Below are 115,343 nucleotides of genomic sequence, written 5' to 3' on the forward strand. Positions count from 1 at the left end.
AATACTTTCTTTAATACCATTCACACTTTTTTCAATCTCGGTTGTTTTTTTAGTGAATTCATCATTCGTTACTTGATTTTCTGGAGCTGGTGTCCAATCCTGTGGCTTATTCCCTTTATATAGGGCAACCCATTCTACAGTTGCCTTTGTAGCATTATTTGGATAATTATATAAGTTTAATCTCCGTTCATTCCCACTTGTAGTTGTAACAGCTTTGAAAGTTACATAAGTTATTCCGTTAGCATAGACACTTGTTGCATATCCAACATTATTTGAACCACCATTCTGCCAAATTCCAAATTGCTGGCCTTGCGGGACACTTCCTTTAATTACAAAAGTATATTCCTCACCTGCAACAAAATTTTCAGTTAGAGAATATGGATTGATTAGATAATCTGTTTTTTCATATTTGACATTCGAATCTAATAACAGATTACGACCACCAGCTTTATCGTTATTAACCTTTGTTTCTATTTTTGTTAACTTTTCACTAATCTTCCCTGCTGCTTCTTTGATCTCTGTTGTTACTTTGGTTAAAACATTGCCATCTGCAAGATCTTCAGGAGCAGGTCGCCACGAATATTCTTTGTTACCTATAGTTATAATCAATTGCGGTGAGCTTTGCTGATACCAACAACCAGCAGGAGGGTTTGCATCGGGCTCTACACGAAAATGACTCTCGTTATCCGTTCCTGGTGATGACATCATGCCCGCTGTCACTACGAAAGAAACACTTACACGTTGCCATTGATTAGTAGATTTATTTGGACGAATTCCAGTAGCACCTGGTGCGAAATAGAAAGTGTGTTGTAACTCTTGACCATCCGGTAAACCTTTTACACGAGTAAAAATTGAATAGGTTACTTTATCTCCTACTTTTACAACTTTTCGATCTACTAAATCCTTGAAGTTATACGCTAAAGCAGTCCATGATGATTGAGTTTCTACGACTGTATTCCCTTGAAAAACATCCTTTGAAATTTTGACTTTATCTGCTGACTTAAGCCACCAACGATTGTCTGCTTGCGCAATGGTCAAAGCGCCATCAAAAGATTTGGAACCGATTAACAAGTTTCTTACATCGTCATTAAAGTTTGCTACACTTTCTTTAACTTCAGAAATAACTCTCTTATTTCCGTCCACATCATTTACTAAGGTGTTGATTTTACTTGTAGTATCAGTACTATTTTTCGTTAATGTTTCAATAGAAGTTTTAAATCCCTCAGAATCCTGTTCAAACTTGGTTACTTTTTTATCAATTTCACCTTGATCTCTTTGTACATCAGAAATAGTTCTCGTAACTTTTTGAAGGCTTTCTGTTACTTGATTAAATTGTCCAGTGGTTTCTTCTTGCGCTTCTTCCACTTTCTTATTTAATTCTTCTTTTGTGAGTTCTATATCCTTATTAACCTGCTCCAGTGTATCTTTTTTAATTGATTCCACATCAGGAATAAGAAGCTCCCAATCTTTCCCGTTCCACACTTTTAAAACACCAGGTTTACCGTTGCTAATGTCTCGCCATATCGTCTTGCCAATTTTAAGATTCGTCGTTGGCTGATTTACAGCCTCGATGATTTCTACTGTATTATTCTTCAAATTTTCTTGAACTTTCTCTGCTAACTCTTTCGCTGCTTGCGAATCTTTTTGCGCTTCAGTTACTTTTTTATCAGTATCTTTTACAAGTTCTTCTAATCTATCTAACAATTCTTTATTCGCTTTATTTCCTAGAGTAGCACGAATCTTATTGTACATTTTTCTTAACTCTTCGTTCGCATCAGTAATTTCACGATAGTCACCAAATACATATTGATCTTGTGAAGGATCAGTAAATGATTCATCGCCAGCAATAACACGAGCTTCTAAATACAGTTTAGGTGTAAATCCAGTATCTTTAATTCGGATTGTATCACCTTCATTTATCAATTCGTGAGCTAGTCCAAATATACGACCGATACTTTGCGCTTGAACTTCATAAGAAATAAAGGTATTCACACGTTTTGCTAACTCTGTTTTCATAAGAGTCATTAAACGCTCTGGAGTTATATCTTGTTCTGTTTCTGGCGTATAAAATCCAAATTTATGCTTTCCGTGTGCATTCCACCGTTGGAACGCATCATTATCAACAATGTAAGGAAGTCCGTTATTAATGGTTTCGATTGTAATAGGTTTATCACCTTCACCTCGTACAAAACCAACAAGTGCTGTACAAATATCCCTTGAGTGCTCAATACGTCTAACACCAACTAAATCTTTTTCTAGCACTACTTCTTTTCCCGTTTCTTGACCACGTTTCTTTATCATATCGACATACCAGCCAGTAATTTGAGAACCTACTACTTCGACACGATATTGGATTTCTAACTCAAACAAAGCCGCAATTTTCTTTAAAAAAGTGAGGGGATCGATAAATTCATCAATAGTCATCGTATGGAATGAAGAATAATCCGTTTTTCCACGTTTCCATTTCGAATCCGCAAGAGCAATATCAATAAACGTATTAACTGTTTCGCTCTCAATGCGTTGTGGTTTAATGAACCCATCTTTGGCTATTTGAACCCAGGCACCAGACGAATGCACAGTTAATGATCTATCATTTGAATCTTTTTCTACTTCATTGTTAATAACATACGGAACAATTCGACCATCTCGTACTTCCTTTAAAACCAAGTTCTGCTGTTGTAATGTAATTGCATGTGGAGTGCCGTCAAAAGTTTTGAAATCTAACGTATCAATGTTATTCTTAATTTCCCAATGACGTTTATCTTCCCAGTAATCTTTTGGTTGAATGACTGATATAATCTGATCTGTTTTGAAATCAACAATATGAAGTATCCCACTTGGCGTTCTCATCTAAATCGCTCCCTATATTTAACCTTTGCTGTTCCTATATCGGAAGGCATAATTTCAAGTTTATTAGTACCTTTATTGATAATAGGAAAATTACTAAAAATGTCTTTTATGTTAATAGCATTTTTCCCTTCAATACTGACATGGCTGGTTTCTGTATCAATTACGACTTTGTCACCAACATCGACTATATAAGGCGGTGTATTTTGATTATTTAAATTCACTTTCCAAAATTTTAAATCAGAAACTGTCATCGCTTCTACTGGCGGAACATCTTGCCACTGCATGATACTAATCTGTATTTGAGCTGCTTTTTCCATATGTTTATTGTCTTTATCGGTCCATCTTGCAAAGCGCTCTGAATCATCTTTTTCTGTTCCAGGAAGAAATTTTGAAATATAAGCCTCCCAATCATTACCGGTTCTAGCAATCCACAACCTACCATAATACTGATTCCATGTATTCGGGTAATCACCACTCTCATAAATTAAACCTGTTTTTCCAGGCTTATTATCATATCCAATTACCATTGTTCCAAAATTTTGTTCTGCTTGCCAATAGAGGTCATTCATAGCGATTTTTGAAAGAACTTTGCTGTTTTCATCGAGTATGGCTATCTCAACCCTTCCCATTTCATTGATCTTTTTACTTTTACACGTAACGTGGGCTTGCATAATAAAATCTTGTACTGGCCCGCCAGGGATACTCTTCTTAACAGCTGCGCCATGCCATCCATTACCTGAACCATAGTCCGAACAATAGAATTGGTAACTATCCGTTTTCATTTCGCCAACTGGATTACCATCTTCCATAGAATTGACTTTACTCCACCCTACAGTGGTAGACATTTCGTCCCATATAAGTCTTTGATTTCTTTCTACGGGTAATTGCTCCATTTTCAATGGAAATCCAATACGGAAATAATCCGGCTCTTTTGAATATTTATCTTCAAACCATACGTCTAAAAAAGTATGTGGTTTTGTAATATCAATTTCAATAATCGGATTTGAATGAACAGATCCTTTGTTTTTGACATTAGCAATTAACCCTTGACCGTCATTTTCAAAATCAACCGATTTTAAAGGTCCATATTTTATAGGATCAGTACGTAAAAAAGAGATTGTAACTTTATGAAAAGTTCCAATCTCTCCATTTTCACTTATACTTTCCGGTATCCCGTAATAGGTAAATTCAGGTTCATCTGTGAATATAATTGGTACAGGTTTATTAACAGATAGTACATTATTTAATTCATCGATTCTTTTTCGTAATTTACTACCTTTAATTGAGATGTCAACTTCTAAAGATTTTGTTGGTTTGCGAGCGTTTAAAAAATACGCTCCGTCTCGATGAGGAACAGACAAAGTTTGTACTTCATTATTAGAAACACTTCTTCCTCTTATATCATTAACAACTAAAAACCCATCGTCAAATAGTTCGTTGAAGTGTTTAATGATATCTATACCATTAAAAATAATCACATTATCACCACCTTATTAAAAACTTTTCTTTCTGGCTGTTTGTCTGTCGTTCTCTGCAAAAATATCTTCTACAAACCTAGAAAATTGATTTTTCCCTAGATTAATATTTATATAAGCAGGCTGTGAAGGCGGACTATACATAGATAAATTATTATTAGACGATGCCTTATCTGCTGCTCTATCAATATATCGTTTAGATAAATCGTGAGGGATTATTTGTGTACCGCGAGGTAGATTCATAATTTCTCCACCGCGTTCGTTTACATAAGATAATCCTCCACCGAAGAAAGGAGTTCCATTTGCGTTCTTAGGCGCATATTGATCCATTTCCCCGCCTTTAGTAACGACTTCCATGAATTTCTTAGCTGGTGTCCAGTTGTTCCACCAATTCTTAATTTTATCCCAGTAAGTTAAGATGTTACCTGTGCTTGTATCTACTTGTTCTTCTAAGTTTTTATAAGAGCCTTTTAATTTATCTATCCCTTCTGAACGCGTTTTATCTGCACTGTCTTTAACCTTTTCATATGTTTTGTTAGCCTCATCTTTTAACTTATTCGCTGTTTCTTCTGCTTCGCTTCCGAGCTCTTGTTTCATTAATTCAGCCTGTTTTACTCTTTTGTCACGTTCCTCTTCTGCTTTTTTTACTGTCTTATCATGTGTCTCATTTATTTTTTTTACCGCATCGCTAAGCATTTCGGCATTCATACGTTCTTTACTTTGTTTTAAATTATTTAAAATAACCTCTTGTTCTGCTTTATTTTCAGACATTGCCTGAATAGCTTGTTCATTAAATACCTCTTGTAACTTTTGGATTTGTTCATTTTCCTGTTGCGTAATACTACGTTTTTCATCTTTTGCCTTGTTCCAAATATCTAAAATTTGTTGCCTAGCTGCTTCAGCTTTTCCTTTTTGCAGTTCGTAGTGTTTGTTGTACATATCCATAATATTTTGTTGTTCTTCGGCTGTAACACCTTTTACACCTTGAAAAGCCTCTTGAGTTTTTTGGATGGCAGATTGTTTCTTTTGTTCATAAGCGTTAACTACTTGATCCCTCATAGCATTATAACGCTCTATAATACCAGGGATATTTTCATCCGTTATCTGTGTTTGTTGAGCGAACATTGTTACGGTTGCACTATTTGCTTGTTGAGCCATTTCCATGAATGAACCAACAGCTTTTTTTGTACTCTCACTTATTTTCGTAACACTTTGTACTGTACCATCAGCAGCTAAATTAATACGATCTTTAAATAAATCGACAGCCGGAACAGCTTCCTGAGTCATAGCTTTATAGATTCCATAACCTGCAGCGCCGATAGCAGCGGCACCAATTAACCAAGGGGCAGCAGCAATAACCGCACCGCCAAGAGCAGTTCCTAATCCACCCATTCCTAAAGCGGCAGCGCCAGAAGCACCTTCAACAGCAGCAGTTGCAGCAGCACCAGCGCGAGCGGCAGTTACAAAACCGCCTATTTTACCAACTAATCCACCAATAACTCCACCCATTCTTCCTAATATAGAAAGAGCAGGACCAGCAGCTAAAGCAATACCACCGATGGCAATCACTGTTTTTTGAGCTTCAGGAGATAAGCCAGCAAACCATTCAGTTACAGTTTTGACAGCAGCGGAAACTTTAGGTAGGACTTCCATAGCAATATCCAATAACATTTTCCCAAGTGGTTCTAATGCCAGTTGTGCTTCACGTAATGTCTTTTGCCATTTTTGAGAAAATGTTTCTTCTTGCGCTTTTCTTAGTTTGTCCATAGCACCTTTGGTTTCACCTAAACCGCCACTTACATCAGTCAGGCTATATACAGCTTGGTTTCCCATATCCTCGAATTTTACACCGAAAATAGAAACACCTAACTGAGTAGCCTCTACTTGATTCTCCATACCCTTCAAGTCGCCAATAACCGCCTTGAATACATCGGCAGCAGTTGCTTTTCCTTCATTGAACGATTTCCAAATATCCTGAGTTTTTTTAGGTAACTTCCCAAAGGCTTCTTCAACGCCTTTAGAACCATCTTGCACACGAATACCGAACTCTTTAACAAGATCATTAATGTAATCGAGATTGTACGATCCATTAGCGGTACCATTAGCGAGTATGGTGAACATTTCATCAGCAGAGAATCCAGCTTGCCTAAATAACGGTGCGTATTCGGAAAGGTTATCAAATAACTCGTCTGAATAATTCAAACCAGCCTGTGCTCCTGCAGCTAACAAATCAAATGTTTCTTCAGTAGTTAAACCGAATTCACCCATTAACTGTCCAGCACCACGAGTAGCTTCGTTTAAATCCACATCAAATGTTTTAGCTAAAGCTAAAGTGTTCTTTGTCGCTAACTCTAATTCCTCATGAGGAACATCACGCATATTCTGATAAACCTTTTCTAACCCTCTTGTCGCTTCTTCGGTACTCTCACCGAAGCCATCTTTCCAAACCTTTTTAACAATGTTGTTAAGGTTCTCAGCTCCTTTTTCAGTCACACCTAAGGCCGCTTGTATTTGTCCTTGTGATTTATCAAAATCAACAGCAGTTTTAAAACCAAGAGCAGCAACCGCAGCTAAAGGAGTTGTAACTCCGACTGTTAATTTATCACCGATGGCACCAATCTTGCTAAAGGCTTGTTCTACTTTGCTTCCCGTTTGTTCTGCTGTTTGTTGGAAACTTCGTAGTTCAGCTTCGGCCTGTCCGTTATTTACGGTTATATCAACGCCAATTTGTTCATGACCAGCCATTATAAACTCACCTGCCCGCCGAACTGAGCAAATAACTTATCCTTATCTGCTGCTTGTTTGATTACTTTAACTTGTGACTGTCTATTTTCGAATGGGAACTCTTTGAATGGTTTCTTACCACGATTCATGTTGTACATCGCATTCGTTACAACCGCTCTCATTCGTAACATGTCATTCTCTTTTTTCTGTAGATCATAAATGACAAGAGTGAAGAACTCTCTTTCGGTCATATTCCAAAATACTTCTGGTTCTATGCCGAATTCAAGGATAGCCATAGAAAAATCACGCTCGTCATTATCTACTTTTTTTCGGTGTCTTCTTTGCTTTCTGAGGACTTATAAACCTCAATAAGTCTTTTGTATTCTTTAAACTGTTCTTCATTCATAAAAGCAGCAGAAAGAGCTTCTAACACTGATTCAAAAAGCTTGATGATTCCACATTCTTCATCATTTACCGCTTCTTCAATAATGTCACAAGCTCTTTCTTTTGATACCTTTTGCCCACCACCGCGCAATAAAGCCCAAACTACTGCTGCGAATTGATATTCATCTACTACATTTCCATTTACACACATCATGGAGTAGTAACGCTGTACATTCATGCTGTATTCTTTTTCTAACTGCAATCGCATGTATCGAGATAGTCGCAAATTATAAATATCCCCATCTACTATTAATTGAGTAGAGGGGATGAATTTTTGATTACCCATAATTAAGCTCCAGTTGGTGGAGTTGGTACATAAGTTCTGCTAACTTGTGGGCCTGTACCTTGTAGAGTTAAAGAATATCCAGCTAAATCATCGATAGGAGCTTCTTCACTTAGATCAGTTACGATTGCAATACCGATTTTTTCTTTCATGCGGCCAAGATCTAATTCAGAAACAGCAACAGGAGTCCCGTTTTCATAAGCTGCTTCTAAAATGTCATACGCAGCATCACTAGCAGGCAACGCACCAGAAACATCAAAGCTCCATTCTTTCTGACCTTGAATGTATTCTTTATAGTCGTTGTATTCTTTAGGCTGCCAATCAGTAACTCCTAAGGCAGTCATAACTTCTTTCATATTTTCGATTCCACCAGTTTTGGTTGAAACGTCAATAGTGTCAGCAGTACGATTACCTGTGTGTTCTTTTTGGCCGCCGATAGCTAATACTTTATTTGTTTTTAAATCTATAATTCGTACAATTTTCTTTACACCTAAGTAAGATGAAATTTTAATTTTTAAATCTTCTCCTGCCAATTTACTTCACTCCTTCAATATAAAATTGATATGTTAAACGAACTGTTCTAAATCCACTCTCTGGATCTCGTATAACGCCTGAATCATCCGTTTTCTGATTCGAGCATGTTAAGTTGTTAGAAAGGATTAAATCCTCTTCTAGAGCTTGTATAATTTTTGCTCTGATATCGTATAAACGTCCGTTTGTTGGTTGTGCATCAACGATATAAAAAACGACAAGAGGTTTATCACCAAATGTCGTTTTCGTTGCGTTATCACCAATTGTAGGGATTTCAAAGGTGACGAAAGGAAAGGAAATACCTCCTTCTTCATTCTCGTCAGCTTCTTCATCCTCGTTATAATCAAATGAAGCTTCCACTCCATGTTGTTTTAATCGTTGAACTAAAGCAATATGGAAAGGTGTAAGCGTATCTCTAGTGTTAGCCATCGTATCTCAACGCCTTTCCTATTTCTCTTGCAAATTCATTCTTACCCTTTGTTACTGCTCTTGTGAAAAAATAACTACCAGGGATAAACCTTGTTCTTTTCACTCTTTTGAATGACTTAGAACGTTTGTCATAAAATATTTGTCCGGCTCTAACCATATGACCATAGTTAACATGGACTGTATATTCAGCCAATGATTGGACGCTACCTCTAATTGTGCCACCTGATGAAACGGTGGGCTTCTTTTCGATTTTACGTCTCATATCACCAGTATCAACATTCGCTTCTGCTTTCGCTTGTGATTGAATGTCTGTAGTTGTATTATCAACGGTATCTTTCACCCGTTGTTTCATTTGGTTATTGTATCTACCAATACTTGCTGCAAGTTGTCCGAATCCACTAACATCAATTCGAATTGACATTTTTACCAACAACCTTTTTGCAAATGAATAAGAAAACTTTCTTGTAATCTCGTTTTTCAAGAATCTCATACTTCTGATTCTCTACTTTGAGAATACGGGCATTAAAAGACTGCGGATCTCTACACAACACTTTTACATTAGTCTTTGTATAAGAAGCTCCATATACTTGAGTTTCTTGCAATGAAAATGGTGTTAGTAAGCTATCAAATACACCAATTGGCTTTTCGATAGGTATCTTATCGTTCATTTCATTTGTTACATACTCAATAGCGAGGTATTCAACTTTTTCATCATATCTCAAAAGAACCTCACTCCACTTCGACCAGTACCAGTGGCATCTTCAGTTCCTTGTGTTAATCCCTTTTTGAAGTTCTCTAATTGCTCTGTATACGGTTCTAATAAGTTAGTAATATAAGAAGTTGATATTACATCTACCGCTTCACTAGAAGCCCCTTCCGAACCTCTACGATTGTAAGCTGCGATTACAACTTCTACTGCAATTGATTCTAGAACTTTAGGGAATATAATCACCCCTACACGCAACGAAATAACGTCACGTGTAGAAGTAATCAATTCATTTAATAAATCATCCTGGGCATTATCTGTAATCCCTAAACGAATCTTAATTCGCGTTAACATGATTAAATACCCGTGATGTCTTTAAACTCTGCGAATGTAAGCAGATACTCATATGTTGTTTTGTCTTCTGTTACAAATACACCCTTTTCATCAGCCCAAAGACCGCCGAAATAGTTTGTAGCAACATAAGTAAATGGTTTAGGCGCAATTACCTTATAAGTTGTAGTTTCCGTAGCTTTTTTAGTTGCCATTTATATTCCTCCTTCTATTAACCTTGTGGAACTGTTGGAGCTGATGGATCTACATAACCTGTAATCCCGTTAATAACAGCACCAGCATAACTATTTTTAAGTTCTAATGAGTATTCGCCGACAATCATTCGTTTTTCAGAATCGCCATTTTGAGCAAGTGGCTTAGCTACCATTTTACGTAATGGGCGAAGTTTAACTTGATTTAAATCGACAATTGTTAAAGCGCCATCAGGCATGTGACGGTTCAATACGATGTTACCGCGACCATAACGAGTGTGAATTACATCAGCAGTTAAACCAATGATATTCCCGCCACCTTGGATAGCAGGAATCATTACACCTTTGTCCACTTTGAATAATTTATCAATGAATTCCGCAACAGTAGATCCACATTGAACTAACTTGTCGCCACCAGCACCTTTTTCCCAACAAAGACGGAAAGCTTTAATTAAATCTTCAGCAGAAAGTTTACCATCTTTAGGTGCGAATTTATTTTTCGAATTAATTAAGTTGATAAGACCGTTCATTTGGCGAGGTGTAGTTCCTGATTCGTCTGCTTTCGTCCCTTGTAATGCGTACCATTCTAAGTCAACTTTACTTTCGATCATACGGTCATTAATTTCTGAAGCCATTTCTCCACCAGGAACACCAGGTACTTTTACAGCTTCTAATGAACCAGATACTTCTGCAGTACGTTGGAAAATTTGCTCGTTGTTTTTGATTAATTCACGAGTTGTTTTGTTTGGATCTGTTGCATCGGCCCCCTCTAATTGAGGTCCTTTACGGTTTGAATCAAGAGCAGCTTCTCTCCAAGAGATTTCAGTGCTCGTTGCATCAGCAGTTAAACCGTTTTGTAATAGTAATGTTGTAAACGGTGTATCCATTGGTGATGCATATGCAATAGCTTCAGATAGATCAATCTTCTCTACGGAAAGTAAATCAGCAGTTTTTTTCATTTATTATCGACTCCTTATTGTTTGGTCATTTGTTTTTGAATGATGGCTAAGCTGTTTGTATTACCTGTTTCATTTGAATTAGGTAACTTTAAATCAGCGCCTTTTGCATAGTTGTTAGCGAAGCGCTCATCAACGCTCTTTTGCACACGTTCAGCAACTAATGATTCAGTGTATTCGTTGAACTTAGTTACATTTTTAAGTGTGTTATCTAATGAAGTTGGATCCACGCAGAAGGTAAGAGCAAAATCAGCATCGATCCCTAATTTATCTGCTTGTTTTGCAACTTCTGTTTCGATTGTTTTGCGAGTATTTTCAGCCTTCATCTTTTCAATTTCAGCTTTCATACCTTCTAATTCAATTTGTTCAGGCGTCTTTTCTGTACGCTTCGCAATTTCTTCTTGAAGAATACTAGGTAGTTTATTAGTCTTAAATGACTCAACACCTTTAGATACAGCGCTATCGATACGAGATTGAATAACCTTTTGTGCATCAACATTTGTATCTAAGAAACTTTGAAAATGATCTAACGTGAATTCTGGTTCGCCACCCGCTGGAGTAGGTTCAGGATCTCCCCCGCCGTTTGGTTCTGGATCACTAAAATGCTGTAAACCTTTTACTCGTAATCTATATTGTGTTTCCTGTTCTTTCTTAAACATGTGTATTTCCTCCTATCGCCCCATTGAGTACAAGCCCCAATAGTTCGGTATTTTGGTATTAAAAATAAGCCTTTTAATGTCATGCTCAGGACGAGTAGTGTCTATTAAATTGTTCCTTATCTATAATCCATGTCTTGCCTATCTTTTTAGCTGAGATTTTACCTGCAGCACATAAGTTTTTAATATATCCAGCAGATAAACCGCTAATAGAATGAGCTTCATCAACACCAATTACATTATTAAGTGTTTCACTATGCAGCTTTGACATAAGTATCTTCCCACTTCTTATAAGTCATATCAGGAACACGCTCATAACCTCTATTTAGATTCATAGCACGGTATTCAATCTTAGAAGTAGCGCTGATTGTAGTTGTTCTGCAATGTGGGTGAAATGGCGGATAGTTCTTACCGACAACCGCTTTATCGAGATCATATACTTTACCATCTTGAGCCTTGCATATCTTTGACGTTACAGTATCTAATGTTGCTAGGATACGGTATTGCTTGATATTATCTCGTTTATAAGCGTCTTGTGTAGCGTGTTCAGTGATAAAAGCACTTTCCGTTCTTGCTAAACGTTCTGCTTCATGCCATTTAACATCAAAGTTATTACGCAGTTGTTTTGTTACTTCTTTATAACTTGTGCCAGTAGAAAGCATTTTAGGTAGTTCATCTTGCAGATATAAAGTTAACTGTTTTGTATTACCCCAAACACGATCAGAGAAGTTTTGATTCTTTACCCACTTCTTATATAACGTAGCTCGCAATACTTCCTCACTAACAGCGTGATAAGTGCCAGTCATTCCGTAATACATCGCATTGTCATATAGGTTGCGATAATATGTTTCCTGGTAAGTAAGAGAAAGTTTGTCTTTTAGTATTTCTTCTTCCATAGCTCCCATTTCATAGAGCTTGTACATGATATTGACGAGTAATCCATCTAATCTTTGTAACTTATAAAAGCTGTAACGTATCTCTGTAAAGTTATTAAGCTGCGGATACCTTGCAATAAGCTCCTGGTAGTTGGAATATAAGTCTTTTCTTTCACTTACACTCATTTCCTGCATCAGCTTATAATACTCAATCACGTTATTCTTGCCGTATTTATCGTAATAGTCCTGGATAAGTAATTCTATTTCAGCTAACTTCTCTTGAAAGAATGCCTGATACAGTAATAAACCGTCATCAGCGTGTTTGTCCGCTACCTTTATTATCTGTTGCTTTCTCTTGGTCCAGTACTTCTCCTGTTTGCTCTGCGTCATTTGGGTTCACCTGCCCGAAATCACCGAAACTGTTCATTTCATTCATCTTTTCTTCTCGTTCTCTTTGCTTTTGTTCCATTTCTGCATCTACATCATCAATAGCAGGGATCATTCCAAGAACAGTGCGTTCAGATAAGATAGTTGTTAATTTCGTTAATGTATCAGCTAAGTAACCTAGATCAACCGGTAATGTGCGAGTAAAGTCAGCGTATATATTTGAACTTACAATGCTATTCATACCTTGTTTAATACGCATATAAGCAACAATACCTTCAAACATGTCACGTAATCCTTTTTCAAACCACGATTCAGTTAGATTCGCTTTAAACTCAAGAGCAATCAGTTTCCATTTACGAGCTTCACCAGATTCATTACCACCGGCAAAAGCCTCATCATTTACATCAACTGATTTCGAGAAGCGGAATATGTTCTTTTCTAGCATTCCAACAAAGTATTCAAAGAAGTCTTTTGGCATCATCTTAGTTAAAAATGTAGCATTACCATTTGCATCAGGAATATTTAAAATACCAGTTTCACCTTCGAATATCTTTTTAGCTTCTTCTCCGTCTATATCAGTACCAGTAATCAACATATAAGCTAAACGGAATTGTTCAACTTCATCAGCACCAGAAGAAATCATTCTATCGTATGCATCGTTAAGATCTTCAACAGTTTCAAAATCGCTGTGCATCTCTTGGTTGTTTCTAAACTCAAATACGGGAACAATACCTAACAAGTTATCTCTACCACCAGCAACTGTAAATTGCATCATTTCATTAACATCTGAAGTAACAGAATGATATTCCACGATTACATCTTTTGTATAGAGTGTAAGTATCTGTGTATGTCCCTTTTCTGTGTAATCTTCAGACAAAACAACAGCAGATTCTTTATGGCCTAACATATATGCATTCCACGAGTTAATGTTCGTAAGGTTTGCGTTAGTTTCGATAATATTAGTCTCTATATCTAATAAGCGATATGAAACGCCACATGCAGCCTGTTGAGTACCTGTTTCAATATCCTTTAAGAATACATCTTGGTTATATAAGTATTCTTTAACCCATTCTCTTTCATTGTCAGCAACTTCTTCTTCAATTTGATATGAGATAGGGTTACCAAATACATATCCAACCTTCTGATCTACGATTAGATTGAAGAAACTATTGTGTATTTTGTTCCAAACCTTAATCAAATCACTTTTAGGTTTCTTTCTATCATCAATAGCATTCTTTTCAGTTGTGTATTGTTTGTACTTTCGTAATCGTTCGTTTCTAATATCAATGAAGTCTTTAATGAAGTCGTTTGGATCAAAGTTATTGTTTCTTATCTTAAACAAATGCTTCTTTTCTTGCATTGTAGTTAGCTTAATACCGTTATTGTGTTGATATAATTCACTCCGCAATTCCTCACCTCCTTAAATGTTAAGTACTTTCGCAGTACTTTTAGTCTTCTCTGTATAAATGGCATATCGTACAGAATCTAATACATCATCCCATTCTTTCACAGGTTCACCTGTCCGTTTATTCCAAACATACATAAACACTTCTTTCTTAAAACGTTCTACACGCTGCAAGACAACTTTGAACTTCTCAGATTTAATGTATTTAGCTACTTCTTCAATACCGGATAGAACAGACTTATCAGCGTTTCTTGCTCGCAGTCTTTCCTTTTTGAATCGTTCAATGTATTCAGGTCTTGCTGTATCGCAATAAAAAAAGATGTTGCCGTAACGTTCTTTCACGCCTTTAGCCACACCTACCCAGTAATCTATCTCTTCATGTTGTTTCGCATGTTCTTCTAAAAGATACAGATTTCCTTCATCATCTTCACCAATAACAACAATAGAACCAAAATGCTCATAACCCCAATCGACACCAGCAAAGTATTTCGTGAACTTAATATCTTTTAGATCAGTTTCTTCTATATAATGTACATCCTTGTTGAAGTCTTTATATACAACCCCATCAGCACTACACCATAATCCTTTTATGTTACGGTCATAGAACATTCCAGTAGGAGTAGAAGCCTTAATACGTTCTCTGTATCTATCGTTTAAGAATGTATTATCATCTAATTCATATTGAAATGCTTTTATCGTTACGTTATCGTCCTTATCGATGTAATCAACTTTAAGCCAGTGTTCCGGATGATCAGGGTTTGTATCGACTAATATACGAGCACCTTCACCACTGCAGCGTGATTTAATTTCATCGAATACATCTTTATTAGCAAGAGAACCTTCATTCACATAAGCGCCATAAGCAGTCATACCACGAATAGTATCTAAATGGCTTATCTTTGAATGCCCTGTGCAACATACAAGAACTCCAAATAGTTTAAAACGATTGTATTTATCCATTTGAAAATCAAGGCCATACTTATTTGTAAGTTCAATGAGTACGTTCTTCGCTAATGTACCTAATGACGCGCCAGCTAATATATACTGTGGTAAATCTACACCTTCATTATCAGCAATTCTTCTTACTCGTCTTAGTTCAGATAGAAACAAATCATTATTTAAGATGGTTTTACCAGTACGTTTCGCTCCGTGTTGAATCAACATGAAGTAATCATTGTTATAAACGTAATCTAATACTTGTTGTTGCTTATCGTTATACAGTTCGCTCATGCTCATTTCTTAAACGCACCTTCTAACTTATCCAAGTACTGACCAATCTTATCTTCAGCTGGATTCTCATCTTTTAGTTCATTTCTAATCTTATCTATCTGAGCATTCATCAGACTCAATTTAGCACGTCTTTCATCATCTATATTAGCTAACTTATCAAAGTCTCTAATAAGAGAAGATAACGTGCTCATAGCTCTTGATTGAGCGTTTAAGAATGTAGCGTGTTTGTCCCAAGCGAATTGGATTTCCCATTCTTTTTCAGATGAACTTCCTGAATCAGAATAACTTTCTTTGGTCTTCTTCAATTCTTTAGTCATATCTTCCTGATCTTTAACAAACATTAATCGTTGAGCCCTAATAATAGCCGTATATTGAATCGTTATGTTTTCCCATAACATATCAATCGGATTCTTCTCCATGATCTCAGCAGCTAAATCAGCTACATCTTCAGGGAAGTGTTTACGGAAGAATCCGTGCGTTACTGCATTGTCATTTTGTAAAGGAGCGCCATGACCAACAGCGTTTTTATTACCCCATTTAGGATTCTTATTACCTGAATTACCTACAGCATTCTTATTATTAATGGGTGCACCTGTCTTCTTTTGTGTGCGTACTTTTTCATCTTTTGTATGCACACCTTTTCTGTCCCATTTATACCTGGTTTTCCATGACTTAACAGTATTTACACTAACATCATGTTTCTCGGCTATATCTTTATACTTCATACCTTGCATGTAATCTTCTTGAGCTAACTCGTGTTTTTGTTTCACTTCATATCACCACACCTACCTTCTTATAATTTTCACATTGTTTTTATCTTGTTTCCAAAGGTAGTAATCATATCTATATGAATCAATACCTCCAAACAAAAAGCATCTGTCATCATAGGTAATCCTTAACTTGTGTTTTAAGTAAGAACGTAATCCAATAATTGTATGCTTTCTAACATCCTTCATTTCTTTAATCCAAAATAAAAGCAGTTTCATTTATCACTCACCTCACGCTAATTGCTTTATAAAATAAAAAAGCAGCGGATTCTTCGCTATCATTAACATACTTTAAATCAATATTCATTTCATAATAAATTAATAAAAATATAAGTATAGGTAAATAGGTAAGAATAGAGTCTTCTTACAGAATGACATATACATATATCTATTTATAATTTATACATCTAAAATATATAAACAGTTGAACGTAAATATAAACTATAAAAACTTCATTGTTAACTACCGTTATTTTATCCGTTTGTGGAGAACTCCCTTTGAGTTTGTATATAGCTATGTAAGGTGAATTTTCTTACAACAAATAATACTACCTATTTAGAAGGGAGTTTTTGTAAATGAAATTTCGAAAGACAGAATTAGAAAACGGAACGATCACTTCAGAATGGGAATTTGATATTGTCGGTTGCATCTCTGCTATCGCCAATTTAATCGTAGCTCTCCACCTAGCAGGAATCATTTGATTCTTGCTTTTCTTTTTCGTTCGTTGTGTTCGTTTGTTTTGTCTGAATCCCATCATCAATCACATACCACTTTGCTTGTTTAAACAAAGACTGACAGTTCATCGAAGTTAGGTGCGTTCCAAGCTGTCTAAGAAATTCGTTAAAAAGCATTGGTTGTCTAAGGTCTACACCGTATTGATTAATGCTGTTACTTAGTAACCAACACTCACATATAATTTCCCCATCACATTGAAGCATTACCTCAAAAGGTACTTCTGTATATTTGACATCTTCCATCCCTCTCACCCCTTCTCCCTAAATGCAACACGTTTGCGCTTTTCTTTACCTAGATAACATCAAGAACTTTCTCATGCCATCTACAACTTCTTTATCGTTTTCAACAAGCTTACCTTTAACATAGATATCTCCATTGCTTTTCAGAGATACCATTTCTTGTTCACCAACTCTCAAGATGATACTGTCATGTGAATTATCTCTTACCAACTTATTTAAATCTCCATTATGCAACGTTAGATTCATCTCTTCACCACCTATGTAATTTTTATATAATAAAAAGCACCCAATTATGGATGCTTAATATATTTATATTTATTTATAAAAATGCACAAAAAAACACAATAATTGCTAACTTTTTATTTACACGTGTCGTAATACGTGTTATAATTAATTATAGATAAGGAGGTGATAATTTGAAAAGCGAAAGTTCAAAAGCGATAATCAAACGCCTAATGAAATCTGGATATGAATTACATAGCGTTCGTGGTAGCCACCACTACTACAAACATCCAGTTACAGGGATTAAGATTCCCGTCCCACATCCCCGTAAAGACTTAGGCGTTGGATTAACGCAAGCTATCTTGAAACAAGCAGGGCTGAAATAGCCCTCTCGTTTCAAATTTGAACTTAAACATATTATACACCAAACCAATTAAAAGAAAACTTATAAAGGAGAATGACTATGACTAAAGACTATTATGCTTTCCCCGCTAGATTTCACTTTAATATTGATGATAGTGTACTTGTAACTTTTCCTGATTTACCTGGTTGCATGACAAGCGGTAGGAATCAAGAAGAAGCTTTAATAATGGCTAGAGATGTATTAGGTGGTTTCTTATCAATAATGGAGGAAGATAACGATCCAATCCCTTCACCTTCTCAGATAACAGATATCATAAATGAAAATAGTAATGAGCATATTTTGTTAATAGATGTTAGAATGCCACCATATAGAAACAAAGATAATGTAAAACTAAAAAAGAAAACATTAACTATTCCACAATGGCTTGATGAAGAAGCTGTAAAAAAGAATATAAATCAATCTAAATTATTAACAGAAGCCTTAAAAGAACATCTTGGATATAATGATAAAACTAATACACCATAAAGGACGCCATATGAGCGTCCTCTTTTTTATATAATAAAAAGCACTCCATAAGGAATGCTTTTGTTTTATTCAAAGTCTCTTGTTGCAATAAAGCGACGAATTTCTTCGCGTCTATTGTATACTTCGTTTGAAATAGTTTGAATTGCAGTAATAATTAATGTATGAATATTAATTCCTGCTATACTAAACCTTCTGAAATCATTACGAGATAATGATTCTGAAACACCATCGTCATCCCAGTAATTGATTTCCATTACATCTTTTCTTACTAAATTAATCAAACTTTTAGCTAGAGGAGATTCTCTTAAATCTCCTTCTCCCCCTCGTCCAGGCGCCTTAAGAATGACTTCATGCATACTACTACCATCTTCTGCCCATCCACGCTTCCAACGTTCATTTGTAATTTCGTCTTCAAATACTTGTGCTTCTTCCGAGATATATCTTCCTGTTTCATGTAATCTAACTCTTAGCATCGTAATTCGATAATGCCTAAAAATATGTGCAAAATCTTCATCATCTGCTTCTCTTGTCGTATCCAAGTAGTTAAAAATAGCATTACAAACAGCTTCAAAAGCTTGATTTAACATTAAAGATAATCTTGTCATATTAGTATCCTTTGACAAATTGTCAGGTGGATAATCCCTATGTTGAACTAAAAGGCGTTTTTCTTGCAAATCTAACGCTACACATGTACTCAAATATGGTGATACCTCTGGCACATATGCATTTTTATCATCATCTACAGAACTGATATTCGACTGATGTCCTTCACTTAAGCAAAATGTAATTATATCATTAGAATAATCAATATCGTTGGTAATACAATAGTCAAACCTATACTCTCCTGGTTGTTTTGCCATTCCTCTAAGAAATTCAAATAAAGCTTGACCATGTTGTGCTAAATCGTCTGGGTAAATTACTTGATATACTCTAAAATCCAATAGACATACCTCCAATGTATAAATTTGTCACAAATATATTATAACAAATTTACATATTAGAAAGTACTATTTTTCTGAAATAATAGATAAATCTTCAATATCAATCCAAGTTGCATATCCATCACTAAATTCAACTCTGACCTCTTTGCCATGCGGACCCAGTTTTGTTTGTAATACTGTTCCAACCTTTTCATATAAGTCTGGATTAAATCTAGAAATAACTTCTACTTTATCACTAATACAAATTTCATTCATGCTAAATCACCTCATAAGTTATTTTTCTCATACAATAAAAACACTCCAATACAAGCTTTACACTGCTTGTCCCTTGTTAAAGTATATTAGAGAGGTAAAATTTTATTCTTCTTCCAATTACTTAATTTTATTTATCTACAGTATAATTAAGTAATTGGAAGAAGAGCAAAAGCTCTCCTAGACCGTTTAGACTAATAATCTAGTAATTCTAATTACGAATTAAGAAATCAAGAACATTGTATTTGCATAAGGTTCGTAACATCTTATACAAACGGATTTCTTTCTAATGGTTGCCAATTGAACCGCTGAGGTGAAAAACAAAGCTCATTCAATCATTTACCATAGAAACTGGTTTCGGCTTTCATATATAGGTGGCATTATGATGACAAAATTAATCGTTTTAAAAAGAAAGTCCCTTCAATTCATACAGAAGAGACTTTCTTTTACTTGTTGTGCAATTTTTTTATCCGCTCTACGCAAATTCTGCTGAACTGTAGACCTTGTAACACCTCTCATTTCAGCAATTTCTTCCTGCGTAAACATCCCCGCCTTATACATTACAAATATTTCCTTTTCTGTTTTGGTCAAGGTAGATAGAGCATCATCTAACTGTATCTTTTCCCAGGTTGTAATTGCATTCTCTTTTTGCTCTTTATCCCATTCATACTCTGTTTCCTTACTTCTTAAATATCGTTGTATTAACAATGGATTTACTTTCACTTCTCTTTGATAAGAAGCTCTCCTTTCGATCCCCCGTTTTAGTCCCGGTTCTTTTCCTGTACGCATCCACTTTAGAGAGTCTTCAATATCACTTATCATTCCATTTATAATTTTCTGATCTCTTTCATTTTCTTGGGCATTTGCTTTTTCTTTTGCAACTAATAATTGATTCAACGTCTCTTTGTATTGTTTGATTAAGTCTATCATGCAGTTTGTCCTCCTTAGAATAAAAAAAGGACGCTGATTGGTTGTAAGAAATATTCTTTCTTACAGTTAATCAACGTCCTTGAATGTGGACTATTTTCTTTTTATTTTAATACTTATTTCGGTATGTGAAATTATTTATTTTAATTCTCTCTTTTTCATTTGTATATGTAAGTTACCTGTAGTAACACTATATTTTTTTGCGATTTCAACATATGTTAGTCCTTGTTTACTAAGCGTTACTGCATTCTTACATATTCTATTCCATTCTTTAGTTGTTCTTGGTTTCTTCTGTTCAGTACCAATACGACCACCTAATAGAACCCCTAATTCATTAATTTTTATCCCCGCTTCGCACTCTGTCCAACAATGCGCTACATCCCTACTATATCTATAAGTACACCCTACGCAGTGTTGCTCTTGTAAATCTAAAATTTGAATGCGAGCTTCTTTTTTATTCATATTACAGACCACTCCAACTTATCTACATGGTGCAGATAATCCACTAACGCTCTATCGGTTGACTTTACTAGATAAGTTCTATTATCAAATACAGAGCGCGGAATTGATTTTCTCCCACCTAATTTTGCATCATGAATATACTCTTTAATTACTTCAAAGGGAACTAAGAACACCGAATGTTCTATACTAAATTCAATTAAGAAGAAACAAATTGCTCCTAGCTTTTCAGCCTGCTCTAAATATTCAATTTGATGTGGTGATATATTCTTTAAAGCGAAACTTGTTTTATTAGTCGTTGCTTTTGCTTCAAATGCTATCATTCTACCTTTATATATTCCGTCATAATCAACAGTTGATTTCTTTTCGAAATAGCCTTCTTTAATTCTTCCATCTTTAAATAGTTTTGTAACAACTACAGGTGTAGCACGTTTTGTAATTAACGCTATGTTCTTTCTTCTGTACATATCATTTGACCAATTAATTAGATTCTCAAACGCTGCTCCATGATCTCCGCTATAAGCCATATTCAAATCCCCTTTTTCTCAAATAACGATTTTGTTAGCAGAATACTCCATAACCAATTTGATGATTCAATTCTTTATTCCAGTAACCAACTATTGGTTCTGCTTCAATCTTAAATTCTTCCCACTCAAAATCCGCTGGCATGCTATAAGATATAAACCACATAAATAGGTCTAATACGTCACTTTCTGAAAAACATATCCCTTTATCTTCTACATGAATATTATTGAAACTAAACCCGTGTTTAGATAAAATATCGACAGCTTCCTCACAAATACTTGATTCTTCGCATTCTACTAAAAGGTATCTCCAATTTCGAAATGGAAGATCTTCGATACCTGTATAATTTTTACTACAATTCATCTGTAATCCAATCTTTCCACATGTATCTTTATATGCTTGTCGCATCACTTTTACTGGATAATTGCAATATACATAAAAATCTTGATATTGATTATGCCCATCCTGTGACCAATCTCCAACAGGAACTTTAAATAATGTTTTGGTCATGATACTATTCTCCCCTCCTACCAAAATAAAGATTTTATTTTAAATTGGCCAATGTATCTTCCAGTTGCAATTCGGCTAACAAAAGTGCTGCGCCTTGAAACGCTTCCGATTTCCCCTTATAAAACCCTAAAGTTTCTAAATCTGCTAAATCGCCTTCTCCATATTCCTCCGCCATTCGATTACAACTAACTGCCGCTTCCATAAGTTGAGTAATCACTTTATCTATATCCAACCTTCCATCCCCTTCTTTTTCTCCATTTCTAACAAGTATCTTTTCAAAACACTCTTTGCATATGCCGTTATGATTACCGTATTTTCCGCATTGGCTACATTTTAAATTCATACCCTCTACCTCCTGCCAAATAAGGATTTTTTCAGTTGTTTATTTAGTATGCGTACCTTCTACGCCTCGTTTTTCCCTACCCACAGTGCGTTTTCTAAGCCATAGTAACGCCTCTTCTAGCTTAGTGATTGCCATTGAGTTCTCTTTACAACGGAAATCCGTTTGATTGAAATGTTCAAGACGACAAATAACCATAGCGATAAGATCTTCATTCATTACACCGTTAATACCAGCTTCTTTGATTGGTCCTTCTTGAAAATCAACTTCTCCAACCTTTAAAGGTAGTGGGTTATCGTTCTCGACGTTATTAGGATTGTACATAACGATTCCAGTGTTAGCATAAACTTCGAAGTGATGTGGAGCATTGTTTGTAAACTCCTCTTCATGAAATACCTTTGTATACTTACTTGTTAACAAATCATGTTCTAGTCTTTTCATTTTTCATTTCTCCTTTTCTATTCAAATAAGAATTTTGTTTAGTTTTCCAGTAGCTCCGGATTATCGTAAATATTTTTATCGAAACCATCATCTAAGCTGTTAATCCAAAAAGTATTTAATGGGATTTCCCAATTGAACGGCTCAACTGATTTATCTATAGGATCTAAATACCACCCGACAGCATTATCAATAATTTCCCCTGTTTCATGGCACCTAACTGGGAATTCTCCATTTTTCACAATGTAAAAACCATCACTGTCACCTTCGTAAATTTCTTTTCCGTTCTTATCCTTTAAGCCTGTATATTGCATTACATGAAACGCTCGTTGTTCTGGAGTTCCGGGGAAGATCTCCCATGCGGGTAAGTCGAAGATTTCTCCCCATCCCATCATTTTTTTACTCATTACATTCCAAACTCTAAATTGATATCTCATTTTTATCCGCCCTTTCTATTCAATTAACTGACCATATTCATCAATTTTTATTTCTCCAGATTCTATCTTTTTATAGAATTCATAAAATTCATCAGCAACCCCCAACAAGAAAGATTGATCGTCAAGGGTTGTGTAAAGCTGACTAATAATAAACAGACGATAAATCCTGTGCCACTCTTTTATAGCTATATGTTCGTCCATCTACACCACTCCATAAAATAACTATTTTGTACTAATTGACTCCCAATCAAATGTTTCTAATATATTCAACAACCGTTTCACTTTTGGCGCTCTCCAAGCCGTCATAGCGTATGTGTGAGCCTTTGAAGAGAAATGATGTTTATTAAGTTCCAAGTGGCGTTTCGCTTCTTCTTTTGTTAGGAACATAGCGTTAGGAACAATAAATTCTTCCTCTTTAACAAAAACTGCATTAAAGAAACCATTATCGTTTAAATTACTTTCTACATACTCCCATAACTCATCGAAGTTCTCTCTTTCATCATTAATAAGCGACACTAATGTTTTGTCTTCCTCAATTTCTTCTCCATAAATATCTTCCAAGAACTCTTTCAAATCACTAAAATTATGAAATTTAACATGATCGCCATCGTTATAGATACGCTCCTCATGCCCACTGTCATATTTATCGTTTCCTGGAACAAATCGATAATCCTTGATTACCCAAAAACGTGGTGATTCGTTTCCGTCAGTTTCTTGTGTTTTTAATTCCTGCTGCAAATCCTTTAAAAATTGAATATCCTTGTTCATTTCCCATTCCCCCAATTTTTTAATCAAATAACGCTTTTGTTTAGTTTTCTTTTTTAATTTCAACCATTTGGATTTTACTAGTTTTTACAATCGCATTATTAAATTGAATCGTATTCTTATTAGTAATAATATTTGTTAATTCCGTTCTATCATTAGCCGCCATTGTACCGTCAAAAACAAGTCCATCGTGTAAGTAAACCTTAACTGTAAACTCCTTCATAAGCATTCCCTCCTCACTTTTGTACAAAATTCAAATTTGGTCTTAATATCCGCTAACAAGACGATTAAAGTTTTCCTGATTTTTTTCTTTATACATTCTCACAACGTCATCCCATGTAAAACCTGCAAATTCAATAATTTTATAGAATAAATCCATCATCATTATTAATGGTCTTTTTGCGCCAATAGAGTCTTTGTATTCGGCTTTTCCAATAAGATGATTTGCATTCTTATCCATATGGAAGAACGCTTTATTAAAACCGTTTATTTTAGTTTCTGTAATATAAATTGTTCGAAGTAGATTTTTGATTTTAAAGTCCATAGCAACCGACAACCAAAAATGCAAAATATCAACCATTTCTTCTAAAAATGTATCTTTAGGTTGCTCAAATTTTAAGGACCACATTTTAAAAGAATTTGTTGCATTCCAGGCTTCATTTACTTCATTTTTCAGTGCATAAACCTTGTTATACAGCATGTCATAGCGAGCATAATTTTCTTTATGCTTCGCTATGATATCCTTATCTAAAACCCTTTGCATTTGGAATAGTTCTGTTAAATCAATAAATCTATTTTCCATGTAATTTCTCTCCTACTCTTGAAACTTATTTATCTGAACGCTTTCTTTTGTTAATCTTATCTACCAATCTGAAGACAATCATAACCACCAATACACAGAATATTGAAACTACAAATCCCATGATTTAACCAGCCATATCCTCAGCAAAGAATAGAATCTCTAAATTTTCTATTGCAACCTCATATATTTGATGCGAGTTCATGATTTGTACAGTTGCTCTATCGTCTATTACGTGTAAAATACGAGATGCATACACATCATCCGTTACAACATCACCTGAGCGATACTCGTTCGGCTTACGTCCTTTTTGAGCAAATACACGTCTTAAACTTTCTTTGTTGATCTCTTCTACTGTTGCATATCTACATTTATTTGCATGATTGTAGCCCCAATCACCATGTATCGCTCCTTGACATCCCCATGTTCCCCATAACTCTACTTTGTTGTTAAATGTATCTTTAATCACTCGTTTCACTTGTGCAATAACTTTGTTATCCTTCAATTCGCATACAACCCATTGACCAGCAGTTACTTTCTTTTCATCAATCTGTAAATTCATTTTCTATCTCTCCTTAATTAAAGATTTATGAATTCAAACTAATTAGCTATATAAGTTAACTTCCTGCGCTGCATCATTTCTTCTCTTGATGGAATAACCAACTTTGACCAAGGTGAAGCTTCTTTTGCCTTCTTTCCACATTCTGATCGTGTTAACACTGGAGTTGTTATGGCTTCTTCTACAGTCCACTTCAAACGTTTAACTCTGTCACGTGCCGTACTATAACTAATACCATTTAATTCAGCTTGTTCCGCTTGTCCATCAGTTAACACTTTATTTTTACATTTTGAATTGGCTTGTTCCGCCAATTTTAATGCTTGATATTTATCTATAGGTGGCTTACTGATTGCATCAATCAATCTCCAACCTTTTTTTATTCTTGCTGTATAAGTTGAATGAGAGATACCATTTTTCAAAGCTATTTCTTTAATGTTTTTCCATCTATTTGCGTTATATCTTGATGGTTTTGTCATTGCAATTTCTTTATCCCACCCCAAATTTCTAATCCTACGTGTCAGTAATTCATTACTAATTCCATTCTTTGCAGCCACCTCATATTCTTCTGGAGTTATATAATAATCATATGGATTCCGCATGAGTATCTTCTCCTATTCAATTGTTAGTTAAGTTCTTGAATTTCTTTTAACGATCTATTCGAAACTTCAATACTACGAATCTTAAAACTATAATTCTTACGATATTTTTCACGAATTTTTAACGCCGCTTCTTCTTTCGTTTCAGCTTCACAAAATTCTAATTTAAATCCTGATTCTGTAACAATATCTACCATGTATGTATCTATGAATGGCTCGTAAATAAAATCATGATCTATTGTGATTTGTTCAGTCATTTGATTCACCTTTTATCGGTGAAAGCGTAATTATCATTTGTTGATCTAACACATTCCCTATCACAGCATTCATCCATAGATTAGGATTCATTTTTCTCATTAAAAATTCGATGACTACAATTAACTCTTCGGTAAATAAGGAAACAAATTCTCCTAAAGGTTCTTGATTAAACTTGCCACCACGTTTTTCAATCGTTAGAACTACATCGTTATCAATCACGTATCTTTTTGCAGTTACTAAATCAAATTGACGGACTTTCTCGCGGCCAAATCCTTTTATTAATTCCTTTAGTACGTCATGAATGACACGAAAATCTAACACTTTTACTCTCTGTTCAAGCTGCTCTCTACACTGCTTGCATAAAGTTCTTTCCAAACCAGAAATATATATTTTACTCATATCAGAATCTGGAAAAAAATCCTCGCATTCGTAACACTCTTCTCCAATTACATCCTCAAATGGATTTAACATGCAAATCGCTCCTATGATTTATATTTGTTTAGCACTTCTTGCAATCTCTCACGTTCTTCATCAATAGATTGCGAGTTTTGCTTTTCGATTTCTTTTTTAGTTGGCTCAACATCTTCACGTAACCAATCTGGAACAATTTCTTTTCTATTTGAACGGCCTGGTCCTGAACCATTCAATCGCTTGTTCTTACTCATTTCAAAGCGTCTATCTAATGCAGCAACATCATCTAATGTTTTTACTTTTTGCTTTTCCCAGCTTTTCAAAATGGCCTTAATGTAATTCCATTTTGGCTTATTTTCATCAATAGCTTTGTGACCAGCATGTTTAATTAATTTGCTACCAAACGAATCACAAAACTCTCCCAATTCCGTAATAGCAATTTCACTTAACGGAATTCCTTCACCTTTTAAAAAGTTATAACTGACTTTAAATTCTTCATCGACTAATACATGTGATTTCGATTCTTTATTATCATCATGATAATAATTAGTATTTTGTATATTAGTATTTAATTTATTAGTACTTAGTATATTAGTATTTAGTAGTGTCGGATTTTCCACATGTAGGTTTCCCACAAGTGGCTTTTCCACATCTGGGTTTTCCACATGTGGAATTTCCATAAGTGGCTCTTCCTCATGTGGCTTCCCCGTATCTGGTGTTTCATAAATTTCAGTTTCCCAATTTGTTATCTTCTTGCTCTTTTCATCACGAACTGGATAACGCTTGATATATCCTAGCGCTTTTAACTCTTTAAACCCTGAACGTAACGAGTCTTCCCCGTCCTTAGCGTGTTGAGATAACTCACTTATATGAAAAGTCCAATTATCAGGTAATGTAAGTGCATAAGCTAAAATTCCTTTTGCCTTCCAAGACAACCTTTCATCTTTTAAACCGGTATTATTTATGACAGAATAATTGCTGTCTTTTTTCACTCGGATAATTCCCATAAAAGCCACCTCATAAATTCTCAAGAACTATATTTAATGTTATACTTATCAAGTAATATTTTTTCTAATAGGACCCGTTGCAGCGGGTTCTTTTTTATGAATTCCGTCGAATACTATCGACAACTTCTTTTCTTCCTCCCACTTCTTCCAAACGATCTGCTACTTCTAAAACCTGTTTTCTTTCTTTAGAAGAATCATTTTTTATTTTCTTGAAGTACATAGCTGATAACTCCTTTGATATTTCTAAATCTCTGCTATTTTGCTTTTGATATAAATCATGAAGTTCAACATAAGCAATTTTGTCGCCGTTTCTATTGGCTTGCTCCATTTGTTTATATAAAAGTTGTCGGTTCTGTATACATTCCTTACGCTCTTTTTCTAATTCTGATGCCATCGTCAAATGTTCTGGAAGTACTCTGTTTTCGGTTCCCATTGTTTAAACGCTCCCTTTCTAAACGATCACTTTCATCAAACTTTCGTTCAATGAAAGTACCGCCTTTATAAACTCCATACGCAAGTATCGCAATCCCTAATCCAAAGATACAGACATTCGTTGTACTTTCTACCGTTATAATGTCCATTAGGCTAAAATAAACACCTTTTTAGATTCCACTTCTTGCGATAATGCTTTATTTAGGTACTCTTTAATGTTATTCATTGCTTCTAATTTCCAAGCCCCACCGTCAGCTTCAAACAAACCACAACGAGCACCTTCACGCATTCTAAACACAAACCTACTTTCTGGTTGTTCTACTTCTACAAATGTTCTATATGGCATTAACTCAACTGGGTTAGGAACTTTCGCCTGTCCTCTTGTAGCAGTTCCTGTTTTTACAGTTACAGCTTGCGATACACCATCATCTTCAATTCCTTTTACCATTTCGTCTACAACATTTCCTATCACCTTTAAAATAATGCCACGATGATCATTTTCTACAAATCCTGACTGTAATGCGATATTAAGTTCTTCTCTGTCATAAAAACTATCAAAGTTAAAACGCGGAATAGATGCTTTCGCTTGGATAAATGTACTTCTTACCTTGTCGCCATTAACTGCTGTAAATACACTAACTGTCATCGGGTTCTCGATATGAATCATTAAAGGTACCGCTGTATCAAACTCAGATTTTATGTAACTTACCAATCCAGATAAACTACGTACAACAATTTCCGCTGGTGTTGGTTCTTGCACAAGATGTAAGCGTTGCGTTGAATATGTCTGTTCACCGATTTTGTGTGTTTTAATTGTTCCAATCTCTAATACCTTTTCAATTGCTTCTCTTGTCATAGTCATTTTTTATTTCCCCTTTTCTTAATTAGATTTAGTTTTCAAATAATCGATTACTACTGTTTGCTTCTCAGCAGCCTGATTTTGTTCTTTTTCTTCTACTTCTTCTACAGGTTGTCCAACATCTGTTTTCACATCACCCTGTAGATCCATATAAAACTGTCCCTGAATCCCGGAAGCTAACTCTTGACCAACTAAATTTCCGTTTTGATCCATATCTAATAGAATCTTAGACTCTACCGCTTCTGTTGGTGCTAGTTTCGAAGTGGCTTGAACCTGACAATTCCATACATCACGCTTTTTATCACCAGCAAACGAAAGTGTTAAAACAATCTTTCTTGCTTTTTTAGGATCAGTATTTAAATCCGCCATATTTTCCATTACACGCCCAAACTCTTGATGAAATCTTTCAGCAAGTGCTCCATCGGCAAATGTATTTAAATCAATCATGACTTCCATTACTTTTCTCACCTAAACCTTTCTTATTAAAATTCAACATCCACTTGAATATCGATGTTCATAGGTAGTTCTTGAGCTACAATAATTGAATTAGGACTCGTTCCTTTTTTAATCAACTTTTGAACTCCTTCTTTTGCGGCATCCTTTGTTTTGTATCCAAAAACATTTGGTGTACTGGATAAGCTCGTAACAATTACTAAAATTTGTTGTTGCATGATTGCTCCTCCTACTGAACTTCCGCCATATTTATTTGTGCATTTGTGGCTGTAATTTCTTCTTCTAAAATAATTGGAAGTGAATATTCTTCATTAATGATTTGAATCGCTCTATCTAAATGATGACGTTTAATAGCTTTATAACTACTAATTCCAAACTCTCTATGTAATTGACTATAAATATCGCTATACACTTTTTTTCTAAGGTTAACATCCCTATAAGCGTTAGATTCCTTACCACCTAATAAAAGAACACCTAACTTTCTTACAACCTTTGATACTTCATCACATTCGATAGCATATAAAGGAGCGTTTTCTCTTAAATCCTTCACATCTGATTTAATATCTTGAATTTCTTGTTTTTGACCTTCTAAAACATCAAATGTGAGTTTCAGAATACTCATCGGATCTTTAGGAAGTTGTTGCTGATTTTGTATGTGTTGTTTCATTCGTTTAAACTCTTCAATAAACTTAATTTTCATTTGAACAGCTTCTTTTGTGTTGTAACTCATTGCAACCAGCGTGAAAGCTTCTTCTGTCAAGTTATACTTAAGATATGTTCGCCCACGCTCATTTTCATAATTTGACTCGTGAAAATTTACGAGTGAAAATTCAGGTCCCGCATATTCAATTTGTTTTCTAATATCTTTCAACACATTGTCATGTGTCTTTTCAAACATTTCAGCAATCATTAAACTATCTGTTACTACTTTTCCGTTGTTTTCAAATACTAATGATTGTTCATTTGCTACTGTTAGTTGATCCATGTTACTTTCCTCCTCTATAAACTTGGAATTACTTTCGTTGCATTTGTGTAACGATGCACTAAATGTAGTTCATTACTTACTTTTTTGAAGATTAGCCAATTATCAGGATTTAAATTGTATGATTTGATATGAATCCTTTCCTTTTTTGTTGGATTTTTACCGTTCTTCAATTAATACACCCCATTTCAGTTATTTGTTATGACTTGACTTCTGATTTATCCTTTATTCTTTGAGCTGCTATTCTCGGAACAGATGTCCTCATTAAGAATGCTTTTAAAAGTTTTAATGCTTCTGGACTTGGACCATCCATTTTAATTAGTTGTTCCGTTAATTGGTTTGTCATTTGATATCTTCCTCACATATTTCAATACCTAAAGTGTCTGCAATTCGTTTTTTTTGTTTTTTCCCTTTCCTAGACCCTTTTAAAATATCCGATAAATAGGAAATAGAAATTCCTAATTCAGAAGCAAATGAACTAAGAGTTAAATTTCGTTTTAACAACTCCGTCCTTACTTTTATTCCAAAATTTGAATATTGCACTTTGTTACCTACTTTCTTTTTGCGAAAATTTGCGCTAAATTATTGACTACACATTAGCAAATATGCTAAATTAAGTGTATGGAAAAAAGACGCAGAAATCCCAAGTTAGTCGCCCCCCAGCGATCACTAAAACATTAATGCTATGGTTTTTTTTACGCCTTAATTCCGCTAAATAATTAGCTTACAGGTATATATTAATAGCAAATATGCTAAAAGTCAATAATTATATAGCATATTTGCTAAATTTTTAACCTGCGCTAAAATCAGAAAGGTGATTTATATGACTTTAGTTAATACGATTAAAGACTTATGCGCAAAAAGGAAGATTGCACTCTCAGCACTAGAACGTGATTTAGAATTCGGAAATGGAACAATACGTAGATGGGATAAAACATCACCATCGGCCGAGAAACTACAAAAAGTCGCTGATTATTTTCACGTAACAACCGACTATTTACTTGGAAGAGAACAGTTAGATCAATTAACCATTAAAGACGAAAAAGATATTGAAAAAAGAATGGAAGAAATAAAACATGACCTAAAAGACTCACAAGGACTTATGTTTTCTGGTGAGCCAATGAGTGAAGAAGCTGTAGATTCTTTATTAGATGCAATGGAATACATTGTACGTCAAACAAAGGTTATTAATAAAAAATACATCCCTAAAAAGCATCGTAAAGATAATTAATGTAAGTTCAGGAGTGATCACATTGAAATTCGTAATAAAAAACACAGTCCAACAACTTTGCAAAAAACATAACACTAAAGACCCTTTTGAACTTGCACAACGTTTAAATATAAATATTTTTCTTCATGATCTACATGAAGAAATTAATGGTTTCTATAAGTATGAAAAAAGAAATAAATTTATAGCTATCAACAGTAATTTATCTTCAACTATGCAAAGGACAGTTTGCGCACATGAATTAGGACATGCAGTACTTCACCCTAATGCGAATACACCCTTTTTACGAAAAAACACGTTATTATCTGTTGATAAATTAGAAATTGAAGCTAATACATTTGCTGCGCTTTTGTTAATTGATGAAAATAGCATTGCTCCATATGATACAAAAGCACGTATAGCATATAAAAACAATGTTCCCGTCGAGCTTCTAGAGTTTTATAGGTTCACCAAAATATGATTTAAAAATAAATTGAAAGGTGGAATAAACAGTGAGATGCGCAATTTACGCACGTGTTTCAACAGAAGAGCAGGCTGAAGAGGGATATTCCATCTCAGCTCAAAAGAAGAAGCTGACAGCATATTGCGAAGCACAGGATTGGGATGTTGTCGGTTACTACGTAGATGAGGGTATATCTGCTAAAAATACTAATCGTCCAGAACTGATACGGTTGATAGACCATATAAAAAAAGGATTAATTGATTGTGTATTGGTATATCGATTAGATCGACTTACAAGATCTGTTCTAGATTTATACACTTTGTTAGATGTATTTGAAAAATACGATTGTAAATTTAAAAGCGCCACAGAAGTGTATGATACCACAACGGCAATCGGAAGATTATTCATTACTATTATTGCTGCACTAGCCCAATGGGAACGTGAAAATATTGGTGAACGAGTTAGAGTGGGACAACAAGAAAAAATTAGACAAGGTAAATATACTTCTGGTAGAAAACCTTACGGATACAATGCCGACCATAAAGAAGGTGTATTAACTATTATTGAAGAAGAGGCAAAAGTTGTTCGTTCTATCTTTAATGATTATTTAAAAGGACATAGTGCCCAGCGAATTTGTAAAAAACTCAATAACATTGGAACGTCTGGAAGAGATTATTGGAATGAAAAGGCTGTAATATATATTTTAGAAAATCCTCTATACGTCGGTACTTTACGTTGGAGAAAAGAAACGGAACATTACTTTGAGATTCCAAATTCTGTACCAGCTATTATAGAAAAAGATTTATTTAATAGTGTTCAAAAATTACGAGCAGCAAGACGAGAATCCCACCCTCGTAGCGCATATGGGAGTTATATTTTTTCTGGCATTATAAAATGTCCCCGCTGCGGTAGGTCATTAGTAGGAAACTATGTAACGTCAAAGAAAAAAGATGGCACTGTCACTAAATATAAGCAATATTTCTGTAGAGGTCGCAAATTAAATGTTTGTAATATGAGCAGCATGTCCGAACGTAAATTAGAAAAAACTATCATTCCATATATCCTTTCCTTACATATACATGCAACGGATGAAGACGTCTCAGTTGGACAAAATAATACCGAAGATGAAATTATACAAATTAAGAATGAACTAAAAATTATTGAAAAACGTCGTAAAAAATGGCAATATGCTTGGGCGAACGAACACTTGAAAGATGAAGAATTTACAGAACTTATGAAAGAAGAAAGTGATAGAGAAAGAGTTTTAACAGAAGAATTGTATAAGTTAAAACCAGCCGAAAATAAAAAGCTCAAGAATGATGAATTAATAGAAATTTTGAATGATATGAAACTTAATTGGAATAACTTGAATGATGAAGAAAAGAAGATACTCATGCAAATTATACTAAAAAGGATAATTGTTGAAAGAAGTAACGAGTGGCAAGCTTATGAATTAAAAATTGTAGAAATGGAGTTTAACTGATGTTATATTGAATTAAACTTCTTTTATGTATTAAGGGAGGTTTTGCCCTAAGAAACTAGAGCCATGCTTGCGGCAACTTCTTTCTATAATATCTAGAGGTTTTTGAAATACGAAAAAAGAATCATTCATTTCAACGACTCGCGTAACAATTTTCTTTTCACTTAGAATAACAGGAAGTAAGGCCATCGTATTTTTCGTTACAACATAATTTTCGACATAGCGTTCCACTTTACTTTCCATACTCCATTATCTCCTTTTTTCCATTTATATTAGCAGCTGCATATATAATTTTAGCATCTATGAAAAGGAAATAGCTTACAAGTTCCGCTTTTTTACAATTTTTTATCATTTATCAAACATTTGTTAAACAATAAAATCACAATATAGAAATTAATTAATTTTAAAGTTATAAAAACAGCATTTATACTACCTATAAATATTTATTATCCATTCCTCATTTCACATCATTACAACAACTAACTTTGCTATAATTAAAATGTAAATCCAATATATGGAGGGCCACTATGGAAGAAAAAGAGATTCAACCATCGATTCAAATGAAAAATAGTAGCGTCATTATCGTGAAAAACTCAGCTAGTATTATATTCGGTTTATTTTTCATTCTGCTATTCTTTGCCAAACCGTTTCGTAAATCAAAATGTCCAGAATGTAAAAAACGTGAGAAGAAAAAATCAGGGCAAGAACAATAAAAGGCCTTCCTTTATGGAATGCCTTTTTACATTTGTAGTATCATTTTATTTATTCTTCTTCCCCCTAAAAAACGACTATATTTTCTTCCAAGGTTCTCTACATCTTTTTTGATTTGTAATATGATCCTTATATAAAACATGAGAAAGAGTATTTGTACTTGTTACCCGCTTTTAATTTTTATTAAAAAATTAAAATTTGTACATCTTTATCCATCACTAACAATTCGTTAATTAGTTAACTTTGCAATATAAGTTTTGTATATAATGTCATTCAAAAACAAAATATATATAAGTAGCTATTTATAATTACATTGCTTTTTATCGAATTCTAAAAAGGAGTTGTATACTATGGATAAAGAAAATCCATTAAATCAGCAGGTTAATAGCATTCCCTCAGATGCTCTGAATACCCCTAGTAAGGAACAAGAACAACTGTTAGAAACATCATCTCAAAACGTACAAAATTCCAACAACAACGCTAACAAAAAAGATGTTACTCAAGGTCTATCTGGAAAAGATTTCCCCATTTCAACAGAGAATACAAATTTATAGTTATTTACTATCATACGCAGCAAATGCTCTTGCTGAACTAATTCTTCTACAGAAACTAATACGCATTCCAGATAATTTTTTACCAGTTGTAACATCGAAAAAGAGATTTAGATATAAAAACAGGCTCTAAAAAAACTTTCTCCACAACAAAAAAAGGATGGCATTAGCCATCCTTTTTTCCATCATCAACTATAAAATTATAGTTTGATTACGTTTTTAGCTTGAGGTCCACGGTTACCGTCTTCGATTTCGAAGCTAACTTTTTGACCTTCTTCTAAAGATTTGAAACCGTCAGTTTCGATTGCTGAGAAGTGTACGAATACGTCGTTTTCGCCTGGAACTTCGATGAAACCGAAACCTTTTTCGTTGTTAAACCATTTTACTTGTCCTGTTACTGCCATAATTATTTCCTCCTAAGAAAATACAAATTTTAAATTTTTTAGTCTTCCTGTCTAAAAAAAGAATCCACACATTATCAAATACGAAACATAAACTAGTTCTCACATACTTTTTCTCGTTCGTTTTCAGCACTTGATAACATATGGATTGCTTAATTTAACTATTCAACTGACATCATCATAGCACATTAAAATAAAATGTACAATCTTTTTCGAAAATAGAATTTCTAATTTTTAGTATTTCTTATAAAATATAATTATCTCTATTCTAAATAAGGAGGAGTTTATGACCAATAAAATTCCTAGAAAAACATTAAAAAGAATTGAAGAGGATATTGAAAATAATAATCTTGGAAAAGCAAGAGATAGATTGCATGGCCTCATCTTTACATACCCAAATGAATTACATCTTCGAAAACAACTCGGAGATATTTATTATAAATTACCATATCCAGAAATGGCTGGACGTTACTGGTATCTAGAAGAGCATAAAACAGGTATTATGCATGAATCATGTTTATTATTTGAAAAATCAATGGGAAATAGTCCTCATCATATTGCACGTGCTTTAAAGTTTAAAGGCGATTCTAACCATATAAAAGGTTTGTATAAAGATCAACCTTTATCTTCAGTGCAGAAGAAAGTAGCAGAGGAGTTAATTTATGAGTATAAAGAAACATGGAAAGATAAGCTAGTTCCTTTTGGCTGTCTAGCATTGCTTGCTTCCCTTCTCTTTTCTGCCGTTGTTGGTCTATTCACTATTTGGAATTAGATTTTTTAATCACAGGGGGAATTTTCACATGTCAAACTACGCTAAAGAAGAAAGGCTAACAGGGGGAAACGTCTCAAGCGTATATCGTTCTGAAAATACTGTTCGGCGAGAGTTAAAGCCAGGCAGTGAAAAGATTCATAAGCTATTGCAACATTTAGAAAACAAAGGATTTCACTATGCTCCAAAGTTTTTAGGTGTAGATGAAAAGGATAGAGAGATTTTATCCTTTATTGAAGGAGAAGCTGGCAATTATCCTTTAAAAGAATATATGCGATCTAATGATGTATTAAAAGAAATAGCAAAGATGCTCCTCCTTTACCATGATGCTGTAAGTGATTTTCCGTTATTAGCTGATTGGAAACCGATGGATCATACTCCAAATAACATTGAGGTTTTATGTCACAATGATTTTGCCATATATAACATTATTTTTAATAATGAGAAGCCAGTAGGGATTATTGATTTCGATGTTGCTGCTCCTGGTCCAAGACTATGGGATATCGCTTATACACTCTATACTTGTGTGCCTTTAAGTAGAGTGTATTATACTGAATCCGGTGAAGCCGTTCATTATGACTCATCGCAACATGCAGATCGTATTAAAGAGAGAGTGAATTTGTTCGTTCAGTCCTATGATAAAAATATGGATGAAGATTACTTAGGAATGGTGTTGCTTCGATTAGAAGGGTTATGTACATATATGAAACGAAAAGCTCAAGAAGGCGACTTGAATTTCCAAAGAATGATTGATGAAGGACATCTAGAGCATTATGAGAAAGATATGAAGTTTATTCGTGATCATAGGGCTGAGTGGAGTTGATTTAGTAATAAAGAAAAGTTAGTATCGTTTTTTGCCGACAACTCAATCTCTCTTTTCGAATCGTTTAGAAAATAACAAGGGGCACCTTTCAAAAAGGTGCCCCTTCCTTTTATTTCGTAAACTGCGCTTCTTCCGTAGATCCTTTTAACGCTGTCGTTGATGAAGTTCCGCCTGTAATCACTTGTGCCACTTCATCAAAGTAACCTGTTCCTACTTCGCGTTGATGACGTGTTGCAGAGTAGCCATGTTTTTCAGCTGCGAATTCTGCTTGTTGTAGTTCAGAGTATGCTGCCATGCCGCGCTCTTTATAGCCACGTGCTAGTTCAAACATACCGTAATTTAATGAATGGAATCCAGCAAGTGTTACGAATTGGAACTTGTAACCGTAAGATGCGATTTCCTTTTGGAAGCTTGCAATTGTTTTTTCATCTAGTTTTTGTTTCCAGTTGAATGAAGGTGAGCAGTTATATGCAAGTAGCTTCCCTGGATGCTCCTTATGAATTGCGTCCGCAAATCGTTTTGCATCTTCTAAATTCGGTTCTGACGTTTCACACCAAACGAGGTCTGCGTACGGTGCATACGCTAAACCGCGCGCAATTGCTTGATCAAGACCTGCATTCGTACGGTAAAATCCTTCTGGTGTTCTTTCTCCTGTAATAAATGCTTTATCAACAGGATCAATATCGCTCGTAATTAAATCAGCTGCATCCGCATCTGTTCTTGCAACGATAATTGTCGGCACTCCCATTACATCTGCTGCAAGGCGTGCAGAAATTAAATTGCGTACTGCTGTTTGCGTTGGTAGTAATACTTTTCCGCCTAAATGGCCACATTTTTTCTCTGAAGATAATTGATCTTCAAAATGCACACCTGATGCACCTGCTTCAATCATACCTTTCATCAGTTCGAATACATTTAATTGCCCACCAAATCCAGCTTCTGCATCTGCTACAATCGGTACGAAATAGTCTGTATCATCGCTTCCTTCCATATGCTGAATTTGATCCGCACGTTGAAGCGTTTGATTAATTCGTTTTACTACAGCAGGTACGCTGTTCGCTGGATATAAACTTTGGTCTGGATACATATGCCCAGAAAGGTTTGCATCAGCTGCTACTTGCCAACCACTTAAGTAAATCGCTTTTAACCCAGCTTTTACTTGTTGCATCGCTTGGTTTCCTGTTAATGCGCCAAGTGCGTTAATATAGTCTTCTGTATGAAGCGATGTCCAAAGCTTCTCAGCACCACGACGCGCTAACGTATGTTCAATATCAATTGACCCGCGCAGGCGAATTACATCTTCTGCCGAATATGGACGTGTGATCCCTTTCCAACGCTCATCTAATTCCCAGCTTTCTTGTAACTTCTCGATTCTTTCGTTTTTCATTTGTTCCATCCCCTTTTCATTTTTTTATAAAATTTCATAACCCGGTAATGTTAAAAATGGTACGAATTCATCATTTCGAACGAGATTTGTAAACAACGTTGTCGCCTCTTGGAATCTTCCTTTCTTAAAGGCTTCCTTACCAATCTCTCTTTCTATTTTTGCTAATTCTTCTTCTTTTAATTCTTCCATTAATTCAAGCGTAATATTACGACCATCATTTAGTTTTCCACCTTCATGACGAATCCATTGCCATACTTGTGCTCTTGAAATTTCAGCTGTTGCCGCATCTTCCATTAAGTTATAAATGGGTGCTGCTCCCCGTCCGCTTAACCAAGATGCAATATATTGAATACCTACGCTAATATTCATGCGAAGGCCCTCTTCTGTAATCGTTCCCACCGGTACCTCTAGTAAATCGTTTTCTGTTACACATATTTCTTCACGTCTTCTAAAAATTTGATTTGGTGTTTTCATAATGTGATTAAACACTTCCATTGCAACCGGTACAAGTCCAGGGTGGGCAACCCAAGTCCCGTCATGACCGTCTAAAGCTTCGCGTTCCTTATCAGCACGCACTTTTTCAAAAGCTGCTTCATTTGCTTCTGGATTATTTTTAATCGGAATTTGTGCCGCCATTCCTCCAATTGCTGGTGCATTACGGCGGTGACATGTTTGAATTACTTTCAAAGAATACGAACGCATAAATGGCGTCGTCATCGTGACTTGTGCTCTATCTGGTAGTAAGAATTTATTATGATTACGGAAACTCTTTAAAAAGCTAAAAATATAATCCCATCTTCCGCAGTTTAAGCCAGCAGAATGATCTTTTAGCTCATACAAAATTTCATCCATTTCAAACGAAGCGTGAATCGTTTCCAGTAACACAGTTGCTTTAATCGTTCCATTTGGAATACCGATATATTTTTGAGCAAATACGAATACATCATTCCATAATCTCGCTTCTAAATAACTTTCCATTTTCGGTAAGTAAAAGTATGGGCCGCTCCCTTTTGCTAAAAGAGCTTTCGCATTATGGAAAAAGTACAAGCCGAAGTCTACTAAGCTACCCGACATATTTTTCCCATCAACTTGCATATGCTTTTCCTCTAAATGCCATCCTCTTGGACGTACAATGAGTACAGCTGTTTTCTCATTTAATCTATATTCTTTCCCTTTATCATTTTCATGTGAAATCGTTCCCTTTACTGCATCTCGTAAATTGATTTGGCCTTCCACTGCATTTTCCCAAGTTGGTGAATTCGAATCTTCAAAATCCGCCATAAAAAGATGCGCTCCTGAATTTAAAGCGTTAATGACCATCTTTCTATCTACCGGTCCAGTAATCTCTACACGGCGATCCTCTAAGTCTTTTGGCAGCTTGGCAATTGTCCAATCCGCTTCACGTATGTGTTGTGTTTCTTCTAGAAACTTCGGAAACTCCCCTGCATCAATTCTCTTTTGTTTTTCTACACGTTTTTGTAAAAGTTCTATGCGGCGCTCATTAAAATTCTCATGTAGTTCCTTCAAAAAACTAAGCACCTCAGGTGTCAATATTTCGCTGTACGCTGGTAACATTTCTCCAACGAGTGTAACCCGTGAAGTTTGCGTCGACATATTAGCATCCCCTTCTTAAACTGTTTTATAACAGATTTGATTTCATGTTTTATATTATATAACAAATCTTCAGAAAAGGAAGTTTTTTTTGAAAATTCATTTCGTTTTTTTTCAAAACGCCATTCTTTCGCGCTTTATTTCATACAAAAAAGGCCGCTGTTATACAACAACGACCTTTTGGTATTATTTTTGAATTTCACTTTCACTAGTTAAACTTTATTACTGCCCTTGTTCCATATCATGCAATATTGCTCTATGTAAAAACTGTGCGTATTGTTCTCTCGTTACCTTCATAGACGGACCGAATTTACCTTCTCCGATTCCCATTGTAATACCATTTGTTTGTACTGCACTAATTGCATTCGTTGCCCATGAATTTGCTGAAACATCATTAAAGTTATGAGATCCCTTTGCCTGTAGGTCAAAAGCATTCGTAAGAACTTGTGCCATTTCTGCACGCGTTAACGTCGCCTTCGGTCTAAAGTTTCCATTCTCGTCTCCCTGGAAAATTCCGATTTCCGTTAGAGCCAATATCTCCTCGATAAAGCTTGTTGAATTTTCATCGATATCTCCATATGGGTTTTCATATTCATCTTGTTCTTCCATATCAAACACACGGTAAATTAAAGCTGCAACTTGCTCACGTGTTACATTATCCCCAAAACCGAATATTCCATCGCCATATCCCAAAATTATTTCTTGTTCCGCTAATTCATGAATTGCCTCATATGCCCAATGTCCTTTTGGTACATCTTTAAATACAATTGTATTTGCTTTTTGCAACGGTGCACTTTCCGCTTTTACACTATTACTCTCTGCTGAGAATAACACCCCACCCATAATTGTTAATGCTGTAGCTGTTTTTAATAATTTTTTGCTCATCAAATTATCTCTCCAATATGTATATGTTTTTTTAAAAATATACAGAATAAATGGTATAGTGACAATACATTTTCCGACACATTTCGTGACGGTTTTGTGAATCATATTACACATCATGTCTTTTTCATCGGGTTGATTATAAAGCTTGTTTATAAACATAAAAATACATAAATACGAATAATAATTCTTTTTTAAACAAACAAAAAAGCACAAATTTTTCTATTTGTGCTTTCATATTTCACTCTACTTCCAATCCTCTTTCAAATGATAATTAATAATCGCATTATTAATAAACTGAGCATATTGTTCTCTAGGTACAGGGCGATTTAATTCATACATGCCATTCCCAGTTCCTCTCACAACATTATTAGATTGTAACGCACTAATTGCATCTTCTGCCCAGTGACCTTTTGGAATATCTTTAAATGTATGTTTTTGTTTCATTTCAAAATTAAATGCTCGTTTTAAAATGACAGCCATTTCCGCTCTAGAGATTGGTGCTTTCGGCCTAAAATTCCCTTGGCCATCCCCTTTAAAAACACCACGTTTTGTTAACGCTAAAATTTCCTTTTTAAAAGTGGTTGTACTATCAGAAACATCTTTATATGGATTCGCTACTGGCCCTTCTTCTTTTATCTCAAGTGTTCTGTAAATAGTCCCAGCTACTTGTTCACGTGTTATAAGATCGCCAACACCATACTTCCCGTTTCCATACCCTAATATAATTTTATGATACGCTAAATCCATAATAGCATCATATGCCCAAAATCCGTACGGAACATCTTCAAACACAATCATTTGTGGATACTCTTCCGCTTTTACAGGTGTCACATTCGCCCCTGCAAATATACCTCCTGCCATTGTCGCAATCATCATTACACCCAATATTTTTTTCTTCATTATCCTCTCTCCCTATTTCATTCAAATAAAATGAACTTCATTGTTTCAGGAGTACTATTTTTTTTGTGAATGTAAGATAAAATGCAAATCTTCTAGAAGAAATATTCCCACTACCTTTCTGCTTTATACCCCCTTCTTTCTTTTTCAAAAAGGAAGTTGTCACATCTAAGGTGTTATATACTAAAACATTCTACAATCTCTTTATAAACTCCTTTTCACTTTATAACTTCCCTTTATTGGCACCTAAAGGAGATGCCTAATGGAGATTACTATATTCATGGTTTATATTTCAGAGGTAGCATCCCCCTTCACTGATAACTCGCTTTCGCTGAATTTTGAGGTGGGGGTCTTACTGCCCAGCAAATAACGGGATAAAAAAATCATCCTTTTTTCTTAAAAGAGGATGATTTTTTTATATTTATTAACACTCAAATATGCTACTACTTTTGAAGAGTAAATTGGCCAACTATTTGTTTTAATTTTCCTGCTGCGTTATGCATATGTTCAATTGAAACCGAAATCTCTTGAACAGATTTTTCTTGCTGTTGAATAGACTCTTTTACCCTATCAGTTCGGTCAGATGATCTTTGGGAAATTTGAGCCATGTCTTCTGCAGAAGCCGAGATTTCCTCACTACTCGCTGCAATTTCATCTGTAGACATAGATACCGTTTGAATTTGCTCAGATACTTGCTGTACTTTTTCTGTAATTGTTCCAAATACTTTTTCTGTATGCATTACTACTTGTGTACCTGCCTGTACCTCATTATCTACTTTCCCCATCATATGTACCGTATGGTTCGTTGTTCCCATAACTTGAGTAATAAGATTCTCAATTTGTTTTGCAGAATCACTAGATTGTTCTGCTAATTTCCGCACTTCATCTGCCACAATTGCAAATCCTCTACCACTTTCACCAGCACGTGCAGCCTCAATTGCGGCGTTTAATGCTAATAAGTTAATCTGGGAGGTAATACCTTGCATAACATCAATGATTTTAACAATTTCTTCTGATTGTTCTTTCATAGTCTCTACTTGTTTCACACCGCTATGTACCGAATTTTGGATTGTATCCATCTGTTGAATCATTTGTTTCATTAATTTGTTACCACTCTCTGCATCTAATGCTGATTGAGCAGATAATTCATTTACAGAGGATGATGTATTGACTATACTCTGCATTCCTTGCGTCAACTCTTCCATCGCACCCGCAGTTTGTTCCATTGCTTGCATTTGACTCTCTGCACCATTTGCAACTTCTTCAATATCCATAGTGATTTTCTTCGCTGCACTACTAGATACTTCTGATGCAGATACTACTCCGTCTGCATGTTGGAATAAAAGCTGAATATTATTCTCTACTTCTTGCATATTTGTTCTTAGCCCTGCAATCATCTCGTTAAAATTACTTACTAATACACCTAATTCATCCTTAGCAGTATAATCACCATGTACGGTTAAATCTCCTTCTTTCGCTCTTTCCATCATACGACTAACCGTTTGTAAAGGAGCAACTATGAGCTTGCTAATAATATAACTTACTATACATATAACGATTGTAGTAACTACTACAAGAATGATAAAGGTAATAACGGAACGATCAATCATTTTTTGAGAATCTTTAAATACTTGGTCAGCTAAATTTGAAACATACGATTCTAGATCCACTGCATAACCAGCTAACTCTATTCCCTTCGGTTTTAATTCCTTCTGAAATTTATTTACCATTTGTGGCTCATTTGTTGCCTTCGCCTTTTCAAATAATTTTTTATATGTATCTTTATAACTTGGCAAAGATTTCTTCATCTTCTGAAATAGTTCATCCTCTTGCTTACTTAAATTAAAACCATCATCATATTCTTTTAATAAAGAATCATATTTTTTAAGATCCTTTTCAATATTATCAATTATCCCCTCTTTATTTGCCACTTCATTTTGTGATGCCGTAATTAATTCTAGTAAGTTATATTCTAATGAATTTTGTGTACGAAGCATTCCTTCTAATAAAATTGCAGAATATTGATAATCATCTACTACAACCTCTGTATCGTGCTTAATCTTATTAATAGAATTAATTGCTACACTGCTCATAATTACCATACCTAAAACTGCTAATGAAATAAGCGCTAATAATTTATATTTCACTTTTAAATTTTGTAAAAAATACATTTTTCCACCTTTATTCCTTTATATATAGATTTTTAGAATTTTATAGCTTATTATTTACAAAATCGTAATAAAAAGCAATGATAAATATTCCCAATATGAAACTTATATCTCTATAAAAAAAGAAGTAGCTATCATGCTACTCCTTTTTGCTTTGTTTCTCATATTGTTCAAACGTATGAATTCTTTCAAAAATTGGCGGGTGCGTGTATAAGAAAAATTTTACTAACGCAGGCGGATTTACTTGGCTTAAACTTGTTTTTGATAAATATTGAAAAGTTTTCACACCAGATTTCCCGTCCTTCGTCATATTTAAAGCATATTGATCTGCCGCTCTTTCTTCTATACGTGAAACGTAGTTTGTTGCTGGTTGTGCTGCAAAAGAGAGGACAGAAGAAATTAAGAAAAATAAAGGTAACATGGAGAAACATGCTACTTTTGAAATTTGCAATGTATCTCCCCATTTGCGAATACACATATTTATAATACGACTAATTAAAAACATACCTATAAACGATAGCAACACATAACTTGCAACGCCAAAATATATATGTTTCATAACATAATGCCCCATTTCATGGGCCATTATAAATAAAATCTCTTTATCTTTTAACTGCTTAAGTGTTGTATCCCACATTACAATACGGGCGTTAGGGCCAATTCCTGTTACGTAAGCATTTAATGCATTCGTTTTTTCTGACATATTTACTTCATATACGTGTTTAGCAGGAATGTCCGCTTTGTCTGCTATCGCTAAAATTTTCGTTTCTAATTCTTTATTTTTCAGCGTCGAGAAGTCGTTATACAGTGGATCAATAACGACAGGCTGTATGAATGTTAAAAAGATTGTAAATGGAACAGAGAGCGCCCATCCTGCGAGCCACCATCTCTTCGGAAATTTACGGATAAGCCATAATAGAACGGTAACTACGATTAACATAGTCGCATAACTTTCCCAAAAACCGATAACATGATCTTTTATCCAGCTTTGTGTACTTTGTGTTGAAATGCCGTAATCAACGGACACTTTCCGGCCAATCCATTGCATCGGTAAGGCAAGCACTGTTGTCAGTAATGATAAATAAAAGAAATAAATCGCAACTTGCAAAACACTTATTTTAGTCGTTTCCTTCGACCATTTCTCAAACTTTCTTGAAATACCTAGCACAAGTACAAATAATAAAATAATCCATTCAAGAGGCGTCGCTAAAAAGTATAGTAAATTTTTCACGCGCGAATAATCTTGGCTTAGCGTAAGCTCTCTCGTACTCATAAACGTTTCTGGATCTGCACTCGTTCCCTTATACATGTCCGGAATAAGTTCATGATTCCATCCAAATAAATACCAATATATAAGTAACGCAAATCCAACGTACAAAAAAAGCGACCAACCGATAACCTTCTTCACGCTATTCCCTCCTCTATGCTGCCTGTCTATTATTATTGTAAGTTCGTACACGCTAAATTAGAACAAGCTTATTATGTGAATTGCTCTGGATCTTTTTATTTACATAAAAAAACTCTTCTACATAAGAAGAGTTTTACCTATCTTTAAACACTTTCTTCGGTTCACAATCCGTAATAAGGATCACACTTACAAACCAACACGTACCCTACTTGCTTTTTAGATAAAATAAAAAGCCTCTTTAAGGAAGTACATCTATTAATAAACTAAAATCTTGTAAAGAGAAAGAACTATATTTCATAATACCTTGTACAGCTAAAAGTAAAACAAGACCGATCACACACATATAGTTAACGCTTTCTTCATTCTTTTTTTCAGTAACCACTCCACCACTTATACATAAAATCCCTAGCAAATGGAGCGCTAAATACATGAAAAAATAAGCTTCCTCCCAGCGCAAAATAACATTCACTGTCGTTATTAACACTAGACTAAGTAAAATCAAATAAAAAAACTTATTTGATGATATCGTTTCATTCATATAATTTTATACATCCCTTTCAAATTTCGAATTAATGATGTTTCAAAGCTATAAAGTAAATGATTGTTTTTATACCATAAAACAAAAGGAAAGCCACCATTACTTTCTCGAATACTTTATGAATCCACATATACTTCTCTTCATTCTTTTTGAAGATGCGCTTCATCATTTCTTCTACAATTAGACCAAATATTAGTAAAACCCCGAACACAATAAGAAGAGAAATAATATTTTCTTTTAAATGAGTACTAGAAAATACGTAATACTCTGGAAACACAATCGTATCTACTACAGGTTGAAGCCAATGACAAACGCTTTTATCACACATATCTGTAATAGACGTAGAATCTATAATGTCTTTTAATATTTTTTCAACCGTCTTCTTCATCTTATTTACTCCCGACTACATCTGAAAAGCTCTTTTCCTGCTCTGCATATATAACCGGCACTTCTTTACTCCAATATTTGCGATTAACAAATAAAAAGATAAGTACTAAGTTTAATCCTGTTATAAAAATAATAAGTCCAGGAAAGAATGTCGTATAATTTGAGAAATCGGCAAAACTAATAATTTTTTCTCTACTTATTAGAAAAGAAGCACCTATTACAAATGCATTGTTTAACATATGTATTGCAATTGGCATGAGTAAACTTTTCGTACGAATATATACGATTGACAATACGATGCTGAATATGGCTGCACCGAGGAAATCAACATGTAACAACGCAAACAATATTGCTACAACGATGGTCGCTATGCTCGTTCCCCATTTTGTTGCAAAACGTTGAAGTAAAAATCCGCGAAAAACAAATTCCCCGATAATTGGTGCGATGAATACGACCCTAATGACTTGAGATACATATCCCCCAGTACTATCTACAATTGGTTCATGCAGGGCGTTCATAATAAAGTCCGGTGTAATCCATGCAAAACTATACATATACAAAATAAGATACCCGTAACTAAACATGCATAACATAACCGTAATGTATAAAACTTGTACCAAGTTAAATGTTTCATTTTTATTAACAAATAATGAAAATGAAATGTGGTGCTTTCTATACTCATAAGAAATCCATACCATCGGAAGGATATAGAATATAAGGATATTTATAAAAGAAGAATTTTGTATATGAAATATACTTGTTAGCAAATCGCCACTACTTCTCGCTATTAAAATTAATAGTGCAAATACAATTAAAAAATATCTAGCTCGCATCACTTGAAACGGGTTCACACTCATCTCCTCCCCTATGTTACTTTTATCATATCATTTGATTCTTAATTTTTTGCGAAAGAAAACCTTAAAATTCCCTTAAAAATTCCATAAGTTACAAAATGATGATATGATATTCGAGAAAATTAGGAGGGATATTTATGTACCAAGCAAATATTTTACTCGTTGATGATGAAACAGCAATTTTACAATTACTAACTACCATTCTTGAAAAAGAAGGCTTTTCTCATATTACAACTGCAACATCAGCTGAAATGGCTTTATCTCTAACTAAGCAAAACAATTACGATTTAATTATTTTAGATGTAATGCTTCCTGGACAATCTGGTTTTGATATTTGTCCAATCATTCGCCAACAAACAGATTGTCCAATTTTCTTCCTATCAGCAAAAGCATCTGATTTAGATAAAATATCCGGATTTTCATACGGTGCAGATGATTATATTACGAAACCATTTAATCCATTAGAAGTAGTAGCACGTATGAAAGCACAGCTTCGGAGACATATGAAACAAACCGTACCACACGAACAAAAATCACACTCGATTTCATTTGGAAGATTTGAAATTGATCAGCACTCTGCAGAACTAACAGTAGATGGGCACATTGTCGAATGCTCCGCTCAACTCTTTCAACTACTACTCTTCTTTTGCGAGAATCCGAACTACGTATTTTCGAAAGAGGAAATATACGAAAAAGTTTGGGGAGCACCTGCCTATAATGGCGATGACAACACTGTTATGGTCCACATTCGAAAACTACGTGAAAAAATTGAACATGATCCAAGTAAACCAGAATATATAAAAACCGTTCGCGGGCTTGGTTATAAGTTCGTTACAAAGTAGGGTGACGATATGAATTTTAATAAACGACTTATTATTCAATTTATCATGCAACACGTTTTTGTTTTAGTTACATTACTTATCGCTGTAGTTGCTGCTTTTACTTATTTAATTTTTCTTCTTACTAGTACTTTATACGAACCTAATATTCCAGATTCTGATAGTTTTACAATTTCAAGATACATCTCTTCAGAAGATGAGCATATTTCGTTACAATCTGAAGTGCAAGATTTAATAAAGGAAAAAAATGATTGGCTCCAAGTTGTAGATGAAAACGGAAAAATCCTCTACCACTTTAATACACCAAATGATGTTCCGAATGCTTATACGAAGACATCTTTAGTCGCATATATACAACATCATATCGAAAGTAATTATAAATTTACATATTGGGAAATTGAATTAGAAGAAAAGAAAGTACTTGTTATTTATGGTGGTATGTTAAAAAGCAATGCGTTACTGACAGCAATTCAAAAGGATCACTCCTCTTTAACGATGGATTCGTTCGCATTAACAGACCAAGAAAAACAGTTACTATCTAAAGAAAAAGCAACACTTCAAATATTTAATCAAAATGGCGAAGAGGTTTTTTCCTATCCAACTGGAAAGAAAAAAACATTTTCAGCAATACAAATTGCCCTTAATGAAAAAGAACCGTGGAATCATAAAGAAAACACGTCTAGCTTTTACGATGCAAATAGTGGCAACCTTCTCGTTGTAACTGCAAAAAATGAGCACTACTATCCAGATGACGAAATTGAAGATGTATTTACTAAGAAGTTTCTCATCGGATGCGGATTAATCCTTCTTATCGTATTTGTTTATTTAGTCATTCTTTCTATTTGGTACGGTAATAAATTCGGAAAACCGTTATTACATGCGATGCGCTGGCTAAAAAATATCGCTGGTGGAAAGTATGAAGAACCTATTAGTAAAAAAGGAAAACCTGTCAGGTTCCGGCGATCTGGTAAAGAAAAATGGTCATTCCGTTTGTTTAGAGATGTAACAAGTTCACTAGAACACCTTTCTATTACACTCAAAAAAAATGATGCGATGAGGCAAGTCCTCCAGCAAACACGAGAAGAATGGATTACCGGTCTAACACACGACTTAAAAACACCACTTAGCTCTATATATGGCTACGCATTATTACTCGAATCGAATCAATATAACTGGACTGATCGTGATATTCAGCAATTTGGTAGTGTTATGAAAGAGAAATCTCAATATATGACGACATTAATTGATGATTTAAGCTTAACGTATCAATTAAAAAATAACAGCCTTCCTGCCCAACACGTAAACGTTGAAATCAATCAGTTCGTCCAAAAAGTATTATTGCAATTTATTAATAATCCAACACTTCAAAATCAAAATATTGAATTCGTACCGAGCTCAAATAAAATTCAATATTTCATTGAAGAAAAATGGTTCCAGCGTATTATCGAAAACTTACTCGTAAACGCGGTAAAACATAATAACGAAACAACTACTGTCATCGTAAAATTATCACAAAACGCTAATTCCTTTACACTCTCCATTTCAGATGACGGAAAAGGAATGGATGAAAAAACGAAAGAACTTCTATTTGAACGATATTACCGCGGAACAAACACAGAAGAAAGCAACATCGGAACTGGACTTGGCCTAGCCATTACAAAACAGCTCGTTCATGCTCATAACGGGACAATTTCCGTTGATAGTGCACTCGGAAAAGGAACGACGATTATTCTTGTGTTTCCGTTTCGTTCGTAGGAAAGACGCTATGTGGCGTCTTTTTTTCTTTTCTGGGAGAGTTTTGCGGTAATTGAAATTATGCAGATCGTTTTTTTTGAGGTGTTTTAGCGGTATATGAAATTATATCGGCGATTTTTTGAATATATCGGCGCAACTCGAATTATATCGGCGATTTTCTAGATATATCGACTTACCGACAAAAACCGACAATACTAACCTACTTCCTCTACTACTATACAAAGTAAAAATAACCCTTCATAACTCACTATGAAAGGTCACTCCATATTTCAGCTATTTCCCTACTAACACAAACACATTCTCATCAGGTGCTTCCATTACTGCAACATGTCCTGATTCTGTTGGAAATGGTTCGCGAATCCACTTTACATCTTTATTATCTTTTAAACTCTCATACGTTTGTTGTACATCTTCTACTAATACTTCGACTTCCATAAAATTAATATCCGGATGATTGCTTATTACTAACTCCGAACTTTTTTCATCTGGAAACTTCAATCCTATTAACGTCCAAATAGCTCCTTCTTCTAGTTCTCTTTCTATCATCCAGTTTTGCTTCATTCCCATTTCTTTATAGAAAGAAACTGATCTTTCTATATCTTTCGTATGTATAGATACACATTCTAGTTTTTTGAACATTTTCCCATTTCTCCTTTTATGAAAAAGCGAACCATCTCCCAATGATTCGCTCTTACCTTATTATTTTTTCTTCACCGGTATCCAAAGCTCTACTTGTGCAAACTCACTCTTATCTTCGTGGCAACGCTCATCGTACAGTTCAAACTCTGTAACTCCGCAATGTTCATACCCTGAATGCGGAAACCATTCTGAGAATACTGCATTCCAAGTTTGGTGAATAGACGATACCATTTCTTTATGAGGAACTTTCGGCGTTGTAAATACTGCATATGTTGCTGCAGGGAAAGTACGCTTTGCAATTTCATTTGGTACATTTTCAAAGTCTGTAACTTCCATTCCAATAATATAAGTGAAGTCCCCTGTTTCTAAATTAAAATCAGTACATAATCCAAGCTCTACCCATTGGCTCGTATCTTTACGATTCGGAATCGTTGTTCCAAGATCTTTTTGTAAATATTCTTGCCAAAATGCTGGGATGTCTTGATGGTTCTTCCCCTCTTTACTTGTCGTCTTCAGTTCATAACCTGCCATTAAAAATTCTGGTTTATTTACAATACGATATTCCATTTGTATGCCTCCTAAATACGGATTTAATTTTCTTTGCTTTACATTCACTCTGTAATACATCGGTGTTTCGATTTCTTGTTTTCGATATTCACTCGGTGTCATTTGAAATAATTTTTTAAAGGCTCTCGTGAACGTTTCGTGAGATTGAAAGCCATGCTCAAATGCGATATCAATAACTTTTTCATCCGTATGAGAAAGTTGATAAGCTGCCCGGGCTAACCTCCTCTTTCGAACATACTCCATTACTGTATCACCTACTAACGCCTGAAATACACGATGAAAATGCGACTCAGAAAAACCTGCAACCCGCGCTAAATTACGCAGCGTTTGTTTTTCCATTACATCTTCCTCAATATAATCAATTGACCTTTGAATTTGTGTTTCATAGCTTTCCATCTCTGTTCACCCGCCTTATATGTATTATGATAAAAGAGAATCCTATCCAATTCTTGACGTTTTTTACTATAATTCCATAAAAAATTGTAACTTTTTTATATGTATTTCGTTGTTATGTATGAAGGGAGGGAAATGTAGTGAAACGCAAACAATCATTAGAAGACATTTACTCCGAGCATATGCAAGATTTATTTCGCTATCTTCTCTCCCTAACCGGAGATTCCCACTATGCAGAAGATCTCATGCAAGAAACCTTTTACCGAATGCTCGTCCATATTGACTATTATAAAGGAGAAGAAATTAGGCCGTGGTTATTTACAATTGCCTACAATGCCTTTATCGATTGGTATCGTAAAGAAAAGAAATATAAAACAACAGAAGTTGCAGAATTCCATTTACCAAACGTTCCAAGTACAGAACATGAATATTTCGTAAAACATGAGATTGCTAGTTGGTTAGACAGTTTATCTTCTCTTCCGCTCGAAAGACGAAATGCCCTGCTACTACGAGATTACTATGGATTCTCCTATAAGGAAATAGCAGAAATGACTGGTCTCTCATTAGCGAAAGTGAAAATTGAATTACACAGGGGACGAAAAGAAATAAAAACCATAAAGGAGTGATACAGATGGGCTGTGCAGAATTTAAAAAACTATGGAAGAAGTATGAAAATGGAACGCTCACGCATGATGAACAAGAACTGTTAGAAAGTCATATTGAGTCATGTGAAGCTTGTGAAGCTTACTTAGATGAGCTGTTAACAAAAACAGAACCAATTAAGAAAAAGTTACCTCCAAAAGATCTTAAAATTCCTTTTTGGAGAATTAAGTGGAAACATCGTTTACAAACGTTTGGTTTTATATTATCAATTTGCATCGTTATCTATATAATCGGCGGGGTATTATCAGCCTTTTATTTTCAAGCTAATAATGATAAAAGGCTAAAAGAAATTAGAGAGGTTCCTTCTCTGGCACTTGAAGCAACTATTCCAAATAGCCGCGTTATGGGAGGCGGAACAAGTGTAGAAGCTTTTTTCCGTACGAATAGCCAATTTGATTTAGTAAGAACCATCGGTAAAAAAGAAATGCCCCTCGGTACAATAGAAACAAAAAGCTTCTTATCATCTGTAGATATCACGAAGCAAACTTGGATGAATCCGTTCTATCAACCAAAACTCTTCTTTGTTCATCCCAAAACAGAGCAGGGTGATTATTTAAAGGATTCATCAAAAAAAGTATGGGATACACTTGCAAAAGTACATGATGGAACCGTTGCAGAAGTAGCAATTTCTTTTGATAAAGCTTACACTTTAAAAGAATTAGAACCGCTTTTATATAGCATATTCGAGGCACAAAAACTCCCTCCAACTCCTGTATGGTACGCTTTAGATACAGGACAAGAAAGAAAAAATGTAGATGACTATATCCTACATGGCGGAGAAGCTATAGGATTTCCAGAACATGTAAGATTCCTCGATAATGAAACTGACGGGCAGAAAACGCAAGAAGACAAAGTAACCGAAATGATGCGCGTCCTTTCTATCCATAAAAAAACAGTAAGCAAAATAGCAGCGCTTTCTGAGAAAGAACTAAACTTAGATAAACGTTATCAATATGTAAAGGATAACGGTGTAAAAGTATACGGAATTGTTATTACTGGCCCATCGAAAGAGTTATTAAAATTACAAAACTCCCCGCACGTACGTTATGCGACTCTTGGAGATATTGAGATTTGGAATTGGTTTGATTATTAATAAAAAAGAAGTAGCGCTCTAAAAACGATGCACTACTTCTTTTTTAATTCGAAATCACTTTCACATACATCCCTCTCACCGCTTTTTCATAAGCAATATCACTCATCTGTCTTATGTTTTCTGACACAACAGACGACTGAACGATTTTCCCTTCACGAAGTAACGGCGGATCAATAAGACGCACTTTATTTTTCTGATGTAAATCATAATCGTTTCTATCTTCTTTTACCTTTACATTTCGATGAACTTTACTTAATAAAGCTTCTACTTCGGGGTCATTACATTGCTGCAATTTCGAAATGAGCTCCTCATCTTCAAGAAGAAAATCATCTGCATGAATAATCCTTTTATGAAGAGCTACCTTTAACGTTTTCGCTAACATATCATTTCCGTAAATATTCATTGGTTCCATAAAGAAATCGATTACTTCCTTGTAATACGTTTCTGTAAACCATTCTGCCATTTCGACACTTTGAACAACCATTTTCCCATCTACAGCGATGACATCTTCTAAAAAACTGTGAACTTCTTCTAAAGAAACATACCCATATGTATACATATCTCGTAATGTATAATCCACTCTGTCTGCGCATAATTCTGGTGCTGACCTTTCGAGTAACGTCCATTTCGAATCATCTAACAAAATATCTTCATAGTTATAACCATACTTCGCAAGAATCGCTGGAATTTCTGAGTTTTTCACAACAGAACTAAATATCTCTTCATGATAACTTTCATCTTCATTATGAAAAACGTAATCAATCACGTGGGAAAAAGCAGTATGCGATACGTCATGCAGTAAACTAGCGATCTGTTCTTCTACTGAACCACCTAGTTTTTTCACTAACAACATAACACCAACTGAATGATCAAAGCGCGTTACATTCCATTTCTCGTTCATTAAGTAACTTGCGCCTGCTTGATGAATTCCCTTTAGTCTTTGCATAGATTTACTTGAAATTAATTCTTCTACTACTTGATCCACTTCAAATTCTCCGTATAGTACATCTAATATGCTCACTTACAATCCCCCTTTATTTTGATCGAGTCTTATAATCTTATCTCTTTTATGAAATTAGCACCAACATAAATATTTATTGTTATTTGTTTTTATTAAAAAAAATAGAGAGCCATCAGCTCTCTATTTCATAACCCCTATTCAAATGTAACTTCTACCTGCACAATCTCCGACCTACTACCAAGTCTAAGCGGTGGTCCCCAAAACCCAAATCCAGAAGAAACAATTGCGTGGAACGCGCCTTTTTGTGCGTATCCCCAGTCTAGCTCGTACATTCTTCTCGTTACAATATGATTGGGCGCCATTTGTCCGCGGTGCGTATGACCGGATAATAATAAATCTACACCTGCCGCTGCTGCTTGTTTCAACTCAAATGGCTGGTGATCCATTGCGATAACAGGCATCGATTTATCTACCGTACTCATTAATTGTTCAAAGCTTTGACGATCTCGCTCTGTTTTATCTCTTCTTCCAACGAGATAAAAGTCATCTTCAATTGTAATTACTTCATCTAAAAGAATACGAATATCAATCTTATCCATCTCTTGTAAAAACTCTGGAACCGCTCTACCGTAGTATTCATGGTTCCCTAAAACACCATATACGCCTAATGGTGCTTTCATTTGTTTCATGATTGGTCCCATATTCTTTTGAATGAACACACCTGGATGATCATCGATAATATCACCTGGCAGTAAAATAATATCAGGTTCCATCTCATTTACATGACGAACAAGTCTTTTTAAATGCGAAACGCCAGACAGTTTACCGAAATGCATATCAGAAGCCATCGCAATGCGTAAACTTTTACGCCCCTCTACCTTTTTCGGTATGTGCACCTCGTACTTTCTTACTACCGGACTATACGCATTAAATACTCCATACGCAAAGATAAAGATAAATGCAGCTATCACAGCCGCCCCTGTCCAAATAATTGCCGCTTCTTTCTCTACTGAAAACTGTAAAAGAAAGACCATAATATTAGCTAATGGCAACAACATAAGCGCATATTGTATAACTGCAAACCAAATCGAACCTATCGTTCGCAGAAATGGCAAAAACTTAAACACTTGCACGAGAATGTACGCATATGAAATAAATGCAACTATGAAAGCATAATATCCCCAAGATTCCCAGCCAAATACCGCATGAAGCCAAACCCATCCGTTCCAGCCAATGTAAAACATAAGTAGTGTGTATATAATTAACATGGTAAATATATTGAGATAACGAAGATTCTTCACAGCCAGCCTCCTTATTGATTTCTTTTATTATAACTTGTTATGCACTTATAACGTAAATATTAAGCACTTCAATCTTCATAATAAGAACATTGATAAACATATTATCTTAAAATTTTTAAGAACGGCTGTAATGGACATTTTTGAGTCTTAAGTGTTGGATGAAATTCTATTATCTTTATCGTTCAAAACTCACCTATGCAATTATGCATAACCATCCATTCCGTTTTATTTTCATGTTACGATATAAATGTAATACGACATATATCGACAAAGATAAAAGGAAGTGATTGTATGAAACGTTCTAAAACATACTTAAAATGTTTAGCATTATCCGCTGTTTTTGCTAGTAGCGCTGTAACTCTTTCAACACCTGCTGCTTACGCTCAAACGACGTCACAAGTTGTAACAGATATCGGGCAAAATGCAAAAACACATACGAGCTATAATACATTTAATAATGATCAAGCTGATAATATGACAATGTCTTTAAAGGTAACTTTTATCGATGACCCGAGCGCTGATAAACAGATTGCCGTTATTAATACAACTGGTAGTTTTCTAAAAGCAAATCCTACTATAAGTGATGCACCTATTGATAACTACCCAATCCCTGGTGCTAGTGCAACATTACGTTATCCTTCACAATATGATGTTGCATTTAACCTTCAAGATAACAGCGCTCGTTTCTTTAACGTAGCACCTACAAATGCTGTAGAAGAAACGACTGTAACATCTAGCGTATCTTATCAACTTGGTGGCTCTGTTAAAGCTTCTGTAACGCCTAATGGCCCTAGCGGTGAAGCTGGTGCAACTGGTCAAGTCACTTGGTCTGACTCTGTAAGCTATAAACAAACTAGTTATAAAACAAATTTAATTGACCAAACAAACAAAAACGTAAAGTGGAACGTATTCTTTAACGGATATAACAATCAAAACTGGGGTATTTACACACGTGACTCCTACCATTCTTTATACGGAAACCAACTGTTTATGTACTCTCGCACATACTATATGAATCTGATGCAAAAGGTAATTTAATACCGATGGATCAACTTCCAGCATTAACAAATAGCGGTTTCTCTCCTGGTATGATTGCTGTTGTTATCTCTGAAAAAAATACAGATCAATCTAACTTACAGGTCGCTTATACAAAACACGCCGACGACTACCAACTTCGTCCAGGCTACACATTCGGAACTGCAAACTGGGTTGGAAACAACGTAAAAGACGTTGATCAAAAAACATTTAATAAATTGTTCACACTAGATTGGAAGAATAAGAAATTAGTAGAGAAAAAATAAAGTGAAAAAACGAAGGGACTATTTAGACTCTTCGTTTTTTACTTACTCATAATAAGATCCTGCGAGTAATACCGTCGCTATGAAATTCCATGATATATTTTTAGGCATCTCTTCACCTTTATTTTGAAAAGCACCATCACAATCATTTAGCCATGCTTCCATTGATTCTAAATAATCTTCTAATGTTATATTCTCCCACTCATCTTTATTTTCTTTGAAATCTTTTTGAAAATAAAACAGGAATTCTACTAATTTTTCTTTTGAATCTACACCATTAGCCAACTCATAAATATCCATATTATTACTCCTTTCAAATACAAGTAAAATCCTCGATCTCTTCAACACAAAAACATTCTTTTTTATAAAATGCTATATTTCTCTTCCAACCAATCTTCTATAACATATTGTCCTGCTATCCCTGAAGGATTTTTAATTTTCTTCCCTTCTTCTTCACTAACCATTTCAAAATCGATTAAAGGACCATCTGCTCTCCCTCGGCTTACAAAATAAGTCCCCTGATCCTTATTCTCAAACACAAAATCTGGAAGATTATACTCCCCCGGATCAAACAATTCCATTGGTAATCCACCAATAATTTTCCAATCACCATCTAACCAACCAGACCAGGCAGTATACGCCGTAAATAATACTTCTTTTTGATTCTTGTAATAGTTTTTAAACTCGCTTATCCGTATTTTTTCATCTGTAAATAAAGAAAAATATTCTATATATGTTTCCCCATCATATGGCCGCGTAACATTTTGGCCTTTCACTAACATGCCGTACCCATACTTATTAATATTTTTAAGATTTATCGCAAAAACTATCCCTGGCTTAAATGATTTTTTGCGACGCTTTTTTAATTTAAACTTACAATCTACTACTTCTTGTTCCTCTAAAGAAAAACTATCACTCTGCATTTCTAATGCATTTTTTAACATTATCTCTAACTCATTTATATTTGGTAATCTGTGAGGCCCTTCATTATATATCTTTTCAATCTCTTGAAAAGCATCCATTAAAATATCAATGCTTTCATCACTTATAATCAATTTATCCCCTTTTATTTCCTCTTTATAAAAAGACATATTTTCTCTCCTTTACTCTCTTATACATATCCCTTGAAGACTCTCTTTTTCTTTCTATCACACTAAAACACGCACCACTTCTTCTAATAATAAACCCAACCATTCATCCAATTTGTTTCAAAACACTCTAATACATTCAGCCTTCTTTCCATAGTACTATTTCAAGATCATACTCATTCTTTAGAAAAGTAAAGCCACTTCTCATAGATGCATCTACTACAATAAGGCTAGAATAAATTAATGATCTTTGAGCATCATCATATCCAATGAAATGTAATACTTCTTTTATATATAACATGAAATCTTCCAACTCTATTTGCACACCAAAGTCCCAATTTTCATGTGCATACCATAGAATAATCTTCTTAGACAATAAACTAGTTAATTCACGTTCAAATTCTTTTATTTCATTGATAACTTGTTCAGCATTTAATTTACTCATAACTTTAATAGGATTCGGTGTTTCATCAATTAAAAAGTTTACTAATGAAGCAATTTTCTTCCCGCTAATAATCTCAAATTCTCTTATAGACGGACATAACATTAAAAACTTTTCTCTAGTAGCCTTTTCCTCGACCTTTTCTCTTAACATTGCTATTTTCTTTAAACGTTCATTCACATTTATCACCTCATACATTCAGTAAATTAACATAATAAAGCGTATCATCCGTTTGAAAATACATAACCGATCCACAGCTATAATAATTAACAAATTGAATCGGCTCTCCAAAATGTTCATAGTACTTTTTCTGAATGTCACTTAATTTATTTTTTCGAAAAAAATTCATTTATGCTCTACAACCCTCTTTCTACTATACAACCTTGTTATTAAAGATAGATTTCTTCTTTCCAACTACTGGATTTAGATTGAACTACTATTAGATTTTCACTTTCCCATTTTAAGGTACCCAAAAATCTTGCATACACCATTTCATTTCCTACTTCTTCCACCAATAGTTGATCTCGAATCTTTAATCCCTTTTCATCATACACTTCACATCGTAGTTGGAAACCTTTAACACGATGAATTCCTTTTAATATCGCTATCCTCTTACGGCTTGGGCTTTTCTTAGGTGTCTTCCCAACTAAAAATATTCCTTCATAGTTTTGCTTCACAATTTCATCTAAAGATTCCTCTATATACCCTTTAACAACAGATGATGAAAGAGTAGAGTTTTCTTCAAGTCCAGGGACAACATATTGGCGTACTAATTTGCAAAACTCTTTGTATTTCTCTTCAACTGAATTTAATGCTAAAAAGTCCATAAAATCATATGGAACATATATACGAATTTCACCCAAAGCTCTATTCACTTCATATGAAATATCAGTGTTTTCGTTAGCTAAACAAAAGACAGTTACTTTTTCAATCTCTCTTAATCCCATCTCAAACTCGCTAACTTTCTTTGAGAAAATTAGCTCAAAAATTCTAATTTCATGTACAAGCAAATAATGTTTTTTAGGACGTTTTTTTTTCCAATCGTAAAACTTTACTTCAAGCAATATAATTCACTCCTTTAAATTTATCACCATGCATCGGGGACCTATGATACCTTTTATTAATTTATTAAACTGTACTCCTTTTTCATTCTATCTTATCTATATTTTTAATATGCTCTACTCACAACGCACACGGTGACATAACAGCCATAAATACATCACTTCTCTCACCTGGTGCTATATACACTCCTTCTGCATCTAAATATTCAATGGAAAAGGCTGCTAGCTCATACGCCATTTCTTGATCGCATTCAAAAAGTGGATTTATAAAAACCTCACTTCCTGTAATCTTTTGTAAATCTTTCAAACAGTTAGACTTACTTCTTGCATAATCAGCCACATTCTCATTAGCCCAAGACCACATCCAACTGTTACTCTTTTCAGACCAAGAACCTATAAAAACAACACTAAATTCAAGTAATACTTGACCATTTTTTTTAAACTGTAATATACATTGATCTTGATCATACCAATACTCATCAAAGTTATAGATATTATAATCTGAAATGAATTTTTGCTGTTTACTTTCTAATTTGTCATAACACATAACAAGATAATTTTCGAATTGTTCATCCGTCATTGCCAATTATCACACGCTCCCTTCCTTCAAGATCTCCGCTACAAACAATATATCTTACTCTCTCAAAACCTATATAAAGTGAAACTTTAATTAGCCCTTACCAATTGGGCTTTTACCAGTAGCCCCCGCCCACATATCATATACGTTTCTATTACTAAGATATCTTAATATATACAAAGAAAGAAGAACTTATATAAGCCCTTCTTTCCGTAAATAGTTTCTTTACTTCGTCTAATTTATTTTATCACGATAAATAAATTCAACATTACACAAATGCACCCCAACCATCTGTATATCCACCAAACTCTTCACCCAGTTTATTCAATTCCTTTTGCATCTCTACAATATCCTCATAAATTAAGAACATTTCTTTAGAACAAGTACACGTCCAATCTTCAAATTCTTCATTATAATCTAATTCACAATTTAAGCCCAGCTCTTGTAGTCTGCCAATTATTTTTTCTCCATTACCTTGATCAGGAATTGCAATAAAGAAATCTACTATATGTTTTTTATTAAAATCTATACCTTGCTTGTATAACATATTTAATACTTGTCCATCTTCATCTTTTGGGAATTTCATTATTTCTCCCCTTTTCTATAGCATATAATAAACCTTCATTTGGAACAAAAAATATTCCATTACTTAAAGTCCTCTTTACCCGTTATTTTTAAGTTTTTTCCATTCTGTATACCTAATATCAATCACTTCTTTTAATTTAAAGTAATTTTCCCAAGTATCTTGCACTTGATATAATGTATCACACTCTAAAAATACATCATCATAATCATCTAAATATAAACCTTTTTCAAAATCAAAATAATCTATTGCAAATTGATTCCCTTCATCATTTAACATGTCATCGCTTAAAACCCCATCCCAGAACATATAAACTTGAGTTCCAGTCATTTTTCTAAGCTTAAATTTATTAATTTCCTCTTCAGTCTCTTCTAAAAATTCATCACTAAATAAATTATTATCAATAATCCAACCTAAGAACATTCCAGTATGTACAAATGCTTGCTCCATCGGTAATTCTTGTGGGAAATCTCCTTCATAATGATATTTAGCTTTATCGTAAATTATTGTTTGGAACAAGATTCTCACTCCTATTTCACATAATATAATTGAGCTCAAATAAATAATTCTTTGATACACTTTTTAAAAAGGTAAGTTGACTAGACTCTGTGGGGTTTTTGCTTCCAAAGGCTAAGTCTATCGCTACTGCTCAAGGTTACAGTGCACCATCATCACTCGCAGGCACTATCTCAAACCGGCTAAAATTCGATATGGGCTTTCCAGTATTATAAAACCTGTAAATAAAAACCCCTATAAGTTACATTCGAAGTTTGTATCTAATCATAAAAACGTCAAATGTTTCCTTCTAGGGGCTACCAATATTTATGATTAATAGAAAATCTAGAGTTTAATGTTTTTCCAACCAGAAAAACCAGATATAAACAATTAACCCCACTATAATCACGAAAATGAATAACTAACCTTGTTTATCCTAGATTCATATTAGAAAGAAAGTTTTCAAATAACTCCAATTCAAATTTATCCCTCGTCTTTAAATACTCTCTCTTTTTCTCAATGATTTGTTCTAATATCTCTTCTTTATTTAATAACAAGGCTAATCCAATAGCATTTTGTGCTCGCGTCCCATCAAATATTGTCCCTATTAATCCAGCCTCATCATCATCTCTTACACATAAATCAAATACATTTTCCATATCTACATACTTATCAATATATGGAATGAAGTATTCCTTAACTTCTTTTAAAATATCCATAGTAACAGGTAAAATATCTTCTTCCTTTTCAACACGCCACCTTTTTTGCTCTCTATAGACTAAATTCCCTAAATCAACTCCAATTGTATAGGTCTCCTTTTTCTCTCTAATTGTTAAACCGTCAGCCCATTGATTTTTCATATTTTCTAATTCATCAAAACGAATTCCCACATCCACCGTCACATCAAAATCTTCTAGGTGATTGATAAAGGCTAAATGTATACCGATTTTTCCTTTATCAAATTTTTTCACCAGGTCTTGTTGTGTAGTTATAGTCTTATAACCGTCTTCTTTTAACTCTTCACCTAGACCTTGCAGTAGCTTTAATTTTAATTCTTTTTTGTTCATATAATTCCTTCCGCTCTCTATTTTGATTTGTCCCACGAGGATTAGATACATGTCCTATCCTATATATAAAGAAAAAAGAGCCTATATTCGCTCTTCCTTCATATACACATTTAACAAATGCATCTTTCTAACCACTAACTTTTCTGGTGATATATTAATAGCCTCTAAAAGCAAACTGAATATACAAGTATGTACCAACACCATAAATAACAAAAGCAACTATAGTAATTAGCCAATTTTCACGAGTTTTTTGTACATACTTCGAACATGCCCAAAAAAGAAGTAAAATAATTAATTGAATTGCAGTCACTTTTGAGACAGCAATTATAGTAGTTTCCGTAACAAATACTACCCATGTCCCGAACAACATCCGAATACAAAAAATAATCGCCCCAATACGTGTTTCAGTATATTGTTTATTTATATTTATAAAAAATATATCTTGCAACATAACAGTTAATGTTAATACAACTACTAAAGCCAAGATAGAAATGAATTCTAAAAATTCTATAAGCACTTTTAGTCTCCCTTTTGACATCATTTTATTATAATTTTCATTAAAGATTCTTACTATCATGTAACTAGGTCTACAAATACCCTCTCATTATCTATACAGTTTTCGCATACATAATATGAAAATAACAGCTAAGAGCATAAATAATAAGTGCAATCATTGTAATATACCACTTTCCTCTGTACTTCTTTACACACTGCATAAGCCCCCAAAGGAAAAGTAATATAATTGATTGAATCACTAAAATATTTAGCGTCCCTAACAGAGTAGCTGTCATAGGGTAAATGATCCATATACTCACCAATGAACGTATAGCCATGACCGTAGCAAAGATTCTCCTATAATGAGACAGTCTTATACTACCTATGCAGTACTCTTGTAAAAATACGATAGATGCTACTAGCATATTTAAAACCAAAATTAATAAATATCCAAAAAACTCTATCAACTCTAAATTCTCCTTCATAAATTTATTTACGATTTCCTATCGCATCAAAAGTTAACAATTCACTCCGAAGTTTTACAAGTTACTTTTTCAAAAATACTAGCTAATATTCCAATAATCATCAAAGAGATTACTATTCATACATTCATTTTATTACTCAAGGACGACCTATTTAAAAATCCAATTTTTTAGCGGACTTGAAATAGTCTTGAAATTTATCATCGATGTCCTCATCTTTACTAAAAAAAAGCGTTACATACGAATCCCAACAAACAATTTCAAGTTTTGCTTGAGGGTGCTGAATATTTGGACTTGGTACCCAGAGCCCTTCATTTCCATTTGCATAGGGTTCTACAAGCAAATTATTAATATCAATGTTTATAGACTTATCAAACGCAGATAGTACACCCCAAATAAATTGAGGATTATATTTCTTTACGAGATTTGAAAGATCTTCACCTGCTATCCAAACTATTGGATGCGACATTTTAGGATAATCTCGGATAAGTTTCTCTTCCTGATGTGCGACATTCTCCATGTCTGTTATAAGCCAATTAAACTCTTTTTCCCTACCTTGAAATGAGTCAAAAACGGAAGCTAAAACTGTATATTTAGATCCATGTAAAATGAAGTTCATCCAATCCCTCCAATTAGTAACAATCGATAAGTTAGCCTTCTTGAACTTATTATGTGTAGATAATTAAACAAATACCAATGAATACTGTTACTATACACAATATAATAGTTGTTGCAGTATCTAGCAAAATGCTTACGACTAGGAAAATTATTGATTTAAGAGCAAAAGAAGGCCCTTTTTCTTTCCATTGACGATAGATTTGCATCATTGCATAAATTAATGGAATCATACCACCTATAATCAGAATAATCCCTATTATTTTCCCCATGTTTCCCCTCCTTTTAAAGATTCGAATCAATAAATATACTATATAATCATACACCCTCAAAATATATCCTTATATTTTTGAAGTTATTTTACACATACAAAACCCTCTAATCATAGCTACACTCGTATTAAGCGCATTGTTAAAAGTTATATAATCTTTCATTCTGTAATTAATGGAACTTTCCATCTGCTAAAAACGTTGCCATACAGCTTAACATCTTCTAAGGTATTAAATTTCCTAAGATATCAATTAGCTCTTCTAATGCTCTTCCCAAATCGTTTATATTGTCTCGTTTATCAAAACCTTTCTCCATTAATTCATCTGCTATAATATCTCTCAATTTATTTATTTTTTCAGTTTCTATCATACTTAAGTCTTCATAAACATTTAACCACAGTAAATGTTTATTTTGTGATTCTAATGTCTGTTTCAATAAAATGTGCATCTCTTTATTTAATTTAAACAACCTTATTTTTTCCTTTCCTTATGTATTTTGAACCTTTAGCAAAAGTTGTAATTACTTTACCTTTTTTATTTAAAACTACTACAGCCTGTTTACTAGTATATTTAGTTCTACCGCACTTTTTCGCCAGTTTTAACAGCATTTAAAATCACCTTAGATGATACTCCTACAGCTTTATTACTACCTCTTACTATAACAGCCTTTATTGCTTGTTTACCTGCACTTTTCAGCACACTTTGCATCGCTTTTCGATTTCCAACTTTTACTTGGGATGCCTTTACCGTAGATTTTGTTTTAGATTGTTTCCACTCTTTAGATGCTCCCGTTATAAACGATCCCAATTTACTAACAAAATTCCCTCCACCCATAAAATTAAAACTATAGCTCTCTGCCCAACCCTTTATTCCCGCTTTTACTCCCCTAGAGTTTGCATAAGCTGTTCTGTCATCATAAACCCACAATTGTGTCGTCCCCCAAGGACGATATACACAATGCCCATCCGGATCCACCGATAAGAACACACCATGTTCTGGATTATAGTACCTCGCAATCAATTAATACATGCCAATTTCTTTATCATACATGTATCCCGCATATCCAAATGGATTGTCTGCTGCTATTCCTTTTGCGTCGCCCTTAGGACATTTCCCTAAGCATCATATTCATAGTTTGCTACCACTTGTCCATTTTGATCTGTCATCGCTACTACATCGCCACGTGCATCGTAGTGGTAGAATAATAAGACTAATTTATATCTTATATAAACAAAGGCGAAGCCTTCCGAGAGACTCCGCCTTTTCAATGTACAATGAACTTCAACAATTACTAGCTATTACCTAAACATTGTTCTGTTTATGCTTTTTTCAAACCTTACCACCGAACTTATTCTATTACTTGTGTTTCCCAGCCATCATAACTAGTACATGTTCCACTATATAAAATCGCTAACTCAGCCATTTGCTTTGTTTCTTCCCAAACATTTTCTTTTGTTGGTATACAATTTTTCCCCACTATAAATACATAGTAACGTAACCCATCTTCTGAAAGTTGTTCAGATGGTTCATAAATATCATAACCTTTTACATGTAGTACCTCTGCAATTTTCTCTGCAGTCTCTATTGTATCTACTAAAAAGTAATGTTCTAGGTAATGTACCTTTGTTAAATTAGATCCTGCGTTCTTCAAAGCAGTTAGCGTTGCTATGTCCTGTTTTTCTCGTTCCTGTTTTTCATGAATTGTTTCTAACATTATAAATCTCCTTCAGACCAATTTATAGTGTATTTCTTCGACAAACCCATGTTTCTTTTCTAATTTGTCTTTTGCCTGTTAAATATTTCACTTTATATATTTTCATTTAGTTACAAAATTCATTTGATTTTATTTCTAAATTCTTCTTGCACTTTTTTAAATTTCTGCTCATATTTTCTTATTTTTTCTACATCTTTCTTCGAATTAAGGCAAGGTCTTTTTCTACCAGTCATCATTATATCTTTTCCTTCTGTGGACTCCATGCGTACATACGGTTTAAAAAATTTACATTCTGTATTTTGTAATACGACCGATAATTTAGCGTATTCTTCCATAGGGAATTGGTTAGATATATTCAATTTCTTAAGCCTTTTCAAATTCATTAATGGCTCTAAAGAATGATCTTGAACTTTAATATTCATTAAAGTTAGCTCATTTAATCGTACTAAGTCACCAATTGGCTCCAACGTTTTTACATTAAGTGCTTTTGTTATCCCGCCGCCTAAATAAAGACCTCCTAAGTTTCCTCCATCTTTTATTGGTGTTAAATCTTCTAATTTCGAGAAGTCTTCTATTAATAGATAAGTAAGATTTTTATTATAACTAAAATTCCACAAATCAGTATTTTTAGTATTCCAACACAAATATACTTCCCTAAGATTAGACATCATCTGTAGAATCGATAAATTTTCTACTCTCATTTTATAAACATATAGTAATTCAGGATTAACATGCGTCATAATATTATCAAATTGCTCCTGATTCACTGCAAAAACCCATAATTCCTTAATTTTCAACTTACCTAAAAGTTCTATATTCTTTGTTTCACCATCAACAGATAACTTTTGTACATCAGTATTAACTCCAACTAAATCTCTAGTAACCTTAGGTTGTTTACCTAATGGAAACATATAATCTCCTCCAAATACTAGTTAGTTTAAAAGTGACAATAATTCAACATCAATGAAAATAAATCATTTTGCCCCACTCTATTAAAAATGAAATGTTCACTTACTTCCACTTTTTATATTTTGTACGACTTTGCTGCATATAAGATTTATATTTTTTATTCTTTTTACCTATGGGGCTAATTCTATTTCTTAACTCTTTTTGGCCACCATATTTTAGATAGAATCGGTGTTCCATCCCTCTGGCCTCAGAATAACTTAAATTGCGCCTTACACGTGTAAATTTCAAGTCAGGATGTACTGCTCTATGCGCTATTTTCCTAGCAGCTGGACTAATCGTTCTCCCAACGTACTCCACTTTACCTGCACTATTTTTCAAAACATAAACAGTATGTTTTGCAGCTTTAATCCTTGAGCCGCCAACAAACCCAATAGCGCCTGCCGCTACTACCCCTTTCCAATTCTTACCTGATTTATACGCTCCATATCCATCATAAAGCGCAAAACCAGCATTAACAACTAACCAAGCAGCATGCCCATCTGGATCCGTCATCATCGCCGGAGTATTATCCGCATACGTATACCCATTCATCGTAACCGGATCATCCTCATCGCCCGGATCAGGATCCACCGATAAGAACACACCATGCTCTGGATTATAATAACGCGCAATTAGATAATACATACCAATTTCTTTATCATACATGTATCCCGCATATCCAAATGGATTATCTGCGGCGATACCTTTCGTATCACTCTTTATTACATTGCCCCACGAATCATATTCATACGTTGCTACAACTTCTCTATTTTGATCTGTCATCGCAACGACATCACCACGAGGGTTGTAGTGATAGTATAACGTTTGTCCTTTTGATTTCATCGCTAGGCGCGTACCACTTGTTGAGTATACATATTGACGAAGTACAGTTCCACTACCATCCGTCTCATATAACGGATTAATGCTGTCTCCATCATAGAAGTAGCGTGTTACTTGACCATTCACACTCTTTTCAATACGACGATTATCCTCATCATACTTATAAATTGCGAAGGCATTGCTCTCACCTTGTTTTGTAATAGATACAAGTTGGTCATCTTCATTCCATGTATATTTATACTTTCCATCAGACGTACGATTACCATTCGCATCATACGTTAACGATTCATTTCCGAATTTTACAAGCTGATTTCCTTCATTGAATGTTGTTGCTATAGACTTTGTTTCTTTTCCATTCTCTACAACTTTCACACTTGTACGGTTTCCAAATCCATCATATGTGTATGATTTAATTGTTCCGTTTGGTAATGCCTCGTTTAATAGTTGGTTAATCGGGTCATATACAAAGTTTGTTTCTGTTACTTTTCCGCCCGCACCTTCATGTTTAATCTTCGTATTGAAGTTTAAAGATAAATACATTTAACAATTGATAAAATAAGACAAGGGCTTTTTTGGAATCATCGGTTAAACTTGCAATTTAGTTGAAGAAGGCACAAACTGATGATGCGGAAAAACGTAGTATATAGAAGACTATGTAAGGAGTTTGTCATATGATTGATAACAGAATTCCGAAAGATTATGACCATGAAATAGATGATTCTTTAAAAGAAATTACAGATACAACCATCTTACTTAATTTTCAAAAAGCGATTGTAAGTTTATATCCTCATCTAATACCAATTCATGCTTTTGCCTATGACGCATGGGATGATATTGTAATGCCATTGTTTTATGAAATGGTATATAAAACCTTTGCTTTTAAATACGGGATAGATATTAACTTTAAAGAAACTCATACCTATATGTTTTCGCTTAATAGTTATAAAGGGATACATCACATCGAGTGTGTTCCAAAGTGCACGACATTTAAGATTTATATTAACGAAGAATGGATTGAAATGAATAATAAAAGTTTGAAAGAAAATGTATTTGTATTTAAGTCATTTGGGGATGGATTGCATTTTCTAACTGGTGGAATTGAAATTGCAGATGCTTATCGTGTAGGATTTGACCTTGTTGAGGTTGATATTGTTTCTACCATAACAGGTCTTCCATCTAAAACAAGTATTTTTATTGATAAAGAGCATGTAGACTTTGTGTTTGTTGCAGAAACATATGATACAAATATCCAAAATTAAAAATTTTATGTAAGAAAGTAGGAAGAATATCTTCATTACTACTCATATCAAATAGTTGTTCGAACACGCTCCGCTATTATATATACAAACTTCCTACTACATTTCATATGAGAAAAAGTTATTACGATAAACAAAGAAAAGGTCTCCTAAAAGATATTTTAGGAGACCTTTTCTTATTAATAGATTTTGTAATTTAAGAGTGAACACTCTTAAATTACAAAATCCTCCGGAATAAACACTTTCACTTCTTTCGGCTGTACGTATACGAAATCACCCGCTTGAATGTTCAGCTGTTTGAACTGTTCTTTCGTAATTTCTGCTTCTAAATATTCATCTGTTTCGTCTCGTTTTAATTCTACATATACGACAGGTCCGACTGCGTGAGAATAAGATACTTTTGCGGGGATTGCATCTATGCTTTGTTTCGTACGAGAGATTGATAAGTCATGCGGCCTTACGTAGGCTATTCCGTCTACGTTGGAAACGTGCTTATGCTCTGGTGCTTCTAGTTCGACCGATCCTACATTTAGCTTTCCTTTATGAACGCGGCCGTGAAATAAATTTACATTTCCTAAAAAGTCATATACAAACGGACTTGCTGGGTTTTCATATACTTCTTCCGGTGTTCCCATTTGTTCAATGCAACCCTCATTCATTACAACGATGCGGTCTGCAACGTCTAACGCTTCTTCTTGATCATGTGTTACGAATACGCTCGTAATTTGAAATTCGTCATGTAATTTTCGGAGCCATCTGCGTAATTCTTTTCTCACCTTTGCATCAAGTGCACCGAACGGTTCATCGAGTAATAAAATTTTCGGTTCGACTGCAAGTGCCCGGGCTAGTGCAATACGTTGACGTTGTCCACCAGATAATTGCGCTGGATAACGTTTAGCAAAGCCATCCATTTTTACGAGCTTTAATAATTCTGTTACCATTTCTTCTATCGCTTCTGCTGACGGTCTTAAGCTTTTCTTTCTTACTTTTAAACCGAAAGCGACATTCTCAAATACATTCATATGCTTAAAGAGCGCATAGTGCTGAAAGACGAAACCGACTTGCCTGTTTTTCACGTGAATGTCTGTTAAATCTTCTCCATCAAATGAAACAGAGCCTCCATCCGCTTCTTCTAATCCTGCAATAATGCGTAATAACGTCGTTTTCCCAGAACCTGACGGGCCTAATAAGGCAACAAGTTCACCTTTTGGAATATCCAAATGAATGTCTGTTAGTGCTTGAAATGTACCATATTGCTTTGATACACCTTGAATTTGAATACTCACCGTAATCCCCCTTATTGTCGTTTTTCCATTCGCCATTCAATCCAGTTTTTTATAACGAGTGTAAACACTGCAATTAATGACATTAACGTCGCTACTGCAAATGCTGCTGAAAATTGATATTCATTGTACAAAATTTCAATATGGAGCGGCATCGTGTTCGTAATGCCACGCACGTGACCTGATACGACAGAAACGGCTCCAAACTCACCGATAGCACGGGCATTACATAGAATCATGCCGTATAAAAGACCCCATTTTATATTTGGAAGCGTAACGCGCCAAAACATTTTCCAGCCACTTGCGCCAAGTGATAAAGCTGCCTCTTCTTCACTTTTCCCTTGCGCCTGCATAACCGGAATTAATTCACGTGCAACGAACGGGAAGGTTACAAAGATTGTTGCGATAATAATACCTGGTACAGAGAAAATGATTTTCACTCCATGTTCAAGTAACCATTCGCCAAGAGCACCCCTCGGTGTGAAAAGTAAAACGAATACTAATCCTGCGATAACTGGTGACACAGCAAACGGCAGTTCAATAAGAGAGAGTAATACTTGTTTTCCTTTAAACTGAAACTTTGTAATAAGCCATGCCGCTGCGATTCCGAATACCGTATTCAGCGGTACAACGATTAACGTAACGAGAAGCGTTAACCTAATTGCTGAAAATGCTTCTTGATCTGTAATAGCAGCAATGTATACATCCATCCCTCTTTCAAAGGCTTTTAGAAAAATAGTTATGAGTGGCAGTAATAGAAAGAGAGATAAAAATAAAACTGTAATCGTAATTAATATGCCTGGTACAAGCTTAGATTCTTTTTTAGCTGATACGCTTTTTACTATTTTCTTTTCTAATAATGTTGGTTCCATTTTCTCTCCTCCTATTCACTTTTTAGTTCATGCCTTCTACTCCAGCTTTGAATCATATTAATAAGAAGAAGGAAAAGGAGGGAAATAATAAGCATCACGGTCGCTACAGCTGTTGCCCCCGCGTAATCATATTGTTCTAGTTTCGTCATAATCATCAGTGGTGCAATTTCTGTTTTCATCGGCATATTACCTGCGATGAAAACGACAGATCCGTATTCTCCTAATGCTCTTGCAAATGCGAGTGAAAAACCGGCAAGAAGAGCGGGAAAGATTTCTGGTAAAATGATTTTCACAAATATTTGTAAGTGGGATGCACCTAAACTCGAAGCTGCCTCTTCTACTTCTTTATCAATATTTTGCAGCACTGGTTGCACCATTCGAACGACAAATGGTAAACCGATAAAAGTAAGCGCAACGATAATTCCGAGTGGTGTAAAAGCTACTTTTATATGAAACAGACTAAATATTTTCCCAATCCATCCATTTTCCGCATAAAGCGTTGTAAGTGTAATACCAGCTACAGCTGTCGGAAGTGCAAACGGTAAATCAATGAGTCCATCTAATAGTCTTTTTCCTGGAAATTTGTAGCGTACGAGCACCCATGCTATTAATAAACCGAAAATGGCATTTACAATAGCAGCTGCAAATGAAGTTGTAAAACTAACTTGATAGGAATGCAACACACGCTCGTTCGTTATAACCCCAGCGAACTTCTTCCAACCTAACTGTGAAGTTTGAATAAATACGATAGAAAGTGGTATAAGTACGAATAAACTCATGTACAACATTGTAAATCCAAGCGATAATCCAAACCCTGGTAAAACACGTTTCTTCCTCATCCTCTTTCACCTCATCCCCCTTTAGCAGTACGCATTATTTTTGATAAATTTTATCGAATACGCCGCCGTCATTAAAGTGTTTCTCCTGCGCTTTTTTCCAGCCACCAAATAGTTCATCTACTGTAAATAATTGAACTTTCGGAAATTGAGATGTATATTTTTCTGCTACTTTTTCATTACGTGGACGATAAAAGTTTTTTGCCGCAATTTCCTGTCCTTTTTCTGAGTACAAATATTCAAGATACCCTTCTGCTACTTTTTTCGTTCCTTTTTTATCAACGACTTTATCTACAACCGCTACTGGTGGTTCTGCAAGTACACTAATAGAAGGGGTTACAATTTCAAATTTATCTTTTCCAAGCTCTTTTTGGGATAATAACGCTTCATTTTCCCATGCGATTAATACGTCACCAATTCCTTTTTCAACAAATGTTGTCGTTGCTCCGCGCGCTCCTGAATCTAATACTTCTACGTTTTTATAAATTTGGCTAACAAACTCTTTCGCCTTATCTTCACTATTATTATATTTTTTCAGTGCGTATCCCCACGCCGCTAAATAGTTCCAACGTGCCCCGCCTGATGTTTTTGGGTTTGGTGTAATGACAGACACACCTTTTTTCGTTAAATCATCCCAGTCTTTAATACCTTTCGGGTTTCCTTTTCGAACAAGAAATACAATTGTTGACGTGTATGGAGTGGAATTATTCGCAAGTCGCTTCTGCCAATCTTCTGCTAATTGTTTTTTCTTACTAATCGCATCAATATCATAAGCAAGTGCTAGTGTAACAACGTCTGCTTCTAAGCCATCAATAACAGAGCGCGCTTGACTTCCAGATCCCCCGTGTGATTGTTTTACATTTACTGTTTGCCCGTGCTTCTCTTTCCAATACTTCGCAAAATCTTTATTGAAATCTTGATATAACTCCCTCGTTGGATCATAAGAAACATTTAAAAGCTCAACTGTTTTTTTATCTCCACTTCCTTCAGAATTACTAGTGGATGTTGCCGAACCACACCCTGATAAAAGTACAACTGCTGATAATAAAACACCTGTACTTTTCATAAACGCTGTCTTACCCCACTTTTTCATCGTTAAGCCCCCTTAGTTTATACAATAGAAAAAGGCACACAATATATTCACAAATGTGAACATTGTGCGCCTTCAGTTTATCTGATTAGCTTCTAATGTATTCTATTCGATTTCTTTTCATTTTAATTCTGTAATTCACATGTGTCAACTTGGAATTTGAATTTTCTTATTAAACTAAAATATTGGCATACGTTGAGCCCAATGATTTTTCAAATCAGCAAATTCTTTTGGTAACTTACTATTTTCATTCCATTCTAATTTATATGCATTTACTAACACCGTAGCCATTGATTCACAGTCCACTACTCCATTTTGATTAAAATTACCGTTCTTATCACTTTCAGAGTTCATCCATAATTTCACAAATAAGATATTGCACCCGACGTAAGCGTTAATTTCTTCTGATCTACGTATGTCCCCTCCTTGTTGGTCATATACAGGTTTAAATATATGGCACCACCGCTTAATCAATACAAAAAAAATGAGGCAACCACCTCCAAAGATGGTTGCCTCATTTTTACACTTGCATCGCTTTCTCTCTCAATGCTCTTCTTAACAACTTACCCGTCGTATTCTTCGGCAATTCTATTAAAAACTCAATGCTTTTCGGCACTTTATATTTCGCTAAATGTAACGTACAGTAATGCATTAGTTCTTCTTCTGTTACGTTTGCTTGCTTCAAAACGACGTACGCTCGCACAGCTTCTCCTAAGTTTTCATCAGGAACACCGATTACGACAACTTCCGCTACTGATTCGTGCGTATATAATACTTCTTCTACTTCACGAGGGTATACGTTATAACCGCCAACTAAGACGATATCTTTTTTACGATCCACGATATAGAAGTAACCTTCTTCATCCATTTTCGCCAAGTCACCTGTATATAGCCAGCCGTCTTTCAATGTCGCAGCTGTATCTTCTGGTGCATTATAGTATCCTTTCATAACGTTAGGTCCGCGAACAATTAATTCACCGACTGCGCCGACAGGTACTTCTTCCCCAAGTTCATTTACAATTTTATTTTCTACATGCCAAATATTTGTGCCAATTGATCCTGGTTTCCGAGGACGATCTAGCGGATTGAAACAAGTAACTGGTGATGCTTCTGATAAACCGTATCCTTCTGAAACAATAACGTTAAAACGTTTTTCAAAGTTTTGCAGAAGAGCAACAGGCATCGATGCACCACCGGAAATACAAAGGCGAAGCGTCTTCACATCTTCTGCGCTTGCTTCTTCAAATAAATATAAATAATTGTACATCGTCGGTACGCCAGCAAAGATCGTTGGTTCGTACGTGCGACAAATACGGAATACTTCTTTCGGACTAAATTTCGGTAACATTAAAATCGTTGCCCCGTTCACAATCGGTGCATTTACCGCAACTGTTAAACAGAATACATGGAACATAGGCAGTGCCGCAACAACGCGGTCATCAGCCGTATATTGTAAATACGACGCCACATCGTTCGCATTACTATATAAATTTTTATGTGTTAACATAGCGCCTTTCGGTTTTCCAGTTGTGCCCGATGTGTATAGAATAACCGCTACATCTTCTTCATCTAGTTCAGGACCTTCGTAAGTTGTATCTCCAGTCCCCACAAAACTAGTAAACGTTTTCATTTTTTCGGTTTCTGTATGGTTAAAATCTGATGAGGTTTCGCATATGATGATGTTTTCTAATGAAGGAAGTCTTGTTGTAAGAGATTGTATAACAGGTAGAAGGACGTCGAGTACGATGATTGTTTTTACATCTCCATTTTGTAAAATATAATGCATTTCGTCTGCTGTATAAATTGGATTAACTGGAATAACAGTTGCTCCGGCTTTCATTGTTCCGTATAAACCGACCAAAAAATGTGGTGAGTTCCCAACAACTAATGCGACATTGTCCCCTTTTCCAATGCCCATTTCTGCTAAATTGCTAGAAAACCTTGTGACCATTTTGTTTAATTGGTCATATGAGACCGACTGATCCATAAATATATAAGCCGGTTTTTCCCCCTTCTTTTTTGCCGTTTCAGCCAAAGATTGAACGAGATTCACAAAAACCCCACCTTTATAAAATTTAGAATATTTAAAAATTCTAAATTAATTATATTAAAAGAAAATTAAAGTGGCAAGTGATATTCTATTAACTGCATATAGACAGATCACCTTCTCTTAGTTTACTTTGGAAAAATAAGGGGATTTTATTTACAAGTAATTTATAACACTAGACCAAAAATCATTTTAGGATAATATGCGTTCATCTTTTCTCTAAGTTTAGTAAGTTCCTCTTTATTTAACGTCGTATGCTCGCCGTGCAAGTTAATCGCGTCCGCCCCATCTTCATGAAAATACACCGTCACATATAATGCCGGTAACCCTATATTGTCTTCATCTATTGATAAGACGACATCTGGTGTTTTATTAACAGTGCTGAATGTTTCATTTCTTTTCCACTTCTTATTTTGAAACATGTCTTGTATATCATGTATCTTTCGTTTGTTATCTGTATGCGTAAAATATATAACATTATCCTCCGCTGGTTTTCCGATAGACAAAATTATACGACTTGAGGGCGATCCACTGCTACACGCTGTCATTCCGACGACGAAGCTGAGTAATAATACAACGTACATTACCCTTTTCATTTCGATTCGCCTCCTTTTGTATATATATATATTCCTTTACGAGGGGCGAATGTCCTGTGATTTTATGTTTTGTGGTAAATGAAATTATATGAGCGATTTTTCAGTTATATCAGCGCAACTCAATTTATATCAGCGATTTTTCAGTTATATCGACTTACCGACAAAACCTGACAATCTACGCAAAAAGAAAGAGGCTGCCCGTGATGGTAGCCTCCCTCATTTTTAGAAGAATAAATGTAAGAAATCTTCTGTTGTAATGTTACCGAAGTAGCGTGCGATATCTACGCCTTCTAAAGCTGCAGTGAATGCATCTTTATCGAACTGAACGCCTGTTAGACGCTCTTCGATATCATGAACATCTAGTGAACCGAAGAAGTCGCCGTAAACTTTACATTCTGTTACTGTTCCTTTTTTCACTTCAAGACGAACGTCAACTTGTCCAACTGGGAAGCGGTGTGAATGTTGTAAGTTGAACTTCGGTGATTTTCCGTAGTTCCAATCCCAATTTTGGTAACGTTCTTCAGAAAGTTTATGGATCTCTTTCCAATCCTCTTCTGTTAATTCATACGTTGGGATTTCTGTTTCTCCTTCGAAAATTGTTTCTAGAAGAAGTTGTCTAAACTCTTCTGTCGTCATTTCTTCGTTTAGAAACTCTGTAATGTTCGCAACGCGGCTACGGATTGATTTAATACCTTTTGATTGAATCTTATCCATTTTTACTTTTAATGCCGATACGACGTGATCGATTTCAGAATCAAATAGTAACGTACCGTGACTGAACATACGACCTTTCGTTGAGAACTGCGCGTTACCTGAAATTTTTCTACCTTCAGCTAAAATGTCGTTACGACCACTTAGTTCTGCATTTACACCTAATTTACTAAGCGCTTTCGTTACAGGCTCAGTAAATTTTTTGAAGTTGCTGAAACTGTCTCCATCATCTTTTGTAATAAAACTGAAGTTTAAGTTTCCTAAATCATGATATACTGCGCCTCCGCCTGATAGACGACGAACGACATGAATACCTTTTTCTTTTACGTAATCTGCATTAATTTCTTCTACTGTGTTTTGGTTTTTACCAATGATAATCGAAGGTTCGTTAATGTAGAACAGTAAATATGTTTCGTTAATATCTAAATTTTTCACACAATATTCTTCAATCGCTAAGTTTATTCTAGGATCTGTAATTCCTTTATTATCAATAAATAACATCGTATCACCTCATGAGTTCCATACGTAGCCACTATGCGCTAGCGTAATGTGACCACTGAAAATTTGTTTTGCTTCTGTTACTAAATCAGATGGGTTGCCTGTATGCGGTAAGTGCGTTAATAAAAGTTCTTTTACATTTGCATCTTTTGCAATACTTGCTACTTCTGTACTATTCATATGCCCTGCTTTTGCAGCCTCTTGATGTGCATACATATTACACTCACAAATGAAAAGATCAGCATCTTTCGTGAATGGAATGAATTCAGGAATATAACTTGAATCAGCGCTGTATACTACAGCATCATCTCCAGCTGTAATACGCATCGCAAAGCATGTAACAGGATGAACAGTTTTTAAGAACGAAATCGAGAACGGTCCAACTTGAAGTGTTTCTTCTGGATTGTACGCGATTCCTTTCGTATGTGGTTCATGTGTTAAAGAATGGAATCCATTCTCGTCAAACGTATGACCGTATATTGGTAATTCCGGTAGTTGCCTTGTTGTCGCACTCGTAATTAATCTCGCATATTGCAATACCCCAATGTCCGCAACATGATCGTGATGATAGTGTGACAGTACAACTGCATCTATATGAGATGGTGTTATATATTTTTGAAGCTGTGCTAGTACACCACTACCACAGTCTACAAGTAAACGAAAACCATCGTGTTCAAACAAATACCCCGACGTTGCTTCTCCCGCTTCTGGAAAGCCGCCCCAAAAGCCGACAACAGTCATTTTCATATGTATCCATCCTTTCTAAAACCGAGTAGGAATGCAGTTTTTCTCCGTACTTGAGAAAGTTTTTTACTTACATCCTACATTGTTAACTATAATCCATTTCCTAAACTTTTTCATTAATTTTCAATTTTGTTATAAAACAGTTGTTGACTTTTATTTTTTGTACTAATACAATGATAGTAAGAAATGGAAATGGAGGGATTGACATGATCGATCAACCAATGGAGTTTTTCAGAAATTTACCGACGAAAACTTGTGCGCACTGCGGGAAAGAAATTGATGAGCAACACGAAGCATACCATAACAAATGTGATGATTGCGTTCACGAAGAATAGTAGTTTGTGAACATAAAAAAACCCAGCAGACATAGTCTACTAGGCTAATAACATCTTATCCTTCATCGTTGAACCTTTCACCAAGAGCTCCAGTTCAAACTCATACAATTCTTTTTTTCGATAATTTTTCGTATGGATTTTATCCATCATTAGGTCGACAACTTTTCGGGCCATTTCATCAATTGGCTGTTCAATTGTCGTAATACCTGGTTCTGTAATCTGCGATAATATTTGATTATCAAAACCGATAACAGCAAGATCATCTGGAATGCTCCAGTTATGGCGTTTCGCCTCTGAGATAATTCCAGCTGCTACCTCATCGCCTCCTGCCAAAATCGCGGTAGGATTTTTTTTGTCCTTTAATACTTCATGGAATATTCGTTTTCCATCTTCCCAAGAGAAAGCGTTTTCAAGAAAATCAATCGCTTCTACTTGGCGGCTCTTCTCAGTTATTGCACGTAAAAAGCCCATTTTTCGCTGCTGGCTAACGACTTTGGTTTCGTTACCACGGCAAAAAATAAGATTACGATATCCTTGATCTAACACATGCTTCGCAGCTATGTATGCTCCTTGCGCATGATCAAACTTCACTGTTGGAATATTTGCTTCCTCAATATATTCATTACACAACACGATTGGACCGTGCTGTAAGTATGGCTCTACATCTTCCCACGGATTTTCTAGTGAACATAGAATAATCCCATCTACTTGTTTCGTAGATAATAATTGTAAATACTCCATCTCTTTTTCCGGTAAATATCTTGTTTGACAAATAATCAGTTTATATTTATGTTCAGAAGCAGCAATCTCGATTGCTTCAATAAATCTACTGAAGAAAGGATTTGTAATCCTTGGAACTAGCACCGCAATTGTTTCCGTTTTTTGTTTACGAAGCCTTCTCGCCGCAGAATTAGGAACGAAGCCTAAATGCTTCATTGCTAATTGAACCCTTTTTTTCTTCTCATCTGAAACATATGGATGATTATTAATCACCCTAGAAACCGTTGTCCTTGATAACCCCGCTAATTTCGCCACGTCCTCTATAGTCGACACGAAATTCTCCCCCTTTGCATGAAAACGTTTTCTTAAATTGATTATATAGTATATTATTGGAAACTGCAATATCGGTTGTTATGATTTTACTATATTAATATTATACATAGGTAAAAGTCTGTTAATGCATGGGCAATATACTGCTTTTAGAAATTTACGTTATGTACATTCCTTTTCTTAATACCATATATCCTTTATTCAATATAAAACCCCATCAATACGTCATCTCCATATGATCCATCTTCATACTTTATTTGCTTTCGTTGTCTGCCTTCTTCTACAAAGCCCATACGTTTGTACACTTTAATTGCCCGATCATTAACAGAAACTACACCTAAACAAATTTTCTCTAAACCTTTCTGCCCTTTCGCCCAACTAATAAGAAATTCAATTAATTTCGTGCCGATGCCTTGATTACAATACGCCTCTTTAATCCCCATTCCCATTGTGCCTGCGTGTTGTAACCGTTCTAGTTCATATCGGTTGAAAATTAAAAAGCCAACTACCTTCCCATCTACTTCATACACGATATAAAGATTACCTTTCTCATTACTTTTCCGTATCTTTTCTCTTTCTGCATTCATATCATTCGGTAACTTCTTTGGGGATACTATGAAAAATTTTGTAGTAGTTTCCGATAATATAATTTCTTTTCTAATATTCATAATTGCTTCTGCATCAGTCTCTTTTACTAACCGTATCATTAAATCACCTCGTACTTTTTCTTTTGAAAAATAATATTACAACTATAAAACGCCCAATATGCAATATTACATATTGAGAATCTTTTTACTCTTGATACAATATTCATACATCAAAATAAAAGGAATGTATGCAATGAATCCAATCTTAACAGCTGCAAAACAACTATTACATAAAGAAGAAAAGGTTTTATCTACTTTAAAATGTTCACTTACTGGCTATATAATTACGCATAAAGTCCCGTATCCTGGCATGTTACTTGCTACTAATCAAAGACTTCTCTTTTTTAGCCAATATAAAAACACATTCATTGCCGAATTTGATTATGAAAAAATTCTATCCATAGAAACGAAGAGAAGAATCTTTGACAAAAAAATAATATTTTACTATGAAGATGAATATATAACGCTTGGATACATTACAAGTTCGAATGTTGAAGCGTTCATAGACTTACTACAAAGAAACAGCAAGACTAGCACAGGCTTATAATCAGCGGGGATCCCCTCGCTGATTCATTATTTTAACTCCTCCCACTTCGTCCAAACTTCCCTCCCGTTTATACAGTACATATTATCCTCTCTATTCATAAACCCCTGTACAATAAATTCACGTCTAATTGTACAAAAATCATCATGATATTGTTTTATAAATGTATTCATTTCTTTTTCTGTATATTGATTTTCAGCATTTAACTTGCTAATTAAATGCTCTAACAATACTAGTTTTTTCTTCTTTTGACCTGGAATCGATTTTAAACGATCCTCTTTATCGAAAAAGTTACGAATGGTCGTATCCCGGAATTTTATTTCACTTTCAGTCATTTTGTTATCCTCCATCACTTTTTTTCTTTATCTTTTCACTTAAAATATCAATAAAGTAATATCCACCCATTAACACATAATAGAACGTAAGTATTCCAAATGCATCTTTCATACTTGTATATACTTCTTTATCAAACAATATAGGTGAAAGGGCGTAAACAAGAAAGATTATTAGCGGATTTACGATAAAATAATAAGTAAGATTGCCTTTCATCATATCAACTCCTCTACCCTATGTTTCTCTGTAAATTGTTGTAATTCCTTTTCTTTCGTTTCTATAGCTTTTAGAAAGATTTATAGATGAACTAAGGAAAAGATGTGCCCTCTATTAAAATAAAAAAGCACCAAAAAGGTGCTTTTATCTACGCTTCAACCGATTGATTTTCAGCAACATTTTTAAATTGTCGTTTGTGCATCAAAGTTAAGGAAGCGATCGTTCCAAGTGATAATACAACGATAAAGATCATGAGCATTCCTATGTTTTGCCACATGAAGTCAAAGTCTCCACTCGATACGACTGCTTTCAATCCTGATACAGAATATGTCATCGGTAACCAAGCATTGAATGGTTGTAAAAACTTCGGAATCAATTCTAGCGGGAATGTTCCGGCACTCGTTGTAAGCTGCATAATTAATGTGATGATGGCGATAAAACGGCCTGCATCACCGAATGCTGTTACTAAACATTGAATTAATGCGATAAATGCTAAACTTGTAATGATACTAAAGAGTATGAAGTATGGAATGCTTTGTACTTCTACACCCAATCCGAACAGTAATATAACATCTGCTACTATCGCTTGAATAATACCAACTGATAGTAAAACACCGAACTTACTAATAAACCAACTAAATCCTGATTTTGGAACGCCTACTGTATCACGTAATGGGTATACGATAGATAATAATAATGCCCCAACAAATAAACCGAGTGATAAGAAATACGGCGTAAATCCAGTTCCGTAGTTAGGAACTTCCGCCATTTTCTCTGTCTTCACTTTTACAGGACTTGCAAACATATCATACGTTTTATCCGTTCCTTTTACTTCCCCAGTTTTCTCTGCCCCTTCGCCAAGTTTCTCTGCAAGTTCACCTGAACCGTCGTTTACTTTTACGAGACCATCTGTTACTTTTCCTGAGCCATCTGCTAGTTTATTTACGCCGTCGATTAGCTGGGTTGAGCCATTTGACATTTGATTTAGGCCACCATTTAGAGTACCTAAGCCCGTTGTTACTTGACCAGATCCGTCTGCTAATTGATTTACTCCACCTGCCATTTGATTTGCTCCTACAGATAATGTACCTAAACCGCCTGTTACTTTACTCGAGCCATCTGCTAATTGATTTACTCCACCTGCCATTTGGTTTGCTCCTGCAGATAATTGACCTAGGCCGCCTGTTACTTGACTTGAGCCATCTGCTAATTGATGTACACCACCTGCCATTTGATTTGCTCCTGCAGATAATGCACCTAAACCGCCTGTTACTTTACCCGAGCCATCTGCTAATTGATTTACTCCTGCAGATAATGTTCCTAAACCACCTGTTACTTGGCTTGAGCCATCTGCTAATTTCGTTACACCTACAGATAATGTCCCTAAACCGCCTGTTACTTGACCAGACCCATCTGCTAATTTGGATACTCCTACAGATAATGTTCCTAAACCTCCTGTTACTTGACCAGACCCATCTGCTAATTGATTTACTCCTGCAGATAATTGACCTAATCCTGCTGTCACTTTTCCAGAGCCACTTTGCAATTGCGTTACTCCATCAATTAATTGAACTGATCCATCTTTTAATTTATCGGCACCTATTTTTGCATTATCTAATCCCTCACCAAATCCATGAAACTTACTAACAAATTCATTTTGTGCGCTCGTTAGTTTCTCAATAGCACCTGCTAGAGTTTTTATCCCTGCTGGATTTGGTAAGTTTTTTTGCAACCCATTTGTTGTTTGATGTATTTCACCTTTTAATTGTTTCACTTCTTCATTTAATTTATTTGTTCCACCTGCTACTCCGGCAGCTTTTTGCTGAACTGTCGCTGTACTTTTTACAGCACTTGTTACGAATGGCTGTAACTGCTCTTGATATTCTTTTGGTAAACTTTCAATTTGCTTTTGTAAATTCGCTACCTCTTGTGCTGCATTTTTTGCATCTCCTGCTGTTGATTGTGTAAGTTCATTTAACTGATTTACATTCGCCCCAGCTCCATCTATTTTTTCATTTACTGTATTCAATATAGAAGGAACTTTCGACTGCATTTCCTCTAAGCCTGCAGCAGACTTTTGTACGTTACTATTTAACTCTTGCAATCCCTTTTGGATCGCTTGAGAACCTTCCTCTAATTGGCTTTGCCCTTCAACAAGTTTTCCCATACCATTTGATAGATCCGTTGTTCCTGTTTTTAATTCACCGGATTTACTTACTAATTTGTTCAAGCCACCGGTCACTTTCTCAGATCCATCACGCAACTCACCCGTTTTACTATTTAACGTATTTAAACCGTCTGTTACTTTGCCCGATCCGTCTACTAACTTCCCAATACCTGCATTGCTATTTAATGCATGTAAACCATCTGTTACTTTGCCTGATCCATCTACTAGTTTCCCAATACCTGCATTGCTATTTAATGCATGTAAACCATCTGTTACTTTGCCTGATCCATCTACTAATTTTCCGATACCTGCATTGTTATTTAATACGTGTAAACCATCTGTTACTTTGCCTGACCCATCTACTAATTTCCCTATACCTATCTGCATTTCACCTGTTTTGCTATTTAGTGTATTTAAACCATTTGTTACTTTGCCTGACCCATCTACTAATTTCCCTATACCTATCTGCATTTCACCTGTTTTGCTATTTAGCGTATTTAAACCATTTGTTACTTTGCCTGACCCATCTACTAATTTTCCGATACCTACCTGCATTTCACCTGTTTTACTATTTAGCACATTTAAACCGTTTGTTACTTTGCCTGATCCATCTACTAATTTATTAGATCCATCTGCTAATTTCTGAACTCCATCCTTCATCTCCCCAGATTTCCCTTGAAGTGTATGAAGGCCATCCGTCACTTTACTTGAACCATCATGCAGCTCACTTGATCCGTCGTGTAGTTTATTTGCTCCTTCCGCCCCATCTGCTAATCCTTTTGAGACGTCTTGAATGGAATCAAACATTTTCTCTGCATATGTTTTCGTTAACGTGCTTGATACTTCAGTTTTAATCTTTTCAATGGCTGTTCCTCCAATTTGTGAAGATAAGAAGTTTAAGCTTTCGTTTGGAATGTACTCTAAGTTTAATGGCTTTGGATTGTCTTTTAGTAACGTTGTAGCGTTACTTGAGAAGTCATCTGGAATGCGCACTAACATGTAATACTTTCTAGCTTCCATTCCTTTCTTCGCTTCTTTTTCACTTACGAACTCCCATTTAAAACTTTTATTATCTTTTAAATTATCAACGAGCCCTTTTCCGACCTCAATTGATTTCCCATCAAATACTGCGCCTTTATCTAAATTGACTACTGCAACTGGTAAGTCATCTAACTGTTTATACGGATCCCAAAAGGCCCACAAAAACATCCCTGCATATAAAATCGGTACGAATAAGACCGCAATAATTGGAATTAATATTTTTTTACTTTTTATAATTTCCGTGAACTCTTTCCGAAGTAACTGATTCCCTTTCATAATTTCTCCCCCTTTTATAAAATGACCAAAATGTTCATATAGTCATTTTTACCCAAACAAAAAGGCTATACTTGTTCATACATATGCCTTATCCCCGAATTTATTACTATGCAACTTTTTCTTATTATGATTATAATTTTTCTATATTCCCCCTTAACTTAAATATATGACCGTATTGTTCATTTGGTCATTTTTTATAAAATTAAAAGGATTATCTTAGTTTGACAATCCTTTTAGTAAATAAAGTTCAAATAACTCTGCAATTTTTTCTTTTTCTAGCGGTTCGTGATTTTTTTCCCAATCAAAAATAAGCGATACATATAGACGAAGCATAATAAATGCTGTAATTTCTGGATCACATTTGCTAATTTCACCTTTTTCAATCGCAATCTTTAAATACGATTGAATAACAGAAACGATTTCCACATCAACTTGTTGCATCACTTCTTGTACTTCTTTCGTTCCCATATCGCGCTCTTCTTGAATTAATTTAATCATGAGCTGATGTTCTTTTCTAAATTCCAAGATGCTATATAATGCTCTATGTACATTTTCAAAAAATGAAACATCTGAACGAATTGCACTTTCTGCAACTTGCTTCATTTCTGTAATTAAATTAGAAATAATTTCACCAAATAACTCTTCTTTATTTTTGAAAAAAGTATAAATCGTTCCTTTCCCTACATTCGCTAACTTCGCTACTTGATCCATCGTTGTTGCTTTATAGCCGAACGCTGAAAAAGACTTTGTTGCAGCCTCAATAATAGAACGTTTTCGATCTATTGCCACATCATCACCTCCAAAAATGACCAATTGGATAATATAGTCAATCAGTACATCTTTGATATTACCACACGCTTACATTCTATACAAGTTCTCTTTTATTATTTCCAGTATAAAAAAATTTCAGTCAGTGTATATCATACTTTCCATAGTTTATCAGAAGAAAAGAGAAAAGGAAAAGATGTTCTAGAGATATACATCTTAAGAACACCTTTTTGCTATTTCAACATAGAAAGCATAATTTTCTCTAATTCTTCTTTATTTACATTCTTATCGAATACTGCTTCTCCTGGGTTCTCTAAACTATGATTAATAATAACGATTTGGTATGCACTATTTTTCCCTTTTGCTGGAACAATCATCTTCATACCTTGTAAATTACTATCCGAGTGATGAGTAGCGTAGAATATTTGATTACCTTCTAGTTCGTACTTTTCTATATTTTCAGGCACTATAAACTGGTGGCTAAATGGGTCTTTGCTTTCCCCAAAAACTTGCGATTGAGAAATTGTATAATTTCCTTTTCCGTTCGTATATTCTAATTCAATAGTGAATTCCGGTTTTATCTTAAGATAATAATTCACTCTTTCGTCTTTTTGGGTATATCCTTTAATTGTATAAGTTGGCCTCTTGATTTGGAAATCAACATGTTGCTGCACTTCTTCAACTGTATATGTTAAATATTTCCCTACCTTATCCTCATAAGGAGTTGTTTTATTATGAATTTCTTTTAATTTTTCACGATTTTCTGTACTTAAGCGCTCTTCTTTCACCTCTTTTATATCCCCTTGGAATTTTTCGGGTAAGTTTAATCTAACTAATCCTTTTTTCTCGATCTGCAATACCTCTTTATATAACTGCACATAATTCTCAAACTCTTCCTTTGTTAAAGCTTTTTCAGCATGATATAAAAAGGCTGTTCGGTTTTCATATTGCCATTTTGACATCCCCCACTCTTTTCTCGCCTTTTCCTCTGTACCAAATAATGTATCTACAGCATTTTGGAAAGCATCCTTTGACTGCTCTACTTTATCCTCTTGCTTTTCTTTTCCTTCCGTTGTACGTGCGTTGAATAAAGAAAGGGATGCTATAGCAACTATGACAATAACTCCGAGTAAAGAAAGACGATACGATTTCTTTTGGAATTTTTTAATCATAATGATTCTCCTTTTTAGTGTTCGTTTATTTCTACTTAAATTTGCTAGGCTTGGTACTTGATAGGAATAGTGTTCTAAAAGGGTAATAATTGTATGACCGTATGCAATTTGTTCCTCTTTATCTATAAAAGTAAGTGCATATGCATCACAGGCTAATTCTTGATCTTCTCGCATACAAAAATAGGCGTACCAAAGAATTGGATTGAACCAATTTAATAGGATTAAACTGTACATAATCCAATTTACAGCTACATCGTTTCTCTTAATATGAGCTAACTCATGGTAAAAGACATATTGTAATTGTTGTTCATTTAATACTTTCATATGTTTTTTTGATAGTAATACTTTCGGGCGAAAGAAACTAAAAACCGTTGGACTTGCAATCTTTCCTGCAAGACGTAATGAAACTGCCTTCTTCATTTTCATAGACTGCTTACAGCGATTAAACACTGTAGTGACCTGTTCGTCCGTAATATCCGGTTGTTTCTTTATGTAAGAATATAAACGTCTATTTGTAAGAAACGTGATGGCTGCTAATATGATTACCCCAGCTAGCCACACATACAAAGCAAGTTTGTATAAAGAAAATGTAGTCTGTTTTTCCGAACTGACTTTTACTTCCGGTTCGCTAGTTTTTGTCACCATTTTAGAATTTGATTCCAATTCCACTTTTCGATCGCTTTCTATGTTCACTATATTCTCAGTAGCCGGCATATTTTTTGGAATAACTTCCGATACGCTAGAACTATAAGAAAGTAATGAGTAAATGCTATAAGAGCTATCTGGCGACCACGGTAAAAGGAGTCTTATCATTAATACGATCCACAGCATATATTGCCACCGGGGGGTTAATTTATTTCTAAATAGAACTTTTATACATAAAATAAATCCGACTAATATGCTAGCCATAAGTGACGTTTCTATAAGCCAATCAAAAAAATGAGGAAGGTATACATTTATAAGCGTGTTTATCATTTTTATCGATCCTTCCTCTTATTCTCCTCTGTCTTCTCATCTAAAATGCGTTTTAATTCATTAATATCTTCTGAAGATAATTTCTCCTCTTTTAAGAAATTAACAAGTAATGGCTTAAACGCTGCACCGCAAAAACGCTTTAGTAAAGATTTCGTTTCCACTTGCAAATAATTATCTTGTGATACTAACGGGTAATAAGCGTACATACGCCCTTTATCTTGATGGTAAGAAACGGCTTCCTTTTGCACTAATCGATTAATTAATGTGCGGATTGTTTTCGGTTTCCAGTCCATTGCATCTTCCAGTTCTTCTATAATTTCATTCGCTGTTTGCGGAGAATTCGACCAAAGCACTTTCATAATTTCTAATTCTGCTTCAGATATTTTAGGTAATTGATTTGTCATAGTATATTTCACTCCTAAGTATTACATTTGTAATCTATAATTAAGATTACAAATGTAATACTTAATTGTCAACCATATTTTAGAAAAATTAATTTCAGCTAAACCTTACTTACCAACAACAAAATTCCTCTTTTTCAAATAATCAAATAAAAAAACAAGAAAATCTTTACAATTAATAGTAATATAGAAAATAGACAAGTTTATCAAAACAGTGGAGGCTTTTTCAGTCATGATGCGTGCACTTCGTTTAAATATAAAGCAAGCTTTTTGTAATCGTGTTTCTTTAATTATTATGTTTAGTGGACTAGCTCTTATTTTTATTTACCATTATTATTATGTAATTCGTTACATTGGGGATGGAACGGATGCGTTTGTAACAACAGCTTTTAAATGGATTGGATTTCGCGACAATGAAATGGATGTTTATTTATTATTAATGCCCGTTATTGCCAGTTTCCCCTTTAGTACAAGTTACAATTCGGATAAATCAGATGGTTTTAAACCGTTTGTAAGTAAAGGAATTTCTTTGTTCCCTTATTCAGTAACGAAATATATTGTTACATTCTTTTGTGGCGGACTTCTTTATACATTTCCGTTCATCTTATCGTTATTATTTTGCAAATTAACCATTCCAGACGGAGAACCGACGGCTGGTTCAGGCATTATAAATGATAATGGGATGTTTGCAAACTTATATTACGAATCTCCCCTCACTTACATTACTGTATATATCGGAATTAATTTTTTATTTGCAGGTTTAATGGCCCTTTTAGGACTTGCTGCATCTGCGTGGTCACAAAAGGACTATATGGCGATTCTTTTCCCATTTGCAGTTGCCTCCATTCCATACGTCCTGCTAAATACGATATTCCCTACAATAGGCGGAGCTCCTTTTCATTTATATGACCCAAAACAACCTTTGCATGGCATGTCGCCGTATATTTTGACAATACAATGTGCATTCTTCCTCCTCGTTAGCTTAATCATGTATATACAAGGAGTAAAACGTGATAAAAAAAAATATAGAAGAAGGTTGCAAAAAAGAGAGCGGTGTAGAAAAGCGTTTCAAGTATAATAAAACCCTAATTTCCTTACTATATTGGAAATTAGGGTTTTATTTACTATTCACTTACGGTGTACCAGCCAATCCCCATAAAATAACAACCGCTACAAAATAAATCGCTTTAATCGCTATTACTAAACATAATGAAACAATTGCATATTTACTTAATTCTCTTCTTGCACCTATTAAAGTGAAAATAACCGCCAAACTAAATGTTATATAAGAAGCTGCTGTATGTATTAAGTTATACGTAATATCTAGATTGCTTGTAAGTCCTGTTATATCAGCTACAAACTGAAGCATGACAATCGTACTAAAAAAAATTGCAAACTGATTCATTACCTTTCCATTTATTTGTAACTGCATTGTTGTCCCCCTTGTCAAAAAAACTGAATATTCAATCTATTTTATCATTAGATTACAAAAAAAAGGAATCATCTCTTTATACTATTCTATAACGATGCAAAAAAAGAACGCTTAGTCACCTAAGCGTTCCCCACTTTAAGAAGCCTTCTTCAAATCAATTTGAGCAAGTACTGGGTCGTGGTCACTTACACGTCCGTGTTCTTTCATAATGTTTGAGTTTAAGTGTACTGGGTCTACAATTGTGTGCGGTGCGATGTTGTTTGTTACTAAAATATGATCTAACACTTGTGCATTTCCTTCATGAATGTACGTGTAGCGGTTCTCTTTCGGCACTGTGTTTAACATATCTTTTAAGATTGTTCCCTCTAGTGTTTTTAGTGGTTTAGAGAATTCGAAATCGTTCATATCACCTAACACAACAACTGGTGCATTCGTATTCTTTTTCTGAATTCCTTGCACAAAATGATTTACTTCTTGTGCTAACTGAATTCGTTTGTCTTCACTCTTTAATACGAGCGGCTGCACTTTTCCAAATGGCGTTGCATCTCCTAGTTTTGAGTTTAAGTGATTTGCAACGACAACAATGTTTTGTCCTTGGAACGTAAATTCTGCCGCTAGCGGTTTACGTGTACTTTCAAACAATGGATTTTCGTCTCCAATACGAACAACATTCTTATCAAGTAACTTCGGTACCGTCGCTAATTTCACGCGTGATGGATTATAGAAGAAGCCGACGCGAATATTCGCTCCTGGTGCTCCTCCATCTTGATTATTGTTTGGAGCGATTTCTACATACTCATACTTCGGTCCACGAATTTCTAGAACTGCATCAATGATACGTTTTGCGCTTAATGACGCATCTGTTGTACCGTCATTAATTGATCCGTTATTATCTTGCATTTCCTCTACACCGATAATATCTGGCATTTTTAAATTGTATTTAATAGAATACGCTAACGCTTTTACTTTTTCATCTGTTGTTTCTTTTTTATTCGCTGAGAAGTTTTCAATGTTATATGTAGCAACCGTTAACTTATCAAGACGTGGCTGAATATTTGCCCCTACTTGCTTAAATCCACCATCCACCACAGCTGGCAGTTCTGTTATTGGTGAAATACGGAAAGAACCGTAATCATATCCTACTACCCCTGTTATATCTCCAGTGAAAGTATCTCCTACTTTTGCTACATAATCGCGAGGTACTTTTACAGAAAGGCGCTCTGGGTTTAATTGATTTTCATCTAATAAAGGTGTGCCATATTGTGTTACTATTTTATCTCCACCATTTTTTACTGTTACATATAAATTTCCGTTTTTCTGAGGTGCAATAATTTTTGGTGTTGGCATCGTAACACGCATACCTTCAATACTTTCATAGAAGTCGATTGCATCTTCACTTGGATCAAATAAACCAAATGCATCATTATCAATAATCTGGTCCGGAATTTTCACACCGTTTTCCCCGAGTACAATCGGTGCCGGCAAAGATTGATCTTTTGCGATTACAGCAACGCGGCTCGCTTTAATTTCAGTCGTCGTTAAGTCTGTTTCAAATCGCTCTGCATATCCTGGTCCAACATATTCTTCTACTACTCCATCGACTTGAATAAGATCTCCTACTGCTACATTCGCATCTTTTTTATATACGTACATACCTTCTGAAGTAGCTGGATCATTATCTGGCTGATTATCTTCTATATAAAAGCCGTTTTTATCAAGCGCTGTGACAACGCCTTCCACATTGTTTACTTTCTTCCCGTTGTAAGGAGAGATATGTGATTTCCCTTGAATGTCATGAATACGAACCTGTTCATTATTTACGATAATAAATGAAAATGTCGAGATTGCTGAAGAAGTAAGTCCTTCTTTTTCTGCGATTGCTTTCACTACACTATTTTCATTCACTATAATTTGTCCATTATAACGAACGCTTTTATTAGTAGGATTAGAGCCATCTAACGTATAGTAGATTGTTGCGCCTTCTGTATTCGTCGTTAATGTTACCGCTGTTCCTTTAGCAACTTCTCCACCGTTCGGTGAAGCTACTACATCGCTAACACGGTTTTGTCCTTCACCTTGAAACTTATAAGCTGTTACTGATTTTAGACCTGGGTTACTAAAATATAATTCAAGAGTCCCAGTCAAACTAACTTTCTTCCCGATATTTTCAGGGTGATCTTTTACATTCACTGCCGTTCTCACATCACCTTTTGGCAACTGAACGGGCAGGATTTTGTCTGGATTCGTTTCGTTTGGTGAATCTGCAATTGCTACGTTTGTATCATCAAACTTAGCTGGATCCTTCGTATATTTAGAAGAACTTTGCGTATATCCAACAATATATCCTTCCACAATCCCCTTCGTTTTCCCTTGCTGCTTAAATACTTGAATTGCTTTTTCTACTGACATAGAAGCAGTTTCTTCTGCTTGCGCTAAAGTTCCAGTAAATGAAAACAATAGCAAGAATGATAAAAAGACACTTAACAATTTCTTCACAGCCATTTTCCTCTCCCTATTTCATATTTTCTCAGCATTTCTATCATATCAAATGATTCGTTATATAGAATGATATTTCGACAAATTTTACAAAAGATTTATTTAATTTACACGCTTTCAAACTACAATACAAAATAATTATTTTACACCTTCTATGAATGCACTCTATAATGTTAGAGAGAGAAAACAGAAAATATCGAAAGTTTATTGGCATGTAAAATGGATTCATTTGAATAGGAGTGATTGGATGGAAGTGCAAACAGAAACATACCGCGCAGCTATGAATGGAACATTAGAACGTCATTTTTCAGATATGATTGCCGTTATACCAACTAGAATTACAATTGAGCAGTTAAAACAGCGACTAGAAACGATCGCTACTAAAGTTGATGATTTAAAAATTGTTTATAGTGATGAGACAAGCCTTATTGTTGAATTACATATGGGTGAAACAGTCATACCGTATGAACTGCATATTGATGAACCGAACGATCCAGAAGGATATAAAATGTACAATAGACAAGATGCTACAATCGTAGATCGTAATTTTGAAGATGCAGCTTTCGGCACTGAAATTTTCACTCGTACGCTATTTGTAGGCGATGTACTGGACTGCTTTTTCCAGCAGTTACAGTTCTTATGGAATCTCGCCCCAGATTTGTTATTTGTAATCGATTCAAGTGCAGCAATGAAAGTGATATCTAGAAGCTATATTGAATATCACGTTGAAAATGAATTATTACCTGACATTCCTGACTTATACGTTATTCATTCCATTTATGAAGACGATAAAGACGGTGAGCCTACGCAATATTGGTTTCATACACACGGTCTTTTAAGAGCAGGCGTAACTGAAATAGAGTTAATTATTCCAAATCGCATTTCTTCCTACTACGGCATTAGCGATCTCTTTCAAACATTTGCTAATAATGCCGTTGAGAATGGACAAGTCCCTATAAATGAGCCTATCGTTATCGCACATAGTCAGCAAGGTTCTATACATACAGTCGCTGTTCCGTGGGAAAAAGGATTATCTTATATAGGGCATAAAACGAGTATGGACCAATTATCTTCAATCGAGGATGAAGAAGTGAAACTACAACCAATAGATGCACAAAATACATTCTTAGGCGGTATGGATGACCGAGATGAATACCATCAATCTCCATCTGTTCTCTTATTCAAATTTAATACTTCAGAAGAATATATTGAAAGCTTTTTCCAAGAACACGAGGAAGCTACAGGGCTCATGTTCTATAAAACAAATAGTGAAACTGATCGTATGGCTTACAATGCGAAGAATACTTTCGGGTATTTCAGCAACATTTTTCACATTGAACAATCAAATGAAGATTTTCGTTTCCTTGCTAAATTTGGTGTATCCTACGAAGAGGGAAAAAGTGAACATATGTGGTTTGAAATGCAAAACATTACGGAAGATTTCATTCAAGGAATACTCATTAATGAACCATATTTTATAGAAGATATGAGTGAAGGAAATAGTTATCATTTAGATTTTGATAACTTAACAGAGTGGGTTATTTATGCAGGAGATGCTGTTATAAAGCCAAATAACTTATATATGTTTATTGGCGAATAAGTATTTTATATAATAAACGAAACGCCTTCAATATGATTGAAGGCGTTTCTTATAATTTATTGTGCGATTAATTCAGCATCTATTACTTTCTCCAAATGAGATAATACACGCTTTGCAGCTTCCTCACCTTGATTAATACAGTCTGGAAGTCCAGCGCCAGCATAGGAGCTACCTGCCAAGTATATACCTGGCAACTCTTTCTCCATAAATGTTGTGAGCTGTTTCATTCGCTCGTTATGGCCTACTGTATATTGAGGCATCGCTTCTTTCCAGCGACTTACAATTGTAAACTCTGGATCCTCTGTAATGTCCATCGTCTTCTTTAAATCTTCTAGTACGAGCTGAACGAGTTCTTCTTCAGTTTGTTCTACAACCGCTTCATCACCAGCACGCCCGACGTAGCAACGAAGGAGTGTTTTTCCTTCTGGCGTTGTATGCGGCCATTTTTTATGCGTCCACGTACATGCTGTAATGGTGTAATCGCTATTTCGTGATACGACAAATCCTGTACCATTAATATCACGCTGGATTGCAGACTTTTGGAAAGCAAGTGCCACATTTGCAACGGATGTGGATGGAATATTACGGAAGAAACGAAACTGCTTGTACTGAGCAAACATGGACGGCAATACTTTATGCGAAGTTGCCACTACGATGGCGTCCGCTTCTATTTCTTTTCCGTTACTAAGAGTAATTGTATAACCATCACCCTGTTTTGCAACTTTTTCAATGCGAGTTCCCTTTATTATCGTACCTTCATGCATCTTTACTTCGAGAGATTTTACGATAGATTCTAAACCTGTTTTCACTGTTTGGAACATTCCCTTTTTCGGTTCAGCTTTCTCTTCTTTCGGAGCGAGCGTACGCATACCGAGTGAAATACTGCGATGTTTCTGCTCAATCTGATACATTTGCGGGAATGTTGACATTAAGCTCATTTGATCAATATCCCCTGCATAAATACCCGATAGTAACGGTTCTATTAAGTTTTCAACCACTTCGTTTCCAAGACGATGTCTGAAAAATTGTCCGAGTGATTGGTCAGATACTGGCTTTGACCTCGGCATTAATAGATCAAAACCAGCTCTTAGTTTACCAATTGGGGAGAACAGCCCGGAAAATAGAAACGGCGTAATTTGCGTTGGAATTCCCATCATTGATCCAGTCGGCATTTTATGTAACCGATTGTTTACGAGGATAAATGATTGACCAGCTTGATTATTTACAAGTTCATCGCCGAGACCCAATTCTTTCACTAATCTAGCTGCACTTTCTTTTCGTGCTAAGAAAGAATCCGGTCCGCGCTCAATTGTAAACCCATCTTTTCGAACGGTTTGAATTTTTCCGCCAAGTTTACCCGATGCTTCTATAAGTAATGTATCAATCGGCAAGTTTTTTTCATGAATATTTTTTTGTAAGTTATACATTGCTGTTAATCCAGTAATACCTCCGCCGACGATCACAACTTTTTTCCTCAAGCAGGCTCCCCCTTTCTTCTTACAGTACAGATTCTTTTTTCTTTAATACAACATCTGTTAAACAATCAATAAATGCGTCCGATGCATTTGGCATTTCTGGACGATAATATTTCGCACCAATTTCATCCGTTACAACTTTACACTCAAAGTCGTTGTCATATAAAACTTCTAAATGTTCCGCAACAAATCCAACTGGTGCATATACGAATGAAGTATAACCGTGCTTTTCATTTAGTTCTCTCGTTAAATCTTGTACATCTGGACCAATCCAAGGATCTGGTGTGTTTCCTGCACTTTGCCAGCCTACTGCATAGTTTGCTACTTCAGCTCCGCGCGCGATATAATCCGCTGTTTCATTTAATTGATCTGGATATGGATCGCCCATTGCAATAATTTTCTCTGGTAAGCTATGTGCAGATACGATTAATACTGCTTTTTCACGCTCTGCATCTGACATACCGTTATATATGCCTTTCACTGCATCAACCCAGTACTGGATGAATTTTGGCTCTTTATACCAGCTATCAATGCCGTGAATTGTTAAGTTTCCAAGTTTCTCAGCTTCTTCTTGTGCTCGTCCAACGTATGATTTCACGCTAAACGTAGAATAGTGAGGTGCAAGAACAAGTGCGATTGCATCTTGTATTCCGTCGTTATGCATATCTTTCACCGCATCTTCAATAAACGGTTCAATATGTTTTAAGCCAAGATACATATGGTACTCTACTTCATCTTGTACTTCATTTAAACGCTGTTCTAACTTCTTAGCTTGCTCTAATGTAATAGTAGCTAAAGGAGAAATACCACCAATTGCACGGTAACGCTCTGTTAAATCTTCCAGCATTTCAGGACTTGGCTTTCTTCCTCTGCGAATATGTGTATAGTAACGTTCAATATCTTCTTCTTTATATGGCGTTCCGTATGCCATTACAAGCAAACCAATTTTCTTTTTCATACAGCAATTCTCCTTTACTTCGCTAACTGCCCTTTAGAGTATTCATGAATAAATGTAGTTAAACGTTTTAATGTATCCGGATTTACTTCTGGGAATACACCGTGACCTAAGTTAAAGATATAACCCGGCTGTTTCATCCCTTGATCTAAAATACCTTTTACATGTTCTTCAATAACAGACCATGGTGCAAGTAAGAATGAAGGGTCCATATTACCTTGTACCGCCTTATGAACGCCACGTGCACGTGCTTCTTCAATCGGTAAGCGCCAGTCTAAGCCGACTACATCAAGCGGTAAGTCGTGCCACTCATTCACTAAGTGTGCAGCTCCTACGCCGTGCATAATCATCGGTACACCCATCTTACGAACTTCTGCAAAAATACGCTCCATTGCTGGTTTAATAAATACGCGATAATCTGCTACATTTACTGTTCCAACCCAAGAATCGAAAATTTGAACTGCTTTTGCTCCTGCGTTTATTTGCGCTTTTAAATATGTAATAACCATATCTGCTAGTTTATCCATTAAAGCAAACCAAGCTTTTGGCTCTGCATACATGAACGCTTTCGTATTATGGTAGTTACGAGATGGACCGCCTTCAATCATATAGCTCGCTAATGTAAATGGAGCTCCTGAAAAACCGATTAACGGTACGTCTAACATTTCTGTCGTTAATAAACGAATTGTATCTAGTATGTACGGTACGTCATCTTCTGGATTGATTTCCCCTAGTTTTTCTACGTCTTGTAAAGAACGGATTGGATTATCAATAACTGGGCCAATACCTGATTTAATTTCTACATCCACACCAATTGCAGGTAGTGGTGACATAATATCTTTATAAAGAATTGCTGCGTCTACGTTATATTGATCAACCGGCAATTTTGTAACGTAAGCACATAACTCTGGATTATGTGTAATTTCAAATAAAGAATACTTTTCTTTAATCTTTCTATATTCCGGCTGTGAACGACCTGCTTGACGCATATACCATGCTGGTACATAATCGGTACGTTCCCCCCTACATGCTTTTAAAAATGTCTCATTTATAGTTCTTACCAAGACCCTTGCTCCCTTCCTTACCAATGCTTCGAATACGTTCGATATTTATCTTTTTTTACTATACAGCTTGTAAAAACAAAATGCATAATATTATGTACGTTGTTCATTAAATTGACACAAACATTCTTAAAAACGCTTACTATTTTCACAACATTCTTATTATAACACAGAGAAAAACTATGGTTTAGCTACTTTTGACTTTTCTCCTTCACGATTCGTTTGTGTATTATATGGTACAACGTAAAAGCTCGGTTTTGAAAATATGTTAACGAACTTTTCCTCATATTCCCCAGCACCATTTACAGTGCTAACATGTGTATGAATTCCGTTCTCCACTCTATAGATTCGGTACATAATTCTGTTATCTAGAAGTGGTTTCCAACTTAATTTTGCTTTAAATAAACCGAAAGGGCTAAATGATAGTTTCATTTTTACATCTTCAATTTTGCGCAGTCGAATCGGAGCGCCGATTGTTTCCACACCTTCAGGCTTCATAAACTTCTCTTTATGTTCTACATTAGCCTTCGTTAAAATTTTCTTAAACAATTTTGTCGCAGATGCACTTTCTCCTTGCAACTGATGCTCCTTATCCGTACGGTCATAACCAATCCAAACAGCGCCTACTAAGTTAGGTGTATAGCCGACGAACCACATATCTCTTGCTCCCTTATCGTCATTTGGCAATGAAGTTGTACCTGTTTTTCCAGCTAGCGCACCGTTATATACACCAACTCTCGCTGTCCCTTCCTTCACAACTCCTTCTAGCATTTTCGTCATATACCATGCTGTCTGCTTCGAGAAGATTTTCGTCTCTACTTTTGGAGATTCCCCAATGACTGCACCGTGTCTATTTAATACTTTATCAATAACGTGCGGCTCAATTATATTTCCATTTGCTAAAAATGAACGATACATTTTTACAAGATCAAATGTTGAAACGCCATTTTTTAGTCCCCCAAGAGCTGTACTTAAACCAGCATCTGCAATATGGACATTTCCTTTTTCTAAATATTGCTTTCCTTCTTCTACCCCTAACTCATTTAATAGAGAAACTGCCGGTACGTTTGCCGACTCTAAAATCGCATCATACATCGTCATTTCTTTTGAATACTCATGATTATAATTTCGAGGTTCATACCCTTCAAAAGAATTTCTTTCATTTGTTAATAAAGAATACGGATTATACTTTTTCGTTTCTAGTGCTGGTGCATAAACGATAAGTGGTTTTAAAACAGATCCGGGCTGCCTTTTGGCAAAAACACGATTAAATCCTCTCGGGACGTACTTTCTTCCCCCAATCGCCGCTTTAATCCCTCCCGTACGATTATCCATTAATAAGAAAGCACCTTGCGCCCCTTCTTCTTTCCCAGGAAAATTCCTTGCATCTTGAAACTGGTTATATGCTACCTTTTGAATCTTTTCATCCATAGGTACGACAAACGTATATCCTCCGCGAAGTACTTCTTGATGAGACAACCCGTATAAACGAGCGGCTTCATCTATGACCATATCAATATACGGCATATATGCAAGCTCATTCTCATCTAAATTTTTATATAGAGCAATTGTCTTCCCTTGATAACGAACGCTTTCTTCTGCAGTCAAATAGCCTTGTTTATGCATAAGTGACAATACTAGATCGCGGCGTTCCTTACTCTTCTCTGCAGAATAGTACGGTGAATATCCGTTTGGTGACTTCGGAAGGCCTGCAAGCATTGCCCCTTCCTCTACTGTTAAATCCTCAACATTTTTATTAAAATACAACTTTGCTGCCGCTTGAATACCGTAAGCCCCATGACCAAAATAAATATGATTCATATACATTTCAAGAATTTGTTGCTTCGTATATTTTTGCTCTAATTGAAGAGAAATTGCGACTTCCTTCAATTTGCGCGTAAATGTTTTTTCACGAGTTAAAAAGACGTTTTTAGCGAGTTGCTGCGTAATGGTACTACCGCCCTCTACCTTCTCTCTAGCTAACGTATCTTTATAAAGAGCACGGAATATCGACGGATAATCAATCCCTTGATGCTCATAAAAACGAGAATCTTCCACCGCAACAAACGCCTGCTGCACATACTTCGGAATTTGCTCGATCGGTACAAGGTCTCTATTTTCTACGTATAATTTCGTAATTTCTTTCCCTTTCTGGTCAACGATACGTGATGAAGAGTGGAAAACGAGCTGCTTTTCATCCATCATATAGCCACCAGCTAACACGATAAGTTTATAGAGTACAATCGCTACTACGAACGTTGCGACGCCGCCTAATAAAGTCCACTTTACTTTCTTCATACATCGTCCTTCTTTCCAAATGATGGTACATTTATTATTTGAAAAAGAAGTATCTTTATGTATATAATCTTCGAAGTTTTTTAAGAGAGTTGATATAATAGAAACAAACTAGTAAGGGGGCATTAAAATGAAGGCTATTATTTCATACGAAACACCTCTAGAACAAGCACATTTCACTGCAAAAAATGATGAGGAAAATATGTTTTATAAAGAAAATACAGAAGAATCTGTAGAAGGTTCACTTCAGTATGACGTACTAGATGCTGTCGGTGGATTCAAAGGACAACCTGGCTATATCGTTTGTAACAACATTTCTGTAACAGACGAAGGTCGCCCTGTATTTGAAAACCGCTTTAAAAACCGCGCAGGCCTTATCGAAAACGAACCAGGATTCCAAGCGATCCGTGTTCTACGCCCATTAAGTAACGATACATATGTCATCTTAACGATGTGGGAAACAGAGCAAAACTTTAAAGACTGGACAGAATCACGTTCATTCGAAAACGCTCATAAAAAACGTCCCACGCAAGCAGAAGGAAAACCTCAGGCTCAAGCGCATCCACATGCGGAACAGCAAAAGAGTATTTTCTCTCGCCCTTCTTTTGTGACTACTTTTGATGTGTTAGTTTAATTTTTTTGAGTTTGGAGTTCGGAAACCACGGTATGTGAAATTATATCGGCGCAACTCGAATTATATCAGCGATTCTTCGAATATATCGACTTATCGACAAATCATGACACAAAAAGGAAACACCATTACACACCGGTGTTTCCTTTTTCTTTGTACCAATTATATATACGAAGTGAATCTTTTTTTCTCATATGCTTTACTTCATAACCCCGCCCCGCTACCGCTACAAGAGTTGTACATAATTCATCCTTTCTTTGAAAATACGATTGATTATAACCTACTGCTTGAACATGTCTTCTTCGCATTATTCCTGTATATTTCGAAAAATTACGATATACAACCGTTAGTTGATTTTCTCTTAATTCATAACCACCACTTTTATATCTAGCATACGCAAGTAACGAAAACACGATAAATAACGGTAAAATAAAAAATAACGCAATATATTGTTTTAAATATATACTCACGCTAGCAATTAGAACTGTGAGTATGATACTTATTAACCAGCCCATAATGAAATAACGACGCAACGCTGTTTTTGGTAAGTGAGCGATCTCCGCCCCAATTTCATAAGGTAACTCTAAATATGTGAGCAGGTGCTGTACATCTTTTTTCTTCATAAAAGGATGCAGCATCACTTCATTACTTGCTGCTCCAATACTGTGAATTGCTTCCACTTCAACAGCGCAATAACCAAATGGCTGGCGAAGCATACATTCTTTTACAGTAATCGCTTGAATTCGGTGCAATTTTAAGACAAACTCTTTCTTTTCAAATAACCCTTGAACGATACGAATTTCTTCCCCTTTTCGCTCAATTTTAAAGTTTGCATATTTCAACACATATCCAGCCGTGGAAATAATCCATGAAATTGCCATTAAAATTAATGCTATTACAATTAGTTTATAAACACCGTTTCCCATCACATACGCTTCTACTTTACTTGTGAATCCTTCAGGAAGAACAAAATCAAACTTTGTGTAAAGAAGTACCAGTCCAGAAAACACTAGTCCGAACCGACCAGATGTAATCGCTGCTGCTAAAACCTCTTTCGCTGTTAACTGATAAACCGTCTTGCTTTCTTCCTCTTCTATTTCTTCTTTTACAGTAGTTTCTTTCTTATGTAATAAAGAGATTAAATGTTTTGCCTCGTCTTCTTTAATACCAGCCAACATCACTTCTGGTTCACTACCACCACCCGCTACTTCTATATTTAACTTCATAAGCCCAAGCATCTGATAAATGACGTTAGAAGACGTACTAACATTTTGCACACGTTCTTTATTTAAATAACTTTCCTTCTTTACAAAAACACCGTGCTTTATATGTAAAATATTATTCTCAATCCAGTACACTTTAAAATACCATTTAATTGCTGAAAAAATAGCCATGATGAATAAAACAACCAGAAGGAAAAGATAAAATAAATACCAAGGTTCCACTTGTTCATCAGGTTTAAATAAAACAAGAATAATAAGTGGCAACAAACTCGCAACTCTAATACCTAACAATATCGTAATCGGATGTTGCCTCTTATACATCCTTATCACTCACTTTCGCAAGTTCTCCAATTTGTCTTTTTAGCTGTTCTGCTTCTTCTTTCGTTAAACCTGGAATACTATGAGAAGTTGCGGCTGTTGAAATGTGTAATTCTGCTAAATTATACTTTCTCATGATCGGCCCTTGCTCAATCGTTACGTGCTGCACACGGATCATCGGAATAAGTACGCGTTTTACAACGAACATTCCCTTTTGAATCTCAATCTCTTCTTCATTTAATCTGTAACTATAATAGCGCTGACGTAAATTTGGAAACACAAAATAATCAAGTGGAATAAATGTAATAGCTCCTGTTACTAATAGTCCAAACAACCAGCCCCACCAGTTAAAGTTAATCATAAAAAAGAAATACGCAATTACGACTGTTAGTATAACTGCCGTCCCAATTAAAGCGTGAATTCGCCACACTTTCAGCATATTAGAATGAATCTCCCTTTCTAACGGCTGCATCTCATCACTCCAATTCTATGAATTTATTACTTATATATTATCAAAAAATAAGATTTCATATACATTTTTGTAAATTTATAGTCAAATAAAAATATATGAATCAAAAGCATATTAAAGAAAAACATACCTCAGTTTTGAAAATTATATATTATAAATATGAATTATATTGAACTAAAATAAACCTTACATGATTCATGTAAGGTTTATCGTTTTATACACAATATATTTCATTATTGTTGAGATATACTAGCATCGCTTTCAATTCGCTTTTCTTTTTGGCTCAGTTTTTTATCTTTAGATTTTTTTAATGTTAAAGTCATACCAATAAAAATAAAAAGAATTCCTGTTATTTGCATTAAAGTTGGACGGAATCCAGTAAGTACAGTATCTAATAATATTGCCACTGCCGGATCCAAAAAAACTAATATTGAGATTGTTTTTGTAGATAAATAGCGTAAACTATCAAAAAACAGATAATATACTATCCCTGTGTGAATAAAACCAGTAGCTATAATATATGTCCAATTACTTTGAGTGAGGCCACTAAAAGCATCTAAATCTATAAATGGTATTAAAAGAAATATCCCCAAGAATGTTTGTAAAAATGTCATTGCATACGCACTCATTTTGTTAATCCCTTTACCAAATAAAGTTGTAAATGCATAAAAGAGAGCTGCAAGAAATCCCCATATCATACCTGAAGACATTAATGAACCGACAGAGAAACTTCCATCGATACCAGCAATTAATAAAGCTCCTGCAAAACACACAACTATTGAAATGATAGATATTAATGTTAATTTTTCTTTAAAGACGATACTTCCAATTAACAGTACAATTACTGGTGCAAGATGATAAACCGAGATAGCAATTGTAACTGACATATTTTCAAAGGCTTTAAATAAGAAAACCCAATTAAATACTAAGAAAAAGCCACATATTAAAACTTGAATAACTTCTTTTCGTTCCCATTTATCTTGTTTATATTGCCCTGTAAGCAACCAGCATACACTTAAAAATATTGTCGCAAAAATACACCTTACAAACACTAATTCAAACGAAGGTAAGTTTGTTTGAACTGAAAAAAATCCAACTGATCCAAAGATAACCATTGATGCTATCATCTTTAAAGCCGGTACCGTTTTCTCTTGCTTAAAACTTTTTTGAAGCAAATTAATCCCCCTCCAATAAAAACTCGGTTTATAGTGAGAAAAACACCAGCCTAAAAAAGGACAGGTGCTTTTCCTCAAAAACACTCAATTATAAATTTTTCCCAGCAGTCCAACCACCATCAATTACAAAATTAGAACCAGTAATAAAGCGGGCCTGATCAGAAATCAAGTACTCAATACATGAAACAATATCCTGCGGCAACCCCCAAGTATCTAAAGATTGATTACTTTTTATCATAGACATCAAGGCTGTATTACTAAAGTATTCTTCTGTAAGTTCAGTTCTAATAACACCGGGAGAAATGCTATTCACCCTTATATTTTGCTTTCCAAATTCCATAGCCATCTGTTTAGTCAATCCGATTAAAGCATGCTTTGATGCAACATAAGCAGCTCGCTCTGGTTCAGCCATTAATCCAGAAACCGATGCTATATTCACAATACGACCTTTTATTTTCGATTCACACCATCGCTTAGCTACTTCCCTAGAAAGGATAAATGGGGCTACTAAATTTACATCAATTACTTTTTTAAACATATCATCGGATAAATGTAAAACAGGTGTTATCTCTCGAATACCAGCTGCATTTATTAATATATCAGGAGAAAGCTTTTCTAAATCTAATTGAGTAAACAGATTATGAATCGCTTCGCTATTACTTAAATCAATTTGCACTACTTTCAAAGGCATATCTGTTTTCATATAATCTATTAAGTTATTATTATTAATATCAAGCGCTATTACATGAAATGATTTTTCTAAAAAGTATTTTATACAAGCATGACCTATACCGCTATTGGCTCCAGAAATCATAATTATTTTATTCTCTCTCATTTTGTCTCCTTATAAGAAAATGTTACTAATAAAATATCACGAAAAGCCTCCGTACTACATTCTGTTCCAAGTGGCGTTACGGCATGGAAGACCTTTTGTCCAAATACTAAAGTTTCTAAAGGCTCCTTCAAACTTATAAACTGATTAATTTCCCGAGGAGAATTAGCTATTAAATTATCTCCACCAATAGCTGTATTACTTAAATTCATAAGGTGTAAAAACACTACTGGTTCATCATCTTTATGTAACCAAATAGGTGAACTAAAAGATGGTCTTTCTTTAGTAGCTTTATATCTTACTTGATGTAAACCTATAATTAAGTCTTTACTTGTATCTATTATATTTGTTTTAAATGCAAATTCAGTATCGAAGCGCACGATATTTTGAATTAAAGGATTACATAAAAAGCTATCATTTATGCTATTGAACTGTCTAACTTTCCCGCCATCGTCATAGTTATATTCTTTAGATTGGAAGTAATCATTACTATTATCTAAAATATAATCTGGTGAATCAACATACTTTATATACCTTGAATAAGATCTAGCACGACATTCACCGTATGCATCATCTTCCAAATTATAATAATCTAACTGTGCTTGTGTTAATAGACGATGATTCTCTTCCTCTTGTAAAAAGATTTCATTTGAAATTTCAAGGAATCCTTTAGATTCAAATTCATGTACCTTTTCTTCTATGCTAAAGCCACTCATTTTACTAAGAACAAACGTCATTATAAAAACCTCCACACTATTGTATTTTTCTATCTCACCCTATGTTAGAAATGCAATAAGTAACCGAGATTCTTGCTTAATAAAATTTAAAATTATGATATTCAATTAATACACCAAATGAAATATACGTAATTCATTAAAATTATTTATTAAGCAATATTATATATCCTTTCGGGTATTTTTTCTAATTATCTGAAGATTTATCAACATTAGTCTTAATATTCAAAAATAAAGAAATAGATTTTTCAGAAAGATAAAACTGCGCGTATTGCAATTATTTATGTATATAACTTTTTTTAAAATTATATTTTAAATATAGCTAGTTTTTTATAAATTTTTTGATATAATTACATACGGGAAAAGGGAAGAACTTTGTCTTCCCTTGTGTTTTTATTTGCATCTAGTACTTTTGCTAGATGCTTTTTTTATGCTAAAAAAGGTATCCTCAAATACTTTGAGGATACCTTTTCACCTTTATTATCTCTGCTGTTTTCTACCTAATATGAGTAATCCAAAACTCATCATTACAAGAAGTGCTCCCATATATGGTTCCACAGGCATTTTCTGCCCTGTCTTCGGTAATTCTTTTTCAGGTTTCTCTGGATTCGGTGTCCCAGGCTTTTCTGGATCTGGTGTCCCAGGTTTTTCTGGATTCGGTGTTCCAGGCTTTTCTGGATTCGGTGTTCCAGGTTTCTCCGGATTCGGTGTTCCAGGTTTCTCCGGATTCGGTGTTCCAGGTTTCTCCGGATTCGGTGTTCCAGGTTTCTCCGGATTCGGTGTTCCAGGTTTTTCTGGATCTGGTGTTTCTGGGCCTGGTGGCGCTAAATGATTCAATTTGTTTAATACTTCTAATTGAACTGCATTTATCATTCCATTTGTAATTTCAAATGGAATTGGATTAGTTAATTTTTCATATCCTTTTGGTGCTTCTACTTCTACTAGTGTGTAGTTACCTACAGATAGATCTGTGATTTTTGCCTTTCCATCTTTATCTGTTGTTACTTTCACTACTACTTTTCCCTTTTCATCATGAACCTCAAACACAGCTCCTGATAAGACTTCCTTGCTTTCAGCGGCCATTTTTGTAATCTCCACTGAACCTTTGTCTAACTGTTCATTCTCTACTTTCAATGATAAGACTTTTGTCATACCTTTTGTAATTTCGAATGATACTGGTTCCGTTAACTTTTTGTAACCTGGTAAGCTCTTTGTCTCTACTAATTTGTATTTTCCTACTGATAGATCTGAAACGTTTGCTTTTCCTTCTTTATCCGTCGTTACTTTCGCAACTACTTTTCCTTTTGAGTCACGTACTTCAAATACAACATTTTCTAATGGTGCTTTACTGTCTTTATCTATTTTTGTGATTTCTACATTCCCCGTATCTACCATTTCATTTTCTACAGTGAACGCTAAAGATTTTGTCATACCTTTTGTAATTTCAAATGGTACAGGCTTTTCTAATTTTTTGTAGCCTGGTAAACTCTCTACTTCTACTAGCTTGTACTTTCCTACTGATAAATCTGAAACTGTTGCTTTTCCAGCTTTATCTGTCGTTACTTTCGTTACTACCTTGCCTTTGTCGTCTTGTACTTCAAAGACTACACCTGCTAACGGTGCCTTATTATCTTTATCTATTTTTGTAATTTCTACATTTCCCGTATCTACCATTTCATTTTCTATGTTTAATGATAGAACTTCTGTCATACCTTTTGTAATTTCAAACGATACTGGTTCTGTTAATTGTTTGTAACCTGGTAAACTTTCTTTCTCTACTAATTTGTACTTTCCTACAGATAAGTCTGAGATTTTTACTTTACCATTTTTATCTGTTTTTACTTCTGTTACTACTTTGCCTTTGTCGTCTTGTACTTCGAAGACTACGCCTTCTAATACTTTTTGACTATCTTTATCTACTTTTGTGATTTCTACTGAACCTTTGTCTAACTGTTCATTCTCTACTTTTAATGATAAGACTTCTGTCATACCCTTTTTAATTTCGAATGATACTGGCTCTGTTAGTTTTTTGTAGCCTGGTAAGCTCTCTTTCTCTACTAATTTGTACTTTCCTACAGATAAGTCTGAGATTTTTGCTTTACCATTTTTATCTGTTTTTACTTCCGTTACTACTTTGCCTTTGTCGTCTTGCACTTCGAAGACTACGTCTTCTAATACTTTTTGACTATCTTTATCCACTTTTGTGATTTCTACTGAGCCTTTGTCTACTAGTTCATTCTCTACTTTTAGTGATAAGACTTCTGTCATACCTTTTTTGATTTCAAATGATACTGGTTTCGCTAGTTTTTTATATCCTGGTAAGCTCTCTACCTCTACTAGCTTATATTTTCCTACTGATAAATCAGCAATCTTTGCTTTTCCTTCTTTATCTGTCGTTACTTTTGTTACTACTTTGCCTTTTTCATCTTGTACTTCGAAGACTACACCTGCTAATGCTTTTTGGCTATCTTTATCTACTTTTGTAATCTCTACTGAGCCTTTGTCTAACTGTTCATTCTCTACTTTTAATGATAAGACTTCTGTCATACCTTTTTTGATTTCGAATGATACTGGCTCTGTTAGTTTTTTGTAACCTGGTAAGCTTTTTTTCTCTACTAATTTGTACTTTCCTACAGATAAGTCTGAGATTTTTGCTTTCCCTTCTTTATCTGTCGTTACTTCTGTTACTACTTTGCCTTGTTCGTCTTGTACTTCGAAGACTACACTTGCTAATGCTTTTTGACTATCTTTATCTACTTTTGTTACTTCCACATTTCCCTTGTCTAACATTTCGTTTTCTACTGTTAAAGCAAGAGATTTTGTCATGCCTTTTTCAATTTGGAAAGTAATCGGATCTACTAATTGTTTATATCCTTTTGGTGCTTTTACTTCTACTAACTTGTATGTGCCGACTGATAAATTAGTAACTTGTGCTTGTCCTTTTTTATCTGTCGTTATTTTAGCGACTACTTGTCCTGCTACATCTTGAATTTCAAAGACTGCATCAGCTAAAGCATCTTTATTTTCTTTATCTACTTTTGTAATTTCTACATTTCCTGTATCCACTAATTCATTTTCTACAGTCAATTGTAATGCTGTTACTCTACCCTTTTCAATTTCAAATGAAATTGGCTTTTCTAGTGGTTTGTATCCTGCCGGTGTTTCTACTTCTACCAACTCATACTTCCCGATAGATAAATCTGAAACGTTTGCTTTTCCTTCTTTATCCGTTGTTACTTTCGCAACTACTTTCCCTTTTAAATCACGTACTTCAAATACAACATTTTCTAATGGTGCTTTACTATCTTTATCTATTTTTGTTATCTCGACATTCCCTGTATCCACCATTTCATTTTCTACTTTTAATGATAGTACTTCGGTCATGCCTTTTTTGATTTCAAATGATATTGGTTTTTCTAATTTTTTATAACCAGGTAAACTTTCTACCTCTACTAATTCATACTTTCCTACAAGTAAATCTGAAACATTTGCTTTTCCATCTTTATCTGTCGTTACTTTTGTAACTTCATTACCCTTTTCATCTTGGACGATGAATGTTACTCCCGCTAACGGTGCTTTATTATCTTTATCTATCTTTGTTATCTCTATATTTCCCGTATCTACCATTTCATTTTCTATTTTTAATGATAGAACTTCGGTCATGCCTTTTTTGATTTCAAACGATACTGGCTCTGTTAATTTTTTATAGCCTGGTAAACTTTCTTTCTCTACTAATTTATACTTTCCTACTAATAGATCTGAGATTTTTGCTTTACCATCTTTATCTGTTTTTACTTCCTTTACTACTGTTCCAGCTTCATCTTGCACTTCAAAAACTACGCCTTTTAATGCTTTTTTGCTGTCTTTATCTATTTTTGTAATTTCTACTGAACCTTTATCTAACTGTTCATTTTCTACTTTCAACGATAGGACTGTTGTCATACCTTTTTTAATTTCGAATGATACTGAATCTGTTAGCTTTTTGTAGCCTGGTAAACTTTTCGTCTCTACTAATTTGTACTTCCCTACTGATAAATCAGAGATTTTTGCTTTACCATCTTTATCTGTTTTTACTTCTGTTACTACTTTTCCTTGCTCATCTTGCACTTCGAAGACTACGCCTTCTAATACTTTTTGACTATCTTTATCTATTTTTGTAATTTCTACTGAGCCTTTGTCTAACTGCTCGTTTTCTACTTTTATTGCTAAAGCTTTTGTCATACCTTTTTTTATTTCAAATGGTACTGGTTCTGTTAGCTTTTTATAACCTGGTAAGCTTTTCGTCTCTACTAATTTGTACTTTCCTACTGATAGATCTGAAACATTTGCTTTTCCATCTTTATCTGTTACTACTTTTCTTACTACTTCATCTTTCTCATCTTGGACTTCAAATTCGACACCCGCTAATACTGCTCCGTTTTCTTTGTCCACTTTTGTAATTTCTATATTACCTTTGTCTACCATTGCATTTTCCACTTGTATTGGGAATATGCCGTCCCCTGTTACACTTACTTCGAACTCTGTTTCTTTTAATTGGTAGCCTTCAGGCGCTTTCGTTTCTTTTAAAATATATTTTCCTAGTGCTAACGGTTTAGAGATTGCCTTACCATCTTTATCTGTAACAATATGTTCGACTACTACACCGTCTTTTACTATATCAAACTCTGCATTTGCTAATGGTTTTTCACCATTTTCCGAATCAATTTTCTTTATTTCAATTTGACCCTTTTGCACAGTATTTTTAATTTCAATTGTTTTTGTTTCTCCAGCTTGAAGTGTAACCTCTACTGGGCTTGTTAATTTTTGATATCCTTCTGGTGCTACTGTTTCATAAACTTTATACGTCCCAGGAGCTAAAGTTTGAGGTACTGAAAAACCTTTTTCGTCCGTTGTCAGTTTTGCAACAACTTCATTTGCACTATTTCGAACTTCAAATTCGGCACCTTTTAACCCTTTGTTCGGATTCTCAGAATCTATTTTATGAAGCGATACTGTACCATCTTTTGGAGCTTCAGGCGGTGTAATAGTTACTTCTTTTGATGTTAATGTTTTATCATCAAAATGTAATTCCGCTTTATTAGGAATCTTCTTATCTACGTAAGAAGATAAGTCTGCATTATTTTTAATTTTCGCCTTGATACTAAGATTAATTATCCGGTCTTCATATGACTTATAATCAAAATTCTCACCAAACGTAAATGTTACTTCACTTCTTTGTTTATCTATATTTAACGTCCCTTTAGAAGTAATATCTTGGCCATTTTTATCATACACTTTTGCCTCTAATACTTCTAAAACATCTTCTAAATCATCACTAATTACCATAGATGTGTATTTAGGAGGATCGTTCGGTATATGTGTACCAACTTGGTATTGAATAACTTGATCCATTTGTGTTAGCTGCTCATTCTCTACAAGCTTGCCATTCTCATCAACTATATTTTTTTCAATGCTAGGTGGATTATTGTCACCTGAACCGGATCCTCCCCCACCACTCACAAATACTTGTCCTACTTTTTCTTCAGTTTTAATATTTTTACCTTCTAATTTCACAGTATTTTTATGAGGTTTTGCAGCAGGATTTGTAACCTTTGTTTTATATCTTAAAATATAGCCTTTTGAACTGTCTGGAAATTCAATTGTAAATCCAGTCTTTGTTGCATTTATTTTAATGTTAGATAAATTTGCTGGCTTAATATTTGTTGGTGCATAACCATCTTCAAATACAGCCTCTTCTAATACTACGCTGTCTGTAATTAACTCATGCCCAGGTCCTAATGTATCTGTTAATTTAAGATCTTGCATTTCTGTTCCAGTTGCATTTACATATACAAGCCAATCAGCAATAGACGGATCTTCTTGATTATAAGAACCCCATTTCAATAGATTTTCCGTATTGGGTTGTGGCTTCGGTCTCTCTGTCGTATTACTTACATTTACTTCTTTATTTACGATTTGACCATCAACGTTAAATTCTAATGGAATTTCTTTAACACCATCATATGCTTCTAGACCAAAGTAGAATTCTACGAATAAAGAACCTTTAATGTTGTTCTTTCCCTCTACGTAATCACCCATAGTACACGTTAATAGACCCTTTTTCATCTCACATGTACCAACTGTTTTTCCTTCAGCATCTTTTAAAGGAAAACTCATATTCATAAGGTCTTTTCGAAACTCTTTTGGCATATCAATTGTGAATTGATCTCCACTTTTTATTTTTTCTTTAGCTGACCACTTCACTTCTACTTTCATACCATCTGAGGCTTGATATGGTTCAGATGTCGTGCCATCAGTACGGGAAATATTAATTTCGTCCACTGGACTTTTCATCACAGCAGCTTGAATAACTGGAGCCCACACATTCAGCACTGAAAATAATACTAGAAAAACTAATGAAACCATTGAAATATGTCTTTTAGTACTTTTCATTTGCATAGTTCCCTCCTAAATTTTTATATTTATATAACAAAAAAAGATCGTCCGGTTGCATCAAAAATGTGCAACCAGACGATCTTAGTAACCAATATGTATTACCGTAGACTCTAAGCTTTGCGGCCTATCCTTTCGAATAGTGTGCTAAAAATATCTTTTATTCTTTTTTTGTTTCATTTTCCTCTTAAACCAAATATTACTATACCGTCTGGACGGTTATAATTCAATACTCTATAAAATTGTTCTATTTTTCTAATAAAAAAAATAATTCACCACTACATTAAAGAAGCAATGGTGAATTATTTTCTCATTATATAGTTCGTATATTCTATTTATGTGAATTACTAATAAGAGCTTGAATCACTTTTTCTCTTAACTCGGGGCTTAGTCTTCCAACCCCTAAATATTCCGAATACCATAATCCATCTGCTGCTAATCTAATAATTGTTGCACAAACTGAATCTATCTCATCATTTTCTATATTTTTTTGCAGTTGCTGAAATGATTGTTGTAATGGCTCAAGTAATTCAGGTTTTAACATGAGTGCTGCCATCATACTGCTAGACAACTCTTCTGTTCTTCTCTCATTACTTAATCTTTCCTCTACAAAAGAGCGAACCCATCTCCCTTTCCTCTCTGAGTCTTCCGCTACTTTATTGTAAATGGCCCCTTCATAATCCTCTACCCCTCGGACTATCTTACCTTCTATTAAAGCTTCTTTATTTGAAAAGTGATACAATAATCCACCTTTGCTTAAACCCGCCTCTTTTGCCACTGCTTCTAAAGTTAATTTAGCAACCCCTTTACATTGTACAATTTGAGAAGCAGCCGCCAAAATCTTTTGCCGCGTTATGCTTATACTCATTCCTTTTTAAAACCCCATTTCTACTAAATTTATATAAATACGAATCTTATTTTTAATATTGTTGATTACTACTAAGTATTTTCTTTATACAACAAAAGCTTCATTACCTTTGAATTTTTAGTTACTTATTCTATTAAAAATTTCCATATCATTCAATATGATAACATTAAATACACAAAGCTGACTATACATCTATACTTTTGTATTTATTGAAAATATATCCATTAATAAAATTTACCGATTTATTCCTTCTTATTACTTTAAAACAGCAGTAATTCTTTCAGTACTAAATAAAAAATGTTATTACTCCCATTGAATTGAGTAATAACATTCTACTTAACAAATTCGCTGCCAACTAGCATCCTTCACATCTTCACTAGTCGGTTTTCTAACTGATCCAATAAAGTGAAACTTTATATCCGTAACATGGACAGGTGTATTTCATTTTGTCACTCCATTATTAACTTGTTTTCCCATATATTCCGACTCACAAAGAATGTAACAGCACAAATCATAGTTATCCCCATGAAAAATGTATTAGAATCTTCATATGTAGTTGGAATGCCTACCGTTACGAAAACAATACTAAAAGCTAAAAATAGATATAATAATAAAGATATAATATAGCTTAGTTTAAATCGTAAAATGATACCTCTAAACAATAGCTCACCAAGTAGACAGCCACCTAAAATAATAGGTACTCCGAAATACAATGTAAGGACTCCCATTTGCGCAGTAGATTGAATTATCTTTCCAATTATGTTCGGCGAAACCAGCTCACTATCGTTTCCCATCCTATCATATAAATCAAGTGCTGTTGCTGAAATAAAGAAACTTAATATAGAAAATGAATACGGTATTAAAAATTTGCTCACTCTCATTCACCTCGCTTTTTTCTTTACATATATTATTCATTATTTCCTATCATTTTTACATAAAAAAATAACCCTCTATGATAAAACATAGAGGGTAGCATTTCTATATAAAAATCTATACCTTATCCTGAAGTGAATCCCGAAAATAGGACAAATATCAAAACACCTAAACCATCTGCTATCTGCTCCCTACATTCTTTAGGGTAGATAGTTTATATGTTTTATTAGAAAGTAGTGCCTTCTTTTTTATAATATTCTTTTGAAATCTCTTCATAAAATGCGGCTGATGTCGCGTAGAAATAAGGTGCTAACCATAAGAAACCGATTCCTACAGTAAGAATACTTAAAATGAACCAACCTAAGAAACTTAAGCATAGTAAAAAGTAATCCATTTTATGTCCATTCATCATATGACGACTCTCAGTAATCGCTTGATTCGCTGTATATTCTGGATGATCATTCAAAATAAAATATGTCATAGAATAAGAAAATGATTTAATAATACCTGGAATAATAAGAAGTAATGTCCATAGAGTCAAGTATACATACATTAGTAAATATGTTAAAAACGACTTCATCAACTTACTTCCATCGCTAAACCATCTAAATATATGACCAATGCGAGCATCAGTCCCACGAATTGCATTTAAAACAAGATAATAGGCACCTATTGTTAATGGACCAATAACAAGCATTACTATAATACTTACTGTAAGTGAATCACTTGCTTCTTCCCAACCCCAAAATATCGAGAAAATACCTGTTGTTAGCATTTCAACAGCTCCAATAAGGATTCCAATTAATAAGGTTGCCCCTACCGCTAGTCCCCATCTTCCTTTTAATGCATCAAGTGCTTCTCTTTTCAACTGACTTATCATATATAACCTCCTAATACTATTTCCATTTTATTATACCATTTATATCAAAAATCCCATATATTTTCCTAAAACAGAAGCATATTACCTTTTTTCATACGTATTGATACATGTGTGCTGTAGTTGTACTAATATATGGATTAAACGACTCTTTTCCCTATAACAAAAAAGCCTGCCTTTCATAATAGGCAAGCTTTCTCAAGTTACATCTCATTTATTTTCTTCTTATACCAATCCTGCATTCTCTCCGCATCTTCTACTCTCGTATGCTCTATTTTATAACTAGATGATGCACTCGAAAACTTATACGTACATAAATCCGCACGGCGCTGGAAATATGATTGTGTCTTCTCCATTGATTGGACGTGTCTTCTTCTAATAAGTCCTGTATATTTTCCGACGCTACGATAGACAAGTGTAATTTGTTCTCCGTTAACACTGTAGCCATTTGTTTTAAATGTTGCGTAGCCAATTGTAAAGATAAGGATTGCGAGCGGTAGTAATGCCCACATGATGTAATACTTTTCAAAGTATATGCTTATTCCAGTAAGCGGGATTGCGAGCATAGCGAAAAAGATGAAACTATCAATGAGATAGCGGCGCAATGCTGCTTTTGGTAACGAAGTAATATTTGCATTCAGTTCGTATGGTAATTGTAAATGCGCGAGTAATTGTTGCACTCGATCTTTTCGAATGATAGGATGCAGTGTAACTTTTTCTTCTTTCCCTTCACTTTGAATGACTTCTACTTGCACAGCACAATAACCGAACGGTTGGCGTAAAATGCCTTCTTTTATCGTAATTCCTTGAATACGGTGCAATTTTAGTACGAGTTCTTTTCTCTCCAGTAACCCTTGCGAAATACGGACTTCATCATTTTTTCGATTTACTGTGAAGTTACCGTGTTTTAACGCGTAGCCAATTGTAGATATCATCCAAGAAACGACAAGTAAAATAGCTACCATGTAAATCCAGCCATATATATCGTGGTCCATTACATATGACGTCACACTATTTTTTATCCATTTCGGAATATACTCATCTACTTGGTGATAAACGAAAAAGATTAAAGAGAACAATACTCCAAATTGACCAGATGTAACAGACGCTATTAAAATCTCTTTCCACGTTAACTTGTACTCTGTCGTTTGTTTTTCCTCTGTAACAATTGCTTTTTCTACTGTATTTTCTGCTGCTTCGTCTAACGTTTTTTCTGCTTTCACTTCTGGAGTTGGCTCATTTAGCAAAGTAATAAGCTCCGTCGCCTCTTCTACCGTAATTCCAGCTAAGCTAACTTCTGCTTCATCGCCCCCGCCAGCTGTTTCAATCTGAATTTTTTTCAAACCGAGCATTTGGTATAGTACGTTAGAACTTGTATTAATTGTTTGAACACGTTCTTTATTTAAGTAGCTCTCCTTTTTCACAAAGAGACCTTGTTTCACATGTAATACGTTATTTTCGACCCAGTATACTTTGTAATACCAGCCTACGATAGCTGAAATAATTGTGATCAACGCAAAACCAATAGGAACTAAATACCAAAATGGAAACTTTCCCCTTAAGCTAAAAAGAAAAATAATGAGTGGTATAAAATCTGTTATTTTTAATTCTAATAACATCGTGATTGGATGCTGCCTCTTATACATCCTCATCACTCACTTTCGCTAATTCTGCGATTTTCGTTTTCAACATTTCAGCTTCATACATCGTTAAACCTGGGATGCTATGAGAAGTTGCTGCCGTTGAAATGTGTAATTCTGCCAATCCGTATTTTCTCATAATTGGCCCTTGTTCAATCGTTACGTGCTGTACACGAATCATCGGTACTAATACGCGCTTTACGACGAAAAGACCATGCTGAATTTCAAGTTCTTCTTCATTTAGTTGGTAGCTGTAATAACGTTGACGTAGTTTCGGAAACGTAAAGTAATCAAACGGTGTATATACAATTGTTAATCCGATGAGCACATAGAAAATCCAAGCCCACCAATTAAACTTAATCATAAAGAAAAGATATGCCAAAATGACTATAATACTGATTCCTAGCTCAATTAAAGAACGCGCTTTCCACACCTTGACCATGTCAGGGTGAATTTCATTTTTCAATGGATCCATGTAACCACTCCAAATCTAGTAATCTAATATATGAATACTCTTAATCTATATTTTACGTAACTTTACAGAAAATTTAAATTTAATCTTCTTTCTTCTCAGGAATAAAATATCCAAACCAAAGTAGCCAAATGAAACCGATTAACTTCATCCAATTTCCATCCGCTTGAAAAGCTTCAATCATACCTGGTATTTTATAAACCCCAATAAATCCAAGAAAACCGAGCCACCAGTTTTTTTGCATTTTCATTTTTACTCCTCCTTCATGACGTTTTTCACATTTCGAATCCAAATTTCTTTATACTTTAACTGGAATCCCATGAGCATATAGTTGCTCATATTATCAATCACGAGTGCTAGCGTATGAGCATTTTCTTCCGTTTCATGTTGTGACACTACGTCAAGTTCTACGCCTTTCTTCAATAAATCGTGGAAACCATTTAAGAAATCTTCTTGTATTTCAAATAAGCGTTTCTGATACTTTTCATTTCGCGATGCAGTTACGATAAATTCATTGATAACACGTAATATTCCTTCTTGCCCTTCATATTCAGAGAGCATATGTAAACCATCAGCAATTAACTTTTCTGCAAAGTTTTCTTTCGTA

The 115,343-nt window shown here is 34.8% G+C and carries 134 protein-coding genes, 7 pseudogenes and 1 riboswitch (1 of these 142 running past the window's edge); of the genes and pseudogenes, 23 read left to right on the forward strand and 118 right to left on the reverse strand.

What is annotated here, in order from left to right; all coding sequences use genetic code 11:
* The 18 genes from ACS2CR_RS07250 to terS form a co-directional block, all read right to left on the reverse strand.
* Positions 1-2,850 (reverse strand): phage tail spike protein (locus tag ACS2CR_RS07250; RefSeq protein ID WP_438906061.1); only part of this gene is annotated, 2,850 nt, incomplete at its 3' end.
* Complete coding sequence (locus ACS2CR_RS07255) at positions 2,847-4,328, reverse strand: distal tail protein Dit (RefSeq protein WP_060852347.1); 1,482 nt, start codon at positions 4,326-4,328, stop codon at positions 2,847-2,849. The genes ACS2CR_RS07255 and ACS2CR_RS07250, both read right to left, overlap by 4 nt.
* Positions 4,329-4,343: 15 nt before the next feature.
* On the reverse strand, positions 4,344-7,070 hold the full coding sequence (locus tag ACS2CR_RS07260) for a phage tail tape measure protein (RefSeq protein WP_080775463.1): 2,727 nt from the start codon (positions 7,068-7,070) through the stop codon (positions 4,344-4,346).
* Entirely contained in the window at positions 7,070-7,345 is a 276-nt protein-coding gene (locus ACS2CR_RS07265; RefSeq protein WP_042597357.1) for a hypothetical protein, read from the reverse strand. Before ACS2CR_RS07265 ends, ACS2CR_RS07260 begins: the two co-directional genes overlap by 1 nt.
* Before the next feature lie 23 nt (positions 7,346-7,368).
* On the reverse strand, positions 7,369-7,779 hold the full coding sequence (locus tag ACS2CR_RS07270) for a hypothetical protein (RefSeq protein ID WP_042597355.1): 411 nt from the start codon (positions 7,777-7,779) through the stop codon (positions 7,369-7,371).
* A 2-nt stretch (positions 7,780-7,781) separates the two neighbouring features.
* A complete protein-coding gene (locus tag ACS2CR_RS07275; RefSeq protein WP_042597354.1) occupies positions 7,782-8,309 on the reverse strand; it encodes a phage tail tube protein in 528 nt (175 codons plus the stop codon).
* Position 8,310: 1 nt separating this feature from the next.
* Positions 8,311-8,736, reverse strand: coding sequence for a hypothetical protein (locus ACS2CR_RS07280; RefSeq protein ID WP_042597352.1), 426 nt, complete (start codon positions 8,734-8,736; stop codon positions 8,311-8,313).
* Entirely contained in the window at positions 8,729-9,157 is a 429-nt protein-coding gene (locus ACS2CR_RS07285) for an HK97 gp10 family phage protein (protein ID WP_042597350.1), read from the reverse strand. The genes ACS2CR_RS07280 and ACS2CR_RS07285 overlap by 8 nt, the downstream gene beginning before the upstream one ends.
* A complete protein-coding gene (locus ACS2CR_RS07290; RefSeq protein ID WP_042597348.1) occupies positions 9,141-9,458 on the reverse strand; it encodes a hypothetical protein in 318 nt (105 codons plus the stop codon). Before ACS2CR_RS07290 ends, ACS2CR_RS07285 begins: the two co-directional genes overlap by 17 nt.
* Positions 9,455-9,796 carry a phage head-tail connector protein gene (locus tag ACS2CR_RS07295; RefSeq protein ID WP_042597346.1) on the reverse strand — a complete coding sequence of 114 codons (342 nt, stop codon included), beginning with the start codon at positions 9,794-9,796 and terminating at the stop codon, positions 9,455-9,457. The genes ACS2CR_RS07290 and ACS2CR_RS07295 overlap by 4 nt, the downstream gene beginning before the upstream one ends.
* A 2-nt stretch (positions 9,797-9,798) precedes the next feature.
* Positions 9,799-9,987, reverse strand: a complete 189-nt coding sequence (locus tag ACS2CR_RS07300; protein ID WP_042597344.1) for a hypothetical protein — start codon at positions 9,985-9,987, stop codon at positions 9,799-9,801.
* Between the two features lie 17 nt (positions 9,988-10,004).
* Entirely contained in the window at positions 10,005-10,943 is a 939-nt protein-coding gene (locus ACS2CR_RS07305; protein WP_042597343.1) for an SU10 major capsid protein, read from the reverse strand.
* A 14-nt stretch (positions 10,944-10,957) separates the two neighbouring features.
* Positions 10,958-11,599 (reverse strand): capsid assembly scaffolding protein Gp46 family protein, encoded by a 642-nt coding sequence (locus tag ACS2CR_RS07310; protein ID WP_042597341.1) that lies wholly within the window; start codon positions 11,597-11,599, stop codon positions 10,958-10,960.
* 85 nt (positions 11,600-11,684) lie between these two features.
* Positions 11,685-11,867 (reverse strand): helix-turn-helix domain-containing protein, encoded by a 183-nt coding sequence (locus ACS2CR_RS07315; protein ID WP_042597339.1) that lies wholly within the window; start codon positions 11,865-11,867, stop codon positions 11,685-11,687.
* A complete protein-coding gene (locus ACS2CR_RS07320) occupies positions 11,851-12,861 on the reverse strand; it encodes a minor capsid protein (RefSeq protein ID WP_228492420.1) in 1,011 nt (336 codons plus the stop codon). Before ACS2CR_RS07320 ends, ACS2CR_RS07315 begins: the two co-directional genes overlap by 17 nt.
* On the reverse strand, positions 12,785-14,266 hold the full coding sequence (locus ACS2CR_RS07325) for a phage portal protein (protein ID WP_042597338.1): 1,482 nt from the start codon (positions 14,264-14,266) through the stop codon (positions 12,785-12,787). The genes ACS2CR_RS07320 and ACS2CR_RS07325 overlap by 77 nt, the downstream gene beginning before the upstream one ends.
* Positions 14,267-14,278: 12 nt before the next feature.
* Positions 14,279-15,499: a PBSX family phage terminase large subunit gene (locus ACS2CR_RS07330; protein WP_042597336.1), complete on the reverse strand. Its 1,221-nt coding sequence runs from the start codon at positions 15,497-15,499 to the stop codon at positions 14,279-14,281.
* Positions 15,496-16,263, reverse strand: a complete 768-nt coding sequence (gene terS, locus ACS2CR_RS07335; RefSeq protein ID WP_042597334.1) for a phage terminase small subunit — start codon at positions 16,261-16,263, stop codon at positions 15,496-15,498. Before terS ends, ACS2CR_RS07330 begins: the two co-directional genes overlap by 4 nt.
* Before the next feature lie 572 nt (positions 16,264-16,835).
* Between terS and ACS2CR_RS07340 the strand changes: the two genes are divergently transcribed.
* On the forward strand, positions 16,836-16,961 hold the full coding sequence (locus ACS2CR_RS07340) for a hypothetical protein (RefSeq protein ID WP_254904479.1): 126 nt from the start codon (positions 16,836-16,838) through the stop codon (positions 16,959-16,961).
* On the opposite strand, the gene ACS2CR_RS07345 is transcribed toward ACS2CR_RS07340, so the two are convergent.
* Together ACS2CR_RS07345 and ACS2CR_RS07350 are read right to left on the reverse strand one after the other, a co-directional pair.
* The gene (locus tag ACS2CR_RS07345; protein WP_060852348.1) at positions 16,944-17,237 is read right to left on the reverse strand and encodes a hypothetical protein; all 294 of its coding nucleotides are present in this window, start codon (positions 17,235-17,237) and stop codon (positions 16,944-16,946) included. The genes ACS2CR_RS07340 and ACS2CR_RS07345 overlap by 18 nt on opposite strands.
* A 45-nt stretch (positions 17,238-17,282) precedes the next feature.
* Positions 17,283-17,480: a hypothetical protein gene (locus ACS2CR_RS07350; protein ID WP_042597329.1), complete on the reverse strand. Its 198-nt coding sequence runs from the start codon at positions 17,478-17,480 to the stop codon at positions 17,283-17,285.
* Positions 17,481-17,650: 170 nt separating this feature from the next.
* Between ACS2CR_RS07350 and ACS2CR_RS07355 the strand changes: the two genes are divergently transcribed.
* On the forward strand, positions 17,651-17,842 hold the full coding sequence (locus ACS2CR_RS07355) for a type II toxin-antitoxin system HicA family toxin (RefSeq protein ID WP_000834382.1): 192 nt from the start codon (positions 17,651-17,653) through the stop codon (positions 17,840-17,842).
* A gap of 77 nt (positions 17,843-17,919) precedes the next feature.
* Entirely contained in the window at positions 17,920-18,345 is a 426-nt protein-coding gene (locus ACS2CR_RS07360; RefSeq protein WP_060852349.1) for a type II toxin-antitoxin system HicB family antitoxin, read from the forward strand.
* Positions 18,346-18,410: 65 nt separating this feature from the next.
* Here the strand turns inward: ACS2CR_RS07360 and ACS2CR_RS07365 are convergent, their stop codons facing one another.
* The 27 genes from ACS2CR_RS07365 to ACS2CR_RS07495 form a co-directional block, all read right to left on the reverse strand.
* Positions 18,411-19,286 carry a hypothetical protein gene (locus tag ACS2CR_RS07365; protein ID WP_060852350.1) on the reverse strand — a complete coding sequence of 292 codons (876 nt, stop codon included), beginning with the start codon at positions 19,284-19,286 and terminating at the stop codon, positions 18,411-18,413.
* A 66-nt stretch (positions 19,287-19,352) separates the two neighbouring features.
* The gene (locus ACS2CR_RS07370; protein ID WP_016109416.1) at positions 19,353-19,541 is read right to left on the reverse strand and encodes a hypothetical protein; all 189 of its coding nucleotides are present in this window, start codon (positions 19,539-19,541) and stop codon (positions 19,353-19,355) included.
* A gap of 417 nt (positions 19,542-19,958) precedes the next feature.
* Positions 19,959-20,468, reverse strand: a complete 510-nt coding sequence (locus ACS2CR_RS07375) for a sigma-70 family RNA polymerase sigma factor (protein WP_060852351.1) — start codon at positions 20,466-20,468, stop codon at positions 19,959-19,961.
* A 135-nt stretch (positions 20,469-20,603) separates the two neighbouring features.
* On the reverse strand, positions 20,604-20,927 hold the full coding sequence (locus tag ACS2CR_RS07380; RefSeq protein WP_042597321.1) for a zinc-finger domain-containing protein: 324 nt from the start codon (positions 20,925-20,927) through the stop codon (positions 20,604-20,606).
* Positions 20,924-21,451, reverse strand: a complete 528-nt coding sequence (locus ACS2CR_RS07385; RefSeq protein WP_033699649.1) for a Holliday junction resolvase RecU — start codon at positions 21,449-21,451, stop codon at positions 20,924-20,926. Before ACS2CR_RS07385 ends, ACS2CR_RS07380 begins: the two co-directional genes overlap by 4 nt.
* A 34-nt stretch (positions 21,452-21,485) precedes the next feature.
* Positions 21,486-21,959: a hypothetical protein gene (locus tag ACS2CR_RS07390; RefSeq protein WP_052497242.1), complete on the reverse strand. Its 474-nt coding sequence runs from the start codon at positions 21,957-21,959 to the stop codon at positions 21,486-21,488.
* Positions 21,960-21,993: 34 nt separating this feature from the next.
* Complete coding sequence (locus ACS2CR_RS07395) at positions 21,994-22,302, reverse strand: hypothetical protein (RefSeq protein WP_042597319.1); 309 nt, start codon at positions 22,300-22,302, stop codon at positions 21,994-21,996.
* A gap of 39 nt (positions 22,303-22,341) precedes the next feature.
* Positions 22,342-22,740, reverse strand: a complete 399-nt coding sequence (locus ACS2CR_RS07400) for a hypothetical protein (RefSeq protein WP_042597317.1) — start codon at positions 22,738-22,740, stop codon at positions 22,342-22,344.
* Positions 22,741-22,778: 38 nt separating this feature from the next.
* On the reverse strand, positions 22,779-23,174 hold the full coding sequence (locus ACS2CR_RS07405) for a YopX family protein (protein ID WP_060852352.1): 396 nt from the start codon (positions 23,172-23,174) through the stop codon (positions 22,779-22,781).
* Between the two features lie 15 nt (positions 23,175-23,189).
* Positions 23,190-23,375 carry a hypothetical protein gene (locus tag ACS2CR_RS07410; protein WP_060852353.1) on the reverse strand — a complete coding sequence of 62 codons (186 nt, stop codon included), beginning with the start codon at positions 23,373-23,375 and terminating at the stop codon, positions 23,190-23,192.
* 21 nt (positions 23,376-23,396) lie between these two features.
* Positions 23,397-23,942, reverse strand: a complete 546-nt coding sequence (locus ACS2CR_RS07415; protein ID WP_060852354.1) for a hypothetical protein — start codon at positions 23,940-23,942, stop codon at positions 23,397-23,399.
* A gap of 40 nt (positions 23,943-23,982) precedes the next feature.
* Positions 23,983-24,162: a hypothetical protein gene (locus ACS2CR_RS07420; protein ID WP_074643155.1), complete on the reverse strand. Its 180-nt coding sequence runs from the start codon at positions 24,160-24,162 to the stop codon at positions 23,983-23,985.
* Between the two features lie 42 nt (positions 24,163-24,204).
* A complete protein-coding gene (locus tag ACS2CR_RS07425) occupies positions 24,205-24,741 on the reverse strand; it encodes a dUTP diphosphatase (RefSeq protein WP_060852356.1) in 537 nt (178 codons plus the stop codon).
* Positions 24,742-24,865: 124 nt separating this feature from the next.
* Entirely contained in the window at positions 24,866-25,300 is a 435-nt protein-coding gene (locus ACS2CR_RS07430; RefSeq protein WP_042597308.1) for a hypothetical protein, read from the reverse strand.
* A gap of 38 nt (positions 25,301-25,338) precedes the next feature.
* Positions 25,339-25,896, reverse strand: coding sequence for a hypothetical protein (locus tag ACS2CR_RS07435; protein ID WP_042597306.1), 558 nt, complete (start codon positions 25,894-25,896; stop codon positions 25,339-25,341).
* A gap of 23 nt (positions 25,897-25,919) precedes the next feature.
* On the reverse strand, positions 25,920-26,150 hold the full coding sequence (locus ACS2CR_RS07440; RefSeq protein ID WP_042597305.1) for a hypothetical protein: 231 nt from the start codon (positions 26,148-26,150) through the stop codon (positions 25,920-25,922).
* Positions 26,143-26,622 carry a hypothetical protein gene (locus ACS2CR_RS07445; protein ID WP_060852357.1) on the reverse strand — a complete coding sequence of 160 codons (480 nt, stop codon included), beginning with the start codon at positions 26,620-26,622 and terminating at the stop codon, positions 26,143-26,145. The genes ACS2CR_RS07440 and ACS2CR_RS07445 overlap by 8 nt, the downstream gene beginning before the upstream one ends.
* A gap of 11 nt (positions 26,623-26,633) precedes the next feature.
* Positions 26,634-27,569, reverse strand: a complete 936-nt coding sequence (locus ACS2CR_RS07450; protein ID WP_060852358.1) for a DnaD domain protein — start codon at positions 27,567-27,569, stop codon at positions 26,634-26,636.
* A gap of 94 nt (positions 27,570-27,663) precedes the next feature.
* A complete protein-coding gene (locus tag ACS2CR_RS07455) occupies positions 27,664-27,963 on the reverse strand; it encodes a hypothetical protein (protein WP_228417467.1) in 300 nt (99 codons plus the stop codon).
* Entirely contained in the window at positions 27,935-28,150 is a 216-nt protein-coding gene (locus ACS2CR_RS07460) for a hypothetical protein (RefSeq protein ID WP_014894867.1), read from the reverse strand. The genes ACS2CR_RS07455 and ACS2CR_RS07460 overlap by 29 nt, the downstream gene beginning before the upstream one ends.
* Positions 28,150-28,863 (reverse strand): hypothetical protein, encoded by a 714-nt coding sequence (locus ACS2CR_RS07465; RefSeq protein WP_042597301.1) that lies wholly within the window; start codon positions 28,861-28,863, stop codon positions 28,150-28,152. The genes ACS2CR_RS07460 and ACS2CR_RS07465 overlap by 1 nt, the downstream gene beginning before the upstream one ends.
* 18 nt (positions 28,864-28,881) lie before the next feature.
* On the reverse strand, positions 28,882-29,316 hold the full coding sequence (locus tag ACS2CR_RS07470) for a hypothetical protein (protein ID WP_042597300.1): 435 nt from the start codon (positions 29,314-29,316) through the stop codon (positions 28,882-28,884).
* 26 nt (positions 29,317-29,342) lie between these two features.
* Positions 29,343-29,531 carry a hypothetical protein gene (locus ACS2CR_RS07475; protein ID WP_001187283.1) on the reverse strand — a complete coding sequence of 63 codons (189 nt, stop codon included), beginning with the start codon at positions 29,529-29,531 and terminating at the stop codon, positions 29,343-29,345.
* A gap of 11 nt (positions 29,532-29,542) precedes the next feature.
* Positions 29,543-30,298 (reverse strand): Rha family transcriptional regulator, encoded by a 756-nt coding sequence (locus ACS2CR_RS07480; RefSeq protein WP_060852360.1) that lies wholly within the window; start codon positions 30,296-30,298, stop codon positions 29,543-29,545.
* A gap of 14 nt (positions 30,299-30,312) precedes the next feature.
* A complete protein-coding gene (locus ACS2CR_RS07485) occupies positions 30,313-30,468 on the reverse strand; it encodes a DUF6906 family protein (protein ID WP_171840955.1) in 156 nt (51 codons plus the stop codon).
* 26 nt (positions 30,469-30,494) lie between these two features.
* Entirely contained in the window at positions 30,495-30,641 is a 147-nt protein-coding gene (locus tag ACS2CR_RS07490) for a hypothetical protein (protein ID WP_171840956.1), read from the reverse strand.
* Positions 30,638-30,838: a helix-turn-helix domain-containing protein gene (locus ACS2CR_RS07495; protein ID WP_042597296.1), complete on the reverse strand. Its 201-nt coding sequence runs from the start codon at positions 30,836-30,838 to the stop codon at positions 30,638-30,640. The genes ACS2CR_RS07490 and ACS2CR_RS07495 overlap by 4 nt, the downstream gene beginning before the upstream one ends.
* 280 nt (positions 30,839-31,118) lie before the next feature.
* Between ACS2CR_RS07495 and ACS2CR_RS07500 the strand changes: the two genes are divergently transcribed.
* The 3 genes from ACS2CR_RS07500 to ACS2CR_RS07510 are packed head-to-tail and all read left to right on the forward strand — an operon-like array spanning position 31,119 to position 33,448.
* Entirely contained in the window at positions 31,119-31,526 is a 408-nt protein-coding gene (locus tag ACS2CR_RS07500; protein ID WP_042597294.1) for a helix-turn-helix domain-containing protein, read from the forward strand.
* Positions 31,527-31,548: 22 nt separating this feature from the next.
* A complete protein-coding gene (locus ACS2CR_RS07505) occupies positions 31,549-31,983 on the forward strand; it encodes an ImmA/IrrE family metallo-endopeptidase (RefSeq protein ID WP_042597293.1) in 435 nt (144 codons plus the stop codon).
* A gap of 31 nt (positions 31,984-32,014) precedes the next feature.
* Entirely contained in the window at positions 32,015-33,448 is a 1,434-nt protein-coding gene (locus tag ACS2CR_RS07510; protein WP_042597292.1) for a recombinase family protein, read from the forward strand.
* A gap of 42 nt (positions 33,449-33,490) precedes the next feature.
* On the opposite strand, the pseudogene ACS2CR_RS07515 reads toward ACS2CR_RS07510, so the two are convergent.
* Positions 33,491-33,688: pseudogene (locus ACS2CR_RS07515) on the reverse strand (competence protein ComK); the annotation flags it as partial.
* A 284-nt stretch (positions 33,689-33,972) separates the two neighbouring features.
* Between ACS2CR_RS07515 and ACS2CR_RS07520 the strand changes: the two are divergent.
* Both ACS2CR_RS07520 and ACS2CR_RS07525 read left to right on the forward strand, forming a co-directional pair.
* Complete coding sequence (locus tag ACS2CR_RS07520) at positions 33,973-34,158, forward strand: hypothetical protein (RefSeq protein WP_000391373.1); 186 nt, start codon at positions 33,973-33,975, stop codon at positions 34,156-34,158.
* A 348-nt stretch (positions 34,159-34,506) separates the two neighbouring features.
* Complete coding sequence (locus tag ACS2CR_RS07525; protein ID WP_000356922.1) at positions 34,507-34,710, forward strand: hypothetical protein; 204 nt, start codon at positions 34,507-34,509, stop codon at positions 34,708-34,710.
* Between the two features lie 197 nt (positions 34,711-34,907).
* On the opposite strand, the gene cspA is transcribed toward ACS2CR_RS07525, so the two are convergent.
* Entirely contained in the window at positions 34,908-35,111 is a 204-nt protein-coding gene (gene cspA, locus ACS2CR_RS07530) for an RNA chaperone/antiterminator CspA (RefSeq protein ID WP_000301518.1), read from the reverse strand.
* A 283-nt stretch (positions 35,112-35,394) separates the two neighbouring features.
* Between cspA and ACS2CR_RS07535 the strand changes: the two genes are divergently transcribed.
* Together ACS2CR_RS07535 and ACS2CR_RS07540 are read left to right on the forward strand one after the other, a co-directional pair.
* Positions 35,395-35,880 carry a DUF6584 family protein gene (locus ACS2CR_RS07535; protein WP_053513608.1) on the forward strand — a complete coding sequence of 162 codons (486 nt, stop codon included), beginning with the start codon at positions 35,395-35,397 and terminating at the stop codon, positions 35,878-35,880.
* A 28-nt stretch (positions 35,881-35,908) separates the two neighbouring features.
* Positions 35,909-36,700, forward strand: a complete 792-nt coding sequence (locus tag ACS2CR_RS07540) for a phosphotransferase (RefSeq protein WP_053513606.1) — start codon at positions 35,909-35,911, stop codon at positions 36,698-36,700.
* A 109-nt stretch (positions 36,701-36,809) separates the two neighbouring features.
* Here the strand turns inward: ACS2CR_RS07540 and aceA are convergent, their stop codons facing one another.
* The 10 genes and pseudogenes from aceA to ACS2CR_RS07590 all read right to left on the reverse strand — a co-directional run bounded on the left by aceA (position 36,810) and on the right by ACS2CR_RS07590 (position 46,832).
* A complete protein-coding gene (gene aceA / locus ACS2CR_RS07545) occupies positions 36,810-38,087 on the reverse strand; it encodes an isocitrate lyase (RefSeq protein ID WP_000787346.1) in 1,278 nt (425 codons plus the stop codon).
* A gap of 24 nt (positions 38,088-38,111) precedes the next feature.
* A complete protein-coding gene (gene aceB / locus ACS2CR_RS07550) occupies positions 38,112-39,701 on the reverse strand; it encodes a malate synthase A (protein ID WP_053513604.1) in 1,590 nt (529 codons plus the stop codon).
* 219 nt (positions 39,702-39,920) lie between these two features.
* Positions 39,921-40,688: an S-layer homology domain-containing protein gene (locus ACS2CR_RS07555; protein WP_153602435.1), complete on the reverse strand. Its 768-nt coding sequence runs from the start codon at positions 40,686-40,688 to the stop codon at positions 39,921-39,923.
* A gap of 138 nt (positions 40,689-40,826) precedes the next feature.
* The gene (locus tag ACS2CR_RS07560; protein ID WP_053513602.1) at positions 40,827-41,483 is read right to left on the reverse strand and encodes an S-layer homology domain-containing protein; all 657 of its coding nucleotides are present in this window, start codon (positions 41,481-41,483) and stop codon (positions 40,827-40,829) included.
* Positions 41,484-41,923: 440 nt separating this feature from the next.
* Positions 41,924-42,877, reverse strand: coding sequence for a methyl-accepting chemotaxis protein (locus tag ACS2CR_RS07565; RefSeq protein ID WP_423250456.1), 954 nt, complete (start codon positions 42,875-42,877; stop codon positions 41,924-41,926).
* Positions 42,872-43,651 (reverse strand): annotated as a pseudogene (locus ACS2CR_RS07570) (MCP four helix bundle domain-containing protein); the annotation flags it as partial. The gene ACS2CR_RS07565 and the pseudogene ACS2CR_RS07570, both read right to left, overlap by 6 nt.
* Before the next feature lie 136 nt (positions 43,652-43,787).
* Positions 43,788-45,056: a M48 family metallopeptidase gene (locus tag ACS2CR_RS07575; protein ID WP_000755730.1), complete on the reverse strand. Its 1,269-nt coding sequence runs from the start codon at positions 45,054-45,056 to the stop codon at positions 43,788-43,790.
* Between the two features lie 238 nt (positions 45,057-45,294).
* Positions 45,295-45,594 carry a DUF2101 family protein gene (locus ACS2CR_RS07580; RefSeq protein WP_001006050.1) on the reverse strand — a complete coding sequence of 100 codons (300 nt, stop codon included), beginning with the start codon at positions 45,592-45,594 and terminating at the stop codon, positions 45,295-45,297.
* Positions 45,595-45,625: 31 nt separating this feature from the next.
* Entirely contained in the window at positions 45,626-45,982 is a 357-nt protein-coding gene (locus ACS2CR_RS07585; protein ID WP_000754337.1) for a hypothetical protein, read from the reverse strand.
* A gap of 1 nt (position 45,983) precedes the next feature.
* Positions 45,984-46,832, reverse strand: coding sequence for a CPBP family intramembrane glutamic endopeptidase (locus ACS2CR_RS07590; RefSeq protein ID WP_001067984.1), 849 nt, complete (start codon positions 46,830-46,832; stop codon positions 45,984-45,986).
* Positions 46,833-46,972: 140 nt separating this feature from the next.
* On the opposite strand from ACS2CR_RS07590, the gene ACS2CR_RS07595 reads away from it, so the two are divergent.
* Both ACS2CR_RS07595 and ACS2CR_RS07600 read left to right on the forward strand, forming a co-directional pair.
* The gene (locus tag ACS2CR_RS07595) at positions 46,973-47,677 is read left to right on the forward strand and encodes a response regulator transcription factor (protein ID WP_000283871.1); all 705 of its coding nucleotides are present in this window, start codon (positions 46,973-46,975) and stop codon (positions 47,675-47,677) included.
* A gap of 9 nt (positions 47,678-47,686) precedes the next feature.
* On the forward strand, positions 47,687-49,429 hold the full coding sequence (locus ACS2CR_RS07600; RefSeq protein WP_053513597.1) for a sensor histidine kinase: 1,743 nt from the start codon (positions 47,687-47,689) through the stop codon (positions 49,427-49,429).
* Positions 49,430-49,702: 273 nt separating this feature from the next.
* Here the strand turns inward: ACS2CR_RS07600 and ACS2CR_RS07605 are convergent, their stop codons facing one another.
* Together ACS2CR_RS07605 and ACS2CR_RS07610 are read right to left on the reverse strand one after the other, a co-directional pair.
* On the reverse strand, positions 49,703-50,068 hold the full coding sequence (locus ACS2CR_RS07605) for a VOC family protein (RefSeq protein WP_000473642.1): 366 nt from the start codon (positions 50,066-50,068) through the stop codon (positions 49,703-49,705).
* Positions 50,069-50,128: 60 nt separating this feature from the next.
* Positions 50,129-51,031 carry an AraC family transcriptional regulator gene (locus ACS2CR_RS07610; RefSeq protein WP_000446853.1) on the reverse strand — a complete coding sequence of 301 codons (903 nt, stop codon included), beginning with the start codon at positions 51,029-51,031 and terminating at the stop codon, positions 50,129-50,131.
* A gap of 137 nt (positions 51,032-51,168) precedes the next feature.
* Between ACS2CR_RS07610 and ACS2CR_RS07615 the strand changes: the two genes are divergently transcribed.
* Entirely contained in the window at positions 51,169-51,654 is a 486-nt protein-coding gene (locus ACS2CR_RS07615; RefSeq protein ID WP_000823982.1) for an RNA polymerase sigma factor, read from the forward strand.
* Positions 51,655-51,659: 5 nt separating this feature from the next.
* On the forward strand, positions 51,660-52,784 hold the full coding sequence (locus tag ACS2CR_RS07620; RefSeq protein ID WP_053513596.1) for an anti-sigma factor: 1,125 nt from the start codon (positions 51,660-51,662) through the stop codon (positions 52,782-52,784).
* 43 nt (positions 52,785-52,827) lie between these two features.
* On the opposite strand, the gene ACS2CR_RS07625 is transcribed toward ACS2CR_RS07620, so the two are convergent.
* Both ACS2CR_RS07625 and ACS2CR_RS07630 read right to left on the reverse strand, forming a co-directional pair.
* The gene (locus tag ACS2CR_RS07625; RefSeq protein WP_053513593.1) at positions 52,828-53,805 is read right to left on the reverse strand and encodes an HD domain-containing protein; all 978 of its coding nucleotides are present in this window, start codon (positions 53,803-53,805) and stop codon (positions 52,828-52,830) included.
* Between the two features lie 134 nt (positions 53,806-53,939).
* A complete protein-coding gene (locus ACS2CR_RS07630; protein WP_000793767.1) occupies positions 53,940-55,046 on the reverse strand; it encodes a metallophosphoesterase in 1,107 nt (368 codons plus the stop codon).
* A gap of 34 nt (positions 55,047-55,080) precedes the next feature.
* Between ACS2CR_RS07630 and ACS2CR_RS07635 the strand changes: the two are divergent.
* Positions 55,081-55,194 (forward strand): annotated as a pseudogene (locus tag ACS2CR_RS07635) (TetR family transcriptional regulator); the annotation flags it as partial.
* Positions 55,195-55,337: 143 nt separating this feature from the next.
* Positions 55,338-56,347: pseudogene (cytK2, locus tag ACS2CR_RS07640) on the forward strand (beta-channel forming cytolysin CytK2).
* Between the two features lie 42 nt (positions 56,348-56,389).
* Here the strand turns inward: cytK2 and ACS2CR_RS07645 are convergent.
* The 16 genes and pseudogenes from ACS2CR_RS07645 to ACS2CR_RS07720 all read right to left on the reverse strand — a co-directional run.
* Positions 56,390-56,644: a DUF7660 family protein gene (locus ACS2CR_RS07645; RefSeq protein WP_000356076.1), complete on the reverse strand. Its 255-nt coding sequence runs from the start codon at positions 56,642-56,644 to the stop codon at positions 56,390-56,392.
* A gap of 62 nt (positions 56,645-56,706) precedes the next feature.
* Complete coding sequence (locus ACS2CR_RS07650) at positions 56,707-57,435, reverse strand: Imm26 family immunity protein (protein WP_000011705.1); 729 nt, start codon at positions 57,433-57,435, stop codon at positions 56,707-56,709.
* Positions 57,436-57,571: 136 nt separating this feature from the next.
* Positions 57,572-58,054, reverse strand: coding sequence for a YxiF family protein (locus ACS2CR_RS07655; protein ID WP_309567659.1), 483 nt, complete (start codon positions 58,052-58,054; stop codon positions 57,572-57,574).
* A gap of 10 nt (positions 58,055-58,064) precedes the next feature.
* Positions 58,065-58,223: a hypothetical protein gene (locus ACS2CR_RS07660; protein WP_001008989.1), complete on the reverse strand. Its 159-nt coding sequence runs from the start codon at positions 58,221-58,223 to the stop codon at positions 58,065-58,067.
* 40 nt (positions 58,224-58,263) lie between these two features.
* On the reverse strand, positions 58,264-58,938 hold the full coding sequence (locus tag ACS2CR_RS07665) for a hypothetical protein (protein ID WP_000895167.1): 675 nt from the start codon (positions 58,936-58,938) through the stop codon (positions 58,264-58,266).
* A 118-nt stretch (positions 58,939-59,056) separates the two neighbouring features.
* Positions 59,057-59,521, reverse strand: coding sequence for a DUF6882 domain-containing protein (locus tag ACS2CR_RS07670; protein ID WP_001251759.1), 465 nt, complete (start codon positions 59,519-59,521; stop codon positions 59,057-59,059).
* A 259-nt stretch (positions 59,522-59,780) separates the two neighbouring features.
* On the reverse strand, positions 59,781-60,098 hold the full coding sequence (locus ACS2CR_RS07675) for a ribonuclease E inhibitor RraB (protein WP_000671650.1): 318 nt from the start codon (positions 60,096-60,098) through the stop codon (positions 59,781-59,783).
* A 75-nt stretch (positions 60,099-60,173) separates the two neighbouring features.
* Positions 60,174-60,614: a DUF7832 domain-containing protein gene (locus ACS2CR_RS07680; protein WP_000487868.1), complete on the reverse strand. Its 441-nt coding sequence runs from the start codon at positions 60,612-60,614 to the stop codon at positions 60,174-60,176.
* 407 nt (positions 60,615-61,021) lie between these two features.
* Positions 61,022-61,657 (reverse strand): hypothetical protein, encoded by a 636-nt coding sequence (locus ACS2CR_RS07685; protein ID WP_001034376.1) that lies wholly within the window; start codon positions 61,655-61,657, stop codon positions 61,022-61,024.
* 154 nt (positions 61,658-61,811) lie between these two features.
* Positions 61,812-62,174, reverse strand: coding sequence for a hypothetical protein (locus ACS2CR_RS07690; protein ID WP_000904358.1), 363 nt, complete (start codon positions 62,172-62,174; stop codon positions 61,812-61,814).
* A gap of 91 nt (positions 62,175-62,265) precedes the next feature.
* Entirely contained in the window at positions 62,266-62,619 is a 354-nt protein-coding gene (locus ACS2CR_RS07695) for a hypothetical protein (protein ID WP_000569001.1), read from the reverse strand.
* Between the two features lie 169 nt (positions 62,620-62,788).
* Complete coding sequence (locus tag ACS2CR_RS07700) at positions 62,789-63,253, reverse strand: hypothetical protein (RefSeq protein WP_001009372.1); 465 nt, start codon at positions 63,251-63,253, stop codon at positions 62,789-62,791.
* A 49-nt stretch (positions 63,254-63,302) separates the two neighbouring features.
* Positions 63,303-63,521, reverse strand: coding sequence for a hypothetical protein (locus ACS2CR_RS07705; protein ID WP_000516160.1), 219 nt, complete (start codon positions 63,519-63,521; stop codon positions 63,303-63,305).
* A gap of 220 nt (positions 63,522-63,741) precedes the next feature.
* A complete protein-coding gene (locus tag ACS2CR_RS07710) occupies positions 63,742-63,987 on the reverse strand; it encodes a hypothetical protein (RefSeq protein WP_053513592.1) in 246 nt (81 codons plus the stop codon).
* 107 nt (positions 63,988-64,094) lie between these two features.
* On the reverse strand, positions 64,095-64,538 hold the full coding sequence (locus ACS2CR_RS07715) for a hypothetical protein (protein WP_162230564.1): 444 nt from the start codon (positions 64,536-64,538) through the stop codon (positions 64,095-64,097).
* A 3-nt stretch (positions 64,539-64,541) separates the two neighbouring features.
* Positions 64,542-64,723 (reverse strand): annotated as a pseudogene (locus ACS2CR_RS07720) (RHS repeat-associated core domain-containing protein); the annotation flags it as partial.
* A gap of 8 nt (positions 64,724-64,731) precedes the next feature.
* Here ACS2CR_RS07720 and ACS2CR_RS07725 point away from each other — a divergent pair.
* A pseudogene (locus ACS2CR_RS07725) lies at positions 64,732-64,824 on the forward strand (IS6 family transposase); the annotation flags it as partial.
* A gap of 42 nt (positions 64,825-64,866) precedes the next feature.
* Here ACS2CR_RS07725 and ACS2CR_RS07730 read toward each other — a convergent pair.
* The 3 genes and pseudogenes from ACS2CR_RS07730 to ACS2CR_RS07740 all read right to left on the reverse strand — a co-directional run.
* Positions 64,867-65,232: a ribonuclease E inhibitor RraB gene (locus ACS2CR_RS07730; RefSeq protein ID WP_053513590.1), complete on the reverse strand. Its 366-nt coding sequence runs from the start codon at positions 65,230-65,232 to the stop codon at positions 64,867-64,869.
* Between the two features lie 119 nt (positions 65,233-65,351).
* Positions 65,352-66,143 carry a hypothetical protein gene (locus ACS2CR_RS07735; protein WP_053513588.1) on the reverse strand — a complete coding sequence of 264 codons (792 nt, stop codon included), beginning with the start codon at positions 66,141-66,143 and terminating at the stop codon, positions 65,352-65,354.
* Between the two features lie 100 nt (positions 66,144-66,243).
* Positions 66,244-67,536: pseudogene (locus tag ACS2CR_RS07740) on the reverse strand (RHS repeat domain-containing protein); the annotation flags it as partial.
* Positions 67,537-67,691: 155 nt separating this feature from the next.
* Between ACS2CR_RS07740 and ACS2CR_RS07745 the strand changes: the two are divergent.
* The gene (locus ACS2CR_RS07745; RefSeq protein ID WP_053513585.1) at positions 67,692-68,279 is read left to right on the forward strand and encodes a hypothetical protein; all 588 of its coding nucleotides are present in this window, start codon (positions 67,692-67,694) and stop codon (positions 68,277-68,279) included.
* A gap of 209 nt (positions 68,280-68,488) precedes the next feature.
* Here ACS2CR_RS07745 and ACS2CR_RS07750 read toward each other — a convergent pair whose 3' ends face one another.
* From ACS2CR_RS07750 to ACS2CR_RS07790, 9 genes are all read right to left on the reverse strand, one after another.
* Positions 68,489-69,562, reverse strand: a complete 1,074-nt coding sequence (locus ACS2CR_RS07750; RefSeq protein WP_053513583.1) for a sulfate/molybdate ABC transporter ATP-binding protein — start codon at positions 69,560-69,562, stop codon at positions 68,489-68,491.
* A gap of 11 nt (positions 69,563-69,573) precedes the next feature.
* Entirely contained in the window at positions 69,574-70,431 is an 858-nt protein-coding gene (gene cysW / locus ACS2CR_RS07755; RefSeq protein ID WP_000433827.1) for a sulfate ABC transporter permease subunit CysW, read from the reverse strand.
* An 11-nt stretch (positions 70,432-70,442) separates the two neighbouring features.
* The gene (gene cysT / locus ACS2CR_RS07760) at positions 70,443-71,270 is read right to left on the reverse strand and encodes a sulfate ABC transporter permease subunit CysT (RefSeq protein ID WP_053513581.1); all 828 of its coding nucleotides are present in this window, start codon (positions 71,268-71,270) and stop codon (positions 70,443-70,445) included.
* Positions 71,271-71,304: 34 nt separating this feature from the next.
* Positions 71,305-72,360: a sulfate ABC transporter substrate-binding protein gene (locus ACS2CR_RS07765; protein WP_000758703.1), complete on the reverse strand. Its 1,056-nt coding sequence runs from the start codon at positions 72,358-72,360 to the stop codon at positions 71,305-71,307.
* Positions 72,361-72,534: 174 nt separating this feature from the next.
* Entirely contained in the window at positions 72,535-72,711 is a 177-nt protein-coding gene (locus ACS2CR_RS07770) for a hypothetical protein (RefSeq protein ID WP_001999272.1), read from the reverse strand.
* Positions 72,712-72,877: 166 nt separating this feature from the next.
* On the reverse strand, positions 72,878-74,410 hold the full coding sequence (locus ACS2CR_RS07775) for a fatty acid--CoA ligase family protein (RefSeq protein ID WP_001055200.1): 1,533 nt from the start codon (positions 74,408-74,410) through the stop codon (positions 72,878-72,880).
* A 161-nt stretch (positions 74,411-74,571) separates the two neighbouring features.
* Positions 74,572-75,000, reverse strand: coding sequence for a hypothetical protein (locus ACS2CR_RS07780; RefSeq protein ID WP_053513580.1), 429 nt, complete (start codon positions 74,998-75,000; stop codon positions 74,572-74,574).
* Between the two features lie 222 nt (positions 75,001-75,222).
* On the reverse strand, positions 75,223-76,212 hold the full coding sequence (locus ACS2CR_RS07785) for a lipoate--protein ligase (protein WP_000897282.1): 990 nt from the start codon (positions 76,210-76,212) through the stop codon (positions 75,223-75,225).
* Positions 76,213-76,221: 9 nt separating this feature from the next.
* Positions 76,222-76,956, reverse strand: coding sequence for an MBL fold metallo-hydrolase (locus ACS2CR_RS07790; protein ID WP_000784690.1), 735 nt, complete (start codon positions 76,954-76,956; stop codon positions 76,222-76,224).
* A gap of 203 nt (positions 76,957-77,159) precedes the next feature.
* Between ACS2CR_RS07790 and yhfH the strand changes: the two genes are divergently transcribed.
* Positions 77,160-77,288, forward strand: coding sequence for a protein YhfH (yhfH, locus tag ACS2CR_RS07795; protein ID WP_000567010.1), 129 nt, complete (start codon positions 77,160-77,162; stop codon positions 77,286-77,288).
* A 39-nt stretch (positions 77,289-77,327) separates the two neighbouring features.
* Here the strand turns inward: yhfH and ACS2CR_RS07800 are convergent, their stop codons facing one another.
* Positions 77,328-78,341, reverse strand: coding sequence for a LacI family DNA-binding transcriptional regulator (locus ACS2CR_RS07800; RefSeq protein WP_000103715.1), 1,014 nt, complete (start codon positions 78,339-78,341; stop codon positions 77,328-77,330).
* 194 nt (positions 78,342-78,535) lie between these two features.
* Complete coding sequence (locus ACS2CR_RS07805) at positions 78,536-79,045, reverse strand: GNAT family N-acetyltransferase (protein WP_000620467.1); 510 nt, start codon at positions 79,043-79,045, stop codon at positions 78,536-78,538.
* Between the two features lie 133 nt (positions 79,046-79,178).
* Here ACS2CR_RS07805 and ACS2CR_RS07810 point away from each other — a divergent pair, with 133 nt between their 5' ends.
* Positions 79,179-79,532, forward strand: a complete 354-nt coding sequence (locus tag ACS2CR_RS07810; protein ID WP_053513578.1) for a PH domain-containing protein — start codon at positions 79,179-79,181, stop codon at positions 79,530-79,532.
* A 26-nt stretch (positions 79,533-79,558) separates the two neighbouring features.
* Here the strand turns inward: ACS2CR_RS07810 and ACS2CR_RS07815 are convergent, their stop codons facing one another.
* The 6 genes from ACS2CR_RS07815 to ACS2CR_RS07840 all read right to left on the reverse strand — a co-directional run bounded on the left by ACS2CR_RS07815 (position 79,559) and on the right by ACS2CR_RS07840 (position 86,881).
* On the reverse strand, positions 79,559-79,864 hold the full coding sequence (locus tag ACS2CR_RS07815; protein ID WP_053513575.1) for a DUF2087 domain-containing protein: 306 nt from the start codon (positions 79,862-79,864) through the stop codon (positions 79,559-79,561).
* A gap of 4 nt (positions 79,865-79,868) precedes the next feature.
* Positions 79,869-80,081, reverse strand: a complete 213-nt coding sequence (locus ACS2CR_RS07820; protein ID WP_001986098.1) for a hypothetical protein — start codon at positions 80,079-80,081, stop codon at positions 79,869-79,871.
* A 145-nt stretch (positions 80,082-80,226) separates the two neighbouring features.
* A complete protein-coding gene (locus tag ACS2CR_RS07825) occupies positions 80,227-83,562 on the reverse strand; it encodes a YhgE/Pip domain-containing protein (protein ID WP_153602433.1) in 3,336 nt (1,111 codons plus the stop codon).
* Positions 83,563-83,778: 216 nt separating this feature from the next.
* Complete coding sequence (locus ACS2CR_RS07830) at positions 83,779-84,351, reverse strand: TetR/AcrR family transcriptional regulator (RefSeq protein WP_000963381.1); 573 nt, start codon at positions 84,349-84,351, stop codon at positions 83,779-83,781.
* Between the two features lie 212 nt (positions 84,352-84,563).
* The gene (locus ACS2CR_RS07835; RefSeq protein ID WP_074644249.1) at positions 84,564-86,477 is read right to left on the reverse strand and encodes a M56 family metallopeptidase; all 1,914 of its coding nucleotides are present in this window, start codon (positions 86,475-86,477) and stop codon (positions 84,564-84,566) included.
* A 2-nt stretch (positions 86,478-86,479) separates the two neighbouring features.
* On the reverse strand, positions 86,480-86,881 hold the full coding sequence (locus ACS2CR_RS07840; RefSeq protein ID WP_000184503.1) for a BlaI/MecI/CopY family transcriptional regulator: 402 nt from the start codon (positions 86,879-86,881) through the stop codon (positions 86,480-86,482).
* Between the two features lie 229 nt (positions 86,882-87,110).
* On the opposite strand from ACS2CR_RS07840, the gene ACS2CR_RS07845 reads away from it, so the two are divergent.
* Positions 87,111-87,956 (forward strand): hypothetical protein, encoded by an 846-nt coding sequence (locus ACS2CR_RS07845; RefSeq protein WP_000984162.1) that lies wholly within the window; start codon positions 87,111-87,113, stop codon positions 87,954-87,956.
* Positions 87,957-88,010: 54 nt separating this feature from the next.
* On the opposite strand, the gene ACS2CR_RS07850 is transcribed toward ACS2CR_RS07845, so the two are convergent.
* Positions 88,011-88,310: a hypothetical protein gene (locus ACS2CR_RS07850; protein WP_001176848.1), complete on the reverse strand. Its 300-nt coding sequence runs from the start codon at positions 88,308-88,310 to the stop codon at positions 88,011-88,013.
* Between the two features lie 135 nt (positions 88,311-88,445).
* Positions 88,446-90,812, reverse strand: a complete 2,367-nt coding sequence (locus tag ACS2CR_RS07855) for a DUF6359 domain-containing protein (RefSeq protein ID WP_053513569.1) — start codon at positions 90,810-90,812, stop codon at positions 88,446-88,448.
* Between the two features lie 241 nt (positions 90,813-91,053).
* Between ACS2CR_RS07855 and ACS2CR_RS07860 the strand changes: the two genes are divergently transcribed.
* Positions 91,054-92,406 (forward strand): DUF4026 domain-containing protein, encoded by a 1,353-nt coding sequence (locus ACS2CR_RS07860; protein WP_000453717.1) that lies wholly within the window; start codon positions 91,054-91,056, stop codon positions 92,404-92,406.
* Positions 92,407-92,462: 56 nt separating this feature from the next.
* Here ACS2CR_RS07860 and hemY read toward each other — a convergent pair whose 3' ends face one another.
* The 4 genes from hemY to ACS2CR_RS07880 all read right to left on the reverse strand — a co-directional run bounded on the left by hemY (position 92,463) and on the right by ACS2CR_RS07880 (position 98,195).
* Complete coding sequence (hemY, locus tag ACS2CR_RS07865) at positions 92,463-93,884, reverse strand: protoporphyrinogen oxidase (RefSeq protein WP_001228110.1); 1,422 nt, start codon at positions 93,882-93,884, stop codon at positions 92,463-92,465.
* 19 nt (positions 93,885-93,903) lie between these two features.
* Entirely contained in the window at positions 93,904-94,839 is a 936-nt protein-coding gene (gene hemH, locus ACS2CR_RS07870; protein WP_000726800.1) for a ferrochelatase, read from the reverse strand.
* Positions 94,840-94,853: 14 nt separating this feature from the next.
* Positions 94,854-95,900 (reverse strand): uroporphyrinogen decarboxylase, encoded by a 1,047-nt coding sequence (gene hemE / locus ACS2CR_RS07875; RefSeq protein ID WP_000252605.1) that lies wholly within the window; start codon positions 95,898-95,900, stop codon positions 94,854-94,856.
* A 177-nt stretch (positions 95,901-96,077) separates the two neighbouring features.
* Positions 96,078-98,195: a transglycosylase domain-containing protein gene (locus ACS2CR_RS07880; protein ID WP_153602432.1), complete on the reverse strand. Its 2,118-nt coding sequence runs from the start codon at positions 98,193-98,195 to the stop codon at positions 96,078-96,080.
* A gap of 127 nt (positions 98,196-98,322) precedes the next feature.
* On the opposite strand from ACS2CR_RS07880, the gene hmoB reads away from it, so the two are divergent.
* Positions 98,323-98,826 (forward strand): heme-degrading monooxygenase HmoB, encoded by a 504-nt coding sequence (gene hmoB / locus ACS2CR_RS07885; RefSeq protein ID WP_053513567.1) that lies wholly within the window; start codon positions 98,323-98,325, stop codon positions 98,824-98,826.
* 125 nt (positions 98,827-98,951) lie between these two features.
* Here hmoB and ACS2CR_RS07890 read toward each other — a convergent pair whose 3' ends face one another.
* The 13 genes from ACS2CR_RS07890 to ACS2CR_RS07950 form a co-directional block, all read right to left on the reverse strand.
* On the reverse strand, positions 98,952-100,367 hold the full coding sequence (locus tag ACS2CR_RS07890) for a PH domain-containing protein (RefSeq protein WP_053513565.1): 1,416 nt from the start codon (positions 100,365-100,367) through the stop codon (positions 98,952-98,954).
* Positions 100,360-100,836, reverse strand: a complete 477-nt coding sequence (locus ACS2CR_RS07895) for a PH domain-containing protein (protein ID WP_001182725.1) — start codon at positions 100,834-100,836, stop codon at positions 100,360-100,362. Before ACS2CR_RS07895 ends, ACS2CR_RS07890 begins: the two co-directional genes overlap by 8 nt.
* Positions 100,837-101,066: 230 nt before the next feature.
* Positions 101,067-102,008 carry a DMT family transporter gene (locus ACS2CR_RS07900; RefSeq protein ID WP_000939630.1) on the reverse strand — a complete coding sequence of 314 codons (942 nt, stop codon included), beginning with the start codon at positions 102,006-102,008 and terminating at the stop codon, positions 101,067-101,069.
* Positions 102,009-102,096: 88 nt separating this feature from the next.
* Positions 102,097-102,843 (reverse strand): SDR family NAD(P)-dependent oxidoreductase, encoded by a 747-nt coding sequence (locus ACS2CR_RS07905; protein ID WP_053513563.1) that lies wholly within the window; start codon positions 102,841-102,843, stop codon positions 102,097-102,099.
* A complete protein-coding gene (locus tag ACS2CR_RS07910) occupies positions 102,840-103,577 on the reverse strand; it encodes a 2OG-Fe dioxygenase family protein (protein ID WP_000144819.1) in 738 nt (245 codons plus the stop codon). The genes ACS2CR_RS07905 and ACS2CR_RS07910 overlap by 4 nt, the downstream gene beginning before the upstream one ends.
* A 477-nt stretch (positions 103,578-104,054) precedes the next feature.
* Positions 104,055-110,012, reverse strand: a complete 5,958-nt coding sequence (locus ACS2CR_RS07915; RefSeq protein WP_325853133.1) for a SpaA isopeptide-forming pilin-related protein — start codon at positions 110,010-110,012, stop codon at positions 104,055-104,057.
* A 60-nt stretch (positions 110,013-110,072) separates the two neighbouring features.
* A riboswitch (cyclic di-GMP riboswitch) is annotated at positions 110,073-110,165 on the reverse strand.
* A 172-nt stretch (positions 110,166-110,337) separates the two neighbouring features.
* Positions 110,338-110,874, reverse strand: coding sequence for a TetR/AcrR family transcriptional regulator (locus ACS2CR_RS07920; RefSeq protein ID WP_153602430.1), 537 nt, complete (start codon positions 110,872-110,874; stop codon positions 110,338-110,340).
* Between the two features lie 449 nt (positions 110,875-111,323).
* Positions 111,324-111,749: a hypothetical protein gene (locus tag ACS2CR_RS07925; protein WP_002098741.1), complete on the reverse strand. Its 426-nt coding sequence runs from the start codon at positions 111,747-111,749 to the stop codon at positions 111,324-111,326.
* A 224-nt stretch (positions 111,750-111,973) separates the two neighbouring features.
* Positions 111,974-112,627, reverse strand: a complete 654-nt coding sequence (locus tag ACS2CR_RS07930) for a DUF975 family protein (protein ID WP_000625400.1) — start codon at positions 112,625-112,627, stop codon at positions 111,974-111,976.
* 200 nt (positions 112,628-112,827) lie between these two features.
* A complete protein-coding gene (locus ACS2CR_RS07935) occupies positions 112,828-114,270 on the reverse strand; it encodes a PH domain-containing protein (protein ID WP_053513557.1) in 1,443 nt (480 codons plus the stop codon).
* Positions 114,263-114,739, reverse strand: coding sequence for a PH domain-containing protein (locus tag ACS2CR_RS07940; protein WP_000371346.1), 477 nt, complete (start codon positions 114,737-114,739; stop codon positions 114,263-114,265). Before ACS2CR_RS07940 ends, ACS2CR_RS07935 begins: the two co-directional genes overlap by 8 nt.
* Before the next feature lie 79 nt (positions 114,740-114,818).
* Positions 114,819-114,986, reverse strand: a complete 168-nt coding sequence (locus ACS2CR_RS07945; protein WP_000783813.1) for a hypothetical protein — start codon at positions 114,984-114,986, stop codon at positions 114,819-114,821.
* 2 nt (positions 114,987-114,988) lie between these two features.
* On the reverse strand, positions 114,989-115,343 hold the 3' portion of the coding sequence (locus tag ACS2CR_RS07950) for a TetR/AcrR family transcriptional regulator (protein ID WP_000164831.1). Its footprint extends 227 nt past the window's final position; only the last 355 of its 582 coding nucleotides appear in the window; the start codon falls outside the window, past its right edge; its stop codon occupies positions 114,989-114,991.

It is taken from the genome of Bacillus cereus group sp. BceL291 (assembly GCF_051776705.1).
GTDB classification, from domain to species: domain Bacteria; phylum Bacillota; class Bacilli; order Bacillales; family Bacillaceae_G; genus Bacillus_A; species Bacillus_A cereus.

Bases quoted from the DNA above. Each gene is read 5' to 3' on its own strand.
- ACS2CR_RS07260 (WP_080775463.1), bottom strand. From the start codon at position 7,070: ATGGCTGGTCATGAACAAATTGGCGTTGATATAACCGTAAATAACGGA.
- ACS2CR_RS07265 (WP_042597357.1), bottom strand. From the start codon at position 7,345: ATGGCTATCCTTGAATTCGGCATAGAACCAGAAGTATTTTGGAATATG.
- ACS2CR_RS07270 (WP_042597355.1), bottom strand. From the start codon at position 7,779: ATGGGTAATCAAAAATTCATCCCCTCTACTCAATTAATAGTAGATGGG.
- ACS2CR_RS07280 (WP_042597352.1), bottom strand. From the start codon at position 8,736: ATGGCTAACACTAGAGATACGCTTACACCTTTCCATATTGCTTTAGTT.
- ACS2CR_RS07285 (WP_042597350.1), bottom strand. From the start codon at position 9,157: ATGTCAATTCGAATTGATGTTAGTGGATTCGGACAACTTGCAGCAAGT.
- ACS2CR_RS07295 (WP_042597346.1), bottom strand. From the start codon at position 9,796: ATGTTAACGCGAATTAAGATTCGTTTAGGGATTACAGATAATGCCCAG.
- ACS2CR_RS07300 (WP_042597344.1), bottom strand. From the start codon at position 9,987: ATGGCAACTAAAAAAGCTACGGAAACTACAACTTATAAGGTAATTGCG.
- ACS2CR_RS07305 (WP_042597343.1), bottom strand. From the start codon at position 10,943: ATGAAAAAAACTGCTGATTTACTTTCCGTAGAGAAGATTGATCTATCT.
- ACS2CR_RS07310 (WP_042597341.1), bottom strand. From the start codon at position 11,599: ATGTTTAAGAAAGAACAGGAAACACAATATAGATTACGAGTAAAAGGT.
- ACS2CR_RS07315 (WP_042597339.1), bottom strand. From the start codon at position 11,867: ATGTCAAAGCTGCATAGTGAAACACTTAATAATGTAATTGGTGTTGAT.
- ACS2CR_RS07320 (WP_228492420.1), bottom strand. From the start codon at position 12,861: ATGACGCAGAGCAAACAGGAGAAGTACTGGACCAAGAGAAAGCAACAG.
- ACS2CR_RS07330 (WP_042597336.1), bottom strand. From the start codon at position 15,499: ATGAGCATGAGCGAACTGTATAACGATAAGCAACAACAAGTATTAGAT.
- ACS2CR_RS07340 (WP_254904479.1), top strand. From the start codon at position 16,836: ATGAAATTTCGAAAGACAGAATTAGAAAACGGAACGATCACTTCAGAA.
- ACS2CR_RS07345 (WP_060852348.1), bottom strand. From the start codon at position 17,237: ATGGAAGATGTCAAATATACAGAAGTACCTTTTGAGGTAATGCTTCAA.
- ACS2CR_RS07350 (WP_042597329.1), bottom strand. From the start codon at position 17,480: ATGAATCTAACGTTGCATAATGGAGATTTAAATAAGTTGGTAAGAGAT.
- ACS2CR_RS07360 (WP_060852349.1), top strand. From the start codon at position 17,920: ATGACTAAAGACTATTATGCTTTCCCCGCTAGATTTCACTTTAATATT.
- ACS2CR_RS07370 (WP_016109416.1), bottom strand. From the start codon at position 19,541: ATGAATGAAATTTGTATTAGTGATAAAGTAGAAGTTATTTCTAGATTT.
- ACS2CR_RS07375 (WP_060852351.1), bottom strand. From the start codon at position 20,468: ATGATAGACTTAATCAAACAATACAAAGAGACGTTGAATCAATTATTA.
- ACS2CR_RS07380 (WP_042597321.1), bottom strand. From the start codon at position 20,927: ATGAATAAAAAAGAAGCTCGCATTCAAATTTTAGATTTACAAGAGCAA.
- ACS2CR_RS07385 (WP_033699649.1), bottom strand. From the start codon at position 21,451: ATGGCTTATAGCGGAGATCATGGAGCAGCGTTTGAGAATCTAATTAAT.
- ACS2CR_RS07390 (WP_052497242.1), bottom strand. From the start codon at position 21,959: ATGACCAAAACATTATTTAAAGTTCCTGTTGGAGATTGGTCACAGGAT.
- ACS2CR_RS07395 (WP_042597319.1), bottom strand. From the start codon at position 22,302: ATGAATTTAAAATGTAGCCAATGCGGAAAATACGGTAATCATAACGGC.
- ACS2CR_RS07400 (WP_042597317.1), bottom strand. From the start codon at position 22,740: ATGAAAAGACTAGAACATGATTTGTTAACAAGTAAGTATACAAAGGTA.
- ACS2CR_RS07405 (WP_060852352.1), bottom strand. From the start codon at position 23,174: ATGAGATATCAATTTAGAGTTTGGAATGTAATGAGTAAAAAAATGATG.
- ACS2CR_RS07410 (WP_060852353.1), bottom strand. From the start codon at position 23,375: ATGGACGAACATATAGCTATAAAAGAGTGGCACAGGATTTATCGTCTG.
- ACS2CR_RS07415 (WP_060852354.1), bottom strand. From the start codon at position 23,942: ATGAACAAGGATATTCAATTTTTAAAGGATTTGCAGCAGGAATTAAAA.
- ACS2CR_RS07420 (WP_074643155.1), bottom strand. From the start codon at position 24,162: ATGAAGGAGTTTACAGTTAAGGTTTACTTACACGATGGACTTGTTTTT.
- ACS2CR_RS07425 (WP_060852356.1), bottom strand. From the start codon at position 24,741: ATGGAAAATAGATTTATTGATTTAACAGAACTATTCCAAATGCAAAGG.
- ACS2CR_RS07430 (WP_042597308.1), bottom strand. From the start codon at position 25,300: ATGAATTTACAGATTGATGAAAAGAAAGTAACTGCTGGTCAATGGGTT.
- ACS2CR_RS07435 (WP_042597306.1), bottom strand. From the start codon at position 25,896: ATGCGGAATCCATATGATTATTATATAACTCCAGAAGAATATGAGGTG.
- ACS2CR_RS07440 (WP_042597305.1), bottom strand. From the start codon at position 26,150: ATGACTGAACAAATCACAATAGATCATGATTTTATTTACGAGCCATTC.
- ACS2CR_RS07445 (WP_060852357.1), bottom strand. From the start codon at position 26,622: ATGTTAAATCCATTTGAGGATGTAATTGGAGAAGAGTGTTACGAATGC.
- ACS2CR_RS07450 (WP_060852358.1), bottom strand. From the start codon at position 27,569: ATGGGAATTATCCGAGTGAAAAAAGACAGCAATTATTCTGTCATAAAT.
- ACS2CR_RS07455 (WP_228417467.1), bottom strand. From the start codon at position 27,963: ATGGCATCAGAATTAGAAAAAGAGCGTAAGGAATGTATACAGAACCGA.
- ACS2CR_RS07460 (WP_014894867.1), bottom strand. From the start codon at position 28,150: ATGGACATTATAACGGTAGAAAGTACAACGAATGTCTGTATCTTTGGA.
- ACS2CR_RS07465 (WP_042597301.1), bottom strand. From the start codon at position 28,863: ATGACTATGACAAGAGAAGCAATTGAAAAGGTATTAGAGATTGGAACA.
- ACS2CR_RS07470 (WP_042597300.1), bottom strand. From the start codon at position 29,316: ATGGAAGTCATGATTGATTTAAATACATTTGCCGATGGAGCACTTGCT.
- ACS2CR_RS07475 (WP_001187283.1), bottom strand. From the start codon at position 29,531: ATGCAACAACAAATTTTAGTAATTGTTACGAGCTTATCCAGTACACCA.
- ACS2CR_RS07480 (WP_060852360.1), bottom strand. From the start codon at position 30,298: ATGGATCAACTAACAGTAGCAAATGAACAATCATTAGTATTTGAAAAC.
- ACS2CR_RS07490 (WP_171840956.1), bottom strand. From the start codon at position 30,641: ATGACAAACCAATTAACGGAACAACTAATTAAAATGGATGGTCCAAGT.
- ACS2CR_RS07500 (WP_042597294.1), top strand. From the start codon at position 31,119: ATGACTTTAGTTAATACGATTAAAGACTTATGCGCAAAAAGGAAGATT.
- ACS2CR_RS07520 (WP_000391373.1), top strand. From the start codon at position 33,973: ATGGAAGAAAAAGAGATTCAACCATCGATTCAAATGAAAAATAGTAGC.
- ACS2CR_RS07525 (WP_000356922.1), top strand. From the start codon at position 34,507: ATGGATAAAGAAAATCCATTAAATCAGCAGGTTAATAGCATTCCCTCA.
- cspA (WP_000301518.1), bottom strand. From the start codon at position 35,111: ATGGCAGTAACAGGACAAGTAAAATGGTTTAACAACGAAAAAGGTTTC.
- ACS2CR_RS07535 (WP_053513608.1), top strand. From the start codon at position 35,395: ATGACCAATAAAATTCCTAGAAAAACATTAAAAAGAATTGAAGAGGAT.
- ACS2CR_RS07540 (WP_053513606.1), top strand. From the start codon at position 35,909: ATGTCAAACTACGCTAAAGAAGAAAGGCTAACAGGGGGAAACGTCTCA.
- aceA (WP_000787346.1), bottom strand. From the start codon at position 38,087: ATGAAAAACGAAAGAATCGAGAAGTTACAAGAAAGCTGGGAATTAGAT.
- aceB (WP_053513604.1), bottom strand. From the start codon at position 39,701: ATGTCGACGCAAACTTCACGGGTTACACTCGTTGGAGAAATGTTACCA.
- ACS2CR_RS07555 (WP_153602435.1), bottom strand. From the start codon at position 40,688: ATGATTCACAAAACCGTCACGAAATGTGTCGGAAAATGTATTGTCACT.
- ACS2CR_RS07560 (WP_053513602.1), bottom strand. From the start codon at position 41,483: ATGAAGAAAAAAATATTGGGTGTAATGATGATTGCGACAATGGCAGGA.
- ACS2CR_RS07565 (WP_423250456.1), bottom strand. From the start codon at position 42,877: ATGATTGCAGGGCTAAGAACAAATATGCAAGAAGTAGAGAATAATATT.
- ACS2CR_RS07580 (WP_001006050.1), bottom strand. From the start codon at position 45,594: ATGAATGAAACGATATCATCAAATAAGTTTTTTTATTTGATTTTACTT.
- ACS2CR_RS07585 (WP_000754337.1), bottom strand. From the start codon at position 45,982: ATGAAGAAGACGGTTGAAAAAATATTAAAAGACATTATAGATTCTACG.
- ACS2CR_RS07595 (WP_000283871.1), top strand. From the start codon at position 46,973: ATGTACCAAGCAAATATTTTACTCGTTGATGATGAAACAGCAATTTTA.
- ACS2CR_RS07600 (WP_053513597.1), top strand. From the start codon at position 47,687: ATGAATTTTAATAAACGACTTATTATTCAATTTATCATGCAACACGTT.
- ACS2CR_RS07605 (WP_000473642.1), bottom strand. From the start codon at position 50,068: ATGTTCAAAAAACTAGAATGTGTATCTATACATACGAAAGATATAGAA.
- ACS2CR_RS07610 (WP_000446853.1), bottom strand. From the start codon at position 51,031: ATGGAAAGCTATGAAACACAAATTCAAAGGTCAATTGATTATATTGAG.
- ACS2CR_RS07620 (WP_053513596.1), top strand. From the start codon at position 51,660: ATGGGCTGTGCAGAATTTAAAAAACTATGGAAGAAGTATGAAAATGGA.
- ACS2CR_RS07645 (WP_000356076.1), bottom strand. From the start codon at position 56,644: ATGGATATTTATGAGTTGGCTAATGGTGTAGATTCAAAAGAAAAATTA.
- ACS2CR_RS07650 (WP_000011705.1), bottom strand. From the start codon at position 57,435: ATGTCTTTTTATAAAGAGGAAATAAAAGGGGATAAATTGATTATAAGT.
- ACS2CR_RS07660 (WP_001008989.1), bottom strand. From the start codon at position 58,223: ATGAATTTTTTTCGAAAAAATAAATTAAGTGACATTCAGAAAAAGTAC.
- ACS2CR_RS07675 (WP_000671650.1), bottom strand. From the start codon at position 60,098: ATGAAATTCCCAAAAGATGAAGATGGACAAGTATTAAATATGTTATAC.
- ACS2CR_RS07685 (WP_001034376.1), bottom strand. From the start codon at position 61,657: ATGAACAAAAAAGAATTAAAATTAAAGCTACTGCAAGGTCTAGGTGAA.
- ACS2CR_RS07700 (WP_001009372.1), bottom strand. From the start codon at position 63,253: ATGAACTTCATTTTACATGGATCTAAATATACAGTTTTAGCTTCCGTT.
- ACS2CR_RS07705 (WP_000516160.1), bottom strand. From the start codon at position 63,521: ATGGGGAAAATAATAGGGATTATTCTGATTATAGGTGGTATGATTCCA.
- ACS2CR_RS07730 (WP_053513590.1), bottom strand. From the start codon at position 65,232: ATGTTAGAAACAATTCATGAAAAACAGGAACGAGAAAAACAGGACATA.
- ACS2CR_RS07735 (WP_053513588.1), bottom strand. From the start codon at position 66,143: ATGTTTCCATTAGGTAAACAACCTAAGGTTACTAGAGATTTAGTTGGA.
- ACS2CR_RS07745 (WP_053513585.1), top strand. From the start codon at position 67,692: ATGATTGATAACAGAATTCCGAAAGATTATGACCATGAAATAGATGAT.
- cysW (WP_000433827.1), bottom strand. From the start codon at position 70,431: ATGGAACCAACATTATTAGAAAAGAAAATAGTAAAAAGCGTATCAGCT.
- cysT (WP_053513581.1), bottom strand. From the start codon at position 71,270: ATGAGGAAGAAACGTGTTTTACCAGGGTTTGGATTATCGCTTGGATTT.
- ACS2CR_RS07765 (WP_000758703.1), bottom strand. From the start codon at position 72,360: ATGAAAAAGTGGGGTAAGACAGCGTTTATGAAAAGTACAGGTGTTTTA.
- ACS2CR_RS07770 (WP_001999272.1), bottom strand. From the start codon at position 72,711: ATGAACTCTGAAAGTGATAAGAACGGTAATTTTAATCAAAATGGAGTA.
- ACS2CR_RS07780 (WP_053513580.1), bottom strand. From the start codon at position 75,000: ATGAAAAGGGTAATGTACGTTGTATTATTACTCAGCTTCGTCGTCGGA.
- ACS2CR_RS07785 (WP_000897282.1), bottom strand. From the start codon at position 76,212: ATGTTATTTATTGATAATAAAGGAATTACAGATCCTAGAATAAACTTA.
- ACS2CR_RS07790 (WP_000784690.1), bottom strand. From the start codon at position 76,956: ATGAAAATGACTGTTGTCGGCTTTTGGGGCGGCTTTCCAGAAGCGGGA.
- yhfH (WP_000567010.1), top strand. From the start codon at position 77,160: ATGATCGATCAACCAATGGAGTTTTTCAGAAATTTACCGACGAAAACT.
- ACS2CR_RS07805 (WP_000620467.1), bottom strand. From the start codon at position 79,045: ATGATACGGTTAGTAAAAGAGACTGATGCAGAAGCAATTATGAATATT.
- ACS2CR_RS07810 (WP_053513578.1), top strand. From the start codon at position 79,179: ATGAATCCAATCTTAACAGCTGCAAAACAACTATTACATAAAGAAGAA.
- ACS2CR_RS07815 (WP_053513575.1), bottom strand. From the start codon at position 79,864: ATGACTGAAAGTGAAATAAAATTCCGGGATACGACCATTCGTAACTTT.
- ACS2CR_RS07820 (WP_001986098.1), bottom strand. From the start codon at position 80,081: ATGATGAAAGGCAATCTTACTTATTATTTTATCGTAAATCCGCTAATA.
- ACS2CR_RS07825 (WP_153602433.1), bottom strand. From the start codon at position 83,562: ATGAAAGGGAATCAGTTACTTCGGAAAGAGTTCACGGAAATTATAAAA.
- ACS2CR_RS07835 (WP_074644249.1), bottom strand. From the start codon at position 86,477: ATGATAAACACGCTTATAAATGTATACCTTCCTCATTTTTTTGATTGG.
- ACS2CR_RS07840 (WP_000184503.1), bottom strand. From the start codon at position 86,881: ATGACAAATCAATTACCTAAAATATCTGAAGCAGAATTAGAAATTATG.
- ACS2CR_RS07845 (WP_000984162.1), top strand. From the start codon at position 87,111: ATGATGCGTGCACTTCGTTTAAATATAAAGCAAGCTTTTTGTAATCGT.
- ACS2CR_RS07850 (WP_001176848.1), bottom strand. From the start codon at position 88,310: ATGCAGTTACAAATAAATGGAAAGGTAATGAATCAGTTTGCAATTTTT.
- ACS2CR_RS07855 (WP_053513569.1), bottom strand. From the start codon at position 90,812: ATGGCTGTGAAGAAATTGTTAAGTGTCTTTTTATCATTCTTGCTATTG.
- ACS2CR_RS07860 (WP_000453717.1), top strand. From the start codon at position 91,054: ATGGAAGTGCAAACAGAAACATACCGCGCAGCTATGAATGGAACATTA.
- hemH (WP_000726800.1), bottom strand. From the start codon at position 94,839: ATGAAAAAGAAAATTGGTTTGCTTGTAATGGCATACGGAACGCCATAT.
- ACS2CR_RS07880 (WP_153602432.1), bottom strand. From the start codon at position 98,195: ATGAAGAAAGTAAAGTGGACTTTATTAGGCGGCGTCGCAACGTTCGTA.
- hmoB (WP_053513567.1), top strand. From the start codon at position 98,323: ATGAAGGCTATTATTTCATACGAAACACCTCTAGAACAAGCACATTTC.
- ACS2CR_RS07890 (WP_053513565.1), bottom strand. From the start codon at position 100,367: ATGTATAAGAGGCAACATCCGATTACGATATTGTTAGGTATTAGAGTT.
- ACS2CR_RS07895 (WP_001182725.1), bottom strand. From the start codon at position 100,836: ATGCAGCCGTTAGAAAGGGAGATTCATTCTAATATGCTGAAAGTGTGG.
- ACS2CR_RS07905 (WP_053513563.1), bottom strand. From the start codon at position 102,843: ATGAGAGAGAATAAAATAATTATGATTTCTGGAGCCAATAGCGGTATA.
- ACS2CR_RS07910 (WP_000144819.1), bottom strand. From the start codon at position 103,577: ATGACGTTTGTTCTTAGTAAAATGAGTGGCTTTAGCATAGAAGAAAAG.
- ACS2CR_RS07915 (WP_325853133.1), bottom strand. From the start codon at position 110,012: ATGCAAATGAAAAGTACTAAAAGACATATTTCAATGGTTTCATTAGTT.
- ACS2CR_RS07920 (WP_153602430.1), bottom strand. From the start codon at position 110,874: ATGAGTATAAGCATAACGCGGCAAAAGATTTTGGCGGCTGCTTCTCAA.
- ACS2CR_RS07930 (WP_000625400.1), bottom strand. From the start codon at position 112,627: ATGATAAGTCAGTTGAAAAGAGAAGCACTTGATGCATTAAAAGGAAGA.
- ACS2CR_RS07935 (WP_053513557.1), bottom strand. From the start codon at position 114,270: ATGTATAAGAGGCAGCATCCAATCACGATGTTATTAGAATTAAAAATA.
- ACS2CR_RS07940 (WP_000371346.1), bottom strand. From the start codon at position 114,739: ATGGATCCATTGAAAAATGAAATTCACCCTGACATGGTCAAGGTGTGG.
- ACS2CR_RS07945 (WP_000783813.1), bottom strand. From the start codon at position 114,986: ATGAAAATGCAAAAAAACTGGTGGCTCGGTTTTCTTGGATTTATTGGG.